A 92446-nucleotide genomic window follows, 5' to 3' on the forward strand; every position below is an offset into this window, starting at 1 on the left:
TTTGCCTTGAGTAGCGGTATTGGAGCTTTCGCTCAATTACAAACAGGCGAAAACGTAGCTCTTACATCAACTGATGCAGGGCAGGTTCGTGGTTATATAAACAACGGAATCTTTACATACAAAGGGATTCCTTATGCTGAAGCCAAACGTTTTGAAGCTCCTCAAAAACCAAAAGCTTGGACAAAAGTTCGTAGTTCAATGGTTTACGGGCCAGTTGCTCCTCTCATGGACCCAACAACAAACGTTCAAGACGAGCCTGAATTTGTATTTCACCATGACTGGGGTTTCACAAGCGAAGATTGTATGAGAGTCAACGTTTGGACTCCAGGAATTAACGACGGAAAAAAACGCCCAGTTTTATTCTGGATTCATGGTGGAGGTTTTACGGCTGGTTCATCACAAGAATTACCTTCTTATGATGGCGAAAATTTAGCAAAAAAAGGCGATGTTGTAGTTGTTTCTATCAATCATCGACTTAATATTTTAGGTTATTTGGATTTATCGGCTTATGGTGAAAAATACAAACAATCAGCCAATTTAAGTGTTCTTGATATGAAAGTTGCGTTAGAATGGGTTAAAAACAACATTTCTAATTTTGGTGGTGACCCTAATAACGTTACAATTTTTGGCCAATCTGGCGGTGGTGCAAAAGTAAATACATTAATGGCTATGCCTTCAGCAAAAGGTTTATTTCACAAAGCTATCAATCAAAGTGGTGCATTTAGAGCAAATATGCTAGATAAAAGTACAACGCAAGCGATTGCTGCTGAAGTGTTAAAAGAATTAAATATTTCAGTTGATAAAATTGATGATATTCAAAATTTTCCATTTCAAAAACTGAGTGATGCTGGGAAAAAAGCACTTTCAACAGTTGCCGCAAAAATGAAAGCTGAAGGCAAACCAGTTATTGGCTTTGGTTTAAGTTGGGGGCCAAGTGTTGATGGAGAAGTGTTGCCTTATCAATTGTTTTCAAACGAAGCATTTGAACTATCTAAAAACATTCCACTTTTGATTGGAACAACCAAAAATGAATTTGCACCTTTCAGAGGGTCGGTTCCTGCTAATAGTAGTTATGATGAAGTAGTAGCTGCCATCAAAAAATCTTATGGCGAGAAAACTGATGCCTATATTGCAGCCGTAAAAAAAGCATATCCAAATGACACAAAACCTTCTTCAATGTTGGATATTGACGTAACTTTCAGACCTGGAGCAGTTTCACAAGCAAATCAAAAATCTGCTTTGGCAGGTTCAGCTCCTGTTTATATGTATTTATTTGATTGGCAATCGCCAGTTTTAGACGGTAAATTCAAGGCTGTTCATTGTATGGAAATTCCATTCGTATTTGACAACATTGCTCGTTGTCAAGAAATGACTGGCGGCACAAAAGAAGCTCATGCATTAGCAGCAAAAATAAGTCAATCTTGGATAAATTTTGCAAAAACGGGCGATCCAAACCATAAAGGTTTACCAAATTGGCCAGTTTACAATGCACAAAATACAGCAACCATGCACTTTGACAATGTCAGCACTGTTAAACCGCAATTAGACAAAGAATTATTTGATTTATTAAAATAAATTCTGAAGTATTAAATCAAAATCCTAGTTGGCTTCAACTAGGATTTTTTATGAAAAATATTGTTAAAAGTCAAAAAATAAATACCTTGCAAAACCTATAAAGCTTACCAAACACTAACATTCTATGAACAAAAGAACATTCCTTAAAACTTCGTCTGTTTTAGCCGCAGGAGTGGCATTTCCACAATTATTTTCTTGTAAAGAAAAAATGCCTCCTCGCACCAATTGGGCAGGAAATCTAACTTATAGTACAGATAATTTATATACACCTAAAACAGTTGCTGAACTGCAAGAAACCATAAAAAAAGTTAAAAAAGTGCGAGGTTTAGGCACAAAACACTGTTTTAATAAAATTGCTGATAGTACCGAAAATCAAATTTCTACCGCTGAATTCAATAAAATAATATCACTCGATAAAGATAAAAATACTGTTACAGTCGAGTCTGGTATCAAATACGGTGAGCTTTGCAAATATTTAGATGACAATGGTTACGCTCTTTTTAATTTAGCTTCTTTGCCACACATTTCAGTAGCGGGAGCATGTGCAACAGCTACTCACGGTTCTGGAATCAAAAACGGAAATTTGGCATCAACAGTGGTTGCCTTAGAGTTTGTAAATGGTAAAGGAGAAATTGTTAATTTATCCAAAGAAAAAGATGGTGATGAATTTGGAATGGCGGTCGTTAATCTTGGAGCATTGGGCATTGTGACCAAAATAACTTTGGCTTTACAACCAACATTTCAGATGAAACAAATTGTTTATCAAAATTTACCAATGGCAGCCTTGGAAAAAGATTTTGAAGCAATCATGTCAATCGGATACAGTGTCAGCTTATTTACTGATTGGAAAAATAAAAATATCAGTGAAGTTTGGATAAAAAGTAAAGCCGAAGACATAAAAGAGATTGCTCCTGAGTTTTATGGTGCTAAAATTGCAACTAAAAACCTTCATCCAATTGAAGCCCTCGATGCCATTAATTGTACAGAACAAATGGGTGTTGCTGGCCCTTGGTACGAGCGAATGCCTCATTTCAAAATGGGTTTCACGCCAAGTAGTGGTAAAGAATTGCAATCTGAGTTTTTTATTCCTTTTGAAAATGCCTACGCAGGATTAATGGCTATCGAGCAACTCAACGAAAAAGTTTCTCCTCATTTATTTATCACTGAAGTTCGAGCCATTGCTGGCGACGAATTACCGATGAGTCCGATGTACAAAAAAACTTGCGTTGCTTTTCATTTTACATGGAAGCAGGAAACCGAAGAAGTGTTGAAAGTTCTTCCTTTTATTGAAGAAGCCCTCGCTCCTTTCAACCCTAGACCACATTGGGGAAAAATATTTACTTTGAAACCTTCAGTTTTGCAATCAAGAATTGAAAAACTCGCCGATTTCAAAACATTAATGACCAAACATGACCCCGAAGGCAAATTCAGAAATGAGTTTATTGACCTCAATTTATTCGGAGCCTAAAATAAAAATGGTAGTGATATTTTAATTTTATCACTACCATTTTCAAATATTGGCTTTCAATTATTTATATCACAAAAGAAATTTCTTTAAAATCTAATTTCACTATTTCATCGGCTACTTCCATTATTAAATGTCCAGAATCAGCCACATCAATTATTTTCCCCTGAAAAGGTTGTTCATTTTTTATATAATTGTGGGTTTCTCGAAAGCGAAAAAGACGTTCTAAATATTTTTTTTTCTGCACTTCAACATGGTTATTAAACGATGTGCCACTTTTAAGTTGTAAATAATATTTTTCAATACACTCACACAATTGTTCTATCAATTTTCCAATTTCAAAATCATCAGTTTGTTGCCCTGATTTTTGCGAAGCTAATCTGAGAGAAATAGCTTTTTCATCTACAAAAGATAACTGATTGATATTCAAGCCGATACCAATTATTGAATAAGCAATTCTGCTCCCAGAAAGTGTATTTTCAATCAAAACCCCTCCCATTTTTCGATTATCAATGTACACATCATTCGGCCATTTTATACTTAGTCCATCAGATAAATATTTACACAAAAAATCAAAAATCCCCAAAGAAACAGCAATATTTAGGCGAAATTGTTGACTAACATTCAAAAAATCGGGTTTGACAATCAAAGAAATTGTAATATTTTGATTAGGCAACGCTTCCCATGAATTTCCACGCTGTCCTCTTCCCGCCGTTTGGTCAGCCGTAATGACAATTGTTCCATCAAAAACTTGTTTATTTTGAATTATTTCAGCGGCAATATCGTTAGTTGAATGACAACTTGGCAGATAAATGGTATTTTTGCCGAGAAATAAAGTTTTGGGTTGAAAATTGTGCAACTTTGTAGTAATTTAGCGTTTTATAAAACGTTGATGTAAAATATTTTTCGTGAAGTTCGTGTACATCATTTTCATTGAATCACAATTGCAACGAACCGCTCACAAAATTAAATGAAGATAAGATTGAATGAAAGAAATTAAAGAACTTTCTGGTGATGAGTTAAGTCGCTTAGTAGTACACGGAATGTTAGAAAAAAAAGCGACAAACATCATAGTAATGGACTTGCGTAAAGTCAAAAATGCAATCACCGACTTTTTTGTTGTTTGCTCTGGAAACACCGATACTCAAATCGCAGCCATCGCTGATTCTGTCGATGAAGAAGTTTTCAAAGCCTCTAAAATTAACCCTTGGCACCAAGAAGGAAGACAAAACAGAGAATGGATTTTGTTAGACTACGTTGACGTGGTTGTGCATGTTTTCAGAAAAGACCGTAGAAAATTTTATGACCTCGAATCTCTTTGGGGTGATGCCGAATTGACTCAAATTGAAGAAAGCATGGAGCCAGAGCAACCTCAACAAATGGTATTCAACTAATGTTTAGAATATTTGAACCTTTACGAAGTTCAAAAACCTTGTAAAGGTTATTTTTTTATATGAATAACTATTGCATTAAAATTTGAAAAACTAAAAAAATGTCAGACAACAACAGTAATGAATTTCCGAAAAGAAAACCAACCAACAACAGTGGTGGTGGTTTGCAGGGCTGGATTGTAGCGGCGATTATCATGGGCATTATTGGCTTTTTACTTTTCTCTAGGTCAGCTTCACTCGCACCTATAAAGTATAAGCAGCTCGAACAAATGATTTTACAAAAAGACGTAGAAAAAGTAGCCGTAGTTGAAGGTAATCGCAGTGTAGAAGTAACGCTTACACGTGATGCCTTGCAAAAACCTGAATACAAAAAAGAATTAGGTAATAATCGTTACAATTCGGGCGGTCCTCATCTCAAAATTGATGTCGTTTCGGTTGAATCGTTTATGAATGAATACCGTGAATTCTTGAAAACGCCGCAAATTGACGAAGCTTATCGCCAAACACTTTATCCTGAAAGTGTTGAAAGACAAGATATGATGAATATGGTTTGGCAATTATTACCATTCATCGTTGTTCTTGGATTGATGTATTTCTTAATGAGCCGAATGACTGGTGGCGGTGGCCCTGGTGGAGCAATCTTCAACATTGGCAAATCAAGAGCTGCGTTATTTGATGCTGATAGTAAAGTAAAAATAACATTCAACGACGTAGCTGGTTTAGAAGAAGCCAAAGAAGAATTACAAGAAATTGTTGATTTCTTAAAAACACCAAAAAAATACACTGAGCTTGGTGGTAAAATTCCGAAAGGAGCTTTATTAGTTGGCCCTCCAGGTACGGGTAAAACATTATTAGCCAAAGCTGTTGCTGGTGAAGCAAGTGTTCCTTTTTTCTCACTTTCAGGATCTGATTTTGTAGAAATGTTTGTTGGTGTTGGTGCGGCTCGTGTGCGTGATTTATTTAAACAAGCAAAAGAAAAAGCTCCTTGTATTATATTTATTGATGAAATTGATGCGGTTGGTCGCTCAAGAGGACGTGGGTCAATGCCAGGTGCAAACGACGAACGAGAAAATACACTCAACTCATTATTAGTTGAAATGGATGGTTTCGGTTCGGATGCTGGTATTATTATTTTAGCCGCAACCAATCGACCAGACGTGTTAGACCCAGCTTTGATGCGTCCAGGTCGTTTTGACCGCCAAATCAGTGTTGATGCTCCAGATATTGTTGGTCGTGAAGCCATTTTCAAAGTTCACATGAAACCGTTGAAACTTTCTGACAATATTGATGTGAAGAAATTAGCAACGCAAACCCCAGGCTTTGCTGGTGCAGAAATTGCGAACGTATGTAATGAAGCCGCTCTTTTAGCCGCTCGCCGTGGAAAACTAGCCATTGATATGCAAGATTTCCATGATGCAATTGATCGTGAAATTGGCGGATTAGAGAAGAAAAATAAATTGATTTCTCCAGAAGAAAAAGAAATTGTTGCTTATCACGAAGCAGGTCATGCAGTTGCGGGTTGGTTCTTAGAACATGCTAATCCATTGGTAAAAGTAAGTATCGTTCCTCGTGGAATTGCTGCATTGGGTTACGCTCAATATTTACCAAAAGAGCAATATTTGTATAGAACAGAACAACTTTTTGACGAAATGTGTATGACTCTTGGCGGTAGAGCAGCCGAAGATGTTGTTTTTGGTAAAATATCTACAGGTGCTTTGAGCGACTTAGAGCGTATTACTAAAAGTGCTTATGGTATGATTAGTATTTATGGAATGAACGATAAAATCGGAAATGTTTCATATTATGATTCAAAAGGCCAAGGTGAAATGTCATTCACAAAACCATATTCTGAAGACACCGCAAAAATCATTGACGAAGAAGTAAAGAAATTGATTGATAGTGCCTACGTTCGCACGAAAGCAATGTTGATTGAAAAGCGAGAAGAATTAGAAAAAATCGCTCAAGAATTACTTAAAAAAGAGATTCTTTATCAATCTGATTTAGTTGATTTAATTGGAAAACGTCCGTTTGAAAAATTGACTAATTATCAAGAATTCATGGATAAGATTGATACTCCAGTGGAAGAAAAAGTGCCAATCGTTGAATAATTTGGCATTGTAACATCAATAAAAAAGGTTCATCAATTTGATGAACCTTTTTTATTGATACTATTTACTGAATTTTACTTCAAATCTACTTTACCAATCCAATAGAAATCTGAAATTGACTTGGAATCATTTGAAAATTGCTAGGATTATTAGCAGGACCTAATTCATAATCAATAAAATTAGCCAGTCCTTTTTCGTAGCGACCTTCTATGAAAAAGTGTTTAAATTCAAATCCAATACCGATATTTATACCAAGTGATGGTCGATTAAATAACTCATTTTTGAGGTCATTTGAAGTATAAACTTTCAGCGTTTCTTCCAATTCATTATTAAATTTCATTGGAAATGACAATAATGGTCCAGCAAAAACTCTTCCTTGACGAAAACGAATGCCAAAGGTCATCGGAACATCAATTGCAGTGAATGAACCATTAACACGTTTAAAAAGCGTGCCATTTGACTGTAAAATATCAAACTTCCCTCCTTTCTGTGAATAAAGAGCTTCTGGTTGAAAATAAAACGAGCCACGAGTCATTCTAACAAAAAACCCTCCCAAATAACCAACTGCCGATTGAGTATTATTGAGAAATTTATCTTTTACGATAGGAAATTGAGGTAAACCCGTTGATGTCACTCGAAAAACATTATTGATATCAACTGTATTAAAACTTCCAAAATTGACACCGCCACGCAATCCCCATTGGAGTTTTACTGCATCTCTTTTATACTCTTGAGCATAACTTACTGTATCAATCACCACTACTTTTTTGCGTTTTTTGGTGCTTTCTTTCATAAGTTTTTCTTTTTGTCCAAAAACCGTATCTACTTGCACCGAATCACTTTTCATTCGGGCGGTATCTTCTTTTATTTGTGCAGAAAGTGATGTTGAAGCAATTGTCAATAGCAATAATAATAATAGTTGTTTCATCTCAAGAATGATGTTAAATTGGTAAATTCTTCCTGAATAACTCGCAAAAATCAAGCCACAAAGTTTCATTTTACATTTACAATTGCCACTGTGAATCTCACCACACAAACCAATTTTTGTTCTTCTGAAGTAATTTTTATATCCCAAATATGTGTTGTTCGACCTAAATGTAGTGGAATTGCCTTAGCATAAACCCAACCACTGCTAACAGGACGTATGTGGTTTGCATTGATTTCTAAACCAACTGCCCGCTGTGCTATTGGGTTTTCTAATGTTAAAAAAGAAGCAACACTGCCTAAAGTTTCAGCCAATGCAACCGATGCACCACCATGCAAAACACCAAAAGGCTGATGTGTGCGGTGGTCAACTGGCATTCGAGCAGTTACGAAATCTTGTCCAATTTCTAAAAATTCGATACCAAGATGTTCGGCCATTGAAGTGCTTCCAAACATGTTTTTTTGAGTAATATCAATGTGTTTCTTGAACATATAATTTTATTTATTTTGTAAAACTGAAGATTATAAAGCTGAAAATAACTTAAAATTAATTTGAATCATCCTGTGATAGCATAAGTTTTTGTAATTTTGCATTTATTTTACTTAAAGCCCTAAAACTAAAGCTTGTTTAATTAATTTTCAATTTAAAATTCTGATATTTTGCATACTAAAACTATTTATTTAATTCGTCACGGAGAAACCGAATACAATCGCATTGGGGTAGTTCAAGGAAGCGGTATTGATTCTGACCTTAACGAAACAGGAATTGCACAAGCAAGAGCATTTTTTGAAGCTTACCAACATATTAATTTCGACAAAATTTATACTTCAAAACTTCGTCGAACAGTTCAATCTGTTCAAAACTTTATTGATTTAGGTATTCCATACGAACAACATGAAGGCTTAAATGAAATAAGTTGGGGCGAAAAAGAAGGAAAAGTACCTAACTATCTTGAAGATAAGTATTATTTAGAGGTAATTGCCAATTGGGGAAAGGGCAAAACTGATGTTCCAGCAGCTCCACAAGGAGAAAGTCCAGAAGAAGTTGTAGTTCGCCAAAAAGTTGCTTTTGAGAAAATTTTATCTCGTTCGGAAGAAAAAACTATTTTGGTAGCGATGCATGGTCGGGCGATTAGGATTCTTCTCACACATTTACTCGACTTGCCTTTGTCTGAAATGGATACCTTTGAGCACACCAATCTTTGTTTATATCGACTCTCATATCATAACCAAACCCAAAAGTTTCAATTGGAGGTATCTAATGATGTTGCTCATTTGTCAACTTTATTAGTTGAATAATTTTTCCGTTTATCGAATCATATCTCCTTTGATGTAGAAAACACCTTTACCTTTTTAAGTTTTCTATATTTTTATATTGTTGCATAAAAGACTATCAACCTATAGTTTTATAATTCAAATCGTCATTTTATATTTTTGATGACAGATTCTAAACGGTAAACTTGTGTGTCATGGGAAAAAATAAATTATATTGGACTTTTCAAATTGTTGGCTGGACATTAAATTTTAGTAATGAAGTTTTTGCCTATTCACTCCAATATGGCTATGACAATCAGCTCATTTTTCAGGCTGTAACAAATATTTCATTAGCTATTTTTCTGACCAATATTTTCAGATATATTGTAAAAAAATACAATTTAATTACGCTCTCACTCCCTCAACTTTCTATTCGAGTTTTACTAGGTGTCATTTTGATGGATACTTTTATGGTGGCCCTCAATTTACCGCTCGATGCCAAATATACAGGTCAATTAATCATTGAAAATCCAATCTTAGTAATTGAATATTTTATTAGTTTCGGAAAGCCATTATTAGTTTGGGTCTTAGTTTATGTTTTTTATCATTATTCAGAAGAAAAAGGACAACGTGAAATTGAGCGAATAAGACTAAAAACATCAATTAAAGAAAGTGAAGCAAAAGTATTGAAAGCTCAAATGAACCCTCATTTCATGTTTAATGCCTTAAATAGTATTCGGGCATTGGTGTACGAAGACCCTACAAAAGCCCAGCAAGGTATTACGCAACTTTCCAATATTTTAAGAAGTTCATTGATTGCCGACCGACGCACAACTATTTCGCTCAAAGAAGAGCTACGAACAGTGGAAGATTATCTTGCCCTAGAAAAAGTTAGGTATGAAGAACGCTTACAAACAAAATGGGATGTTGATGATAATACGCTTGGCATTCAAGTTCCGCCAATGATGTTACAAACACTTGTTGAAAATGCAATCAAACATGGAGTTCAGAAAGCAATCGGTTGGGGTTTTGTTGAAATCAATACAAGTATCATTAATCATAAATTGCATATAAAAATACGAAATACAGGTCAATTACATAGCACGGATTCTGACTCCGAATCTGGTGGGTTTGGATTAAAAAATACAGCTCAACGCTTAGATATTTTGTACGGAAATGACGCTTGTTTTAAAATTTATCAAGAAGATAACCTAACTGTTTGTGCCGAAATAATAGTACCAACTGAATATTCTGACCAGAAAAACAATAATATTTCAGTAGAACCAAACACTTTTAAAGCAGCTAGCTAACTTTGTTTTTTACTAAAAACTATCATTCACTTATTAGAAATAAACTATAAATGAAAGCACTTATTATAGATGATGAACGTTTGGCACGCAATGAGCTACGTCGTTTGTTAGAAAATTTTCCAAAAATTGAAGTAATCGGTGAGGCCGCTAACGCTGATGAAGCCCTGAATTTAATTGATGAACTTTCTCCAGATTTGCTTTTCTTAGATATTCAAATGCCTGGCAAAAATGGTTTTCAATTACTTGAAGCCATCGAAGGCAAAGTACCCGAAGTCATTTTTACAACAGCTTACGATGAATACGCACTTAAAGCGTTTGAATTCAATGCACTTGATTACCTCATGAAACCTGTTGATATGCAACGATTGGCAGAAGCTATTCAGCGTGTTGAGGAAGAGCAAATTCATGAAGTTGAACGAAAAGAAGGCATCAAATTATTGGGTGAAACTGACCAAGTTTTTGTAAAAGATGGAGAAAAGTGTTGGTTTGTTAAACTCGGGAAAGTACGATTATTTGAGTCGATGGGTAATTATGTAAGACTACATTTTGATGACCAAAAACCGATGATATTGAAGTCATTAAATAGTCTCGAAGAACGTCTTGACCCCAAAATTTACTTCCGTGCAAACCGTAAACATATTATAAATTTAGCTTGGATTGATAAAATTGAACCTTGGTTTTCGGGTGGTTTATTGGTTACTTTAAAAACCACGGAAAAAGGAACTACTACCGAAAAAATCGAAATTTCTCGCCGTCAAGCAATAAAATTCAAAGATTTAATGAGTTTATAAAAACAAATAATAACCGAAATGGTATCATATCATTTCGGTTATAATCCTCTCTTTTCAAGTCAAATTTCAAGCTTATCTTTCATTTACTGCAAAATTTTTCATACCAAAACAGTAAGCTTCTATTTTAATTTAGCAACAAAATTATAAAATTGAACGCATAACACTCGCCATATTGTTTTAGATTTTCTTAGATTTGTCCAACTCAATGAACAACAAAAGAAAATGCAAACAAAATCAAATCTCGATAAACTAGAATTACTTAATCGCAAAAATCAAGAAGCTCTTTTAGGTGGAGGCGAAAAAAGAATTGAATCACAACATAAAAAAGGGAAACTAACTGCTCGTGAACGCGTCGAATTATTATTAGACGAAGGTTCTTTTGAAGAAATTGGCAAGTTTGTTATGCACCGAAGCAAAGATTTTGGTCTTGACAAAGAATATTATTTAGGCGACGGAGTTATTACTGGTTATGGCACAATTTCGGGAAGATTAATCTACGTTTTTGCCCAAGATTTTACTGTGTTTGGCGGTTCGCTTTCAGAAACTTATGCTGAAAAAATCTGTAAAATCATGGATATGGCAATGCAAAATGGAGCTCCAGTAATTGGTTTGAATGATTCGGGAGGAGCAAGAATCCAAGAAGGAGTCAATTCGTTGGCAGGTTATGCAGATATTTTTTATAGAAATACTTTGGCTTCGGGAGTTATTCCTCAAATATCTGCCATAATGGGGCCATGTGCGGGCGGAGCTGTTTATTCTCCTGCTCTCACTGATTACGTTTTTATGGTTGAAAACACCTCATATATGTTCGTAACTGGGCCAAATGTTGTAAAAACCGTTACGCATGAAGATGTAAGTTCGGAAGAATTAGGTGGAGCAATGACTCATGCAAGCAAATCGGGGGTTACGCAATTTGTAGCCACAAATGAAATCGAATGTATCAGAAACATTCAAAAACTTTTTAGTTACATCCCTTCAAATTGTGAAGAACAAGCACCTTTTGTCAGTTACGAATCAAATGGTCAAGAAAAGCGACCCGATTTGCTTAAATTAATGCCCGAAAATCCGAATCAACCTTATGATATGCGAGAAGTAATTGAGCAATTGGTTGATGATGGAAGTTTCTTTGAGGTGCACAAATATTTTGCTGAAAATATAGTTGTTGGTTTTGCTAGAATCGGTGGTAGAAGCATCGGGATTGTTGGAAATCAACCAGCGGTAATGGCTGGAGTTTTAGATATTAATGCAAGCTTGAAAGGAGCAAGATTTGTACGTTTTTGTGACTGCTTCAATATTCCACTACTAGTCTTAGAAGATGTTCCAGGATTCTTACCAGGCACAGACCAAGAATGGAATGGAATTATTTCTCATGGAGCAAAACTGCTTTATGCCTTCTGCGAAGCCACCGTACCACGCATTACAGTTATTACTCGCAAAGCCTACGGCGGAGCTTACTGCGTGATGAATTCGAAGCATATTGGTGCTGATATGAACTACGCTTGGACATCTGCCGAAATTGCTGTGATGGGTGCGGCAGGTGCGGCAGAAATCATCTTTAGAAAAGAAATTGCTGAAGCAGAAGATTCGGTAGCAGAATTAAAGAATAAAGTTGATGAATACACCGAAAAATTTGCCAATCCCTACAAAGCAGCTCATAGAGGATACATCGATGAGGTAATATATCCTGAAGATACGCGTGAAAAACTAATAAAATCATTTAAAATGCTTGAAAATAAAGCAAAAACATTGCCTCGTAAAAAACATGGTAATATTCCTTTGTAATTATTTATCTCTAATATATTAGTTTGCTTTTTGCTTGTAGAGATAATAAGTTTTCTCTACAAGCAATTATTATTTCATCCAATTTACCTGAATAATCTTCAACTAGTAGATTACAACACAATAGCTTCATTTTGGACGATAAGCCAAACAAAAACACTGAAAAAATTTATTTTTTTGCAAATACACAAAAACTTTCTGCCTGTAAATATTGTTTTTCCAAGATTATTGTACAAATTGTCAGTTTTTTCCGTATCTTTGCATACTTTTTTGGAAGACACCTCCCACTAATCAATATATTTAGATATGCGTAAACTTCGTATTCTGTACGTAGCAAGTGAGATAAATCCCTTCCTGCAAGTTTCAGAAGTAGCTGACTTTCTTCGTAAACTTCCACAAGCCATGCAAGAGAAAGGCATGGAAATCAGAATCCTTATCCCTCGTTTTGGGTCAATCAATGAGCGAAAAAATCGTCTCCATGAGGTGGTACGTTTATCGGGCATCAATATTACAGTTGGAGAAGATGAAAAACCGTTGATTATTAAAGTTGCTTCCATCCCAAGTGCGAAGCTACAAGTTTATTTTTTGGATAATGAAGACTATTTTAACAGAAAATACGTTTTCTTAGATAAAGAAGGAAGTTTCTATGATGATAACGATGAAAGAACTATTTTCTTTTGCAAGGGAGTATTAGAAACTGTAAAAAAACTTGGTTGGGCTCCTGATATTGTCCATTGTACCGATTGGATGACAGCCTTGATTCCATTATATTTGAAAACAACATACAAAAATGACCCTGTTTTCAAAGATACAAAATCAGTTTTTACTGTTTATAACAATGTTTTTGAGCATAAATTTGACGAAGATATTGTAGAAAAAGCAAAATCAATGGACGTTTCTGACGAAAATTTAGCTAATCTACGTTCGGCGGATTTTGAAGGATTTATCAAAATAGGCTGTCAATATGCCGACTCTGTTGTAAAAGCCAACGAGGACATGAATGAAAATTTAAGTAAAATTTTGAATGAAATTGCAGCAAACACAATCGAAGCAAGCATCGAAGATGACAACGTTACAGAAACGTATTTTAACCTCTACACAGAACTTGTTCCTGAATAATACTTGGAAAAGCGTAAAAAATTTACGCTTCGCCGTTCAGCGGAATATAGCAATAATGCTATTTTCCGCTTTCTTTTTCTCTTGTCAAGACCCTATCGGAATTGTAATTGATACACCAAGTACTGGTGGACAAATTACGACCATCTTTACTGACACGGTAAAAATAAATGCTTCAACATTAATGTTGGACTCGACTTTTACATCTGGACAGTCAAGTGCAGTTGTTGGTCACTATATTGACCCTGTTTTAGGTGAAGTCACTGCTAAAACTTTTGCACAAATTACACTTCCTGTGTTGAGTACTGAAACATTTACTTCGTTGGTATTTCCTGATGCTGATAAAGGATTGACAGTATATGATTCAATCTATGTATATGTTGCTCATAATGGTTTTGCTTATGGAGATACTACAAAAAACTATAATCTTCAACTACATCGTTTAAATGAAGATTTTGTAAAATCAAAAAGATATACAAAAGATGATGTCTTGAGTTATAATTCAACTCCATTAGCTAGTAAAACTTTTACATACAAAGATTTAAAAAGAGCCTATTCAGCTACTCAGGATAGTTTATTGATTTTTAAATTACCCAATGAAGTAGGTCAACAAATTTATGATTTAGTTGGCACTGATACTGGAGCTGATATTGATAAATTTACAGCGGCAATAAAAGGATTAGCTTTTGTAACTGACCAAAACAGTGAGAATGCTTTCGGAATATCAGTTTCTGGTAGTTACGTACAGTTATATTATCACACGACCAACTCGACTGACAGAAAAAGTATTCCTTTGACATTTTATTCTCAACGTTTTAGTCAAATTCAAGGGAAAAAACAAGGTACTATTTTACAAAATTTACAGTTACTTCAACCTTTGTCATCAAGTTTGACTAATAATCGTACTTTTGTTCAATCAGGACTAGGAATTGTAACTAAACTTGATTTTCCAACATTGGCTGTTCTACAAAAAGCAGGAAATGTAACAATTAATAAGGCCGAATTGATATTTGAACCAGATTTAGACCAAGTGTCTGGCAATTATAAAACGCCTAAAGAAGTAGCATTAGTACAACTTGAAAGCACAAATCAAATCAAAAAAACGACAAGTAACTTAATTGATTTTGTTGCACTTGACGGACTTTCTGGAACTCAATATGTAGCGGATTATAATGCAACAACAAATAGCTATACTTTTAATTTTACTTCGTTTTTACAAGATTTTGTAACGAACAAACTAACAACAAAAGGAATTGCTTTAGTACCAAGTTTACTCAACACTACTACTTCTACGATTTCAATTTATAACAGTGACGTTTCAAGAATGGTTATCAAAAACATAAAACTAAATGTTTATTATTCAATAAAAAAGTAAATATTTAACAACATAAAAAAGGCCAATCAACGTGTTTGATTGGCCTTTTTTATGTTTTGATAATTTAATCTCACTTGATTAATAACATTCATTTTCAGAAAAGCTGCGAATATTCGCATTTAATTATTTTATTAAATAAAACAATTTGTTATGTTATTTAAATTGCTGTTAAAACACAATTATTCTATACAATATTAGCAAATATATCAAAATAATTAAGAAAATATCTTTTTAATTACTCCTATTATTTAAATTATTATAATAACTAAATCATTTCATATAAAAATTTACAGAAACAATTTTTATATGAAAGATTGTCATTGACTACCCACTTTAATATTATAAATTTTATATACTTTTGAATAGAAATAATCTAAATGGCATAATTATGACATTATTTTTAGATTGAATATTGTATTTCAAACAATTATTCAAATCTATTTATTATAACTGTCTTAATTATTGATTTGAGTAATATTTATCATTGAAATAAAAATAATAATCAAAAAATATGTGTGGAATTGTAGCTTATGTGGGGCATCGTGAAGCGGCTCCTCTAATTATTAAAGGATTAAAACGATTAGAATATCGTGGTTATGATAGTGCTGGAATTGCCCTTCTTAATGGTCAAGGCCTAAAGATTTATAAAAAGAAAGGCAAAGTATCTGAACTGGAAAATGAAATAAAAGACAAAGAACTTTCAGCAACAATTGGCATTGGGCACACCCGTTGGGCAACTCATGGTGAACCAAACGATATAAACGCACATCCTCATTATTCAAATAATGGACGTTTTGCCATCATTCATAATGGTATTATCGAAAACTACGCATCAATAAAGCAAAGTTTAGTAAACAAAGGTTATACGTTCCAAAGTCAAACTGATACTGAGGTATTAGTGAATTTTATTGAGGATATTCAAAAAAATAAAAATAGTTCGCTTGAAGAAGCGGTACGAATTGCCCTTCACGAAGTGGTTGGTGCATATGCCATTGTGATAATCGATGCAGAAAACCCAAACCAATTGATTGCCGCTAGAAAGGGTAGTCCGTTAGTAATTGGCGTAGGAGAAGAAGAATATTTCTTCGCTTCTGATGCAACACCTATCATTGAATATACGAAAGAAGTTATTTATCTAGATGACTACGAAATTGCTATTGTTAAAGATAATGAACTGACAATCAAGAATTTATCCAATGAAGATATAGACCCATATATTCAGACAGTAGAGTTAGAATTGGAGGCTATTGAAAAAGGTGGCTACGAACATTTCATGTTAAAGGAGATTTTTGAACAACCCCGTTCGATAGCTGATTCGATGCGAGGACGTATTAATACCACTGATGCAACTTTACTCTTAGGCGGGTTAGGAAGTTATCTTGACAAAATTGCAAAAACAAAACGTATCGTAATTGTAGCCTGCGGAACTTCGTGGCACGCAGGTTTAGTTGGAGAATATTTATTAGAAGAATTAGCCCGTATCAATGTTGAAGTTGAATATGCTTCAGAATTCCGCTATAGAAATCCGATTATTAAAGAAGGAGACATTGTCATTGCTATTTCTCAATCTGGAGAAACTGCCGATACAATGGCAGCTTTGGAACTTGCAAAATCTAAAGGAGCAATTATTTTAGGTGTTTGTAATGTAGTTGGTTCGTCAATCGCTCGTATCACTCATGCAGGGGTTTATACACATGCTGGACCTGAAATTGGAGTTGCAAGTACCAAAGCTTTCACAGCTCAAGTAACAGTTCTGACGTTAATTGCTATTGCTGTTGCTCAGAAAAAAGGGTCTATTAGTGATCAACTTTATCGTGAATTAATTTTTGGACTAGATGCAATTCCTGCAAAAGTTGAAAAAATCTTAAAAAATGCTGATAAAGTAAAGGAAATTTCAAAATTATTCACTTTTGCATCAAACTTCATATTTTTGGGTCGTGGGCTGAACTTCCCAGTTGCTTTAGAAGGAGCTTTAAAATTAAAAGAAATTTCATATATTCATGCTGAAGGTTATCCTGCCGCTGAGATGAAACACGGGCCAATTGCATTAATTGATGAAGATATGCCTGTTGTATTTATCGCAACAAAAGATAGTTCTTACGAAAAAATCGTTTCAAATATTCAAGAAGTAAAAGCACGCAAAGGTCGAGTAATTGCTATCGTAACAGAAGGTGATACTTTAATACCGAAAATGGTAGATTTTACGATTGAAGTGCCTAGAACAAATGACTTACTTTTACCATTGTTAACTTCTATTCCTTTGCAATTAATTTCCTATTACATTGCTGTTTTGCGTGGCAGAAATGTTGACCAACCTCGAAATCTTGCAAAATCAGTTACGGTGGAGTAATCAAAAATGATATAAAATTTAATAGAAAGTCTTTCTTATAATGGGAAAGACTTTTTTATTTGGCAAAAATAGCTTTTCCTCCATCAAAAATTGGCTTAATTGTAATTATAACCGATTTTGATGTTGGTGTTTTACTAATTTCAGCAAAACTATCAATAGGAATCAAAACATTCGTTTCAGGAAAATAAGTTGCTACGCATTTATGCGGAATATTATATGGGATAACGATAAATCTTTCAGCAATTCTCTCAATTCCACCGAAATCATTATAAAGATTTACCACTTGGTATTTTTGTAAATTTGCTTCAATAATATCATTCTCATTCATCATTATAATTCTTCGCTCATTGAAAATTCCTCGATAACGGTCGTCAAGTCCATAAATAGTTGTATTAAACTGGTCATGGCTGCGAATCGTCATCATTAAATATTGATTATCAAGCAATTGAATGGCATTTAATTCATTGATTGTAAATTTAGCTTTTGATGAATCAGTAGAAAATTGGCGTTCACGAGGAGGATTTGGTAGATAAAACCCACCCGAAATTCGTACTTTTTCATTATAATTATCGAATCCTAGAATTGATTTTTCAATTAAATTTCTGATATTATCATAATTAGCAATAAGATTTTCCCAATCTAGTTTGTTGTTTTTTAAAGTTGCATTTGCAATTTTTGCTACAATCGCTGGCTCACTCAGCAAATGTTCTGAAATCGGTTTTAAAACCCCATGGCTACTGTGAACAACTCCCATCGAATCTTCAACTGTTACAAATTGCTCTCCATTTGCTTGAATATCACGGTCAGTTCTCGCCAAACATGGCAAAATCAAGGCGGTTTTTCCATTAATTAAATGACTTCGATTAAGTTTTGTAGAAATTTGCACAGTTAAATCACAATTTTGCAAAGCTTTTGCAGTATATTCTGTATCAGGAGTTGCTGATAGAAAATTTCCACCTAAAGCGACAAAAACTTTAGCTTTAGAATCGGCCATTGCCTTAATTGACTCGATGGTGTCAAAACCATGTTTTCGGGGTGGTTCAAAATCAAAAACTTCTTTAAGTTTATCCAAAAACTGACTTTTGGGTTTTTCATAAATTCCCATTGTTCGGTCGCCTTGTACATTTGAATGACCTCGAACAGGGCATGTTCCTCCTCCTTCAATACCAATGCTTCCTTTCATTAATAAAAGGTTAACTACTTCACGAATCGTTGCAACCGAATTTTTATGTTGTGTCAAACCCATTGCCCAACAAACAATAATTTTTTTGTTTTGAATCAATAATTCGGTTGCTTCTTTTATTTGATTCAGCGAGATTCCACAAATTTCAGAAAGACTTTCTAAATCTTCATTTTCAATACTTTTAAAGTATTCTTCATAATTTTCAGTATGATTAATGATAAAGTCTTTATCAAATACATCAGCAGTTTTCTTTTCAGTTACAAGCAATAATTTATTAATTGCTTTCAATAACGCCAAATCACCATTAATACGAATTTGTAAATATAAATCTGTCAACTTTTCACCACCAAAAAAGACATCTTGCATTTCTTGTGGATGCTTGAATTTGAGTAAACCAGCTTCGATTAAAGGATTTATCGAAATAATTTTTGCTCCAGCCCGTTTTGCTTTTTCAAGTGCAGACAACATTCTGGGGTGATTGGTACCTGGATTTTGTCCCAATATCATTATCACTTCTGCTTTTTCAAAATCATCTAATTTCACAGAACCTTTTCCCAAACCAAGCGTTTCTCCTAAAGCAGAACCACTCGATTCATGACACATATTTGAGCAATCTGGTAAATTGTTAGTACCAAACATCCGTACAAATAATTGATATAAAAATGCAGCTTCGTTACTTGTTCTTCCTGAAGTATAAAAAATTGCTTCATCTGGTGAATTCAAAGAATTAAGTTGAGTACCAATTAATTGAAAAGATTCTTCCCAAGAAATTTTTTCGTAATTAGATTTCCCTTCACGTAACACTAACGGATGCGTTAAACGTCCTTGCTGACCAAGCCAATAATCTGATTTTTGAGAAAGTTCTTCAACAGTATATTTTTGAAAAAAAACAGGCGAAACTTTACGAGTTGTTGCTTCTTCAGCAATTGCTTTTGCTCCATTTTCGCAATATTCTGCTATTTTCGAACGCTCTCCATCAGGGTCGGGCCAAGCACAACTTGGACAATCAACGCCATCTTTTTGGTTAAGATTTAACAATGCTTTTAAGCCACGCTTTAGGGGCATTACTCCAAAAACATGCTTAATAGAAGAATAAACTGCTGTAAAACCTGCAGCTTGTGCGGCGGGTTTTGAAGTTTTAATTTCTGTGAAGGCGGTTGTTGGTGGTAGAGGGTTTATTTTTGACATTATAGTAAAATTTAGGGCATCAATATTAGGAAATTATCCGTTCTTCACCTGAATAAATATTAAAACTTTCGTCACGCAAAAAACCAATCAAAGTCAAACCCAATGCTTTAGCAGTCTCAATAGCCAAACTTGACGGAGCTCCAACGCAAGCCATTATCGAAATTCCTGCCATTGCAGCTTTTTGAATCAATTCAAAACTTGCTCGACTGCTCATCAACAAAACAGATTCAGAGAGTGGTAATAATTTTTGTTGAAACGCCGCTCCAATTACTTTATCAAGTGCATTATGTCGACCAACATCTTCTCTCAATAGTTGCAAAACACCCGAAGGAGAGGTGATAAATGCAGCATGAAGCCCTCCCGTATGTTGGAAAAAGACCTGCTTTTCTTGTAATATTTTGGATAAATTAAAAATAAAGTCCCTTTTAACAAAAAAGTTATTTATCGGTAAAATTGGACATTGCTTTTGAAGTACCTCAATTGAGGCTTTCCCGCAAATACCACAACTTGAAGTTCCGTAGAAATGGCGTTCGAGAGCATCAAAATCTAGCAAAATATGTGTTTTCAACTCGACTCTAACAATACTTTGTTGCATTTGCTTACCTAAATCCGTACAGTAATGAATTGAGATAATATCATCAAATGTAGTAATAATATTTTCTGTAAATAGAAAACCAAAAACTAATTCAAAATCGTGTCCTGTGGGCGTACGCATAGTTACAGACAAACTTTTTTGCTGTCGATTGTCTTCATTTCCATAACCTAACCGTATTTCTAAAGGTTCTTCAATTACAACTAAATCAGGCGTTTCGATAGACTCGTTGAGCTTAATCTTCTTTATTTTGAATGATTTTATTCCACTCATTTTTTTGTTTTGATTTGCTAAGGTAGTAAAACGCTTTTAATGTACTACTTCTTCATTTTAGATTCATCAAAAACCATAAAAAAGATACTAGATTATTTATTTTAGTTTAAAACACTCAAAATAAATAGTTATGATATTATTAAAGTTTTTTGTAGTTTACTCAAAATAGAAATTTAAAATAGGTATTAAACACTTGAGCAATAACCGCATTTTTGAGTCAGAATAACACCCTTATTTCATCTAATTACTTCGGCTGCAAACTTCAAATATTGTTCCCAATCATAGAGATTCATGTAATGTTTGCCCGACCGATAATGATAGCGAATATAAGAGCCAATTGGCTGATTTACAGGAGGTCTAGCACTTTCGGCTAATGTTTTTCTATGGTATAATTGATAAATTGGTTCAGCTTTTTTAATTGATAAAAACTCGCCAGTTGGGTCTGACCATTGGTCGCCTTCGGCACTTGAAACATAGATTGGTCGAGGTGCAATCAATGCAACTAATTGATGTTGATCAATTGGTAAAGAGGCTACATTGTTATTATAAAATTTAAATTTTTCACTAAACCAATGTGGGAAGTTTTTATTAATAATCTCAACTGTCTCGCCATACCAACGTTTTGATAATGCTACTCCGCCTTCACCCGATTCGTTAGAAATATAAGCTGCAAAACGAGTATCTTGTGCGGCAGCCCAAAAAGCTGCTTTTCCTAATCTCGAATGTCCAACAACAATTGCTTTTTTGCTGTCAATATCTTTATCAGTTTCGACGTAATCTAAAATTCGACTCAAACCCCATGCCCAAGCTCCCATTGCACCCCACGTATTTACTTCTCGATTGCCAATAACGCCACGCAAACTTGTTTTCCAACCTTCAGAATAATCTGGTTCAATATCTCCGCAATAAGCAGTTGCCACCGCAAATCCTGCTGAAACTATCTTTTCAAACGGCCAAGTTTCAATGCCAGCTGCTCCTCGTGAAGCTTCTAAAGCTCGATTATTTTTGATGATTGTTGAATCTTTTCGGAAATCAATCATCCAATTTTTTGTCATATAAATTGCTGTATCAGCAATAAGAGAATGATTCCCTTCAAAATTTAAACCAATAAAAATCGGTGGATTTTCAACTCCTTTTGGCACGTAAAGTAAAATATTAATTGGACTTAATTGCGGATAATCATCGAAAAAAACAGAAACTTGTTTCTGAATGGCTTTCCCATTTAACGCATCAATTTGGGTCTTATTAATCACAAAATGTTGTTTTAAAGCCAATTTAGGTGTTGTTCCATAAACATTTTCAGCAAATAAATTTAGCAATGCCCAACGATTTGCCTCCCATTGCTTGATAGTTATTATTTTTTTACCATCAACTCCCGTTAAAACATCAGGAAAAGGATATGGCGAAGCTTTTGATTCATCATAATTAGCTATTTGTGAAAAACACAAGTTTGATATAAGAACTAGCAACCAAAATATTTTTTTCATAGCAAAACTAAACGTTATTTATTTGAAAGTAGTTTATTCATTTTCTTGGTGTTTCCAAAGTTCTTGAAAATACGAATTAGTACTTTTCAAGTCTTCAAATGTACCTTCTGCAACAATTTTCCCACGATTTAAAACATAAACATAGTCAAAATAACGTAATAAATGTAGTCGATGTAATGAAGAAATAATAGCTTTTTCACTAAAAGTCTTAAATAACTGTTTGTAAATCAATGCTTCTGTTTTGGGGTCAACACTGCTTGTTGGTTCATCCATCAATACAACTTCACTACTTTGAGCCGCCAAAATTCCTCGAGCCAAGGCCAAACGCTGCTTTTGTCCGCCTGAAAGATTCACCCCTTTTTCCTGAATATTTGATTCTAAACCATTTGGTAATTGTTTTGCGGTATCGGTAAAATAAGCTTCATCACAAACTTTCCAAACATCATCCTCTTCAAAAGGCAAGCCTAACGTAATATTAAAACGAATCGAATTTTCAAAAATCTCTGGTTCTTGTGGAAATAAAGTAACGGTTTCATTTAAGGTTGCCATCTGAAAATCTTTCCCATCAACGCTAAATTTAAAAGTAGATTGTGGCTCGTAAAGCCCACGTAATAAAGCGAGTAAAGTACTTTTTCCGCTGCCACTTTCACCAATAAAGGCAATCTTTTTGCCTCGCTCTATTTTTATAGAAATATCATGTAAACTTTGAGGAGCGTGGGCTTCATCATACGTTTCTCGATGCGAGAAACTAAGATTATTAATTCTGATTTCCTTCCAATTATTTGGCAAAGAAATCGTAGTTTCTGGGCGATGACTACTATTATAATCTTCACTAATTGAGCGAGCAGTTTGAATGTCTGTATTGTACTGCACTATTTCGGTATATTGCCACGCAACATCATGAAAAACGCTCGTAAATTGATTTACAAAGCCCAAAAGTGTCACTAATCCTCCTACTAAAAAAACCTTATTTGGTTCATAATTTTGATAAACATAACCAAAGGTAATCACTACGTAAGTCAACCCGACCAACATATCCGCTGTAAACCATTTCCATTCATTTATCAATACGTTTCGACGAAAAGGTGGCAATAGATTTTGTACTTTTCCAAGCAAACCCAACTCCATACTTTTTTCGAGTCGTAGCGTAATAACTGTAATTATATTTGACAAGCTATCAAAAAGCGTTGAAGAAACGACGTGTTCTTTTTCATTGACTTCGTCCAATGTTTTGATAAAAGGCTTATCAAATTTGAAAATAATCCAAATAGTAAAAATACCAATCAAAATACCTATTGAACCAAAAATAGGCGAAAAATAAAGCATTGCACCGAAAGAAAAAGCAAATTTTGAAAGGGCATGAAGAAACATAAATCCATTTTGAAAGAAGTTTTTAAGTGCTTCGTAAGCCTTTCTAATTCGGTTAATAGTTGAGCCACTATGATGGTCTTGATGCCATTTTACAGGTAAATGTAAGGCTTGATGGTACATTTCCTGCAAGAAATTTCGGCTCAGATTAAACGCTAGTTGGCGTTCCATCACACGAGCAGGGCCATGAAAAGACCATTCCAAAAGCTTTAAACCCAAATAACCTAAAACATACAAAAGAGTAAATTTGATAGTTTGATGATAATCTTGCTGAATTTTATTGATAAACCAACCAAATAAAATTGGATTCATTGAAAATACAACATTTGCCATCGCAAACATTCCGTAAATCAAAACATACCGTTTACGTTCTTTTTTTGCGTATTTCCAAGCCGTTTGCAGGAGAGAAATATAAGGATTTTTAGAATTACTGGCTTTCATCTGTAACACAATTTTTAATTTCTCTTTTCTGCAAGTATGGTTTCTCAAGTAATTTTATAAATTCAGCCAATAAGTAACTTTCGCCAAAATTGCTCTATTTTTAGGCATCCAAGACTCGGTATTGTAGTTATCAGTATAAACCAAGAAAAAGTCAGAAACTGGAGCAAAACGCCATTGTAAACGAGAATTGACATTCACGTTCTGAAATTGGCTATTGTACTGCACGAAAGTCGTCCAGAAAACACTTTTCGTAAAAGTCAAATCTAGCTTTGGACCAATTAAATAAACTTGATTTTTTCCTTTAGAAAGATTGATATTATTATAGCTAAAATTCATTGACAAAAAGCCATAAGGCTGAAAACGATAAGAAGCATTTCCAACTAAACTTACGATATTCCCATCAAAATACTGACCAATTAAAGGTTGGAATGATATTGAAAACTTCTGACGCAAATCTGAAACATAATTTGCAGAAACATTATAATAAGTATAACTCGAACCTTTTGTGAGCGAAGGGAGTTTTTTGTTGCTTCGCAAAGCATCAAAATCATTAAAAAGATACGTATAATTTTGATTGACAGTCAACAAAACATTAGCTGAATTTTGAAATCCTAACAACAAAAATGGCCCAGCTTGGCGGTCAGTAACTCCCAAACCTGGCTGATTATATTGGTCGTAGGCAATTCCATAACTTATTCGATTGAATAACCGAGAATTAGGAAAATAGTTGAACCCAATGGTCGGGTTTATATGAAAAAAGTTCTTTCTTGGCACAAAACCAACTTCAGCATCAAAGCCCTTCCCTACCCAATCATGCGACCACTTGGCGATTAATTTTTTAACGCTATAATTGAGCATAAAACCATGAGCAAATTTTTCATTTACCACAATTGGGCTAAAAACATGGTGGTAAAAAACCTTTCCATTCCAACGATTATCTTTCGAGGCTAAATTATATTCTAAACCCGCCACACGATTATAAGCATGAATTCCTTGTGCTAATTCATTGCCCAAAACCTGTTTGTTGGCAAAAATCGCTGCGATATTCGACCGTCCAAAAACCTTTCTTTGAATTGCAGCCACCGAATAGTTCATGCTTGCCGTTCCCTTAAAATTATCGGCAGCCGTTTGTGTATTAAGTAAACCTACACGCCAATTATCATCAATTTTACCACTAATTCTTGCCCCATATAAAATTCTATTCTGCACATTTGTACCTGTGGCCGTATCAAGGCTAATTCCGACTTGTCGAGAAAAAAATGGGCTAAAAAGTTGATTTCCCGCAGCGGTTCCGAGCGTACCAGATGGCGGAACAAACGGATTAGTATTATAACTTCCAAAACCCGTAAAAAGGTCAGAGTTTTCTAGAAAAAACTGTCTTTGCTCAGGAAAATTGACATCAAATCGAGTCAAATTTACTACTTGTCGGTCGGCTTCTACATTTGAAAAATCAGGATTCACAGTTAAATCCAAGTTCAAACCCGAAGTAATTCCAATTTTTGCATCACCACCAAAGTTGAATTTACTACCCGCTGCTGGATTATTAGGATTTTCGAAATCATGTGTTGTTCCAGCCGATAAATACGGAATTAATGAAATATTCGCTCCTGATCTATTCAACGGTTTTTCAAAAACAATAGGCATCGAATAACCCAAATTCATTATTATTTGATTTTGAGGAATCCGCATCAAAGTCGATTGTTCATTTGCTTGCGTATCAAAGCGGTAAGCCTTAAAATTCCATTGTGTGCTTCCTTCTTTAAACCGCAATGTCGATAACGGAATAGCTAATTCGGCAGTCCAATATCCATCATAAACTTTAGTAACCACTTCCCACTTATTATCCCAATACATATTAAAATATTCATTTGCGGTACCACCATTATAGAGCAAAGCTTCACGCATCACGCCATAAGGGTTAATTCCAAACAAAAAACTATTGGTTTTATCATTAAATGTGTCAAATAGAAAACTCACATTATCGTTGCCCCCCGCTCTAAAATCTCGACGAAACGAAGGAGTAACAAATTTGTTTCCCTTCGAGTACATTTTCGCCCCGATATAAATATATTTATCATCGTAAGCCAAAATAATATCTGTTTGATAATTTGCTTTTACACTATCTTTCGGGAAAAACTGCCAAAAAGAGGGAAGATGTTGAGCCTTTTTCCAAGTTTCTTCGTCTAAAACTCCATCAAGTTTTATCTTTTCAGAAATATTCTTTACGATTAACGGCTGAAAATCCGTGCTACTTTGGGCAATGTTATCCTGAAAAAAAAGTAAGAAAGCTAGAAATAGTAAAAGTCTTTGCATATAGCTATTTGTTGAAATTTATCACAAAATTAAGTGTTTTAACTACACGTTATGTGTCATTTTTTAATAAATTTTGATATTTTTATGCTATTATTAATTATTTTTCATAAAAAATTTATTCTGTCATACCTTTGCTGAATAAAATACCATTTTAAAAATCACAATGATGAAACATTCTTATTTTTATGTCTTACTGATAGTTCTTTTTAGTTCGATTACTTTCGCACAAGCACCCGAAGAAAAGCACCTGAAAAACATTCGCCAGCTTACTTTTGGTGGCAATAATGCCGAAGCATATTTTAGCCGAGATAGCAAATACATTAGTTTTCAATCGGATAATCCTGCATGGGGACTTTCGTGTGACCAGATTTTTTATATGGATGTTGAAAAAGGCTTGAAAGACCCAAAAATTCGTCCCGAATTTATAAGTACAAGCTTTGGACGTACCACTTGCAGTTTTTTTATGCCAAATGGCAAACAAATTCTCTACGGAAGTACACACGAAGCGGGTGGTCATGCTTGTCCGCCAATACCAGAAATGGGCAAAAAATATCTTTGGGCAATCTATGATAGTTTCGATATTTATGTGGCTGATTTAAAAGGAAAAGTCAAGAAAAAACTCACTAATTCACCAGGCTACGACGCAGAAGCAACGGTTTCGCCAGATGGCAAAAAAATTGTATTTACTAGCACAAGAAATGGTGATTTAGATTTATATACGATGGATATTGACGGAAAAAATGTAAAGCAAATTACACATGAATTAGGCTACGACGGTGGTGCATTTTTTTCGCCAGATAGTAAGAAATTGGTATTTCGTGCGTCACGCTTTGCTAGCGAAGAGGAAAAACAAGAATATAAAGATAACTTGAAAAAAAACTTGGTTGCACCAACCAACATGGAGATTTTCACTTGTAATGCTGATGGTTCAGATTTGAAACAAATCACTAAATTAGGTAAAGCAAACTGGGCTCCTTATTTTAATCATGCAGGAAACAAAATCATTTTTGCTTCAAATCATCATTCTCAACGTGGCTATGATTTTCAATTATATACAATTAATATTGATGGAACTGGCTTAGAAAAAATTACAACAGAAAGCAACTTCAATGCTTTTCCGATGTTTAGTTATGACGGGAAAAAGATAATTTTCAGTTCAAATCGTAATAACGGTGGCACAAGAGATACCAATCTTTTTATTGCAGATTGGGTTGATTGATAAAAAAGAAGAGCCATTAAAATTTAATGGCTCTTCTTTTCTTAATCTTTTCAACTCCTCAAGGCTTCCACTTCTTCCACAGTTTTCGGAATTGGGTTTCCTAATGTTTTACTTCCTGTTGGTGTAATTAAGCAATTATCTTCAATTCTTATTCCGCCAAAATCTCGGTAATCATCAAGTTTTGAATAGTTGATAAAATGAGCAAATTTATTTTCAGATTTCCATTTATCAATTAATTCTGGAATAAAATAAATTCCAGGCTCAACTGTTAGCACAAATCCTGCTTCTAATTCCTTTGCCATTCGTAGTGATTTTAAACCTAATTGCGTGCTACGTTCTAAGCCTTCCCGATAACCTACGTACTTTTCGCCTAAATCTTCCATATCATGTACATCAAGCCCTATTGCGTGACCTAAACCATGTGGCATAAATAAACCTTGAACGCCTTCAGCCAACATTTCATCTATGTTTCCATTCAAAAAGCCCAAATCTTTCAAGCCATCAAGCATAATTCGATTGGCTGAAAGATGAATTTCACGGTATTGAATGGTAGGTTTTAAAGCAGCAATCGACTCGGTTTCCATTTTTAAGACCAAGTTATATATCTCTTTCTGTTTTTCTGTAAATTTCTTGCTTACAGGAAAAGTACGAGTAATATCACCTGCATAAAACATTGCATTTTCGGCTCCCGAATCATTAATAACCAATCGGCCATCAGGCATCGTATTTCCATGATAATGGTTATGTAACGTTTGTCCATTTATTGAAAAAATAATCGGATAAGCAAGTTCGCCACCACCAGCGAGGGCTTGGGCATGAATTACTGACACCATTTCATATTCTTTCTGACCAGCTTTTGTTTGTTGCATTGCTGCAATGTGCATTTCACGTGTAATATTGACGGCATGTTCCATTTCAATAATTTCTTCGTCCGTTTTTATAGACCGCAAAGCAACAATTGCTTTTATCAACACAACTGAGGCATTTTCCTTTAATTGTGTGGTGGGTAAATTAAGCCATTCGCTCATTTTAAGCATATTATCGTAGCGATAAGGCGGTGTAAAATGAACTATAGACGCATTTTTGAGTCTTTCTGGTAATTTATTTGGACTTTCAGTGCGGTAAACTCCAACTTTCCGAGCTTGCTCGGCTAAAGTTGGCTGCGGCCCAACCCAAATAATATCATCCATCGTAAATTCGTTTCCGAAAATAATTTCTTCACCCGAATCTACATCAATAATGGCCGCTAATCCAGCAAGACTGATTCCGAAAAAGTACAAAAAATTACTATCTTGACGGTAGCGAAACGTATTATCATGGTAATTCATGGGAGCTTCATCGTTGCCCATTATTAAAATAATACCGCTGCCAACCGCTCTTTTGAGTGCGTTGCGTCGCTCGGTGTAAGTCTGAACTGAAAACATAGTTTGTTGATATTTATTGATAACACGAAATAAATAAAAGAAAGCCAATATCGCATTATATCCTTAACTAAAAATGATTATCAAAAACGTGATTTTGTATAAAAACTGGTTTATTTTATCTTTTTTTAATAGTTACTTATTTTACGGATATATCTATTATTATTACAATAAAAAATACTTTTTTTGGTAAACTACTATGAATCAAATAGTTACGGTATTGTGTTTTCTTAGAAGCAATGAAATAACAAATTAAAAAAAACTTTCAGAATATTTTGAAAATTCAAAAAGGTTATTTTACTTTGGGGTACAAATATGCTTACGTGCTACAATATAAAAGTAAAAAACAAGATGTCGGTATCAGTAATGGAATTAAAAGAAGCGAAAGATAAGTTTATTCACACGTGGGGAACACTGGCCACGCAGTGGGGTATTAACCGCACAATGGCTCAGATTCACGCACTACTTTTGCTTTCGCCAAAGTCTATGAATGCAGATGAAATCATGGCTGATTTACAAATTTCGAGAGGAAATGTTAATATGAATTTACGAGATTTGATGGATTGGGGATTGATTTACAAACAGCTCCTTCCTGGCGAACGGAAAGAATATTTCATAGCAGAAAAGGATATTTGGAAAGTCGCCAAGCAAATCGCAAAAGAGCGACGACGCCGAGAAATCGGACCGCTAATCGAAGCAATGGAAGAATTGAAAGAAAGTATTCAGCCTGACTCTGCCGAAAAAGAAGAGTTTTTGAAAATAGTAAATGATATCAGTAAAGTTTCTGTTTTTGCAGATAACACCATGACATCACTTCTTAAATCAGATGAAAATTGGTTGATTAATAATTTTATCAAGATTTTTAATAAATAGTACATGACGGCTATAAGTCATGGTTTTTTGGAGTTTTTGGGGTCAAGCAGTAATTTTCTCATAGATAGAGAATTACTGCTTTTTTTTGTAAAAAAGAGCGATAGCTATAAACAACCATCGCTCTTGAAGAATCAATTAAAATTCCTTCTCAATATTTTTTTTCTTATTCCACGGAGCAACTGTCTGGCGTGATAAATCGTAGAGAAAATAAATCACAATGGCAAGAAATACAAGAAAGATTACTCTAAAAATCGTTCGATTTCGGTTAGTTGAATGCTTCGTTTCCATTTTATTAAATTATCTGCTTTTCATAAAAACAGTAAGTACAGAAAAAAGTTTTTACCTTGCTTACTGCACAATCGTTTGCGGTGAATGATAGCCCAAAAACTTGCCCGATTTATTCGAAACTTCCGCCCATTTCAAATCTTCAAATTCCAAAATAATTACTCCAGCCGTACTCATTGTGCCACCAATATCAGCACGAGTTAAGTATTCTGAAAAGAACGTAACATCAGGGTTATGTCCAAAAATCGCAACAGTTTTTACAGCCTCGTCTAATTGGTTAACTACCGAAAGGTAAGTTCTAGGGCCGCCTCCATAAAGCGACTCGTCAAGAACAATAGCATCCGCATCATAGTGTAGCTGCTCAGCAAAAATCTTTGCAGTTGCTTTTGCACGCTCGGCTGCACTGCTTACAATTAAATCGAATGAAACCTCAGTTCCTGCCAAAAACTTGCCCATTCGAGCAGCCTCAATAATACCTGTGGATGTTAAATCTCTGTCAAAATCACGAAACATTGGTGTGTTTCCACCATCCTCAGCAATCGCATGACGAATTAAGTAAAGGGTTTTAATCATATTTTCGTTGGTTTTGGCACGAATATACAAGCAATAGCTCGGAAAAGTTTAATTTTCACCAAAAATTTATTCAATGAAAACATTCAACAGAATACATTAACACATCAATTTCGTAAACACCAAATATTTTGAAAAAGCCCTATATTTGCATTTAAACAACCATTTGTTCCTAAAATATATGATGATTTACAATCCAAAAGATTGGTGGAAACTAATTTTTTATTTTCACAAAGCTGACACATTTCGCAAACTTTTACCCGCCATGCTAGGTGTAATGGCATATACGGCTGTATTTTCTTATTTAGAAAATGACGTATTTCATTTCATGCCAATCAAAAATCCGCTTGCTGTTCACTCGTTGGTTGGCTTTGTTTTATCATTATTGTTAGTTTTTCGTACTAATAGCTCATACGATAGATGGTGGGAAGGACGAAAAATTTGGGGAAGTTTCACTAATAATTCTCGAAATCTTGCACTAAAACTCAATGCATTTTTACCAGAAAACCATGAAAGTAAAGAAGTTTTCAGGGTTTTGATTGGCAACTATTTACAAGCCGTAAAAGACCATTTGCGAGATAATACAAATCCAAAACATTTAGCATTCGTTAATAAATTTGACGAATCATTCTACGAAAATCACAAACATATGCCGAACCGAATCGGGCAAGCCATTTATTTAGAAATCAATCAATTAGCCAAAAATGGTTTATTAAATCCTGAGCAACTTTTGATTTTGAATACTGAATTAACTTCATTTACTGATAATCTTGGAGCTTGCGAAAGGATAAAAAATACGCCAATTCCATCTTCATACAATATATTTATCAAAAAAATGATTTTTTTGTATGTTTTCACCATGCCAATTGGTTTTGTGTTAGAATTCAAATATTGGGCAATTCCGATCGTTACTTTGGTTTTTTACGCTTTTGCTGGAATTGAAATGATAGCAGAAGAAATTGAAGACCCGTTTGGAACCGACAATAATGATTTGGCTTTAGATACAATTGTTAAAAATGTAAAAGGAAATTTAGCTGAGATTCTCAGAAATTAAAATTGTTTCATCTTCACATTGAATAAAACATTTCTAGCAACCAATCGTTTATAATTTACGTCATTACTATCAACAAATACTTATCAAAATATGAAGACATTTTGGATTAAACTATTGGTTATTAGTGTTTTATTGAATTTCATAGCTTGTAAAAAAGACACTTTAGAGCCAACTGATAACACCACAAACACAACTAATAGTCCAAACGAAGCTGCCAATAGTTGGGTTTATGACCAAATGAAAGAATGGTATTTGTGGGCTGATTTGCTTCCCGAAAAAGCAAAAACTGATTTAACTTTGGTAACAGGAAAAGATGGAGAAAACGATATTAAAAAGTATTATTTTTACTCTTTACTCAATGATTATCCAAATACAGACCGTTTTTCATGGATAAATGAAAATATTACCGATCTCACCAATTCTTTAGGTGGCGTAAGCACTTCATTTGGATTTACAAGAACTGCCGTTTATTTAGATAACACCCAAACAACGGTTGGATTTTTTGTTTCTTATGTAATTCTAAATAGTCCAGCCGAAAAAGCAGGAATGAAAAGAGGAGATATTATTTTAACAATTAATGGCACTCAAATTGACAAAAATAACTACGCTACCCTACTTGCCAGCACAGAAACAGCTACTTTTGGATTGGGCGAATTAAAAAATGGAGCTTTTGTATCATCAGGAAAAACCTTACAAGCCACAAAAGCTGTCGTTCAAAATGACCCAGTACATTTCTGGAAAGTAATCGAAAAGGGTGATAAAAAAATTGGTTATTTGGTTTATACACAATTTATCTCTGAATATGATGCTAAGTTAAAAACTATTTTTGGAGAATTTAAAGCCCAAGGAGTCAACGAATTAATCTTAGATTTACGTTTAAATGGCGGTGGTTATATCAGTTCTGCTGATTTAATTTCTTCGCTCATTGTAAAAAACCTAAACACCAATAATATAATTCATCAAGACGAATGGAATGCAAATATTACTAAAAAATATACGTCATATTCAACACCAACCAAGTTTAGTAATCAAGCCAATAATTTAGGAACACTTAATCGTCTATTCGTTTTGACTTCAAACGGCACTGCATCTGCAAGCGAACTTGTCATTAATAGTCTAAGACCTTATATGGATGTTATTATTATTGGCGACCATACTTATGGTAAAAATGTTGGTTCAATAACCATAAAAGATGCTTCCAAACCTGTTCGTTGGTCTTGGGGATTGCAACCAATTGTGCTGAGAACGAAAAACTCAAAAGGAGAATCTGATTACGGCACTAAAGATGGATTTACGCCAAATTATTTAGTAAAAGACAACATTTATCCATATAAACCTTGGGGTGATGAATCAGAACCTTTGTTTAAAAAGGCGTTAGAAGTAATTACTGGAGTGACAATTCCTGCGGAGGTAACGGTAAATGCTAGACGTTCGACAAGAGAATTAAACTCGCAAGTGTTAGAGCTACATGAATCTGACAATCCAGATTTGAAACTAAAAGATATGTTTGTTTCATTTCCAAAATGATTCTAAAATAGATAAACAAAAATGCCCTCGAAGTGATCGAGGGCATTTTTTATGATTAAATTTTATGATTATTTTACATCAAAAGAACCACGTCCGATGCTGAATCCTTCAGAATATAATTCGATTGAATATTTACCTTTAGAGTAATTAGAACCACGAGCATAAATAAAATCTACATTCTGACCAGAATTATCATACATAACCGATTGTTTCGCTGTATAAACCATTTCTTTTCCACCAAACATAAACGCACCCGAACCAGTTGCCATGTCAGAAATACAATTTCCTTGTGGGTCAAGCATACGCATATATATTACTTTATTTTCTGTTTTAGTCAACGGATTTTCAGATAATTTGAAAGAAATTTTGACTTTCTCTACACGTTTTGCTTTGTATTCACCACCATCACGCTCTTTACCACGAGAATTAATAGCATTAACCGATACATTCATAGCTTTCAAGGCTGCCGCAAGTGTTACTTTTTCCGAAAGCTCTTTGTTTTTAACAGTTGTAGCATAAACCGAATCTGCTAACGCTTGTTTATCAGTTTTTAAGCTCGAAATGTTTGATTTAAGGTCTGTATTTTCACTGCCTAAAGTTTTCACTTCTGTTGTCAATTGAGCATTTTCTTGTCTCAATTTAGCTATTTCAACATCTTTTGCAGTCAAAGCAGCTTCATAACCTTTGATTTTATTTTCAAAGTCTCTGATACTTACGTTTTTTGAATTAACCAAATTCTTTTTATCTCTTTCCAACTGAGCTTTAAGTGCTTCCAAATCAGCAACTTGGCCACCAAGTGAAGTAATTTCTGCTATTTTGGCATCTAATTGCGTCGAAATTGAGTCTAATTTTGTATTAGTTAGCAACAATTCCTTTGTTTTAGTTGAAATATCAACATTTTTCGCATCAATATCTTGGCGAGCATTAAAATAAAGGAAACCAAAAAGGGCTGCTAAAGCACAGGCTAATACTAGGCCGGCCGTCATCGCCGTATTACTTTTTCTTTCTTGCATTTGTTCCATAGGAATGAGTATTAAGTATTTAATTTACAGGTTTATTAACGGCAAAGTTATGTTTTTATTGAAACTATTTATATTTTAAAGATAAAAAGTTCCTATTTTTTTTATATAATAATCAATGAATGACTATTTTGCAAAAAGTTCATGGTTGTTTATCACAAATCTTAGGTAAAATTTCCTAATAAATATAAATCAGAATGGCACTCATCACCAAAAAGAAAATACCTTTCAAAATATCTCCACGTTTACGCAAGTATTTAGTTAAATATGGACGAGAAAAAGTATTACCAATCAAATACAGCGATTTACTTCGGTTTGACAATGCCTTTCCGCTTTATGACAAAAAGGGTAAAGATACCCTTTGGGAAACCGTCATGTATCCACAAAACGACCTTGAAGAAATATATGAAGCTCTAAAAATAATCTATGCCGATTTAAAAACCGACGGCGATGCATCTGTAATTAAGCACCTAGTGGTTGATAGAGTTGATACCTGCACTTACGCCAACACCAAGCCTTTCCGAATCAGAATTGTAAATAAAATAAACGATAACCATGATTATTTTTATATAAAATTGGCTGATGCTTCTCGTATTTATGGCTTAGAGTTAGAACATTTATTATCGCCCAATGTGATGGGCTATTGCACGCATGAGGATACTTTGGTTGAAGAACATATTGCAGGAATCCCAGCCGACCAATTTATGAATAATCATTTAAATGATGCCAATTTTAATCCTATTCGACTAAGTAAAGAATTTATTAAGTTTAATGAACGTTGTTTTGTAAGACTTTTAGGCGATATGCACTCATCAAACTTTGTAATTATTGTTACGCCAGATTTTGAAGATTTTCACTACCGATTGCGTGCGATTGATTTTGACCAACAATCTTATGAGTCGTCGAAATCTGTTTATATGCCTCAATATTTCAAGCAAAATAATGCAATGATTGCAATGGGCATGAAATATCTCACGCCCGAATCGGTGCATCAATACCAAGCTGAAGAACGTACACTTATTGCAAATCGTTTGAAAGAAGAAAAAATCCGTATGCACGATTTAATCGAAACCATGAAAAAAGACACGCTTTCCCTTCCTGAAAATCTTGAATCGCTCAAACATGATTTATCTCGTCATTACCACAATCAAGAATTTTTGAGTTGCAGAAGTATGGGCGAAGTAGTCGAATTAAGTTTAAAATTGGTCTTAGTTCACTAATTTTTCCAAACTGACCAAAATAACAATAACCAAGCGGCAACCAATAATGTACCACCAATGGGTGCAACTGCTCCAAAAACATTGATTCCTGTGAAACAAATCAAATATAATGAGCTACTAAAAATCAACGTACCTGCCAAGAAGCAATATCCGCTATAATTGATTGTTTTGGAACGAAATTCTTTTGATAAAATCCCAACTAAAACCAATGCTAAGGCATGATAAAATTGGTATCGCACACCCGTTTCAAAGGTTTCAAATCGACCGCTTGCCAATAACATCGGTTTGAGTGCATGAGCTCCAAAAGCACCAACCATCACGCCAACTGCTCCCAAAAATGAGCCTGCTTGTAAAAAAAGTTTATTCATTATAATATGATTTTAAATTGATGCGTGAAATTACATAAAATTGACATTTGAATAAGCTCAATTCTTTGAGCTTAAAATTTATTTTGCTTATCTAAGGTAATTTTGAAAAATCAATCACAGGTTTAATATTTTGATTTGGCCTAGAAAACTTTTGATTGAGCAATGTATTATCACTAAAAAAACCACAATTTCTTAGATAAAATTTTCCGTTTTTAGTACCACCGCCATAATCTTTTCGATAACCTTTTCTAGCAGTATTATCAGCAGTAAAAGTTACCTGATTCAGTTCTTTCCAACCATTTTTTGAATCATAAATCCATTGGTTATCAAAATACCCCATGCGTTCTTGATTACCTGTTTCAGGTATGAAATTTTCAAGGAACGAATACAAATTTTTTAGGTAAGTTGACGTTTTAGGACGTTTAAAACTTGCAATCAAAAGCCATTTGTTTTCTTCAGGTGCAAAAAAATAAGCTGAATAAATCGTATAATTATCACTCGTTGGTTTCCCTTGAAGTAAAAATTTATATGTGTTATCTGCTTTCCAATTATACTTTAAATAACTCTGACCGCCCGAACCTTCATTGCCAAATTCGCCTGTATAAACATTTGTTCCTTTTTTGAGTAGTAATATTTTTTGGTCTTGAGGAATCGTTTCTGGATTATCTGTTTCAAAAGGACTCCAAACAGAAAATAAAATTCTACGCTCTTTTTCAGAGTTTACTTGCATTCCGAAATATCCTTCGCCAAATCCGTTTGCCATAAAATATGAACCAATTACATCATTATTTTTGGGAACCGTAATTTCATTATAAAACCATTCAATTTCATTGTTTTTATTGGTTTCATAACGTAAATGTACCGAAGGCCCTCGCCTTCCCCAATAAAAGAAATTTCCTTCATTATTCTTGACAAATGATAATGCAGGTGAAATGGCTGTACCGCTTACGGCCATATTTGAAATTGTCCCAAAAGTGGTTTCTGTTTTGGAAATGCCAATAATATCAACTGAAATATACCCAGCTTTTACGATATTCCATTCTCCAACAAACTGTTCTTTTTCAGTATTTCCCTCCGCCTCTACATTGATACTTTTGTTTAATATTTTTACTAAAATCTTGCTTTTCCCTCCATTTCCCGTCAAAAAAAGCGATAATTTAATTGTACCTGTTTGTTCAACTTTAAAATAAGTTCGGCAAATTGTTTGTTTACTATCCCAATTTGAAAACCCATTTTCATCAATATTTCCACCATTTGAAGTCCAAGCATTTCCTCCAATTGGAATAATTTGCTTATTAATATCATGTTCTTTGGGAATATTTTTTGAAACTTTTTCAGCTTTACATTGAGAAAAAAGACAAATAATAAGGAATACTAAGTAGTTAAATTTCATTTCGGATATAGTAAATTGTTGTAATTTGTGTGAAGTTAATTAAAAAAGAAATCTATCGGAACTTTATCAAAATAAATTTAGTTGTATATACATACAATGTGAATGTATTTATTAATCCGACAATAAAAATGAAAAATATAAAATCAGTTCAACAGGTGTTAGCTCCACCGCCAGCCCATATGGTTGGAGATGGATTTAGGGTTCATAATTTTTTCCCAAGTGGGTATAATATGGGTTTACAACGCATGAGTCCATTTTTTATGCTTGATTATAACTCAAAAGTCGATTTTTCACCAAAAGATGAGCCAAGAGGCGTGGGAGTACATCCGCATCGTGGTTTTGAAACAGTGACAATTGCTTATCAAGGTAAAGTTGCACATCATGATAGTAGCGGTAATCAAGGTGTTATTGGCGAAGGCGATGTACAATGGATGACTGCAGGAAGTGGTGTTTTACACAAAGAATACCACGAAAAAGAATTCAGTAAAAATGGTGGATTATTCCAAATGGTTCAGCTTTGGGTTAATTTGCCAGCTAAATACAAAATGACACCACCAAAATATCAAGGAATTGAAAATAGTCAATTAGGAAAATATTATTTACCTGATAATCAAGGACTTGTAGAAGTTATTGCTGGTGAATATAATGGAATCAATGGTGCCGCTTCAACTTTTACACCAATGAATATGTACAATATTCGAGTTAAAAAAGGAACTTTATTAGATATTTCATTAGTTGAAAAACATAATACAGGAATTTTGGTGATTGAAGGGAATGCCAAAATAAACGAAGCAGAAACCGCTCCAACAGACCATTTTGTTCTTTTCAGAAATGATGGCACTGAAGTTAAAATAGAAGCTCTCGAAGATTCGGTTTTATTGGTTTTAAGTGGTGAACCAATCAATGAACCAATTGTACCTTACGGCCCTTTTTTGATGAATTCTAAAGCCGAAATCTTGCAAGCGTATGACGATTTAGCAAAAGGAAAATTTGGCGTTTTAGAAGATTAATCAATTTAGGTGAATGAATGATTTTTTGCCATTAGCATTTTACAAATTTGAACCATGAAAAGAAAAGATTTTTTGAAAACAATTGGCGTTTTACCTTTCTCAAATATGAACTTAAATGAATTAAAGAATATTTCGGACGAATTTCCGAAATCTGACAAAATGCCAATCGTGTTTATTGGACATGGAAGTCCAATGAATGCATTGGCAGATAATAAATTTACGGATAGTTTGGCTCTTTTGGGCAAAAGTATCGAAACGCCTAAAGCAATTTTGGTGATTTCAGCTCATTGGTTAACAATGAATAAAACTTACGTTTCGGTAAATCCATTTCCAAAAACAATTTATGATTTCGGAGGTTTTCCAGAAGCCTTGTATAAAGTAAAATATGAACCAAAAGGCTCACCTGAAATGGCCCGTGAAGTGATAAAAGAGGTTAAATCAATCGGAATTTTGGAAGAACATCAGATGGGTCTCGACCATGGTGCTTGGACAGTCTTGCGTCATATTTATCCTGAAGCCAATATTCCAACTTTTCAAATGAGTATTGATTATTCAAAGCCACCACAATATCATTTTGAACTAGCAAAAGAGTTACAAAATCTTAGAAATAAAGGAGTTTTAATACTTTCAAGTGGAAACATTGTGCATAATTTACGTCAAGTAAAATGGGGAGAAACCGACCCAAAACCATTTGATTGGGCATTGGAATTTGACACAATCGTAAAAAATAAAATTGACCAAAGAAAATTTGCTGATTTAGCCGACTTCAATGCTTTTGGAAAAGTGGGAACTATGGCTCATCCATTTTATGACCACTATTTGCCCATGGTTTATAGTGCTGGACTCATTCAGCCAAAAGAGGAAATTAAATATACTTTTGAAGGGATTGAAATGGGAAGCATCAGCATGAGATGTTTTCAAGCTGGATAATGCTAACTGCGAGATTTGGCAAATGTTTTCACCAAATCTCGCAATTAATTATTTGTTGTAAATTCTATTACCGAAAATCTTACTGCCAACCCGAATCATCGAGCTACCTTCTTCGATGGCAATGGCATAATCGCCACTCATGCCCATTGAAAGAATTTTAATAGTCGAATATTTAGCCGATAATGTTGAATAAAAAACTTTTAATTTAGCGAATTCTTTTCGGATTTGGGTTTCATCATCGGTAAGAGTTGTCATTCCCATTAAACCTACAATTCTTATGTTTGGCAAATTTTTAAAATTCTCAGGTTCTAAAATTTCCAAACACTCCAACTCCGTCATTCCACTTTTAGTATCTTCTTCAGCAATATAAATTTGAAGCAAACAATCTATTATTCTATTATTTTTTGCAGCTTGTTTATTGATTTCCTGCAATAATTTAAAACTATCAACCGAGTGAATCAAGCTAACGAATGGAGCTATATATTTTACTTTATTTGATTGTAAATGCCCAATAAAATGCCATTCAATATCTTTCGGCATGGTTTCGTATTTTTCAACTAATTCCTGCACATAATTTTCGCCAAAACGCTTGAAACCAACGTTATATGCTTCCATGAGCATTTCAACGGGTTTTGTCTTAGAAACCGCAATGAGTGTTACATTTTTTCCTTCGATTTCCTGTTCGATAAATCGAATATTTTCTACAATTGGCATAAAAATTAAGTTTTCTTATATGGGTTTTGTTGGAAAATCTTTTCCTGATACCCATTTATCTTCAAGAAGCAACGCAAGTTTGGTAAATATCGTACCAATCTTCTCGACTCAATTTGATTGACGACGCACTCGCAGCATTTCTAATGCGTGTTTCTGACAACGAACCAATAATTGGCAAAGTGCCGAGTTGCATTAACCATGCAACGGCTGTTTGTTCAACATTGGCATCGTATTTTTTACCGATTGCTTCTAATTTTGTTTTTAAAACAGCCGATTTTCCTTCTTTTCCATCCAAAATCTCGCCTCCTGCCAATGGAGCCCAAGCTAAAGGTTTACTAAAACTTTGCTTGATAAAATCCAAACGTCCATCTTCAATAGCCGAAATATTCATCAAGTTTAGTTCAATATGATTCGTTACGATTGGAATTGTTAAGTAAGAAGCTAATAATTGGTGTTGAAAAGCCGTAAAATTAGCAACTCCGATATGTTTTACCTTTCCTGAATTAACAATTTCTGCCAAAACCATTGCTGTTTGCTCTGGATCGGCTAAAAAATCGCTTTGATTTAGCAGAAAAATATCTAAGTAATCAGTTTTTAAATTTTTCAGTGAATTTTCAACACTATTTACAATATAATTAGGTGAATTATCGAAATAACTTACTTTTCCATTACTAGATTTGCGAATACCGCATTTACTAAACAAAACAATATCTTCACGCTTAAAAGATTTATTGCTAATGATTTTCCCAAAATGCTCTTCAATGGTAAAATCACCGTAAATATCGGCGTGGTCAAACGTATTTATACCTAAATCCAAGCATAAATTGATGATTTGTTCCATTTTTGCAGTGGTATTGTCAAGATTTTCCCATCTCCAAAAACCATAAATTGCCTCCGATACTTTCGGGCCAGAATCGCTTAGATATACTTTTTTCATGTTGTACAAGAATTTTATTAAGTGCAGTAAAGATAATAGATTTAATTTAGAGGTTATTCAAAAAATTTATTTCTGATTCCTAAATCTATCAATGATGTCCGTAATTTTTTTCGCCAGCCTTTATTTCAATTGATAATTGATTTTGTTTGGGTGGCAACGGACAAGTTGCATACGGCGTAAACGCACAAGGTGGATTATAAGCTTTATTAAAATCAAGATATGTAACACCTTCACTATCAGGCTTTTCCGCTGTCAAAAAACGACCAGAACCATACGTTTCCACTTTATTTGTTTTGTCACCAAACAAAATAAATAAGTGTTCGCCCTCTAGAAGTGCATCCAAAGTGTAATTTTTTCCTGCAATTGTAAAATGTAGTGTTCCTGGAGAATCTTGCTGCGAAGTTTGTCCTGTAATATCAATTATCGGAATTTTCTTACCAATTGTTGGTTCAAAAGTAGCTTTTATTTTCCATTTTTCGTCAATCGGGAAAGTATCAATTCCATGAAATTCTTTTAAAAAAGGGCTTTCCAAATCTCTCAATCGAATTGCATAACGGTCGCCACGTTTTATGACAAACCAACGCAAAGACTGATGTTTTAAAGTAATATTTTTTTCTGAAGGAAAAATTTTCAACTTACCAACTGTTTGTTCGTCATTAAAAATTTCGGCATCAGCTTTGGTTTCAATATAAACTTCATTTTTTGACAAAATAAAATCACCTAAAAACGGCTTACTTTTATCTTTTGGAAATACAATTTTATTGTCAGAATTTGAGCCGAACGAATTTTTTCCTTCTTCTAGCCAAAATAATCCAGCCAAATTTAACCAACCATTTTCTTTCTTTAAATTATCAATTCGTTGCTGATGCCATGCTTTTATTTCTTTTTCGTAAGCTGAGTCTTCTTCTGTTTTTTTAAAAGCAAACAATGAAACAATGATTAGCAGGAATGATAATACCGACTTATATGGTGTTTGTTGTTGTTTTTTCATGATTTTATGATGATGTAATTTTATGCTTATAAAAATAATATAAACATTGATTCAAAACACAAAACTACACCATCATACTTAATCTACCAAATAAGTAGAATATTTATTTATTTTTATAAAATTTTGCTGATATGAATTTGCTCGCCTATTGATTCTTCAAAAAAATGATGAATCGTGAAAGTCTGCTCTGCTCCTACTTTTTGTCCAGTTTGAGCCATTAGCCACAAAATTGCCGAACCGCCGATAAGAAAAGGTACAATCCACAAAATTGAAGCATCAAGTTTTAGATTCATTCTGACAAAACCTATCATGGTGATGAAAAATGTTCCTAAGCCAAAAAGTACATAGCCCATCAAAAAAGCTGCCCAAACACTCGGATGTGGACCGTACATTCCACGAATAATTGTTTTATTTTCATCTGTTTCTTCAAAAGAAATGCTCAATTGAGGCGACCAAAAATGCTGTTGTGAAGGAATAATTCGTAATAATCCATGTGTACTAAAGACCTTTCCTTCCACAGGAAGAATGGTCTTTTCTAATCCATCAGCCAAAAGCGTGACGAGGTCATCAATTTTCTTGTCAGAAGTGATTTTAAATTTAGGACGAACTCTAAAACTAGTCATTTTGTAAAAGGTTAGAATTAGTGAATATTAACCAAATCTATTGATTGATTTTTCAACTCAAAATGATGTAAATCATATTTTTAGTAGCCATTTGCAAAATAAAAATTAAAAAGCTTCAACATTTTCGCAATATTTTGCCAAGAAAATTGCCACTTCTAAAATCCAACATTTTTACTAATTTTACGCCAAATTTTAATCTCCAAACTATTAAAGATGAAAAAAACACTATTACTATTGTGTCTTGCAAGTACAGCGATTTTTGCACAAAAGAAAGATTTTGATGACAAAGATTTGATTGCAGGAAAAACACCTCAAAATTTTTCACAAAGCCTTCCAACTATCAATCGCTGGATTGATGATGAGCGAATATTAATAACACAAAAACTTACGCCTGACGGTGAAAGTAAAACAATGGTTTTGGAGTTGAGCAGTGGAAAAATAACCGAAGCGACACCAGAAATTTTGAATCCAAAAGCAAAGCCTGTAAAATCAATCATTACCAAAAATGGCAATCTTTATTTGAAAAGTGGCAATGACGAGATTCAATTGACCAACGATAAAGCAGAAGAAAAGAATGCCCTTTTTTCGCCAGATAGTAGCTTTATTGCCTACACAAAAGAAAATAATCTTTATACATTTAGTTTTAAAAATAACAAAGAAATTCAGCTCACCAATGACGGCACAAAAACTATCTTAAATGGCTACGCTACGTGGGTTTATTGGGAAGAAATATTTGGGCGACCAACTCGTTTCCGTGCTTTTTGGTGGAGTCCTGATAGCAAAAAAATTGCTTATATGCGTTTTGACGAATCAAAAACACCGATGTTTCCACTTTATAGCAGTGAAGGACAACATGGTTTTATTGAAGAAACTCGCTATCCAAAAAGTGGTGATCCAAATCCTGAAGCAAAAGTTGGTTTTGTTTCTCCTGATGGCGGAGCTACAACTTGGGCAGATTTCAATGAAAAAGATGAACAATATTTCGGTTGGCCAGCATGGTTGCCTGATGGTAGCGGCTTAATGCTTCAATGGATAAATCGTGGAAATGACAATTTAAAACTCTACAATGTTTCTCCAAAAGATGGAAGTAAAAAGGAAATTTACAACGAAACGCAAACATCTTGGATAGGTATTGACGAAGCCGATGAACGCCTCACGATTATGGATGGTGGCAAAGAAATGATGATTATTAGCGATAAAACAGGTTGGAAACAATTGTATTTGTATGATATTAATGGAAAATTTAAAAACAATATTACTGATGGAAAATATACGGTAAAATCTGTTGAAGGAATTGACCAAAAGAACCGTGTTGTTTATTTCTATGCTCGTGGTTTAGAAAATACTGCTCGTTTCGACCTTTATAGAGTTGGATTCGATGGAAAAGGTTTAAAACGTCTCACTTTTGGTGAATTCAATAACAGAAATATCAATTTTTCGCCAAATCTAAAATACTTTATTACAACCTATTCAAATATTAATACACCAACACAAATGGCTGCTGTTGACAATAGCGGAAAATTAGTAAGAGAATTAGGCACAATAAAAGGTACGGAAATGGAAAATTATAATTTAGCCAAAACCGAACTTTTAAGAGTAAAAAGTGATGATGGAATTTATGATTTGCCTATGACCATTACTTATCCGCAAAACATGATTGCTGGTAAAAAATACCCTGTTTTGATTAGTATTTACGGTGGTCCAGATGCAGGAACAGTTTATGACCAATGGACATGGAGTGTACGTCAACAATGGTATGCAAAAGAAGGCATTATACAGGTTGCTTTAGATCATAGAGCAAGTGGGCATTTTGGAAAAGAAGGCGTTGCATATATGCACCGTAATTTGGGATATTGGGAAATGAAAGACTACAAAACTTTGGTTAAATCATTGATAGACAAAGGAATAGCAGACCCAACAAAAATTTGTATCACAGGATTTAGTTATGGTGGTTACATGAGTTGTTATGCTCTTACTTATGGAAGTGACGTTTTTACGCACGGAATGGCGGGCGGAAGCGTAACCGACTGGGGACTTTACGACAGTGCTTATACCGAAAGATATATGGATACTCCTGTCGAAAATCCAGAAGGTTATAAGTCAGCGAGTGTAATGACGCATACTGATAAATTGAAAGGCGTTTTACAAATTGTTCACGGTACAATGGATGATAATGTACACATGCAAAACAGCATTCAATTGATAAGTAAATTGCAAGACTCTAAAAAGAACTTTGAATTTATGCTTTATCCAAATGGCCGACACGGTTGGGGAGGAAACAAAGGGCTTCATTTCGATAATTTGAAAACGCAGTTTATCTACAAGCATCTTCTAGAAAAACCAATTCCAGAAGGTCTTCTAAAATAAAACATCAAAAAGGGCGTATCAGATACGCCCTTTTTATTTATCTACAAAATAATTTATTCCCAAACTACAATTTCTGATTTTTCGTACCAGCCTTCTAATTTAGTAGCAAATTCTTTTTCTATTACATTTCGTTTAATTTTAAGTGTGGGTGTCATTTTGTTATTTTCAACTGTCCATGGTTCACGCAAAACTATTAATCGCTGTACTCGTTCGTATGATTTCAAATGAGGGTTTAGGGTTTTAAGCGTAGTTTCCAAACTTTCTCTAACTACTTGTTTATCAGTTGCTTTACCCAAATCTGACAGAACAATTAAAGCAATTGGTTGAGGTAGATTTCCTCCTGCAACACATATTTGTTCAATAAAATTATTATCAGCAAAACCGAATTCGATTTGGGCTGGAGCAACATATTCTCCTTTAGATGTTTTGTACATTTCTTTTACACGACCCGTAATTTTGAGATAATTTTCGGTATCAAGTTCGCCTACATCACCTGTATGAATCCAATTATCTGCATCAATTGTTTCGGCAGTTAAAGTTGGCTCTTTATAATAACCCACCATATTCCATTTTGAACGAGTAAGAATTTCTCCATTTTCAGGAGAAATTTTCACTTCCATCCCTGGATAAAGTTTTCCAACAGTTCCATCTTTAATATTGTTTTTAGGCATCATGCAAACTGCTCCTAAATTTTCGGTCATTCCGTAGGCTTCTTGGATAACAATTCCTAATTTTCTGAACCAAACAATCAAACTATTTGGCATCGGAGCAGCTCCAGTTAAAATAACAATGGCCTTGTCTAAGCCTAATCCTTGGCGAATTTTTTTCTTTACTAAACTACTTACAATTGGTATTTTAAGTAGCGTATTTAGTTTCTTTTCGGGCATTTTGGCTAAAATTCCTAACTGAAACTTTGTCCAAATCCGTGGAACAGCCAAAAAATGGGTAGGTTTGGCATCAGCCAAGTTTTTCGCAAAACTTTCGAGCGTTTCTGCAAAATAGATTGTTCCGCCAATGGTTACAGCGGCTGCTTCAATAATGTTGCGTTCGGCGATATGACAAAGCGGTAAATACGAAAAAAAACGGCTATTCGGATAATTCAACTGAGCAATATCTCGTGTTTGATAAATTCCGTTTGACATCGCACTGTATTTCAACATTACACCTTTCGGGTTTCCTGTCGTCCCAGAAGTATAAATAATGGTAAAAACATCCTCTAAATCAGGCAAATAGTTGGTTTTTAAAGGAGCATAGTTTTTCAAAATATCATTCCATTGTACATGAGCAGCATCAGGGTTATATGTCGGAAATGATATACATTTTACATTTTCAGGAATCCCTGATTTCATTCCTGCCCAATCATCTAATTTACCTACAAAAAGCACTTCACAACCACTATGAGTAAGTACTTGATTGATTTGTGTATGTGTTAGCGTCGCATAAAATGGCACTGAAACATGACCAGCCATCATAATTGCAAAATCAGCTATGAGCCATTCGGCACAGTTTTTTGACACTAAACCAACATTACTTTTTGGAGGTAAATTTAATGACAGTAAATATGTTGCCAAACTTCTTGCTTGCTGCCCTGTTTCTTTCCATGTAAAATCTTTAAAAGTATCTCCAAAGGGTTGTCTTAAATATATATTATCTGGTGTAGTGGCTTCCCAATGGTAAAAATAATCCAATAAGGTCTTATCGGGTGAAATGTTCATAGCGTTTTAACAGGTTTAGTGATTTATATTCAAATTTGCACAAAAAAACGAAAAAATAAAATATTACCAAGAAAAATGATTTTGATTTTAGCTATTAAATCTATCAAACAAATATTAGTTTTGCTAAAAACAACCTAAAAATGAAAACCTTAACAAAAATTTTAAAGTATATTTTACTTTTTTTTATAATTATTATCGTTGGAAGTACAACTTTTTATTGGGAAAATGATATTCCGCTCGACGTCCTCATCAAAAAATATACAGATAAAGAATCTGAATTTGTTACAATTAATGGATTACAAGTGCATTACCGTGATGAAGGAGATCCAAATGATAGTATTCCGCTGGTTTTGTTACACGGCACAGGTGCAAGTTTGCATACTTGGGATGGATGGGTAAGTGCTTTAAAAACAGACAAACGAGTTATTCGACTAGATTTACCTGCTTATGGACTAACAGGCCCAAATCCTGCGGGTGATTACTCCCAACAATATTACGCCACTTTCGTGAATGATTTTTTGACGAAAATTGGTGTAAAAAGATGTATCATTGGTGGAAACTCTCTCGGTGGCTCAATTTCATGGAATTTTGCGGTTAAATATCCAGAAAAAGTTTCAAAAATGATTTTAGTTGATGCTGGTGGATACGCTATGAAATCAAAGTCAGTTCCGATAGCGTTTCAACTTGCGGGGCTTCCAGTTATAAAAAATCTATTCAAATATGTAACACCTCGGTCAATTATCCAAAAAAGCGTAGAAAACGTGTATAGCGACAAAAGTAAAGTAAGCGAAAAGTTAGTAGATAGATATTTTGAATTATCGCTTAGAGAAGGCAATCGTCAAGCATTCATTGACCGAATGTCGGCATTTAGAGCAAAGGGTTTAGAAAGTGATAATAGCCTAAAAATCAAGAGTTTACAAATTCCAACACTTATTATTTGGGGAGAAAATGACTTTTTGATTCCGTTGGATGTGGCTCAAAAATTTCATACTGATTTGCCAAATGACACGTTAGTTATTTTCAAAAATTTAGGGCATACACCAATGGAAGAAGATGCTGAATCAACGGTGGCTGTTGTAAAAACTTTTCTCAAATAGTGAAACAGAGCTGATTTAGCATCTACTAAATCAGCTCTGTTTTAATGACTTTTAGGCATTTTTCTCCCAAATTTGCACCAAATTAATGATAACTTGGGTTGCTTTTTCCATATCTTGCACCGAAACCCACTCTAATTTTGAGTGGAAAGCATGTTCTCCTGCAAAAATATTCGGACACGGCAACCCCATAAAAGACAATCTTGAACCATCCGTTCCACCTCTTATGCTTCGCCTTTCTGGTCTGATTCCTGTCATTTCAATTGCTTCCATCGCAAAATCAACCACATGCGGATAATTGACTAAAACCTCTTTCATATTACGATATTGCTCAATAATTTTAAAATCAATGCTTGAATTTGGATAAAACTCAAGCGTTTGATTAACAATATTTTGCAAGAAGTTTTCTTTTTCTTTAAGTCCTTTAACAGTAAAATCACGAATAATAAAATCAAGTTTTACAGATTCTTGAATTCCTGAAATTTGAGTTGGATGTATAAAACCTTCCATTCCTTCAGTTGTTTCGGGAGAAAGTGTATCTTTTGGTAAAGCTGACAAAATATCACCTGCAATTTTCATTGCATTTTCAAGTTTACCAATCGCAAAGCCTGGGTGCGTACTAACTCCATGAATCGTCAAAGTCACTGCATCAGCCGAAAAAGTTTCATCTTCAAGTGTTCCTAAACTTTCGCCGTCCATTGTATAGGCAAAATCAGCTCCAAGTTTTTCTAAATCAACTTTTTCAGTCCCACGTCCAACTTCTTCATCAGGAGTAAATAATATTTTAATTGTTCCATGCTTTATTTCCGAATTATTCATCAGAAATTTCGCAGCAGCCATTATTTCGGCAATTCCTGCCTTATTGTCCGCTCCAAGTAGCGTTGTCCCACTCGCAGTAATTATATCATTCCCAATCTGACTTTTCAGGTCTGGATGCTCCTCAACTTTGATAATTTGAGCGTTATCATCGGGTAAAATAATATCATTTCCTTGCCAATTAAAATGAACAATTGGCTTCACATTAGCACCGCTACAATCGGGCGAAGTATCGACATGCGAACAAAAGCAAATTGTCGGCACTTTTTTATCAGAATTACTAGGAATAGTTGCATAAACATAGCCCCATTCATCCAAATGAGCATCCGATATACCAATATCTAATAATTCTTGTACCAAAATTCGACTTAAATCTTTCTGTTTTTCAGTCGATGGATTTGTATTTGAGTTAGGGTCTGACTGGGTATCAATCTTTACATAATTCAAAAATCTGCTACCAACATCAAGGGTTATATTATTACTCATTAATATATTCGATTTTTAAGCATTGACAATTTTAGCCAATTCAGCAGGTGAGTAATTGATATTTTTCAAGGTTTTGTCATCGCCTTTTCTGTACACCAAAAACTTGCCTTCTATTTCCTTATAATAGGATTCTGTTCCTTTTCCCGCATAATGTTTTATTGTAGCTTCCGCTTCTTCCACCGTTTCACAGGCCTTACTCATATTTGACCGTTGCACTTCGTCAAAAATTTGTCTAAATTTTTCACCCAAGCCAAACTCCAAGATTGCCCCTGCAAGTACATATTGAATATCAGCTAAAGCATCAGCAATTTCTACAATGTTTTTATCATTAATTGCTTCCTGTAGCTCCTTGAGTTCTTCAGCAATCAGAGACACTCTTAGGTCGCATCTTTGTGGAGAAGGAATTGTAGGTTGGTCTAAAATTGGGTGTTTAAAAGTCCGATGAAATTCGGCAACTTGATTAAGGCAATCTAAATTTTGCATAAAATGGATATTCTGATTTATTATTTGTAAAATAAGTTGTTTTAGTCGAAAAAACGTTATTTTTTGTGTTTTTTTGTAGAAAAATGCTTTTCCTAATTTTTTATACTCATTTTGTTGCAAAAAAATTTTTGCCGTAAAATAAATAAAGCGATATTAGCGTTTGCAAAGTTGAACAAATTTCAATAATATTGCTACGTAACTGAAGCCAAAAAATCAAAACCCATCAAATCATGAACAAATTTTATAGAGTTCTTTCAGTATTATCATTAACATTATCGATTGCTTTATGGTCATGTAGAGGAGATCAAGGTCCAACTGGCCCAACTGGTGCGACTGGTCCTCAAGGTCCTACTGGTGCAACGGGGGCGACTGGTGCAACAGGGGCGACTGGTGCAACGGGGGCTACAGGTGCTACTGGTGCTACTGGTGCAAACGGAACAAATGGCAATGCCAATGTAAAAGGAACAGAAGTGACAGTAAAAGTAGCTGACTGGGTAACAGTTGATGCAGCTGGAATTGGAACTGGTGCAACTGGTAAAACAGGTGCTTATGCAGTAGCTGATGCTAACGTAAAAGCAACTATGTTTGTTGTAGCTTTTGTTAAAGTTGGTACTCAATTTGTAGCTTTACCACGTGTTATTATCAAAGAAACTGACGGTGCAACCGAACAAGTTAATTTTGGTTATGAAACTGGCAAAGTAACATTCTATTACAGTTCACAAACCGCTGCAATCGGTGGTATTAAGAGCTATGCACCACAAACAGACCTTACTTTCTCTTATGTAACAATTGAGAAAACAGTTGGTCAAGCAATGCAAAACGAAGGTGTAAACCTAAGAAGCCGTGATGCAGTGATGACTTACTTAGCTGAACACAAGTATTAATCGTAAACTACACAATTACAGTAAGTTACGAAGCCTCAAAAAAAGCCTTCCATTCGGGAGGCTTTTTTTGCATAATATTCGTTAGTAATATTATACATCTCAACGATTACATGAAAAGACTATTCTTATTTTTAATTTTATTTCTCCTTGAAATCCCTTCTTTTGCACAACTTCTTAATGATAACGACTCTAAACAATTAATAGTTAAGGGTTTAGATAAATTATATAATTATGATTTCAAGGAAGCTAGTGTATTTTTTCAACCTGTAAAAATCAAATATCCAAAACATCCTGTTACACCTTTACTTAATGCCCTTGAAATTCAATGGCAAAATTTACCTATCGAACAGAGTCCAAAAGCTCTAAATCAATACCTCATTTTATTAGAAAGATGTATCGAATTAGCAGAAGGAATGCTAGACGACCCATCAAAAAAAGCAGAAGCTACATTTTTTTTGGTTGCATCTCATGGTTATATTGCATTGGTTCTTAACTACAAAAAAGAACAAGTAAAAGCTGCCAACGAAGCTCGAAAAGCATATGGTTATTTGAGAGATGGCAAACAGCTTACTGAAAAAAATCCTGAGTTTTTATTTACTTCTGGCATTTATAATTTCTATCGAATTCAATATCCTGAAACCCATCCAATTGTTAAACCAATAATGCTATTTTTTGAAGAAGGAAATAAAAAATTGGGACTTCAACAACTCGAACAAGCGGTTGTAAAATCTACTTTTTCTCGAACGGAGGCAGCCTATTATCTTACAGGTATTCATCTAAAATATGAACCTAATTATCAAAAATCATTGATTTATTCAACATGGCTTAATGAAAAATACCCCAATAACTTAATATACCTCATGCGTCATACAGAAAGTTTGATTATGAATGGAAAATATGAAGAAGCGGCTCCCTTAATTAATAGATTAAAAAAATCAAACGACCGAGTATATATTTTAGCTGGCAATTTATTTGAAGGTTTGACAAACGAAAAAGCCAAAAAAAATGACAAATTAGCCATAGAATCTTATCTAAATGTATTGAAAATACAACCAAGCGATAGATACACAAGTGATTATTATGCAATGGCTTATGCGGGTTTAGCTCGAATTTCATTGCATGGAGGAAATAAAAAAAGAGCGGAAGAACTTTATAAAAAATGCTTAGAGTATGCCGAATATAAATCAACCATAAACGAAGCAAATAAATTTTTAAAGTAAGCACTTTTAACTTAAATTTCGTCAATATAAAAAACTACTTTTTCTTTGATTCAAAATAAAAGTATTTGATGGCAACTAATTAATTCAACCTTACATGAAAAGAACCTTTACTTTATTTCTCATTTTATATAAATTAGTTGTCTTTGCTCAAAATGCTCCTGAAAATATTCCAAGTTTAGATAATGCTTCAAACTTGTTTCAACATGAACAACAATTTAAGAATTGGTTGAACCGTCAACCGGTTGGAACTCGTGGTTGGAAATGGATGGCTCGCTACGAAAATGAATTACTTAGACGCATTGATACAGCTGGCAAAATGCCTTCAAGCGAATTACTTTTAAATACTTCAAATGAACTAGAAAACCTTCGAAAAACGTCAGAAAATGCTCGAAAAAAAGCTTCGGGATGGGTGCCAATTGGGCCGTATGGAAGCTCGGAATTATTTGGAATTGGAAGAGTCAATTGTATCGCTTTTCACCCAAAAGATAGTCTCACCTTTTATATTGGCTTTGGTCAAGGTGGTATTTGGAAAACAACAAATGGAGGAGAGTCATATACACCGATTGGAGATAATTTGCCCATTCTTCGGATTAGTAGCATAGCCATTGACCCTAATAATGCCGAAACTATTTATATTTCACTAGCTGATTTTGCATATATTGGCTATGACTTGTACACCGCTGACCGCAAAAGAAATACTTACTACGGAATTGGGGTTTGGAAAAGCACAAACGGCGGCCAAACTTGGCAACAAACAGGGCTAAAAAATCAATTATCAGAAGGAATTAACTCAATCACTCGAACAATTTGGGTAAATCCACGAAACTCGAAAGAAGTAGTTGTTGTCGGAACCAAAGGAATTTATAAATCATTCGATGGTGGAGACTCTTGGTCTAACAAAGTTTTGGATAAAATGTCCTCAGCATTGGTTCAGCATCCCATCAATTCAAACATATTATTTGCATCAGCAGTATATGTAGCTACCACAAAACAAGGTGAAGCTGGACTTTGGAAATCTGAAGACGCAGGTAATACCTGGAAATTACTTCCGACAAATATAGGTGCAAAAACTGCTCAAAGAATCGAAATAGCGATTTCACCAAGTAATCCGAATCTCATTTATGCCGTTACTTGCGATATAAACAATGGTTTTGAAGGATTTTACCGAAGTTTTGATAGTGGCGAAACTTGGCAAAAATCTACCTTTAAAGGTAATTTATTATCAACTGCTTATGGTCTTTCGGGCGGACAAGGCTTTTATGATTTATGTATCATGGTTCATCCAACTAAACCTCAAACCGTTTATGTCGGAGGCTTAGTTTTAAACGAAACATCTGACGGAGGCAATACTTGGAAACAAGCAACGGGCTATAATACCATTCATCCAGACCAGCACGCTCTCGAATATAATCCGCTCAACAAAACAATTTACCTCTGCAATGACGGTGGCGTTTTTTCAACCAAAGAAATCATTGCCAATACTAACTTTAATATTTCTTGGAAATTTATTTCAAAAGGCATTAATGCTACTTCTTGCTACAGATTAGGACTTTCGACGGACGGAAAAAAAATTATCACTGGAGCTCAAGATAACAATATGTTTTTGAGCCAAAACAATAATCCATGGACAAGCGAATTCGGCGGTGATGGTATGGAAGGTGCATTGACTAACAATTTTGTTTATGGCTCTTCTCAGTATGGACTGATTTCATTTTTCGACCAACTTGACACTAAAAAACAAGAAACAACGGTATTTCCTCCAATAAATAATAAAGATACAGGAGAATGGACAACCCCATTTTTGATTAACGAAAAAAGTAATCAAGTAATAATTGCGGGAGGAAATGTACATAAATTAGAAATTGGGCAAGATAGAAGTAAAATCAAAACTATCTCAAACTTCAAAATTTATGGAACAACTCGTTATCCACAAGTTTCAACGGCACTGGCGGTACCAAAAAACAATGCTAACATTATTTATATCGCAAAAAAATCTACTCCAACGCTAAAACAATCGGCAGAACTGTGGCGAACTGAAAACAATGGCCAATTTTGGGAAAATATTACCAATGATATTTACAAAGATTCGTATGTGACTTATCTCGAAGTTGACAATAATTTTCCAGACCGAGTTTGGGCTACTTTAAGCAATTTTGAAGAGGGGAAAAAGGTTTATTATTCAAGTAATGGTGGAAAAAACTGGGAAAACATTAGCTTTAATTTACCAAATCTTCCTGCAAATTGTATCGTTTATCAGTCAGACCAACAAACCGACATATTGTATGTAGCGATGGACATTGGCGTATATTATTTGGTAGAAGGAACAAAAGAATGGAAACCTTTGATGAGCAATTTACCAAATGTAATAGTGCATGAACTCGAAATCAATCAATCCACCAAAAAGCTATATGCCGCTACTTTTGGGCGTGGAATTTGGGAAACTGATTTATTGACCGAAAAATCTCCTCAATCTGATGATTTCTATGGAATGACAGTTTCTCTTTTTCCGAATCCAAATACTGGTAGTTTTACCATTAAAACCGACTTTATCAATATTAATAAAATACAAATTGTTGATATTTTAGGTAGAACATGTTATGAAGAATCGCTACAACCAAAAGCTTTAAAAATTGGCAAGAAATTCGAGTTAAATAACTTTCCATCAGGACTTTATTTCATTAAAATAATGTCTGGAAATTTAACAAAGGTTTTAAAAACAATCATCGAATAAATTTTCAGAATCAGTCTTAGCATTTTTGTATCCATTAGCTAACAATATTATTTAATAACTGGCTTTGGCATTGATATTGTTATTTGCATAGCTACAATTCAAAACTATAAAACTATGCAAGAAACTATTCAAATTCCGAACGAGTATATTGAACAAATTCTCGAACAAACGAGAGGCGTTAGACCTGATTTTCAGGATGAATTAATTTATTTAAGAACATCGCTTGCTTATCTTGGACAAGGAATGAGTGTTGAAGAAGCAACCGATTTGGCTACAATAGACTATCTAATGGCGAGTTAGAAGTTTTAGAAGATTTTGAATTATTTCTTAATATGCTCTGTACAATTAAAAATTGAGATACAGCATAAAGGAAAAAATAAGACGAAATCTTGTATGGAAAGGTATTATAAAAAAGGTTTATGGTTAACCACAAATTGGACATCACTAAAATGAACACGCCAACTAAACCTTCTATGTATTCTTTTTTGGCAATTGGTCTATAATAGGCCATCCAACACAATAACATCATTTGAGTTGAATAGATAAAACTCAATACCAAAAGTGTTGTTGGAATAAATCGAACTATCAAGAAAACCAATCCGATTAGAAATAATGTGGTGAGAATAAGCATTTTCCATTCTCTAAAAACAGTATTAAAAGGCGGAAGAATACTCCCTTCATTGCGAAAGATATTGATATAAACAAACTGTGTGAGATAGAATCCGATTGTGTTGATAAACATCAGTAATTCACTTTCTTGAAAAAGCAACAAAAGTGAGCCACAGGCACAAGTAAAAAGTAATGCTTCGAGCAACAGCCAATCTCTGTGTATAAACTTTGATTTTCTAAATTGAACACAATAAAAAATCAGAATTAAATTAGAAATTGCCTCGAAACCCCCAATTTCTCTTAAAAAACTGGAATTTTCGCAAAAATCAGAATAAATGGCAACAGGAATTACTCCAAAATAAATTATTTGTATAAGAGTCTTCATGTAAAATAGCCCATTTATCAAGATTAGAAAAACAGTTTGATATTTAGTTTGTAATATGCAAAAAAGTAATCAAAAAAATATATTTTTTGATTACTTTTTTGCATAAAAACGAATGGGCTACGAAGCGATTTATTTACAATAATTCTTTTCTTTTCAAAATTGATTCAAATAATTTCAAATCGTGTTCACTATTAAACACAGTAAATGGAAAGCGTAAAAACTGCCCTTTTCCAATAATAAGTAAAAAAGCGTCAGCCATTTTTTCAGCAGATTGAATACTCTCCCACTTCATCACACCACCTTCCTTCGCATTAATTTTCACTAAAATTTGGCGACTATCAATTTCGTACAAAAACTTATCAAACATTTGTTTGTTTTGTTCCATTTGTGAGGCTGCATAAAATTGAGCATACCAAAAAAGCACATAAAGTCCTCCACCAATAACTGAAACCACTGGAATCCACCAGTTTTTATACGTTCCTGTAAAATGTAATACTAAGCCTAATAAAAAAATTGCTGCTGGAATCAACAACCATTTCCAATCACTTTTCATGTGACGCTTAAACGAAATACTTACATACTCTTTTTTGTCTAAAGCAAATTTTTTGGTTTTAACTATCATTTTATTTTGTTGTCATTAATTGCTAAATCAGCTTTATTTATATTCTAGCCACAAAAATAGAAAAAGGCTCTGATAATAACAGAGCCTTTCTTATTATTTTACGAATTGAAGCTTTAATTTCGTTTAATTCTTGATTAACAAAGATAAATACTAACTTTTATCATCCTTCTCTAAACTGAATCGTATCAATAACATATTTATTGGCTTCAGCTCTTTTAACTAGAATATAAACCAAAAAATCTTTGTTTCGGCTTCGATATGTGCCAACACTATACCGTAAATCTGTATTTGAGGCTCCTTGATAAACATATTGAAATGCCAAAGGTGGATTTTTTTGAAAAAATGTCTTGAATATTTGTTCTGCTTGTTGAGACGAAATTTTTTGAAAATCAATTTTTTCAGAATCAATCACGAGTTCAATCTGTTGATTTAAGCAACTTGCAAGCATTCGAGGATTCCCCCCTCTAAACGACATCCTAATTCGGTCAGCAAGCTCATTATCTTCCTTAGTTCTCTTTACAATGTTGTCATTTGGTTTGGTTGCACTTGTAAGAAAAATAAAAATGATTACTGACATTAAGTATTTCACGGCCTTCATAATGATTAAGTTTTAGTATCTTTGTTTCATAATACTCTTTAAGGAATATTCTACATAAATCACTCGCACAAATTATGCCAAATAATTATCCAACGGACACGTTTTTTAGCAATTTATTTTATTGTTAATTAAAAATATTTCTATTGAATATTATGGCAGAATAGCTTTGATTTGAATAAATTTAAGTTGAAACAAAAAAATAGTTATTTTTCATGTCGAATCAATTATTAACCCGTACCCAAACGCTCCAAAAAATTCGTAGAATTGCTTATCAAATTTATGAGCAAAATTTCGATGAATCTTCACTTATCATTGCAGGAATCAACGGCGAAGGTTATCATTTTGCAGCATTACTCAGTAAGGAGTTGAGACAAATCTCAACACTAGAAATTCATCTTGCAAAACTAACATTCGACAAGTTAGCAAATGAGCAACCAGATATTAAGATTGAAAGTGACGTAGATACTTTTCGTAATAAAAATATCGTTTTATGTGATGACGTGCTTAATACTGGCAAAACTTTGGCATTTAGTTTGAGACCTTTTTTAAGCATTCCAATAAAAAAATTACAAGTAGCAGTCATTGTTGACCGTAATCATCCACTATTTCCTATGTCCGCCGATTTTGTTGGTTATTCATTATCAACTACTCTAAACGAACATATTCAAGTAATTTTGGGTGATGAAGAAAAAACAGGCGTTTATCTATATTAAAACAAAATTATGCGTAAAAAATTGATAATCAAGGCTTTTGGATTAGTACTTTGTGGATTTGGACTGATGGGCTGTCATTCTTCTAATAACGAATTCGCTCCTAAACCAAGAGGTTTTAATCGAATTGATTTACCAATGCACGAATATCAAACACTTGCAAATGAGCATCCTTATTCATTTGAATATTCAAAAAATGCAATTATTCAAAAAGATACATTTAAAAATGCAGAACCACATTGGATTATTGTTTTTTATCCAAAATTTAATACCCGTATTCAGTTTACTTATAAGCCAGTAAACAATGACCCTAATAGGCTGCAAAAAATGATGGCAGATGCCGCAAAATTAGCTTTTAACCATGATAAAAAAGCATATTCAATCACGGATAAACTTCTTACAACAAAAAATGGGAAAAAGGCAGTAATTTTTGAGCTAGAAGGTGAAGTGCCAAGTCCATATCAATTTTTTGTAACTGATAGTACCAAACATTATTTGCGTGGAGCAGTATATTTAATGACCGCTACCGAAAATGATTCGCTAAAACCAATTATTGACTATATGAAAGTGGATTCTCGCCATATTTTAGAAACACTCAAATGGCAATAGATTTTAAAGATTAAAAATCAGTTTGAATTTCACATTAAAAATATCATCTGTTTTTAATCCAAAAAGTGATGGACGTTCAACTTTGAAATCTGTCAATGAAACATCAAATTTACCTTCAATTACTAATTTATTAATAAAATCTTCCCTTGATGCTACAATTGTTATTGGTTTAGAGATTCCATGGAAATTCAAATTTCCTTCCACGGTTAGCATATCACTTAAGCTTTTTATTTTTGAACTAACAAAGGTTACTTTCGGAAATTTCAGTGATTCCAATACTTCCATTGCGTGCGAATCACGGTTAGCATTACCACTATTAAATGCATCAACTTTAATCGACACTGCTACTTGTTGAATAGTTTTTGTGGCTTTATCATAAACAATAACCGAATTTACATCCTTACAAACGCCCTCCCAAGCATGCATAGGATGATTCATGGCATAAGTAACAGTTGATATTCTTTTATCTGCAATCAGCTTCGAACTGTCTGATTTTGACGTAAATGCCAATAAAGGTAGCAGTAATAATAAGTATTTGTGGTATATTTTCATTTTTAACATTGCTATAATTTCTGTGTATAACCCAACAACTAGCTAATATTAAAATTCAAATTTTAATACTATCATCGAACCTAAATATGCTCCAACAGCCGTGTAAGCAGAAGCACGATGATAAGGCTTTAGCTTGTAATCTTCTTTTATTTTAGGACCTAAAATATTTGTCGAAATCATAGCCGAAAGATGTATGTACGACAAGTATTTATGTACTTTAATATTGCTTATTCCTTTACGATTAATCAACGGCGGAGGTGCAGTGAAAGCCATCAAGGCTGTTGTTATATAACCAACATTAACGCCTGTGGCAGTTGCTCCATGTATTTTCTTCAATTTATCGCTGTATGTATCTGGGTTATATAATCTCGAACCCAATATCCCTTGAGTAATCATTCCTGCGGCCGTCAAAAACCCAACTGCTTGGTGAATTTTAAACATATTACGGCGAATTTTCAATTCTTTTTCTCTATTTGCAAGCGTTAATTTTGGAGCAATGCCAACCGCTCGGTAAAGCCCCTTTTCTCCCCAAAAAATTCGTTGAGACAAAAGCATTCGTTTAGGTAATAGTCTTGTTGTTTCAGATGTTTTATCTAAATCATTTAAAAGGCTATCTGCATCATTTTGAGCAAAAGTGTAGGTAATTGAAGCAAAAAATACAATTAATAGATAGATTTTTTTCATTTTTAAAGTCCTTGACAAGAATGAATAAATAGAAATTTAATTTTTAAGTTAAAAAGAAAGCCAAAATTAGATTGGCTTTCTTTATTTTTTCACTACACATACCCCTAATCATTTACCATATAATTCAGATACGAAATAGCTATAAAGTTGGTTTTATCGCACCTGAAATATGAAAAAAAATTACTCAGTAATCTTAATCGAATTACCGTTATTCAAAACTTCAACCTTGTATGCTTTTAAAGCTTTTGCAGCAGGGTCTTTTTGTACTGTACCATCAGTTTTAAACTCCGAACCATGATTTGGGCATTTAAAATCAGCCGTTCCACTTCTGTAATCAATCGTACTTCCTTGGTGTGTGCATATTTTAGACAATGCTACATAAACACCTTTTGCATTTGCAATAATAATATCTTCAACGTAAGTGTACTCCCCATCGGTTTTCAATTTTTTAAAGTTTGTATTAGTAAGGTCTATGGTAAAATCAATAGAACTTCCTTTCGTTGTACCAGTAATACCAGTATCGGTTGAGCCATTTCCTGATGGAGTTGTAGTTGAAGGTGTTGTACCAGTTGGTGTTGGGTCATCCGATTTGCTCGTACATGCTGTCATAGTTGTTCCTAAACAATAAAATGACATCAATGCTGCACTGCTCAATCCGAGCTGCTTTAAAAACTGGCCTCTACTTAATTGAGTTGTTTCCATGGTTGAAAAATATAATTAATTTGGATTAGAATTCTTTTTATGAAGAGTCTTCGTCAATTCAGAAAACCCAGTAATTTTAATTTATAATACTTACGGAGATAATTGGAGCAAGGTTGCAGCGAATTGAAAAAAAAGATTTATAAAATTAAAGTAGATTCTTACGTTTTAATTTTCTGAGAAATTAAAAAAATGAAGATTCAAAAACAGCATAAAACAAAAATGCCTGACAATTAGTTGATTATCAGGCATTTACGATTTGCATAACGCATTCAATTGTGACCCTAAGGGGAATCGAACCCCTGTTTAATCCGTGAAAGGGACTTGTCCTAACCGCTAGACGATAGGGCCGGCTGGTTCCATTTATCGTCTGCGTTTGTAAATCGTGGTGCAAAAGTACAACAAAGATTTTAATACGCAATAGCCCACCTAAAAAAAAAACAAAATAATTAAACATTCTTCTAAAATTCATATAATAGCTTCGTAAAATCATATTCAACCCATTAAAATTGGTTTTTTCAAATAATTTAATAAATACTTGGCTTGTCTATCGTAATTTATTTTTCTCTTATCTATATTTGAAGATTCTTTAATATAACACTTCTAAAACACTTTTTGCCTAATGAGAAGGATTTCCTCAATAATGATTCTGCTTTTTTGTTTTCTAAACTTATCAGCTCAAACTACCAAAACTCCAGAAGAATTTCTTGGCTACAAACTTGGTACAAAATTCAGCTTTCATCACCGAATAGTTGATTACGTAAAATACGTTGCGGCTCAAAATCCAACTCAGGTGAAAACTATTGACTATGGCAATACTTTTGAAGGCCGCCCGTTGATGATTGCAATCATCGCTTCGCCTGAAAACTTGGCAAAAATTGAAGAGATTAGAACCAACAATCTTAAAAGTATTGGACTTCTTGATGGAAACCCAACAGCAAAAGTTCCTGCCATTGCTTGGTTGAGTTATAATGTACATGGCAATGAAGCAGTAAGTTCGGAAGCAGTTTTACAAGTTTTATATGAATTATTAAACAAAAGTAATGCAACGACTCAGGCAGTATTAAAAAATACCGTCATAATCCTCGACCCTTGCATTAATCCTGATGGTAGAGACCGTTACGCCCAATGGTACAACAGAGTGGCTAATCAAGGCGGAAATGCAACTCCATTTGCCATTGAACACAATGAACCTTGGCCAGGTGGACGATTTTCGCATTATATTTTTGACCCAAACCGAGATTGGGCATGGCAAACACAAGAAATTTCGCAACAACGGGTGAAACTTTATAACCAATGGATGCCTCATTTACATGCCGATTTCCATGAAATGGGCTATAATACCCCTTACTATTTCCCACCTTCGGCAAAACCATATCACGAAGATTTAACCAAATGGCAACGTGAGTTTCAACAAACTTTGGGTGAATTCAATAAAAAATATTTCGACAAAAATTATTGGCTTTATTTCTCGAAAGAAAATTACGATTTACTCTACCCTAGCTATGGCGATACTTATCCGTCGTACAACGGTGCAATCGGTATGACCTACGAGCAAGGTGGTGGCGGACGAGCTGGTTTGGCAATTGCCAAAGAAGATGGTGACACACTCACACTTTCGCAGCGAATTTCTCATCATTTTGCTACGAGTATGGGTTCTTTAGAAGCAATTTCGAGTAGAGCGGATAAAACTGTGGAAGAATTTACTAAGTTTTTCACCGATAAAACAGCAAATGGTTACGGCGTTTATAAATCTTTTGTGATGAAAACCAAAGGCGATGAAGCCAAAGTTCAAGCCTTGACAAGCCTTTTAGATAAACTCCAAATTAATTATGGTTTTGCTGCCAAAGAAGCAACTTCAACAGGTTTTGGTTACCAAAGTCTAAAAGATGAAAGTTTTAAAATAGAACCAAACGACTTGATTATCAGCACTTTTCAACCAAAAGGCACTTTAGTGAAAATTCTTTTTGAACCAAAAACTGCTCTCGAAGATTCTGTCACTTATGACCTGACAAGCTGGTCACTAGCTTATGGTTATGGCTTAAAAACATTTGCAACCAAAGAGAAAATTGTTGCAGGAAATAATAAAAGTAGTAACGCTATTTCACAAAACTTTGAAGGAAAACCATACGCTTATGTAGCTGCATGGAAATCATTTGAAGATGTAAAATTCTTATCACAAATAATGTCAAAAGGTATCAAAGTGAGATTTAATGAAAATCCATTTGAAATGGACGGACTAAAATTTGATGCAGGTTCATTGGTTATTACTCGAACAAATAATGAAAGATTAGGCGAAAATTTTGACAAAATCATTCAATCGGCTGCTAAAACTTTCAATATCAACTTATTAGCAACTACATCAGGAATGGTTTCGAGTGGTAATGATTTTGGTTCGAGTTCAGTAAATGTACTTAAAAATCCAAGAGTAGCTCTAATTGCGGGTGATGGAGTTGTTTCAACCGCTTTTGGTGAAGTTTGGCATTTCTTTGAACAACAAATCAAATATCCAATTACTGTAATTGAAGGTAGTTCATTCTCTCGTGTACCACTAAATGAATTGGATGTAATAGTGCTAGCCGATGGAAGTTATGATAGAATATTTGGCAATGGCGATGCCTTAAAAAAATGGATTCAGAATGGTGGAAAAGTGATTGCCCTTGAAGGTGCAACTGGGTATTTTGCTGACAAAGATGGTTATGCCCTTAAACGTAAAAAAGAATCAAACTTGAATGATAAAGTCGAATTAAAAACCTACGGTACTCGTGAACGTGAAGCCATCATGGATCAAATTCCTGGTGCTATTTTTAAGGTTGAAATTGATAAAACTCATCCACTCGGCTACGGTACTGACGGTGTTTATTATTCACTTGTCAGAGATGTATATAATTTTGATTATTTGAAAGATGGCTGGAATGTGGGTTATCTTAAAGACAATAATCATATAACTGGTTTTGCAGGAAAAATTGCCAAAGAAAAAATGAAAAATAGTTTAATTTTTGGGGTACAAGAATTGGGAAAAGGAAAAATCGTTTACATGGCCGACGGCCCACTTTTTAGAGGTTTTTGGTATTCAGGAAAATTAATTTTTGGCAATGCTCTTTTTACAGTGAACTGATAAGAATAAGGTCTGAGATACGAGAAACAAAATTGCAGATTTTTTCTCTCGTATCTCAGACCATGAATCTCAAACCTAACAATACTTATGAATAATACTCGACGCTCATTCTTGAAAACTGCGGCTTTAAGTTCCGCTGCTTTTGCAACACCAGCTTTTGCCGAAGTTCAAAAACCTACGCTTAACACTACAAGTAGAATCAAATTAAGTGTGTCAAGTTATTCATATTGGCACTTCAAAGGTGATAGATTTCCTATTGAAAAAGTGATTGATGAAGCTGCAAAAATGGGCTTAGATGGCATTGATGTACTTCACAGACAAATGGATGGTGAAGATAATGCTTATCTACAAAAACTCAAAAAACACGCATTTGTTAATGGAATTGCAATGACTTGCCTTTCTATTCATCAAGGTTTTGTTTCACCAGATAAAGCAGTTTTGAAACAGCACATCGACCATACAATTCATTGTATTGAATTAGCCTATAAAATGGGCATTCCTTGTATGCGATTAAATACGGGACGCTGGGGAACAATCAAATCCTTTGATGATTTCATGGCAAAACGAGGTATTGAACCTGCCATTGAAGGTTATACCGAAGATGAAGCCTTCAAATGGTGTATTGATAGTATTCAACAATGTATGAAAAAAGCCGAAGAATGCGGAATTTTATTGGCTCTTGAGAACCATTGGGGGCTGGGTTCAACGCCAGAAGGAATGTTGAGAATCAAAAATGCCATTGATTCACCATGGTTGGGATTATTGATGGATACAGGTAATTTCTTGGAAAATCCGTATGATAAATTAGAGAAAATTGCTTCGCAAACAAGTTTTGTTCAAGCCAAAACATATTATGGTGGCGGAGAATGGTACACGCTTGACTTGGATTACAAACGCATTGTAGATATTTTGAAAAAAAATAATTATCAAGGTTACATTTCAATTGAATTTGAAGGAAAAGAAGACCCTAAAACAGGCGTTCAAAAAAGTGTTGATTTATTAAGAAGTGTTCTGTAATCAGCATTTATTTTGTATAAATCATTGTCTATCAAGGCTTTTCAAGCATCAAAAATCATTAATTGGTAATACAAATATTTGAAAATGAGTTATAATATTCAAGTTTATACAGCACAAACCATGCTGGCTGAAATGGAAGCTGAATCAGAAGTTTTTTTTGATAATGATAAAAATTTAATTCCTTTCACTGAAAAACAAATACAGTCGCTAAAGGAAAGAATTTTAAAACATAATTATGAAATAACGAAAGAATACAAAAGGGGGATTTCGCTAAAAAACCCCCTTTTTGAAGGAATGAAAGCAATAATTACTTCTACTGGCTTATTCCTACGAGCAAGTTATGATGATGCATTTGAAATAGGAATGTTGGCTTCCGAGTTATGTGATTCGGGAGAATTTGCAAAATATGACCCACAAGCTGATGGCTGGGAAATATTAGAATAAAAAATTAAAAACCTACAGTTAAATAAACAGCACATTGCGGTAGTATTTTTAATTCACCACCACCTAAATTTTGTACAATTGGTTCTTGAAAAGTAAAACCAGTAGATATTTTACGATAATACGCTTGAAATCCTATACTTCCCAGTAACGAATAGCCACCTGTTAGAGAGTTAAGTTTACCTTCTTTATGGTCTTTAAATCCATAGTCAATTGTTGTTCCGACATTTGGCATTATCGAAAAACTACCCCAGTTTTTTGTATAAAACATTGTTATTGACGCATTTACACGATTCCCAAAACGATAATGTTCATTACTTTTGGTCGAAAGTCTTCCACCGATTTCAGTGTTCAAACCAAACTTTTTATACCTAATAGTATGAATTGCACTGAGCAAAAAATCTGTACTACCTGTTCCCAATTGAAAATTTGGATTAACTTCTGCATCACTATATCCGTATTCAAACTTACCTGTTGGCAGTTTAATTCCGCCACCAATCATCAAATTATGGTATAATCCAGATGTGTTTGTTGTGTCTAGAAACGTATTCAGCACATTATAATGAGCCAAAAGTAAAGCATCGCCAATACCACTTTTACTTGTCTTTGTACCCGAATAAAGCATTGTTTGTTGGTTGTCATTGTAAGGCAAAAAAGTCAATACTTGCAGTTTTTTTACAGGATAAAAGCGTCCCCAAACCTCAAGGGTTTGGTATTCTTCTTTTGTTTTCAATAATTGGCTATTTAAGTGCGAGTCAAATGTGCGGATGCGGTATCGCATTCCAACAAACTGTGTACCCGAACGAGGCAAAAGCCCAACAAAAGCACTACCATTTGAACAACCGCATAAGTCACAAGCTGCTGCTGATAAACGATTCATAATCAACAGTATAAGTAGTATTTTCTTCATAATTATTTACAAATTTTCACATCCATTAAGCAACAATCTCTTATTTGCTCTCTTTTATATACATCTGCTCGCAATTCGTCAGCATCGTAGCCAATTGAAACGATATATTTCTTTATTCTTTCTGACGTAGTTCTGCTAGAATCATATTTGATTGTTATTAATTTTTGAGAAACATCAACTACTACATCTTTCACGCCTTTTTCAAAAATAATATTTCTACCCAAATTGTATTTGCATCTATCACAGACCCTGCTTGTATGAATAGTACATTCAGCAGGCTTATCAAAGGCACTCGCATAAACACCTGATAATGATAGTGTTAACGTAGAAATAAAATCTTGGCGATTCATAAAACTTCTTAGTTCTTGATATATTTATCTGGATTTTTCACAAAACTTTCTTTACATGATTCACCGCAAAAACCGTACGTATTATCTTTATGTTTAAAGGTTATTTTAGTATTTTTTGCTACTTTCATGTGACAAACAGGGTCTTGCGATTTTACCTCTTTTTCAGCAATTTTCTTGTCTTTTTGTGCTGGTTTGTCTTCTTGGGCATAAACAGAAAAGCTAACGAATAAGACAAAAAGAGAGGTAATCAATTGAGTTTTCATATTATTTTTAAATTTTATTTGTTTTTACTTTTCGTCTCCACCAAAGCATAAAGCCCGTAATGGCTAAAAAACCAGGGGTTAATCCAAGAATTACGTAAAGAATTTTGACTGAAATTCCGCCATAATTTCCAACATGAAGCGGGAAAAACAAGGCTTCTACTTTATCCCAAAATGTTAAATCACTGAATCGACCAATATTTAGGAATTCGCCTGTATTAGCATCAAATCTTACCACATTTCCACCTGCAAACATTAGGTTTTGGCCTTTCAGATTACCACGAACACTAAATTTTTTCTCAGGCTGCGTGGGTAAATACACATAACTTGGAACTAAATCAGGCATTTTTTCAAGACTTTCGACATACATTTTATCAAGCGATACCTTCACCAAAGTATTATTTGGAGTCGGGATTGTTTCTTTTTTCCACGTTTCAGCTTCAAATGCAAATAAATTCATCCAAAAACCAGTAAAAAACACAATCACATTAAGCAAAAGAGACCAAACTCCTACAACTCGATGTAAATCAGAGCTTAACATTCGCCAGTTTTTGGTTTTGATTTTTACTTTGAAAGTCAATACTTTCCAAATAAATTTTCTGTAAACAATAAAACCAGTGATGATAGAAATGAGCATCGTCAGTCCAAAAATGGCGGCTAATGCTGCCCCAGGCATTCCAAGATGAAATGAAAAATGAAATTCAAAAATCCATTCAATCCAACCAACTTCCAAATCATCGCTTCGCCCTGAACGCAATATTTCACCTGAATATTGGTTAATATTTATCGCTCCTAAATCATAAGATTCTAAGCGAGCATCGTTCAAATAGAGTCTAAAATGATAAGATTGGTCCTTTTCTGCCAATGGATTTAGCCAAGCAATTCCGTCTAAATTTTGGTATTTATTTGTAATAATTTGATACAAACTATCCAGCGGAAGTTTTTTCTCCTCAGGCTTGACAGTCAAAACTTTATGATAAATAATCTCATCAAGTTCATCCTTGAAAATTAAAATCGAGCCACTAAGCCCCAACAGCAGAAGAAATATTCCAGTGATTAGTCCGAACCAACTATGTATGCTAAAAAGTAAGCGTTTGAATTTGTTGTTCATATTTTCTACATTTCATTATACTTTAATAGAATCTTGGTAAACAAAAATAGCTATTTGTGCTTAAAGTGACTTTCATGAATCTTGATAAAAAAATCTTTAGTATTACGGTGCTGCAAATCTTTTATTTTTCAGAAACTCATCATCTGTCAACGTTTTCAAAAAAGCAATGAGTTTTTTTTGCTCATCGGCCGTTGTTTGAATACCTAATTTTTGTCCATTTTTAAGTGCAGGGTCAAGTGTTGGCACATCCAAAACAGATTCAGAATAATGTTTCAGCACAGCTTCGAGCGTATAAAAACGGCCATCATGCATGTAAGGTGCAGTTACTGAAATATTTCTGAGACTCGGAACTTTAAATTTGTACTTATCTGAGTCTTTTTGTGTAATTCGATGCCTTCCAGTATCATCAATATTATAAACGGCAATACCATTATTTCGATAACTTTGGTCGGTAAAAAGTTCACCTGAATGACACGAAGCACATTTTTGCTTGAAAATCCACATTCCTGCCAATTCTTCCTCTGTCAATATTCCACCTGTTTCTTTTCTGACGTATTTATCATACCGAGAATTGGCCGAAACCAAAGAAGTCATAAATTGTGAAAGTGCCTTCAAAAAACGCTCAGTTGTGATCTCCTTACTTCCGTAAGCTTTCTGGAAAAGTGCAGTGTATTTTTCTTTTTTACAAAGTTTTGCTAACACATTTCCCAATTTTTCATCCATTTCAACTGGATTTTCAATCGGAGCAATCGAAAATAGGTCTAAATCAAAAACACCACCATCCCAGAAAAACTCTTTCTGAAATGCCATATTCTGAATCGGCGGAGCATTTCGGATACCTCTAAGATTATCAATTCCATGACTAACATCGTGTCCATGATGCGTAAAACCTGAAGGTTGACTGTGGCATTCGGCACATGAAATCGTTCCATCTCTTGATAAATCACCTTCATAAAATAATGCTCTACCCAATTCAAAACCATTTTCGGTAATAGGATTTTTAGCAAAATCATATACAGGATTTGGAAAATTAGCTGGAGCCGAAAATAACTTGTCAGGTGCAATATCTTGGGAGTTGTCATTTTTACATGCAACTCCCAGATAAACAGCACTACTAACTACCATAGCTAGGATTTTAAATTTCATTATTCTTTGTCATTATGAACATGGTCAACAATGAAACTTTGAGCATAATTGTCAGCAATTGCTGTACCCGCCGCAGGAGCATGCACCATATACGATGTTGCAATACTAATTTTATTTTTTGCACTAAAAACCTTTGAAACATCATTAATTATATGAATTTCTGGAGCAATATCTTTTCTTACGGTTGCTGACGAAGCTAAAGAAAATTTAAAAGTTTTTAGGTTATTTGGTGTTGTGGCAGTTCGACCACCAAAACCGCCAATATGAAACTCATATTGAGTCATTCCCATCATGTTATTTGCTGGAATGGCTGCTGATTTTCCTTCCATTTTGAAGAAAATATAACCCGAATTCCACGACCAATACATATTATCTGCACCATAAGATGCAGGGTCAAGAACGCCAGTTCGTTGACTTACATCAGAAATAGATTTTAAACTATCAACGCCAATCACATAACTCAATTCGGTATAATTACCCGCTGGAACATCTTTTAAAGTTACAACCAAAGAACTTTCGTCTGATTGACGAATCAAAAAGTAGTCATTCAGAAAATTCACAACTTCACCATTCTCATTTTTCAAAGAAATATTTGATACAAAATAATTAAGTTTAGTTACTGTAAAATCTTCTCCCAACACATTTGTAGCTTTGGTTGTTCCTAGAACTAATTTTTGGTCGCCAATTCGGTTATCAAACTCAATGCTAATTGAATTTTTATCATTTGGCCCAATTTCCTCTTCTTTTTGACAAGAAATAATTAATACCGTTGCGAAGATTGCTAAGAATAATTTTGATAAGTTTTTCATGAGTTTTAACTAAAAACAAATATAAGTATGTAAACCACGGCCAATAAACCGTAGCATTACAAATAATTGATAATGAATGATTTACAAATAAATCAAATAGCTATTAGAAACTATTTGAAAAAAATGCATAAAGAAAATACGTAAAAAACTACAAAGTTAGGAAGCTAACTTTTGCAGCATTATGCAATAAAAGGGAAGAAATCAGCCTAAACAAGGTGGACGAAAAAGAGAAGTAGCAAGCGTAAAATAATGGCGTTGCTTATAAATAAATAAATTTTGAGTCGATGAAACTACACTTGTGAATGTTTGTGAGAAGACAAAGTTTTCATGATGGAAGGTTTCTTCTAAAAGTTTCTTGAAACTTTGTTCTTGGCGGTCGGCTTCTTTGCTCGCTTTGTCTTCGGCCACTTTATGAAGCTGTTTGGCCAAATAACATTTACCATTACATTGCAACTCAGGCTTAAAGCGGTTTTCGCAGAGATTTTTAACGATGTAATCTTTGTTCAATTCAAAATCAAGATAAACCACAGGCACTACCAGTATGCGTACACTGGTAAGCAAAAGCAGAAAAACCGCCAAGCCTCGTTTACTATTTGACATTAAATTCATGCTGCAAAATTATGCCACGTTTTATATCAAACCTATGATTATCATCATTTTTTTAACGTACCGAGCAGCACTTTATTTTCAAAAACAGTTCCAATTAATAATTTATCACCAAAAACCGCCCCAACACTAGAGCCAGAAACTGGTTTTCCATCATTCAAATAAATGCTTTTCAACGTAAAATCACTTTTAGCTTTGTAGGCAATTTTAATGATTTCTGAAGGCGAAGGCTTTGAATGGTCTTTTGAATGAGCCAGAAAAGCCAATAATTTCGGGTGGCAACCTACCCAAAGATTCCCAACTTCGTCGAGTTCAATATTATCTGCACCTCTGACTGGAATTTCATCTGTTTTAGTCAATACTCCCGTCGTAATATCTCGGTCAAAAACTATAATTTTTTGTCCTGTTGTTGCTGAAGTAAATAATTTTTTACCATCAAGACTTACATTTACTCCATTGGCATACAAAAATCCGCTTGCAAGAATGCTTGCTTTTCCTCCATCAAAATAACAAACATTTCCTGAAGCAATTTGTAATAAATCCTTTTTTGCTCGCCAATTTGAAATTTCTTCATCGTGGTCATTCGTTACATAAAACTTTCGCTCACCAACACCAACAACGTCATTTGGACTTACAAATAAAGGGTCGGTAATACTTTCACGGTGAATGAGTGTACTATCTGTAAATTGAAAAATTTCGATAAAATCCCCTACTTTTCGGTGATTAACCACAAATAAAATTTTGTCTCCATTAAGTGCTTTATACAAACTAATTCCGTGTGGATGAAAATCGTCAAAAGGCAACTTATCAGTTAATTTGATCGGTTTTGGAGAATTTTCATTGAGATTGAGTAGATAAATTGCTCCATTTGGTAGAAAAGGAGAAAAATCACTTGCAGAAATCAACGCTAAACCTTTCGCTTTATCAATAGTAATATCTTCTGCTCCATGAAAACCATTAATTTCGACAGTTTTTCCATCAAAATGTGGTTCGATTTTAGTAAAAAAGCCCGCATTTGTAAGTGTTTTTCCTACAAAAAAAACAATGATTACGACAATACCTATTACTATTTTAAGCCAAGTTTTCATTTTGAATGAAGGTTATATTTCCACAAAAGCACTAATTCGTAATCAGTGCCTTTGTGCTTGTTAAAAATCAAATATCACAAATATTAACTCCTTGTTTAAGCGAAGCTAATTTATCAGCTCTGGCAGGAATGAATTCTTGAGCGACGAAACCTCGATAACCAGTTTCTACAATTGCATTCATAATTGACGGGTAATAAATCTCTTGGGTTTCATCAATTTCATGTCGCCCTGGCACACCACCTGTATGATAATGAGCAATATATTTACTATTTGCTCGAATGGTATTAATGATATCACCCTCCATAATCTGCATGTGATAGATGTCGTAAAGTAGCTTAAAATTATCAGAATCTATCTTTTTGCACAATTCAACACCCCAATCGGTATGGTCGCACATATAATCTTTATGGTCAATTTTACTATTGAGTAGCTCCATTACGATGGTTACTTTCTTTTTTTCTGCATAATTTAAGATTTTTTTTAAACCTTTAGCACAGTTTTTTAAGCCATCTTCATCATCAATTTTCTTCGCACGATTTCCTGAAAAACAAATCAAATTGGTAAAACCCGCTTTTGAAGTTTCGTCAATCAAATATTTGTACCATTCTTCCAAACCATCGTGATTTTCTTTAGTATTCCAGCCTTTCGTGATTCCATAATCTTTGCCAATTCCCGAAACCATCGCACAAGTAAGATCGTGTTTTTTGACCGTAGAAAACTCCTCAACTGTCAATAGTTCAATCGATTGTAAACCAATGGTTTTGGCAGCTTTACAAAGAGCCTCAAGTTCGATTGAATCGTAACACCAACGGCAAACCGAATGATTGATTCTTCTTTTTAAGGCAACTCCCATCTCGTTATCAGCGGCATTCAAACGGGAGGAAATTGCTCCCGTTAGGGCTACGGTTGCTGCACCTTCAACAATTTTTTTCATAGCATTTCGGCGAGAAGTTTTATTTTCCATGAGAATAATTTTGCTTCCCAAAAGGGTAATTTATAAATATTTGGATTAAAAATAGACAATCGGAAAAGACGAGTAATTTTAATAAAAAAAAACTTCACAAATAGCATATCGAGCAAATTTGATTTTCAAATATAATAAAAATCATAGTTTAGCGTATTTGCTAATGAAAGTAAAAAAGGCTCAAACTTTATGCAAATCACTCATTAAAAAACCAACAATTATGAAAAGCATCTCAAAAGTTTTTATTTTATGTTTATTCACAATCATTGCTAGCTCATGTGTCAAGAAAATAATTGATGATATTTTGCCGTCAGGTTCGGCAAGTATTGTTGCCAACGGAAATACAATTAATTTAGGAAAACCAACGGCTGTAACGCTTTTAGGCGTAGTAACCATTGAGGCAATGAAAGATAAAAACGGCTTTACTTTACTCCTAAATAAGTCTGATATTAAAACTGGAAAGACTTATGACTTAAAAAGTTCAACAGGAGTTTTTACATTTCTATATGATGGGGCATATTATTCGCCAAGTACTGGAACTTTGGAAATCACTAAATTTACAGATAACAAAATTGTGGAAGGAAAATTTAGTTTTGATGGCTCAGTTGTAGGCATTTCAAACAAAAAAATGACTGCAACTGGCACTTTTAGCATTGATATTGTTTTGTAGAAAATTGTTTTAAATTACTTCCTTCAAGAAGCGTGGTGAAAGTTTCATCACGCTTTTATTTTTATTTATTTGAATAAGATATAAGCGTTCAACAAATAATTTTCGTTAGGTGTTGAACGGTGGTATAATTTTAGGTGTTATCTTTCGGGCGACGCTCGATTTAAAACTAATTGTAATAATTTATGAACAAGGACTTTTTTCAGCATATTTTTGATAAACATCAACAAGCCGAACCTGTTCCGCCTACTAAAGAAATAGCCGCTTGGGCTTTACGGATTATTCGATTACTTTTTCCTGAGCAAACAAAAGAATATTTTCGTTCAGAAGAAGAAATTGAGATTCAGTTTAAAAACCTTGAATTAGATTTAAGAAATATTCTGATTTCGACTTATCAGTGCAAAAATTGCAATCCTGAATGGAAAGCAAATGAATTTATTGAGCGAATTCCAGAAGTTTATCGTCTTTTGAAAACAGATATTCAGGCAATTATTCAAGGTGATCCTGCTGCCAAAAGCGAATTTGAGGTAATTAGAGCTTATCCAGGTTTTTTTGCTATTACTTTTTACAGGCTCGCACACGAATTATTCAATCTAGAAATTCCTCTTTTACCAAGAATTTTGACTGAATATGCTCACTCCAAAACGGGGATTGATATTCATCCAGGAGCAACAATTGATGAATATTTTTTCATTGACCATGGTACAGGAATCGTCATTGGTGAATCATGTATCATCGGAAAACACGTAAAACTTTATCAAGGAGTAACATTGGGAGCTTTAAGTGTTGAAAAAACGATGGCCAATACTAAACGTCATCCAACTGTTGAAAACAATGTAGTTATTTATTCAGGAGCAACAATTTTAGGCGGAAATACCATCATCGGTGAGCATTCGATTATAGGCGGAAATGTTTGGCTCACCAAATCTGTTCCGTCTTACTCAACCGTTTATCACAAACCCGAAATCAAAGTTGTGGAGCGTGTAATGGATTGATAAATACCACAATCAATTTGATTTTTTAATTACCCATCTGAATATGGCATCAATTATTGACCTTGTTGGCAATACACCACTGGTTGAGTTACAGAAACTTAACCCTAATCCAAACGTAAAAATTTACGGCAAACTCGAAGGAAATAACCCAGCAGGCAGTGTAAAAGACCGCCCCGCATTAAATATGATTCGTAGTGCAGTTGAGCGTGGCGATATTAAACATGGCATGAAACTTATCGAAGCCACCAGCGGAAACACTGGTATTGCGTTGGCAATGATTGCACGATTATTTGACTTAGAAATTGAATTAATTATGCCATCAAATTCTACTCGTGAGCGAACACTTACGATGGAAGCATTCGGTGCAAAGGTAGTTTTACTAGAAAATATTGAAAAATGTAGAGATTATGCAGAAGAACAAGCAAAAACAGGCAAATATTTCATGCTTGACCAATTTGCAAATCCTGATAATTATTTAGCTCATTACAAAACAACTGGCCCTGAAATTTGGCGAGATACCAATCAAAAAGTAACTCATTTTGTGAGTTCGATGGGTACAACTGGTACAATTATGGGAACTTCCATGTATTTGAAAGAAGTAAATCCAGCAATTCAAATTGTAGGTTGTCAACCCACCGAAGGTTCGTCAATTCCTGGAATTAGACGATGGCCAACTGAATATTTGCCAAGAATATTTGACCCTAATAGAGTTGATAGAGTGATGGACATTGCCGAAGCCGAAGCAACAGAAATGGCTCAAAAATTAGCAAAGACAGAAGGAATATTTGCTGGAATGAGTTCGGGAGGAGCAGCATCAGCCGCAATTAGATTAGCTCAAGAATTAGAGTCTGGCGTAATCGTTTTCATCTGCTGTGACCGCGGCGATAGATACTTATCAAGTAATTTGTTTGGCTGATTTACCTTAAAATTTACTTTTAAAAAGTCGTTAGAAAAATTTTCTAACGACTTTTTGTTTTAAAATCAATTGCTTTTTTACCATTCAAACCAACTATTTACCATTTATCCTCAAATTTCAATATAAATCGTTTGAATACGTCTTCAAATCAAACAGTGAATGTTTAGCAATTAATGAATACTATCGAACAAAATAAACAAATTCAAAAAAACGTCAGCGGTGAACGTAAACGATTGTTGGGTTTTATCCGACAACGCATTCCTTCGCTACCTGATGCAGAAGATGTGTTGCAAGAAGTATTTTATGAATTGGTAGAAATGTATAGGTTAACAAAGCCAATTGACCAAACCGTAGCTTGGATGTTTACAGTTGCTCGTAATAAAATTAATGATTTTTATCGCCGAAAAAAAGTAGATGCTCTCGAAGAAATAACAAGCATTGCTTCTGACGAAAATGAAAAATTATCATTATTTGATATTTTGCCTGATGGGTCAAACCAAGACCCAATGATGCAAGAAACCATATTGGAAGCACTTACTGAAGCACTCGAAGAACTACCAACACACCAAAGATTAGTTTTTGAAATGCACGAATTAGAAGACAAATCGTTTAAAGAAATTTCGGAAATAACGGGTGTAAAAGTAAGCGTTTTGATTGCAGAAAAACGACAAGCGATTTTGTCTTTGCGGGAAAAATTAAGTTATCTGTACGAAGATTTATTTGAGTAAATTTTATTGGAAAAATTACATTAAAAAAAAACAAAAATGACAACATTATGGATTTTGGGCGGAATCGCTATCGCAATTGTAGCAGTCGCCGTTATGAGTTTGGCAGTTATGTATTTATGGAATTGGCTCGCACCAACCGTTTTCAAATTGCCAACAATCAAGTTTAAGCATGCTTTGGGTTTACTTATTTTGAGTAAACTACTCTTCGGAGGTTTTGGTGGCTGGCACGGTGGGCATCATGGTTTTCATCATGGAATGAAGCACGAGCAATGTAAAGAATGGAAAATGAATCACGATAAAAAAGATTCAATTATTAAGTAATTTATTAAATTTTATAGAAAAATGAAAAAGTTTTGGTTTTTAAAAGGTTTTGCCATCGTTGCAGGTTTTATTTTTATTGGTGGTTTTGCAGTAATGACTTTGTGGAATTGGCTTATTCCTAGCATTTTTGGGCTTACAACAATCACTTGGTTACAAGCATTAGGTTTATTGGTTTTGTCTAAAATTCTCTTTGGTGGTTTCCGAGGCGGTAGTGGCTGGGGAGGTGGTTGCGGTGGCAATCGACATCAATTTTGGAAACAAAAAATGGCTGAACGCATGGCAAATATGTCGCCCGAAGATAAAGAACATTTCAGAGAAAAAATGAAGAATCGTTGGGGAAAATGGGTTGAGAAAAGTGAAGAGTAAAACAAGGAATCTCGTAGAAATAACGTTCTACGAGATTCCTTGTTTACATCACCCGTACCACTTCATTTGTTTCCAAATAAACTAGCATCATTGCTACATTTTCGTAGCCCATTTGTTGGTAAAGTTTAGCGTAGCTCCTTACTTGTCTAGCATATTTTTCTTGCAGTTTCGGGTCTGTACTTTTACCTGTTTTGTAATCAATAATATGTACAATTCCATCTTTTATAACTACTCGGTCGGGGCGTTGCATTTCGCCATTTGGTACAATAATTTCTCTCTCATTTTCTATTTGTAACCCTTCTTCAAAAAGTGGGGCTAATTCAGGCAAATTGATTACTTTTTCAATCGCTTCACTGATTTCTGTTCCTTCTTTTTGGCTGATTATCCCTTCAAATTCTAACGACTGAATGGCTTTCGGTACATCATTCTTAGTCTTTATTTTGGCAAAAGCACTATGAACTTTATTCCCTTTATCCTTGCTTTTATCAAGTGTTTCTGGGTCAAAAATCTTTTCTGAAGTTCGACGTAATCGCAAACGGTCGCTTCTATCTTCGCTTACTATTTTATGTAATTTTATAATTTCTCTTTCTTCAGCTGTAAGCGTTTCTTTTTTAATAAAATATCCTCGACTGATTTCATATAAATTTTCTTCGGGATTAAATATTTCGGCTGATTCAAGAAAATCTCTCATTAATTCCCCTACTCCTTGTACTTTTTGATAATGATTTTTGCCTGAAAGTACAAATAATTTATCGACTGCTCTCGTAAAAGCTACATAAAGCATATTGAGGTTTTCCAGAAATGTAGCTTCCATTTCTGTATCGTATTGTTTCGATAAATCGGTCATACTCATTTTATCATTTAGCTTGATAGGTGATGATAATAGTTGTACAATTTCGCCATCTTTTTCGTGCATAAATTCCTGATAATCAAGAGATTCCAAGTCTGCCCAAACTTCCGAATAATTGTTGGGCTTAATTGTCCATTGGGCATAAGGAATAATTACGATTGGATATTCTAAGCCTTTTGAACGATGAACAGTTGTAATTGTAATGGCATTTTGCTCTGATGGAGATTTTACTGAAAGTGCCGAAGAATCTTTTTTTTCATCCCAATATTTCAAGAAATCTTGTAAGTGGTTGCTTTCCTTCAAGCTATAATTTAAAACGACATCTAAGAAACGAAAAAGATAAGATTTTCGGTCTGTTCGCTCAAATAGCCCAAAAACACTGATAATTTTTTCTGCTAATTCATAAATTCCAGCTTTATTCAAACCTATTGCGTTCAATTCAAAGCCATGATTTGCAAAAAGCACATAAAAATCACTAATATGCGGAGCATCAACAGCATTTGTAATCAAATCATTGGCTTGATTATCAGGTATTTGTCCCAAAATTGTTTGGTAAAATAAATACGAAACTTCAGATTTTGCCAAACGATTATCTGGCTGATTGACTACCCGCATGAATGCCACTAACAGACGAACAGTTGGAGAGTTTTTGAGTAAAAGTGAATCTCTTGAAATAATTTGAAAATCGGCCTCAGTCAAAAAATTAGCAATTTCTGCCGACTCTTTATTTTTACGGCAAAGAATTGCAATATCTCCTTGTGTATAACCTTCATCGAGTACTTGCTGAATCAATTCGACGGTGCGAGTAAGCATCAAACTTGACTCTTTTGAATAGTCTAAAAACTCAATTTGTACGTGGCCTCCAGTTTTCGCACTCGGTGGAATTTGTTGTAAAAAATCAGCATAAACATCTGGTAGAAAGCTAAATTGAGGCGTATATTTAGCAAGAATCGAGGCAAAAAAACGATTATTAAATTCAATCACTTCTCGGCTACTACGATAGTTAGTTGCGAGCGATTTTGGTTCAATATATTGTGCAATCGTCATAAATTGCTCTACTTGAAAATCTTGCACCAATGGGCTACTTATTAACGGTCGAATATCACCTTTAAACAAATGCACAATGAGTTCCATTTTCCCACCCCGCCAACGATAAATAGCTTGTTTGGCATCGCCTACTATGAGATTAAAATGGTTGTTCGCCAATGAGTTTTCGATAAGCGGCAGCAGGTTATAAAACTGCATATCAGACGTATCTTGAAACTCATCAACAAGCAAATGATTGTATCTTTCGCCAATGCGTTCGTAGATAAACGGTACTGGTTCGGACAAGATAATTTGCAGGATTTTTCGGTTAAATTCAGCAATAAAAACTTGGTTTTTTTCATCTAAAACCTCATCAAATTCTTTCTTTATTTTTTTCAATAAAGACAATTTCCGAAGATTAGGTTTGAGTAAATTTAGTAAGGTATATTTTTTTAGATGATTTTCTTTGAAAGTCTGCATTTCATAAAAAATACCTTTTAAATCATCTTTTATAGAATCAATGGCAGCTTGGGTAGGTAATGGCGATTTTGCTCCGTACCATTTGTCATCATTGATAGCTGCCCAATGATAACTATTGGGTGATTTATCTTTTTTTGTATAGTATTCGGTCTCAAAGTCTTCTCGCATATTGTAGAAATAGCCACCGATTCCTTTATTTTTTTGCGTAAAATCATCAACGTTAAGTCCTTGGTTTTCAATGTATTGAATGGCTTTTTCTGCCAAAGACATTATTTCATTTTCAAACCATTTAAGGTAAGTGTAAATGTTATTTGAAATAGCCCAAAAATCTTTCGGTTCGAGGTTTTCTAGTTTTACAAGTGACGAATAAAATTGGTCATTGATAAGATGATTGCCAAATTTTGCCAATTCATCGGTCACGAAATTCCAACTTTGTCCATCAGAAACTTTTTCACCGATAAAATTTTCTAAAATTCGTGTAATGTCAAGATATTCGTCATTACCCGCTTTTTCAATCAATCGTTCGACAGCTTCAGTCATTATTCGATTAGAATCGAGCACGATTTCATAATTAAAAGGCAAGCCCAAATCTTCAGTAAAAGCACTCACCAATTGATTAACAAAACTGTCAATAGTTTTAACAGCAAAATCGGAATATTCTTGAATAATATGATTAAAAACTGCCGCAGCTCTTAGCTGAATTGTTTCTTCAGGTAATTTCAAATCTGTAACAATCATTTGAAACATTCCCCAAAACTTCGATTGTTCATTAAAATTTTGAATATCAGCAATATCTTTCAAGGCAGCCAAAATTCGCTCTTTCATTTCGGCAGCGGCATCGTTGGTAAAAGTAATCGCTAAGATTCGTTTATAATAATAAGCTTTATCGCTTCCGAGAGCTAGTCTTAGGTATTCTTTTGTGAGTGTAAATGTTTTTCCCGAACCTGCCGAAGAGCTATAAATACTAAATTTTGGCATGACTTTAAAAGCGAAAAATATGAATGTTGTGTTGTAAATATTGGATATTTAATAAAAACCTATTGTTTCCCTTGCGTCGGTTGTTCATTATAATTTATCATTCCATAAATCATCATACACCTCGATGTAACTGTTAAAGTACGAATAACTGGGTAAGCCCAAGAAAGTTTTTGAAGAAAAGTATGATAACCATTCATAAAATTAACAATCACTAAAATCACAATGGCAATAATTATCCAAAGTTTTTTTTCTTCTTTGATGGGTAAAAAACCTGCTAATAAGCCTGTATAAGAAAAAAATATAATGTAACTAAATACAAAAATTGAGTACAAAAGTGGTAGCGACTGGTACAAAGAAAAATAAAAGAAAAGCATGGGTAAAACCAAAAAAGCAGGCATTAACTTTATGATGGTTCGATTGGAATCTTTGAAAGTAATAAAAGCCCCTAATTGCTTAAAAACATAAACCCATGAAGCAAACATCATCGAATTTACGGAAATATTGACAATTATTGCAATTTTTTCATCTATCAAATACGACGAAAGTGAAACGGCAATCGGAATAAATATACTGATTAAAAATACCTTTTGAATAGTGCCGAAGTTTTCTTTTTGTTTGTCATAGTACCAAAATCCCATAATAAAGTACGAAACAATTCTAAAATTATTACTCCATAAATCTGCTTGGTTTTTATTTTCTAGTACTTGTGCGTAACATTCACACACAAGTACTAAAAATATTGCTGTTATAAAGATGATATTTTTCATCATAAGCTCATTAAAAGAAATATTTTTATAAATTTTAATGAGATTCTCGCTTCACTTCATGACCTGATTTACCAACTAAAAAGTCTAAATCTGCTCCTTTATCGGCCTGCATGACTGTATTGATATAAAGTTGAGTATAACCTCGGTCATAACCTAAATCGAGTGGTTTCCAATTTTTACGGCGTTCGGCGAGTTCTTCATCAGTTACATGCAAATGTACTTTTCGGTTCGGCACATCCACTTCAATTTCATCGCCGTTTTGTACTAAACCAAGATTTCCTCCAACAGCCGATTCGGGCGAAGCATGTAAAAACACCGTTCCGTAAGCTGTTCCGCTCATGCGTGCATCGGAGATTCTCACCATATCAGTTATTCCTTTTTCTAATAATTTTTTAGGTAATTGCATATTCCCAACTTCAGGCATACCTGGATAGCCTTTTGGACCGACATTTTTCAAAACCATTACCGATGTTTCGTCGATTTCCAAGTTTGGGTCATCAATTCGGGCATGGTAATCTTCGATTGTTTCAAACACAACGGCTTTTCCCTTATGTTGCATCAAATGTGGTGAAGCAGCCGAAGGCTTAATAACTGCCCCATTTTCGCATAAATTTCCTTTAACGACCGCAATTCCACCTTCTCTCAAAATCGGGTTTTCTGAACTGGCAATTACATCATCATTCCATATTTTTGCTCCTTTTGAATTATCAACTAAACTTTTCCCATTGACTGTGATAGCATCATTATTTAAAAACTGAGCCATTTCTTTAATCACCGCAGGAAGTCCGCCAGCATAATAAAAATCTTCCATTAAATATTTCCCCGAAGGCATTAAATTCAATAAAAAAGGCATTTTACTACCAATTTTATCAAAATCCTCGAGTGATAAATCAACGCCAATTCTGCCAGCAATTGCCAAAAGATGCAAGACAAGGTTTGTCGAACCACCAACGGCAGCATTCATCATGATTGCATTTTCAAAAGCTTCACGCGTTAAAACTTGAGAAATATTCATTTTTTCTTTTGCCATTTCAACGGCACGCATCCCAGACATGTGAGCCAAAACTCTCTTGCGAGAATCGGCCGCAGGAATCGCCGAAGCCCCTGGCAATGTCAACCCTAAGGCTTCAACCATTACAGCCATCGTAGAGGCCGTTCCCATGGTTGAACAGTGACCAATACTCCTACTCATACATGATTCTGCTTCTTCAAATTCTTCGGGGGTCATTTTGCCAGTTTTTAAGTCGTCAGCAAAACGCCAAGTATCAGTACCTGAACCAATTACTTTTCCTTGAAAACGACCGTTGAGCATTGGGCCTCCTGGTATAACAATTGTTGGAAGGTCACAACTTGCTGCACCCATAACGAGGGATGGCGTTGTTTTGTCGCATCCTGTTAGCAATACTATGGCATCGAAAGGATTTCCACGAATACTTTCTTCGACACTCATAGAAGCCAAATTTCGGTAAAGCATAGCCGTTGGACGGATCAGTGTTTCTCCAAGTGACATTACAGGGAATTCTAGTGGAAAGCCACCTGCTTCATAAACACCATTTTTTACAACTTGAGCTAATTCTCTAAAATGGCCATTACATGGTGTAACTTCCGACCATGTATTGCATATACCAATAACTGGTTTACCCTTAAATTGATGTGCAGGATAGCCTTGATTTTTTATCCAACTTCGGTAAAGAAAACCATCTTTTCCTTCTTTTCCAAACCAATCGTGGCTGCGTAATTTGTCATTTTCTTGCTTAGGCATAATTAATATGTTGTAGTTTTATTGTATTAAAAAGAGTCAAGCATTTTATAAAAAGCTTCAATACAAATGATTATTTTTGTTAATATATTATTTGTTAATCACAATTATATCTTACTAAAGTATTAATTTAGTAGTTCTATTTAACACTTCCTTCTCAATGAAGTAGAAAAAGGTGAGAAATTTCTATCAAAAATCCTTACTTTTTTGTTGTTTTGCACCAAATTAGAAATTTTGCAGGAAACAATTGCGAATAATCACAAAAAAATAAACCTATGAACTTATTTGATACGTTGAACGAGGCTTTGACTGATGAAGTGGTATCAAAAATTGCCAAACTTTCTGACGAAGAGCCAGAGAAAACAAGAAAAGCCCTAGATGGTATTTTTTATACATTAATTGCAGGATTGGTTCGTCGAACTGGTAGTATGATGAGTGTAAGCATGCTTTACAATCAGGTACAAAAGGGAAATCAAGGAGGCGAATTGATTGGCGATGTAATGTCATATCTCAATAAAAAAGAAAAATTAGACACTATTCTTAAAAATGGCGATGGTCTAATTAGCCAAGTTTTTCCTGCTTACAAAAGTCCGTTGGTAAGCATGATTGGTATTTATGCAGGTATCAAGAAAAATTCATCCACCATGTATTCTAGTTTAGCAGCTCCGATTTTGATTGATGCTGTTAGTAAGGAAATTGATACTAATAAATTAGATGTTGATGGCTTGGTTTCATTTTTGGGTGAACACCTTGACCAGTTATTCAAATTAGTTCCAGAAGAGTTGTTGGAAAAAATGATTCCTCAGCTTGGTTTGCAAGAATTACTTTCACCTAAGTTTTCTGGAGTAAAAAGAACAATGACGGCAAAATTAGTTTCAATTAAAGGCAAATCAAGTAGCCCCGAAGAAACTACTTCTACAATAACCTCTTCGGATGAAGAAGAAAGTACAAGTTCTCCTTTTCCTGTCAAATGGTTGGCTATTTTTCTGATTGCTGTGGCTGTAATTGCTGGTGGAATTTATTGGTACAAAAATGTTTATGAGCCATCATTAACAATTACAGATGAATCTCTGGCAAATATTGACTCAACTGCTATTCAATCTGATAGTTTGGCAACTACTGGGGTTGATTCGGCTGCTGTTGTAAAAGACACTGTAAGCTCACCATCTTTAAATACAACTGAACAATTTAGTACTTTTGGTGAAGGCGTCAATGCTTATCTTTCGGATGCAACAAAACCTGTCGGACAAATATTCCCGATGACAAATGTAGCTTTCATTAGAGGTTCACAGGCGTTAGATGCAACATCGGAAGTTGTCATTGATGAACTTGCAGAATTGATGTCAAAATATCCAAAAATGCAAATCCAATTACAAGGACATTCAAATAACGCAGTTGGAATGGATAACAAAACGATGGCAACAAAAAGAGCATTTGCCATTAAAAAGAAATTATTGGTTAAAGGAATTATTGATACAAGAATTGACGCAATTGGCACTAATGGTGCTGGCGATGGAGCTGATATTAAAATTGTTTCAAAGTAATAATTTATTCATAAAAAAAAGCGTGATGGTTAAACTATCACGCTTTTTTTATGGGCTTTTTCTACTATAAAATATACTGACTTAAATCACGGTTTTTAACTAAACCAGAAAGTCTTTCAGAAACTAACTCTTTGGTTATCAATATTTTAGAATCAGCTCCGATCTTATCTGGCACATCAAACATAATTTCATTGAGTAAGTGACTCATTACTGTTTGAAGTCTTCTTGCACCTATATTTTCAACATCACTATTGGCTTGAAAAGCAATTTTTGCTAGCTCACGTAAAGCATTATCTTCAAAAGTCAAAGTTACTCCTTCGGCTTCAAGCATTGCTTCATATTGTTTGGTAAGAGCATTTTTTGGGGCTTTCAAAATTTGATAAAAATTGTCTTCGGTGAGGCTTTCGAGTTCAACTCTAATTGGAAAACGGCCTTGTAATTCAGGAATTAAATCTGATGGTTTTGACACATGAAATGCTCCTGCCGCTACAAATAAAATATGGTCAGTTTTTACAGTTCCGTGTTTGGTATTGACCGCACTTCCCTCCACAATTGGTAACAAATCTCTTTGAACACCTTCACGACTAACATCTGCACCGCCCGATTTTCCGCTTGCATTGGCTATTTTGTCGATTTCATCAATAAAAATAATTCCAAGATTTTCGGCTTTCCAAATGGCTTCTTCTTTCACTTCATCCATGTCAATTAACTTTGAAGCTTCCTCTTCAAGCAAAATTTTTCTTGCTTCGGCAATCGTTAATTTACGTTTTTTTCCACGTTTTGGCATCATTCCGCCAATCATTTCTTGAATATTCATCATTGACATATCGTCAATTGGGCCGCCCATTACGCCAATATTAGGCATTCCGTTGCTTTGAACATCAATTTCTACTTTGCGATGATCGAGTTCGCCATTCGATAATTTTACTCGAAAAGCATCACGTGTTTTTTCGTTCAAAAGCGTTTCGGTATAATCTTCGATTTCTTTTTTGGCTTCGGCTGGTACAAAACCTGTGTCTTTTTGTTCTTTTACTGGTGGAATCAAAATGTCAAGTAACATATCTTCCACCACATCCAGTGCTTTTGCTTTTACTTCTTCTTTTTTTGCCAATTTTACCATATTTACTGATTGTTCGACTAAATCACGAACCATACTTTCGCAATCTCGACCAACGTAACCAACTTCAGTAAATTTTGATGCTTCAACTTTTATGAATGGAGCATCCGCAATTTTTGCTAAACGACGAGCAATTTCGGTTTTTCCAACGCCCGTTGAGCCAATCATCAAAATATTATTTGGAATAATTTCGGAAACCATGTCAGCCGTTGCATTCATTCGACGCCAACGATTGCGGAGTGCAATAGCAACGTTACGTTTGGCATCTTTTTGTCCGATTATGTATTTATCGAGTTCTAATACGATTTGTTGCGGTGTGAGGTTTTCTATTTTTTTCGACATTCTTTTAAAAAATACATTAGACTATAAGCAAGCTGCTTGGTGCTAAAAAGTTTTGTTTTTGAATTGATTTTTTCTTCACAAAGGTAGCTTTCGTTGTGATAAAACAAAATTTGTGAGGTAAAGTTTGTAGCCGACAGTGCATTTTTAGACACAAAAGTTTAAAAACAAAAAAAAACAGAAATCTCAAATGTGATTCCTGTTTCCGATAAAGTCTTGACTATTTTAAAAAAATAGTCAAAAACCCTCCTAAAATTAATCCCTTTGCAACGAAGGACTCTTATAGAAGAGCCTTCGTGCGGTCCACTCAAAAGACAGGGATATTACTCAATTTATCTTTTATAAATTAATTGTGTACTACAATAAATTTATTGCTTGTCATTTTGCGACCATTCACTAAAAGTTGGTAAAAATAAGTTCCTTCTGTCCAAGTTGATGTTGCTACTTGAATTTTGGTTTCACTATTCTCTAAGCCATAAGAAGCAATAACCGTACCTGAAAGATTAAAGAAAATTAATTTTGCTGATGGTAAACTTTCAGGAATGCTATAATCAAGTGTTAAATGGTCATCAGCAGGATTTGGATAAAGAGCTGTAATTGTTACTTTGCTGAAATCGTCATCTGGTAAAACTGTTGCACTTTCACATTTACAAACTTTAGTAGCAAATACTGCTTCTTTTGGAGCAACTAATTCTTTCAAAATTAATTCTTTTTTAGTGCTAATGGCTCTTGTTTTACGGTCACGTGCTGCTACGAAATAAGTACCTGCTTTTTCAGGAGTAAATACAGTTCCAGTTGAAATTGGAGTAGTAGCTTCTTCGTCATCATACCAAACTACTTCAGTTCCTTTTGGTACACTTACTACACTAAATGAAGGGATTTCATTTCCAGTAGCAAATGTTTCTGTTTCGTTTAAAACTACTGGCGTTCTTAAACTTGGCACATTACAATTTGGAGCATTTACTATTTTGCTACTGTTACATTTTCCTGAAATATCTGTTGCTACGATTGTAACATTTGGCATGAAAGCAGGAATATTTTCGATTGTATAATAACCATCCCCGTTTGCAACTACATAACCAGCGGTTGCTTGAACTGGTAAACGATTAAGGCGTTTTAAATAATCAGTTGAAGTTGGGAAACCAATATTTGCAGTTGCTAAATATACTTGTTGAACAATGCTCCAATCGTCATCAAGAAGTTTCACACGTACATTGTAGCTATCAACTTTTTTATTGCAATAGATTGAATCAATTTGAATTTTAGGACCAACACATCCTTCAACAATAATTGGGCAACAGCTTCCTACATTACAAGTACCAACTAATTTTGAGAATGTATATTCGCCACCTTGTAAAATATTTAAAGAACTATCAGCGTTGATTGATGCAATGCTTGCTGGTGTATTTTTTGTAATTTCTTCGTAAACTCCAGAAGCAATATTTTTATAATACCATTTTACACCATTGTATTTTTTGAGTGTAACTTTATAATTTTCTCCTTTTTTTAATGAAATCGGAACACTTACACAACTTACGCCATAATCGTCGCCACCTTCAGAATTGTTACGTGCTTTGATGTCTCTTTCAGTACCATTTTGACGCCAAATGTAAGAAGTCAAGTATGATAAACCTTGTTGTAAAACTTTTGCTTTCACTACTAATTTTAAAGTTTCACCACCATTAATGCTTCCTAAACCCCAAACACCGTTATTTGAATCGAACATTCCTTTATCAGCATAAAAATAAACAACTTTTAAACTGCTGCTAAGTAAAGTTTGAATATCAACTGTTGTTGCTGCTTTACCACCTTTGTTTACAATGATTGTTGTAAAAGTTACGATTTCGTCAATTTGTGGGTTACGATTGTCAACCGCTTGAATCAATTCTAATTTACTTTCGTCTGCCAATTCAGCAAAGTTTACGTGTTCTAAAGTGATAGTTTGGTCAACAAAACAAGTTTCTGAATTATAAACTCTTACAGTGTATGAAGTAAAGCTTTCTGGATTTGGTAAGCCTTTTATTACTATTTCTTTTTTAGATGGGTCAATAAGTGTTGCTTTTGCATAAGTCATTCCAGCAGTACCATTTTCTGAGTAAGAATAACGTTTTGCATTTTTAATATTTGAGATAATTAATTGAGCATCATTAGAATTTGCTTGCGTTACGTCAGCACTTCTGAAAGAAAACATTGGAGGTAAACAGTCAGCAGGAATTGACTCATCAATTGTTGCATCTGAAGAAGAAGTAGTAGCAAAAGTGTTTAAGTTTATTAGTGATAAACACAATACCAACAATACAGTAGTTAGATTGTTAGTAGCAGTTTGCTTTTGTAATCCTGATAAAGTTTTCATAGTGTAATCCTCAATAGCATTTTTATAAATCATGGCTGCGTCGTTAAGACATTACAAAAATCTTAACTATGTGGCACATGAAACCCTCATTTTCGATAAACGACCGAATTTGGGGGCTTTTTTGAACGAAATAGCAGTTAAAGCAAATGGCGTTTTTGGCAAAAACAGGCCATTATGCTCGAAAGCATTTTCATTCATTTTTATTCACTCAAAATTTTTATTTCACTAACTCAGTATAGATTCTTGTACTTTTTGATTCACTAGCACTTTTACTTTATTTATTCTTTTTAATTGGCTAAATCAAAGTTGCATTTTTTGATTTTTTAAGGCTTGAAAACCTTTTTGCCAATTACACTTCTCGGGAAAATATTTTCAACATTTTCACTCGTTTTACTAATTATTTTTAGGTCATAAAAAAGGCTGAAAATAATGCTACCGAAAAATCATTTTTTTTGTACCTTAAAATGATTAAACGGATACGTTTTTTTTTGGACAGTCGTTTCCCACACAAGGCTAAAAAACCTTATTGTTTTTTAATCCAATACATTGATTTACAAGTATTTATAAAGAAATATTTGATAAATCAGTTTTCAAGAACACATTTTTAGAATAATACCGAAAGGTACGATTTTTTTTCAATAAAATGATTAAACGGATACGTTTTTTTTACTACTTTTTTATTTAAAAAATACACTGGTTTTAAGGTTAAAAATTGTGTCATTTTAATTCTTAAAAAAAACAATTTTTAAAGCTAAATCTAGACAAATAATACTACCACTTAATCAGTATTTTTAATTTAAAAATGATTGAGCGGATACGTTTTTTTTTAGGCGTTTGATTCCAACATACGACGCATCTGCCGTATTATTTTTAAACATAAAAAAGCTCAACTAAATACTATATGCGTGAATAAACTCTTGTAAAAATCCAAATGATGGGGGCTTATCAATGCTTTATTTTAACCAAAAAGTAATGAAATGGCTTGGCTAAAGTCAAATTGATGAATGGGTACAAAGTTTTGTCATCATTTGGAACTTAAATTAAGGCTTAAACCCAGCTCACTCCTATTAGAGAATGAGCTGGGTAGCTAATTTGGGTAATATCAATAAGGAATTTAATCCATATTTTTCAAACTAAATTATTTTGTTTTGGTAATCGTTGCTGGTTCGCAATAGCCACCTGGACATCCACAATCTGTTTTTGTAAGCGTTGCAACTCGGTCAATTGTACAACCATAAGAGTTTTGGATTCTTACTGCATAATCTTGAGATGCCGTAGTTGGGTTATTCAAGTTACTAGCAAATACACCACCTGAATATGGTTTAACTAATATTGGTGATGTTGAACCTGTAATTGTTGAACCCGTGTTGTACTGAATTACTTCATCAGAGTTACGGTATCTTGTCAAAATCAATTTAGCATTGTTTTGAGATACTGTACCGATACAAAGTGAATTTACAGCGATAACAGTTGCTACTGGTTTAGGGTCAATTGTTACTGGAAGACCCGACATACCTGATTCACAACCTGTTCCTGGAATAGCTTGAGAAACATAGAAGTAAGTCAAACCTGCTGTTCTAGTATCAGGAGTTGGAGCGGTAGTTGAAGTTGCACCACCGTTGTACCAGATAATTGTGTTTCCTGTTTCAGCTGAAGCTGTAAGTGCTGTTGCAGTTGCATCTTGACAGTATTTCACATCAGCAATTGTTGGAGCAGCTGGCGTACGATTTACAATTACGATTGCATCGTCACGGTTAGATTCGCAACCTGTTGTATTGTCTTTTTGACTTACATAGTATGTAGTTGTACCTGTTGCATTTGTTGGAGGAACAGGAGCTTCAAGTGAACTTGAACCGCCTGTTGCCGACTGACCATACCATAAGAATGTATGTTGAGCAGCACCAGTTACAGCAAGAGCTTGAGAAGCTACACCTTGGCAATAGGTTTTGTTTTCAGCAACTGGAGCAAGTGGTTTTGGTTTTACGTCAACAACCAATTCGCTACGATGAGATTCACAACCTGTTATTCCGCTAACTTGGCTTGCATAGTAAGTTGTGATACCAGCCGAAAGTGGATTAAGTGTTGGAACAGTAGTTGATGAAATTCCGCCTGTTGATGCGTCTCCATACCAAAGAATTGAATTTCCTGATAAGGCAGTTGCTTCAAGAGTAATTGTTGGACTTTCTTGGCAAATAGTTCTATCAACAATTGCAGGAGCAGCTGGAAGTTCATTTACAACTACAACTACTGAAGTACTAGCCGAACAACCAACACCATTAGTTACTGTTACATTATATGTTCCTGCATTTCCTGTGGCAGCATTTGCAATCGTAGGATTAGCAACATTGCTTCCTGTGAAACCAGATGGTCCACTCCAAATATATGTAGTTGCTCCTGAAGGAGTAGCTGTTAAATTGATAGTTGCTTCAGCACAAACTGGGCTATTAGATGCAAGAACTGGTACTGGAGTTGAACGAATTTCGACAGCTAAAGTAGCACGATTCGATTCACAAGTAGTTGCATCATCTTTCTTAGTTACGTAATATGTTGTTGTTCCAACAGAAGCAGTTGGAGCAATATCAGCAGTTGTCGAACCTGTTCCACCTGTTGAGTTTACACCATACCAGAACAATGTATATCCCGTAGAACCTGCATTGGCTGTTAAAGTAATAGGGTCTGAGTTTTGACAAGCCGAAACTGGAGCAGTTATTGGTGCTTCTGGTTTAGCATTGACTCTTACACGCAACTCAGAAGTATTAGATTCACAACCAGTTGCATCAACTTTTTGTGTAACAAAATAACTAGTCACACCTGCAGAAGTCGGCGTAACGATTGGAGCGGCAGTTGAACTAACTGTTCCACCAGTGCCGTACCATAGAAGTCTGTTTCCACTTAAAGCAGTTGCTGTAAGTTCAGCCTCTGGATCTTGAGCACAGAATACTTTTTCAACAACAACTGGAGGTAGTGGCTTAGAATTAATCACAACTGTTGTAGATGCAGTTGCAGAACATCCAACACCATTAGTTACTGTTACTACATAAGTTCCAGCACTTGTAAGAGCTGCACTTGTAATTGATGGATTAGCAACATTGCTTCCCGTAAAACCTGAAGGTCCTGACCAAGCATAATTCGTTGCACCTGCTGGAGTTGCTGTTAAATTAAGCGGACTTTCTTCACAAACTGGTGTGTTTGAAGCAAGAACTGGTTCTGGCAATGCTTTGATTTCTAAAGTTACAGTTATTGAATCAGCACAATTTTCGTGTCCTTGTTCGTATGCTTTTAATTTGTAAACATAAGTACCTACCGCTGTTGGTAATGCAGTAAATGCTAAAGAGTTTTGTCCTGTAATAGCTGTTTTAGATGGGTTCGCTGCACCGTTATCATTATACCATTGGTAAATATATGTGCCATTTGGAGATGTTTCTGTATTTGAAGCAGCTACTGCATCGAATGATTTAGCAAAACAAACTGCTTGAGCAGTTGGAGCAACCAGAACAGGTGGCTTACCAGCTTCAACTCTAATAGGGCAACATCCGCCACTAGGACAAGCATTTGGTCCAACAGTCATACTGTATGAAAAATCACCAGTGGTAAATACTGTTAATGAGCCATCACTATTTAATCTCACACCATTACTAGCTTCATTTCCAGCCGTAATTTCTGTAGTTCCTTTAAACCATTTGATACCCGCAGGATTTGCAATGGCAATGGTATATTCATCATTTGAGCAATAATCAAATGGTGTTGAAACGCAAACCGAGCCATAATCATCTTCCCCAGCAGAATTATCTGGATTTAAAACAGACGTTGGTCTTGAATCAGAATCATTTTCATTTTCACCCGTCAAATCGGCGGTTAAATATTTCACACCACGACTAGAAACTGTACCTGTCAAAGTTAGTTTTATATTACTTTGACTAACAGCAACATTACCAATTGTCCATTTTTTTGTTCCAGAATCATACGTTCCATAAGTAGGAACACCCGAAGTAATAGTTAAACCAGTAGGAATACCAACGGTATATTCAACACCAGTAGCAGGGCCTGTACCTGTATTTTGAACAACTACTTCAATAGTTACAGATGCACCTAATGCATAAAAACCTAAATCTGGTGTTTTTGCTACTGACACCTGAATATCAGGAAACTTCGGAGCTTCATTAAAGTTAACGTATTCTAAAGTAAAAACTTTGTCATAATAACAAGTTGTATCTGCTTTATAAACCCTGATTGTGTATTCAGTTCCAGCGATATTCGTTGGAGTTGGGAGGGTTTGAGAGATATATCCACCCGTAAGTGTAGATAACTTAGCTGTTCCTGCAAAATTAGTTCCAGTATAAGTATTTCCTACGGAATAACCTACCCTGTCATCTCCAGATAAAGCTCCAGAAATACGAATTTTAGCATCATTTGTCGTTGATGACGTTGCATCTTCACCAATGATTGTGAATGGTCCTGGGCCAGTACAAGCAACTGGGACTCGTTGGGCAAAGGCAGTCTGCCCGACCAACATAAATAAAGCACTCATCATCAGAAGGCTTCTCCAACATTTGGATAGCCTGAGATTTGTGTTTATTGAGTTTTGTAATCTGTTTTTCATTTTGACGAATTGAGTATGTATAATTTGAGTATGAGTGATTTTTAAGTTTTTAGGATATAGTTTTTGCTAAAACCAATGTTTGCAAAAACTATACCATTTAATAATTTTTTTATTTTGTTTTAACAATTGTTGCTGGTTCACAATACCCTGCTGGACATGGACAACTTGTAATCGGCATTATTGCGGTAATATCATTTGTACAGCTAGTAACTGTATTCTTTAATCTTACTGTATAGGTTGTTGCTGCATTGGCCAATCCGCTTGCAAAAATTCCTCCTGCTGGTACACTTGCGAATGTTGGACTTGCTGCAATTGGAGAACCATAAGCAACTTGGTCTGTGTCACGGTATTTGTTAAGCATTAATTGTCCGTTATTTTGAGCAACGCTACCCAAACACAATGAAGGGATTACGATTACCTCTGCGGTTGGTAATGCTTTCACATCAAGCCAAACAGTTTTTGTAACCGAACAAGCAGGACTTGATGCAGATGTTACTGTAAGTGTATAACCTGTTGGTTCTGTTGGACTTACTGAAATGGTTGACGTCGTTGCACCTGTGCTCCATAGGAATGTTGCAGCATTGGTTGTTGGTGTTAGAACTGTTGTTGTTCCAGCACATACTGATGGAGCAGTAAGCGTAAGTGTTGGCAAAGGATTAATTGTTATATTAACCGTTGCAGTTGACGTACATCCACCTGTTGCTGAGGTTATCGTTACAGTATAAATGCCGCCCATAGCCAATGTTACATTAGTTCTGGTTGGGTTTTGTAAAGTTGAACTAAAGCTACTTGGCCCTGACCATGAATAACTCAAACCTGTTGTTATTGAACCATTCGTGTTCGATGATGCCAAATTAAGTGTTCCACTTTCACAAACTGCTGCCAAAGCTGGAGCCGAAGCTATTGGTGTTTGGTTTACTGTTACATTTACCGTAGCGGTTGAGGTACAACCTCCTGTTGCTGACGTTATTGTTACTGTATAAATGCCGCCTGCTGCTACCGTTGCATTTGGGATACTTGGGTTCTGTGCGGTCGAACTAAAGCTATTCGGCCCTGACCATGAATAACTCAAACCTGTTGTTATTGAACCATTCGTGTTCAAGGAGGTTAAATTAAGTG

At 34.4% G+C, this 92446-nt stretch carries 79 protein-coding genes, 1 tRNA gene and 1 pseudogene (1 of these 81 only partly in view); 36 read left to right on the forward strand and 45 right to left on the reverse strand.

Translation table 11 applies throughout. The features are described from left to right. Together MJQ71_RS09355 and MJQ71_RS09360 are read left to right on the forward strand one after the other, a co-directional pair. Nucleotides 1–1575, forward strand: partial view of a carboxylesterase/lipase family protein gene (locus MJQ71_RS09355; protein WP_238806311.1) — the 3' portion only. 27 nt of this gene lie to the left of the window's left edge; the window shows 1575 of its 1602 coding nt (coding positions 28–1602); its start codon lies off the left edge, out of view; the stop codon is at nucleotides 1573–1575. Between the two features lie 124 nt (nucleotides 1576–1699). After that, entirely contained in the window at nucleotides 1700–3043 is a 1344-nt protein-coding gene (locus tag MJQ71_RS09360) for an FAD-binding protein (RefSeq protein ID WP_238806312.1), read from the forward strand. A 64-nt stretch (nucleotides 3044–3107) separates the two neighbouring features. Here the strand turns inward: MJQ71_RS09360 and MJQ71_RS09365 are convergent, their stop codons facing one another. Continuing rightward, on the reverse strand, nucleotides 3108–3899 hold the full coding sequence (locus tag MJQ71_RS09365) for a biotin--[acetyl-CoA-carboxylase] ligase (protein ID WP_238806313.1): 792 nt from the start codon (nucleotides 3897–3899) through the stop codon (nucleotides 3108–3110). A gap of 127 nt (nucleotides 3900–4026) precedes the next feature. On the opposite strand from MJQ71_RS09365, the gene rsfS reads away from it, so the two are divergent. Both rsfS and ftsH read left to right on the forward strand, forming a co-directional pair. Continuing rightward, on the forward strand, nucleotides 4027–4434 hold the full coding sequence (gene rsfS, locus MJQ71_RS09370; protein ID WP_238806314.1) for a ribosome silencing factor: 408 nt from the start codon (nucleotides 4027–4029) through the stop codon (nucleotides 4432–4434). Between the two features lie 98 nt (nucleotides 4435–4532). Further along, nucleotides 4533–6539, forward strand: a complete 2007-nt coding sequence (gene ftsH / locus MJQ71_RS09375; protein WP_238806315.1) for an ATP-dependent zinc metalloprotease FtsH — start codon at nucleotides 4533–4535, stop codon at nucleotides 6537–6539. A gap of 85 nt (nucleotides 6540–6624) precedes the next feature. Here the strand turns inward: ftsH and MJQ71_RS09380 are convergent, their stop codons facing one another. Both MJQ71_RS09380 and MJQ71_RS09385 read right to left on the reverse strand, forming a co-directional pair. Continuing rightward, nucleotides 6625–7467 (reverse strand): porin family protein, encoded by an 843-nt coding sequence (locus MJQ71_RS09380; RefSeq protein WP_238806316.1) that lies wholly within the window; start codon nucleotides 7465–7467, stop codon nucleotides 6625–6627. A gap of 65 nt (nucleotides 7468–7532) precedes the next feature. Further along, complete coding sequence (locus MJQ71_RS09385; protein WP_238806317.1) at nucleotides 7533–7955, reverse strand: hotdog fold thioesterase; 423 nt, start codon at nucleotides 7953–7955, stop codon at nucleotides 7533–7535. Between the two features lie 168 nt (nucleotides 7956–8123). Here MJQ71_RS09385 and MJQ71_RS09390 point away from each other — a divergent pair, with 168 nt between their 5' ends. The 7 genes from MJQ71_RS09390 to glmS all read left to right on the forward strand — a co-directional run bounded on the left by MJQ71_RS09390 (nucleotide 8124) and on the right by glmS (nucleotide 17438). Continuing rightward, a complete protein-coding gene (locus MJQ71_RS09390) occupies nucleotides 8124–8762 on the forward strand; it encodes a histidine phosphatase family protein (RefSeq protein ID WP_238806318.1) in 639 nt (212 codons plus the stop codon). A gap of 170 nt (nucleotides 8763–8932) precedes the next feature. Beyond that, nucleotides 8933–10027 carry a sensor histidine kinase gene (locus tag MJQ71_RS09395; protein ID WP_238806319.1) on the forward strand — a complete coding sequence of 365 codons (1095 nt, stop codon included), beginning with the start codon at nucleotides 8933–8935 and terminating at the stop codon, nucleotides 10025–10027. Nucleotides 10028–10077: 50 nt separating this feature from the next. Further along, nucleotides 10078–10818, forward strand: a complete 741-nt coding sequence (locus MJQ71_RS09400; RefSeq protein WP_238806320.1) for a LytR/AlgR family response regulator transcription factor — start codon at nucleotides 10078–10080, stop codon at nucleotides 10816–10818. 222 nt (nucleotides 10819–11040) lie between these two features. Then, nucleotides 11041–12600, forward strand: a complete 1560-nt coding sequence (locus MJQ71_RS09405) for an acyl-CoA carboxylase subunit beta (RefSeq protein WP_238806321.1) — start codon at nucleotides 11041–11043, stop codon at nucleotides 12598–12600. A gap of 303 nt (nucleotides 12601–12903) precedes the next feature. Further along, the gene (locus tag MJQ71_RS09410; protein WP_238806322.1) at nucleotides 12904–13716 is read left to right on the forward strand and encodes a glycogen/starch synthase; all 813 of its coding nucleotides are present in this window, start codon (nucleotides 12904–12906) and stop codon (nucleotides 13714–13716) included. Nucleotides 13717–13771: 55 nt separating this feature from the next. Continuing rightward, complete coding sequence (locus tag MJQ71_RS09415; RefSeq protein WP_238806323.1) at nucleotides 13772–15088, forward strand: DUF4270 family protein; 1317 nt, start codon at nucleotides 13772–13774, stop codon at nucleotides 15086–15088. A gap of 511 nt (nucleotides 15089–15599) precedes the next feature. After that, the gene (glmS, locus tag MJQ71_RS09420; protein WP_238806324.1) at nucleotides 15600–17438 is read left to right on the forward strand and encodes a glutamine--fructose-6-phosphate transaminase (isomerizing); all 1839 of its coding nucleotides are present in this window, start codon (nucleotides 15600–15602) and stop codon (nucleotides 17436–17438) included. Nucleotides 17439–17493: 55 nt separating this feature from the next. Here glmS and MJQ71_RS09425 read toward each other — a convergent pair whose 3' ends face one another. The 5 genes from MJQ71_RS09425 to MJQ71_RS09445 all read right to left on the reverse strand — a co-directional run bounded on the left by MJQ71_RS09425 (nucleotide 17494) and on the right by MJQ71_RS09445 (nucleotide 26283). Then, the gene (locus MJQ71_RS09425) at nucleotides 17494–19809 is read right to left on the reverse strand and encodes an FdhF/YdeP family oxidoreductase (RefSeq protein WP_238806325.1); all 2316 of its coding nucleotides are present in this window, start codon (nucleotides 19807–19809) and stop codon (nucleotides 17494–17496) included. A gap of 25 nt (nucleotides 19810–19834) precedes the next feature. Further along, the gene (fdhD, locus tag MJQ71_RS09430) at nucleotides 19835–20674 is read right to left on the reverse strand and encodes a formate dehydrogenase accessory sulfurtransferase FdhD (protein WP_238806326.1); all 840 of its coding nucleotides are present in this window, start codon (nucleotides 20672–20674) and stop codon (nucleotides 19835–19837) included. A 236-nt stretch (nucleotides 20675–20910) separates the two neighbouring features. After that, nucleotides 20911–22161, reverse strand: coding sequence for an alpha/beta hydrolase family protein (locus MJQ71_RS09435; protein WP_238806327.1), 1251 nt, complete (start codon nucleotides 22159–22161; stop codon nucleotides 20911–20913). A 33-nt stretch (nucleotides 22162–22194) separates the two neighbouring features. Then, entirely contained in the window at nucleotides 22195–23970 is a 1776-nt protein-coding gene (locus MJQ71_RS09440; RefSeq protein WP_238806328.1) for an ABC transporter ATP-binding protein, read from the reverse strand. Between the two features lie 54 nt (nucleotides 23971–24024). Next, nucleotides 24025–26283 carry a DUF5916 domain-containing protein gene (locus tag MJQ71_RS09445; RefSeq protein ID WP_238806329.1) on the reverse strand — a complete coding sequence of 753 codons (2259 nt, stop codon included), beginning with the start codon at nucleotides 26281–26283 and terminating at the stop codon, nucleotides 24025–24027. 163 nt (nucleotides 26284–26446) lie between these two features. Here MJQ71_RS09445 and MJQ71_RS09450 point away from each other — a divergent pair, with 163 nt between their 5' ends. Continuing rightward, on the forward strand, nucleotides 26447–27502 hold the full coding sequence (locus MJQ71_RS09450; protein ID WP_238806330.1) for a TolB family protein: 1056 nt from the start codon (nucleotides 26447–26449) through the stop codon (nucleotides 27500–27502). Between the two features lie 50 nt (nucleotides 27503–27552). Here MJQ71_RS09450 and MJQ71_RS09455 read toward each other — a convergent pair whose 3' ends face one another. Continuing rightward, a complete protein-coding gene (locus MJQ71_RS09455; protein ID WP_238806331.1) occupies nucleotides 27553–28926 on the reverse strand; it encodes an aminopeptidase P family protein in 1374 nt (457 codons plus the stop codon). Nucleotides 28927–29274: 348 nt separating this feature from the next. Here MJQ71_RS09455 and MJQ71_RS09460 point away from each other — a divergent pair, with 348 nt between their 5' ends. Then, nucleotides 29275–29796 carry a GbsR/MarR family transcriptional regulator gene (locus tag MJQ71_RS09460; protein ID WP_238806332.1) on the forward strand — a complete coding sequence of 174 codons (522 nt, stop codon included), beginning with the start codon at nucleotides 29275–29277 and terminating at the stop codon, nucleotides 29794–29796. Nucleotides 29797–29931: 135 nt separating this feature from the next. Here MJQ71_RS09460 and MJQ71_RS09465 read toward each other — a convergent pair whose 3' ends face one another. Further along, nucleotides 29932–30084: a hypothetical protein gene (locus MJQ71_RS09465; RefSeq protein ID WP_238806333.1), complete on the reverse strand. Its 153-nt coding sequence runs from the start codon at nucleotides 30082–30084 to the stop codon at nucleotides 29932–29934. Nucleotides 30085–30144: 60 nt separating this feature from the next. Continuing rightward, nucleotides 30145–30654: a SixA phosphatase family protein gene (locus MJQ71_RS09470; RefSeq protein WP_238806334.1), complete on the reverse strand. Its 510-nt coding sequence runs from the start codon at nucleotides 30652–30654 to the stop codon at nucleotides 30145–30147. Nucleotides 30655–30832: 178 nt separating this feature from the next. On the opposite strand from MJQ71_RS09470, the gene MJQ71_RS09475 reads away from it, so the two are divergent. After that, the gene (locus tag MJQ71_RS09475) at nucleotides 30833–31705 is read left to right on the forward strand and encodes a bestrophin family protein (protein ID WP_238806335.1); all 873 of its coding nucleotides are present in this window, start codon (nucleotides 30833–30835) and stop codon (nucleotides 31703–31705) included. Nucleotides 31706–31795: 90 nt separating this feature from the next. Next, entirely contained in the window at nucleotides 31796–33232 is a 1437-nt protein-coding gene (locus tag MJQ71_RS09480; RefSeq protein WP_238806336.1) for a S41 family peptidase, read from the forward strand. Between the two features lie 68 nt (nucleotides 33233–33300). Here MJQ71_RS09480 and MJQ71_RS09485 read toward each other — a convergent pair whose 3' ends face one another. After that, nucleotides 33301–34245 (reverse strand): DUF8428 domain-containing protein, encoded by a 945-nt coding sequence (locus MJQ71_RS09485; RefSeq protein WP_310587524.1) that lies wholly within the window; start codon nucleotides 34243–34245, stop codon nucleotides 33301–33303. Between the two features lie 203 nt (nucleotides 34246–34448). On the opposite strand from MJQ71_RS09485, the gene MJQ71_RS09490 reads away from it, so the two are divergent. Further along, nucleotides 34449–35471, forward strand: a complete 1023-nt coding sequence (locus MJQ71_RS09490) for a hypothetical protein (RefSeq protein ID WP_238806338.1) — start codon at nucleotides 34449–34451, stop codon at nucleotides 35469–35471. Here the strand turns inward: MJQ71_RS09490 and MJQ71_RS09495 are convergent. Continuing rightward, nucleotides 35468–35839 (reverse strand): DUF423 domain-containing protein, encoded by a 372-nt coding sequence (locus tag MJQ71_RS09495; protein ID WP_238806339.1) that lies wholly within the window; start codon nucleotides 35837–35839, stop codon nucleotides 35468–35470. The genes MJQ71_RS09490 and MJQ71_RS09495 overlap by 4 nt on opposite strands. A gap of 91 nt (nucleotides 35840–35930) precedes the next feature. Then, nucleotides 35931–37232 (reverse strand): DUF3472 domain-containing protein, encoded by a 1302-nt coding sequence (locus MJQ71_RS09500; RefSeq protein WP_238806340.1) that lies wholly within the window; start codon nucleotides 37230–37232, stop codon nucleotides 35931–35933. 128 nt (nucleotides 37233–37360) lie between these two features. Here MJQ71_RS09500 and MJQ71_RS09505 point away from each other — a divergent pair, with 128 nt between their 5' ends. Next, on the forward strand, nucleotides 37361–38242 hold the full coding sequence (locus MJQ71_RS09505) for a pirin family protein (protein WP_238806341.1): 882 nt from the start codon (nucleotides 37361–37363) through the stop codon (nucleotides 38240–38242). A gap of 54 nt (nucleotides 38243–38296) precedes the next feature. Continuing rightward, nucleotides 38297–39172, forward strand: a complete 876-nt coding sequence (gene ygiD / locus MJQ71_RS09510; protein ID WP_238806342.1) for a 4,5-DOPA-extradiol-dioxygenase — start codon at nucleotides 38297–38299, stop codon at nucleotides 39170–39172. A gap of 48 nt (nucleotides 39173–39220) precedes the next feature. Here the strand turns inward: ygiD and MJQ71_RS09515 are convergent, their stop codons facing one another. The 4 genes from MJQ71_RS09515 to MJQ71_RS09530 all read right to left on the reverse strand — a co-directional run bounded on the left by MJQ71_RS09515 (nucleotide 39221) and on the right by MJQ71_RS09530 (nucleotide 42437). Next, nucleotides 39221–39886, reverse strand: coding sequence for a YggS family pyridoxal phosphate-dependent enzyme (locus MJQ71_RS09515; RefSeq protein ID WP_238806343.1), 666 nt, complete (start codon nucleotides 39884–39886; stop codon nucleotides 39221–39223). A gap of 61 nt (nucleotides 39887–39947) precedes the next feature. Next, nucleotides 39948–40823 carry an aldo/keto reductase gene (locus tag MJQ71_RS09520; protein WP_238806344.1) on the reverse strand — a complete coding sequence of 292 codons (876 nt, stop codon included), beginning with the start codon at nucleotides 40821–40823 and terminating at the stop codon, nucleotides 39948–39950. Nucleotides 40824–40911: 88 nt separating this feature from the next. Further along, nucleotides 40912–41814 (reverse strand): DUF1684 domain-containing protein, encoded by a 903-nt coding sequence (locus MJQ71_RS09525; protein WP_238806345.1) that lies wholly within the window; start codon nucleotides 41812–41814, stop codon nucleotides 40912–40914. Between the two features lie 113 nt (nucleotides 41815–41927). After that, nucleotides 41928–42437, reverse strand: a complete 510-nt coding sequence (locus MJQ71_RS09530; protein WP_238806346.1) for a hypothetical protein — start codon at nucleotides 42435–42437, stop codon at nucleotides 41928–41930. 213 nt (nucleotides 42438–42650) lie between these two features. On the opposite strand from MJQ71_RS09530, the gene MJQ71_RS09535 reads away from it, so the two are divergent. Then, nucleotides 42651–44804 carry a S9 family peptidase gene (locus MJQ71_RS09535; protein ID WP_238806347.1) on the forward strand — a complete coding sequence of 718 codons (2154 nt, stop codon included), beginning with the start codon at nucleotides 42651–42653 and terminating at the stop codon, nucleotides 44802–44804. Between the two features lie 53 nt (nucleotides 44805–44857). Here MJQ71_RS09535 and MJQ71_RS09540 read toward each other — a convergent pair whose 3' ends face one another. Continuing rightward, complete coding sequence (locus MJQ71_RS09540) at nucleotides 44858–46519, reverse strand: AMP-binding protein (RefSeq protein ID WP_238806348.1); 1662 nt, start codon at nucleotides 46517–46519, stop codon at nucleotides 44858–44860. 140 nt (nucleotides 46520–46659) lie between these two features. On the opposite strand from MJQ71_RS09540, the gene MJQ71_RS09545 reads away from it, so the two are divergent. Next, entirely contained in the window at nucleotides 46660–47616 is a 957-nt protein-coding gene (locus MJQ71_RS09545; protein WP_238806349.1) for an alpha/beta fold hydrolase, read from the forward strand. 51 nt (nucleotides 47617–47667) lie between these two features. On the opposite strand, the gene pepT is transcribed toward MJQ71_RS09545, so the two are convergent. Together pepT and MJQ71_RS09555 are read right to left on the reverse strand one after the other, a co-directional pair. Beyond that, nucleotides 47668–48915, reverse strand: a complete 1248-nt coding sequence (pepT, locus tag MJQ71_RS09550) for a peptidase T (protein WP_238806350.1) — start codon at nucleotides 48913–48915, stop codon at nucleotides 47668–47670. A gap of 15 nt (nucleotides 48916–48930) precedes the next feature. After that, entirely contained in the window at nucleotides 48931–49398 is a 468-nt protein-coding gene (locus MJQ71_RS09555; protein ID WP_238806351.1) for a pyrophosphohydrolase domain-containing protein, read from the reverse strand. A gap of 230 nt (nucleotides 49399–49628) precedes the next feature. On the opposite strand from MJQ71_RS09555, the gene MJQ71_RS09560 reads away from it, so the two are divergent. From MJQ71_RS09560 to MJQ71_RS09575, 4 genes are all read left to right on the forward strand, one after another. Continuing rightward, nucleotides 49629–50282, forward strand: coding sequence for a collagen-like triple helix repeat-containing protein (locus MJQ71_RS09560; protein ID WP_238806352.1), 654 nt, complete (start codon nucleotides 49629–49631; stop codon nucleotides 50280–50282). Nucleotides 50283–50392: 110 nt separating this feature from the next. Continuing rightward, nucleotides 50393–51502 (forward strand): tetratricopeptide repeat protein, encoded by a 1110-nt coding sequence (locus MJQ71_RS09565; RefSeq protein WP_238806353.1) that lies wholly within the window; start codon nucleotides 50393–50395, stop codon nucleotides 51500–51502. 94 nt (nucleotides 51503–51596) lie between these two features. Next, on the forward strand, nucleotides 51597–54233 hold the full coding sequence (locus MJQ71_RS09570) for a T9SS type A sorting domain-containing protein (protein ID WP_238806354.1): 2637 nt from the start codon (nucleotides 51597–51599) through the stop codon (nucleotides 54231–54233). A 114-nt stretch (nucleotides 54234–54347) separates the two neighbouring features. After that, a complete protein-coding gene (locus MJQ71_RS09575) occupies nucleotides 54348–54533 on the forward strand; it encodes a hypothetical protein (RefSeq protein ID WP_238806355.1) in 186 nt (61 codons plus the stop codon). On the opposite strand, the gene MJQ71_RS09580 is transcribed toward MJQ71_RS09575, so the two are convergent. The 3 genes from MJQ71_RS09580 to MJQ71_RS09590 all read right to left on the reverse strand — a co-directional run bounded on the left by MJQ71_RS09580 (nucleotide 54505) and on the right by MJQ71_RS09590 (nucleotide 56447). Next, nucleotides 54505–55227: a lysoplasmalogenase family protein gene (locus MJQ71_RS09580; RefSeq protein WP_238806356.1), complete on the reverse strand. Its 723-nt coding sequence runs from the start codon at nucleotides 55225–55227 to the stop codon at nucleotides 54505–54507. The two genes, MJQ71_RS09575 and MJQ71_RS09580, sit on opposite strands and share 29 nt — an antisense overlap. 133 nt (nucleotides 55228–55360) lie before the next feature. Continuing rightward, nucleotides 55361–55849, reverse strand: coding sequence for a YcxB family protein (locus MJQ71_RS09585; protein ID WP_238806357.1), 489 nt, complete (start codon nucleotides 55847–55849; stop codon nucleotides 55361–55363). 160 nt (nucleotides 55850–56009) lie between these two features. Beyond that, on the reverse strand, nucleotides 56010–56447 hold the full coding sequence (locus MJQ71_RS09590; protein WP_238806358.1) for a DUF4783 domain-containing protein: 438 nt from the start codon (nucleotides 56445–56447) through the stop codon (nucleotides 56010–56012). A 212-nt stretch (nucleotides 56448–56659) separates the two neighbouring features. On the opposite strand from MJQ71_RS09590, the gene MJQ71_RS09595 reads away from it, so the two are divergent. Both MJQ71_RS09595 and gldD read left to right on the forward strand, forming a co-directional pair. Then, the gene (locus MJQ71_RS09595) at nucleotides 56660–57160 is read left to right on the forward strand and encodes a phosphoribosyltransferase family protein (RefSeq protein WP_238806359.1); all 501 of its coding nucleotides are present in this window, start codon (nucleotides 56660–56662) and stop codon (nucleotides 57158–57160) included. Between the two features lie 9 nt (nucleotides 57161–57169). Next, nucleotides 57170–57766 (forward strand): gliding motility lipoprotein GldD, encoded by a 597-nt coding sequence (gldD, locus tag MJQ71_RS09600; RefSeq protein WP_238806360.1) that lies wholly within the window; start codon nucleotides 57170–57172, stop codon nucleotides 57764–57766. A gap of 3 nt (nucleotides 57767–57769) precedes the next feature. On the opposite strand, the gene MJQ71_RS09605 is transcribed toward gldD, so the two are convergent. The 4 genes from MJQ71_RS09605 to MJQ71_RS09620 form a co-directional block, all read right to left on the reverse strand. Continuing rightward, complete coding sequence (locus tag MJQ71_RS09605; protein WP_238806361.1) at nucleotides 57770–58318, reverse strand: YceI family protein; 549 nt, start codon at nucleotides 58316–58318, stop codon at nucleotides 57770–57772. 48 nt (nucleotides 58319–58366) lie between these two features. Then, nucleotides 58367–59002, reverse strand: coding sequence for a hypothetical protein (locus MJQ71_RS09610; RefSeq protein WP_238806362.1), 636 nt, complete (start codon nucleotides 59000–59002; stop codon nucleotides 58367–58369). Nucleotides 59003–59182: 180 nt separating this feature from the next. After that, nucleotides 59183–59704, reverse strand: a complete 522-nt coding sequence (locus tag MJQ71_RS09615; protein WP_238806363.1) for a QcrA and Rieske domain-containing protein — start codon at nucleotides 59702–59704, stop codon at nucleotides 59183–59185. A 276-nt stretch (nucleotides 59705–59980) separates the two neighbouring features. Further along, nucleotides 59981–60052, reverse strand: a tRNA-Glu gene (locus MJQ71_RS09620). A gap of 271 nt (nucleotides 60053–60323) precedes the next feature. On the opposite strand from MJQ71_RS09620, the gene MJQ71_RS09625 reads away from it, so the two are divergent. The 3 genes from MJQ71_RS09625 to MJQ71_RS09635 all read left to right on the forward strand — a co-directional run bounded on the left by MJQ71_RS09625 (nucleotide 60324) and on the right by MJQ71_RS09635 (nucleotide 64280). Further along, complete coding sequence (locus MJQ71_RS09625; protein ID WP_238806364.1) at nucleotides 60324–62819, forward strand: M14 metallopeptidase family protein; 2496 nt, start codon at nucleotides 60324–60326, stop codon at nucleotides 62817–62819. An 87-nt stretch (nucleotides 62820–62906) separates the two neighbouring features. Beyond that, complete coding sequence (locus MJQ71_RS09630) at nucleotides 62907–63836, forward strand: sugar phosphate isomerase/epimerase family protein (protein WP_238806365.1); 930 nt, start codon at nucleotides 62907–62909, stop codon at nucleotides 63834–63836. Between the two features lie 84 nt (nucleotides 63837–63920). Further along, nucleotides 63921–64280 carry a hypothetical protein gene (locus MJQ71_RS09635; RefSeq protein ID WP_238806366.1) on the forward strand — a complete coding sequence of 120 codons (360 nt, stop codon included), beginning with the start codon at nucleotides 63921–63923 and terminating at the stop codon, nucleotides 64278–64280. Between the two features lie 4 nt (nucleotides 64281–64284). Here the strand turns inward: MJQ71_RS09635 and MJQ71_RS09640 are convergent, their stop codons facing one another. The 9 genes from MJQ71_RS09640 to MJQ71_RS09680 form a co-directional block, all read right to left on the reverse strand. Then, complete coding sequence (locus MJQ71_RS09640; RefSeq protein ID WP_238806367.1) at nucleotides 64285–65187, reverse strand: hypothetical protein; 903 nt, start codon at nucleotides 65185–65187, stop codon at nucleotides 64285–64287. A 2-nt stretch (nucleotides 65188–65189) separates the two neighbouring features. Beyond that, nucleotides 65190–65537, reverse strand: a complete 348-nt coding sequence (locus tag MJQ71_RS09645) for a cation transporter (RefSeq protein ID WP_238806368.1) — start codon at nucleotides 65535–65537, stop codon at nucleotides 65190–65192. Nucleotides 65538–65545: 8 nt separating this feature from the next. After that, a complete protein-coding gene (locus tag MJQ71_RS09650; protein ID WP_238806369.1) occupies nucleotides 65546–65800 on the reverse strand; it encodes a YHS domain-containing protein in 255 nt (84 codons plus the stop codon). A 7-nt stretch (nucleotides 65801–65807) separates the two neighbouring features. After that, nucleotides 65808–66908: a PepSY-associated TM helix domain-containing protein gene (locus tag MJQ71_RS09655; protein ID WP_238806370.1), complete on the reverse strand. Its 1101-nt coding sequence runs from the start codon at nucleotides 66906–66908 to the stop codon at nucleotides 65808–65810. A 102-nt stretch (nucleotides 66909–67010) separates the two neighbouring features. Beyond that, complete coding sequence (locus MJQ71_RS09660) at nucleotides 67011–68054, reverse strand: cytochrome-c peroxidase (protein WP_238806371.1); 1044 nt, start codon at nucleotides 68052–68054, stop codon at nucleotides 67011–67013. Beyond that, nucleotides 68054–68863 (reverse strand): MbnP family protein, encoded by an 810-nt coding sequence (locus tag MJQ71_RS09665; RefSeq protein WP_238806372.1) that lies wholly within the window; start codon nucleotides 68861–68863, stop codon nucleotides 68054–68056. Before MJQ71_RS09665 ends, MJQ71_RS09660 begins: the two co-directional genes overlap by 1 nt. Before the next feature lie 201 nt (nucleotides 68864–69064). Next, nucleotides 69065–69463 (reverse strand): hypothetical protein, encoded by a 399-nt coding sequence (locus MJQ71_RS09670; RefSeq protein ID WP_238806373.1) that lies wholly within the window; start codon nucleotides 69461–69463, stop codon nucleotides 69065–69067. 53 nt (nucleotides 69464–69516) lie between these two features. Beyond that, a complete protein-coding gene (locus MJQ71_RS09675; RefSeq protein WP_238806374.1) occupies nucleotides 69517–70557 on the reverse strand; it encodes a strictosidine synthase family protein in 1041 nt (346 codons plus the stop codon). 67 nt (nucleotides 70558–70624) lie between these two features. Further along, a complete protein-coding gene (locus MJQ71_RS09680) occupies nucleotides 70625–71521 on the reverse strand; it encodes a hydroxypyruvate isomerase family protein (protein ID WP_238806375.1) in 897 nt (298 codons plus the stop codon). A 220-nt stretch (nucleotides 71522–71741) separates the two neighbouring features. On the opposite strand from MJQ71_RS09680, the gene MJQ71_RS09685 reads away from it, so the two are divergent. The 6 genes from MJQ71_RS09685 (at nucleotide 71742) to MJQ71_RS09710 (ending at nucleotide 75514) form a co-directional block, all read left to right on the forward strand. Further along, on the forward strand, nucleotides 71742–72191 hold the full coding sequence (locus MJQ71_RS09685; protein WP_238806376.1) for a hypothetical protein: 450 nt from the start codon (nucleotides 71742–71744) through the stop codon (nucleotides 72189–72191). A gap of 182 nt (nucleotides 72192–72373) precedes the next feature. After that, the gene (epsC, locus tag MJQ71_RS09690; protein WP_238806377.1) at nucleotides 72374–73183 is read left to right on the forward strand and encodes a serine O-acetyltransferase EpsC; all 810 of its coding nucleotides are present in this window, start codon (nucleotides 72374–72376) and stop codon (nucleotides 73181–73183) included. 43 nt (nucleotides 73184–73226) lie between these two features. Then, the gene (cysM, locus tag MJQ71_RS09695; RefSeq protein ID WP_238806378.1) at nucleotides 73227–74099 is read left to right on the forward strand and encodes a cysteine synthase CysM; all 873 of its coding nucleotides are present in this window, start codon (nucleotides 73227–73229) and stop codon (nucleotides 74097–74099) included. Between the two features lie 173 nt (nucleotides 74100–74272). Beyond that, on the forward strand, nucleotides 74273–74827 hold the full coding sequence (locus MJQ71_RS09700; protein WP_238806379.1) for an RNA polymerase sigma factor: 555 nt from the start codon (nucleotides 74273–74275) through the stop codon (nucleotides 74825–74827). 36 nt (nucleotides 74828–74863) lie between these two features. Further along, entirely contained in the window at nucleotides 74864–75148 is a 285-nt protein-coding gene (locus MJQ71_RS09705; RefSeq protein WP_238806380.1) for a hypothetical protein, read from the forward strand. A gap of 21 nt (nucleotides 75149–75169) precedes the next feature. After that, nucleotides 75170–75514, forward strand: coding sequence for a hypothetical protein (locus MJQ71_RS09710; RefSeq protein WP_238806381.1), 345 nt, complete (start codon nucleotides 75170–75172; stop codon nucleotides 75512–75514). Nucleotides 75515–75557: 43 nt separating this feature from the next. On the opposite strand, the gene MJQ71_RS09715 is transcribed toward MJQ71_RS09710, so the two are convergent. Genes MJQ71_RS09715 through MJQ71_RS09725 form a run of 3 tightly spaced genes read right to left on the reverse strand, consistent with a single transcriptional unit; the run spans nucleotide 75558 to nucleotide 81377 of the window. After that, a complete protein-coding gene (locus MJQ71_RS09715) occupies nucleotides 75558–78848 on the reverse strand; it encodes a UvrD-helicase domain-containing protein (RefSeq protein WP_238806382.1) in 3291 nt (1096 codons plus the stop codon). Nucleotides 78849–78907: 59 nt separating this feature from the next. Beyond that, nucleotides 78908–79615 carry a hypothetical protein gene (locus MJQ71_RS09720; protein WP_238806383.1) on the reverse strand — a complete coding sequence of 236 codons (708 nt, stop codon included), beginning with the start codon at nucleotides 79613–79615 and terminating at the stop codon, nucleotides 78908–78910. A gap of 34 nt (nucleotides 79616–79649) precedes the next feature. Next, entirely contained in the window at nucleotides 79650–81377 is a 1728-nt protein-coding gene (locus tag MJQ71_RS09725) for an IlvD/Edd family dehydratase (protein ID WP_238806384.1), read from the reverse strand. Nucleotides 81378–81649: 272 nt separating this feature from the next. On the opposite strand from MJQ71_RS09725, the gene MJQ71_RS09730 reads away from it, so the two are divergent. Next, nucleotides 81650–82918 (forward strand): DUF937 domain-containing protein, encoded by a 1269-nt coding sequence (locus tag MJQ71_RS09730; protein ID WP_238806385.1) that lies wholly within the window; start codon nucleotides 81650–81652, stop codon nucleotides 82916–82918. Between the two features lie 64 nt (nucleotides 82919–82982). On the opposite strand, the gene hslU is transcribed toward MJQ71_RS09730, so the two are convergent. The 5 genes and pseudogenes from hslU to MJQ71_RS09750 form a co-directional block, all read right to left on the reverse strand. Then, on the reverse strand, nucleotides 82983–84377 hold the full coding sequence (gene hslU / locus MJQ71_RS09735) for an ATP-dependent protease ATPase subunit HslU (protein WP_238806386.1): 1395 nt from the start codon (nucleotides 84375–84377) through the stop codon (nucleotides 82983–82985). Nucleotides 84378–84720: 343 nt separating this feature from the next. Further along, on the reverse strand, nucleotides 84721–86727 hold the full coding sequence (locus MJQ71_RS09740) for a T9SS type A sorting domain-containing protein (RefSeq protein WP_238806387.1): 2007 nt from the start codon (nucleotides 86725–86727) through the stop codon (nucleotides 84721–84723). A gap of 66 nt (nucleotides 86728–86793) precedes the next feature. Further along, on the reverse strand, nucleotides 86794–86925 hold the full coding sequence (locus MJQ71_RS20885; RefSeq protein ID WP_290370169.1) for a hypothetical protein: 132 nt from the start codon (nucleotides 86923–86925) through the stop codon (nucleotides 86794–86796). Nucleotides 86926–87865: 940 nt separating this feature from the next. Beyond that, entirely contained in the window at nucleotides 87866–91327 is a 3462-nt protein-coding gene (locus tag MJQ71_RS09745) for an Ig-like domain-containing protein (protein WP_238806388.1), read from the reverse strand. Nucleotides 91328–91436: 109 nt separating this feature from the next. Then, nucleotides 91437–92446 (reverse strand): annotated as a pseudogene (locus MJQ71_RS09750) (hypothetical protein); the annotation flags it as partial.

It is taken from the genome of Emticicia aquatica (genome assembly GCF_923079645.1).
Taxonomy (GTDB): domain Bacteria; phylum Bacteroidota; class Bacteroidia; order Cytophagales; family Spirosomataceae; genus Emticicia; species Emticicia aquatica.

What these genes read in the sequence shown, in the direction of transcription:
- MJQ71_RS09360 (WP_238806312.1), top strand. Translation starts at nt 1,700, where the DNA reads ATGAACAAAAGAACATTCCTTAAAACTTCGTCTGTTTTAGCCGCAGGA.
- rsfS (WP_238806314.1), top strand. Translation starts at nt 4,027, where the DNA reads ATGAAAGAAATTAAAGAACTTTCTGGTGATGAGTTAAGTCGCTTAGTA.
- ftsH (WP_238806315.1), top strand. Translation starts at nt 4,533, where the DNA reads ATGTCAGACAACAACAGTAATGAATTTCCGAAAAGAAAACCAACCAAC.
- MJQ71_RS09380 (WP_238806316.1), bottom strand. Translation starts at nt 7,467, where the DNA reads ATGAAACAACTATTATTATTATTGCTATTGACAATTGCTTCAACATCA.
- MJQ71_RS09385 (WP_238806317.1), bottom strand. Translation starts at nt 7,955, where the DNA reads ATGTTCAAGAAACACATTGATATTACTCAAAAAAACATGTTTGGAAGC.
- MJQ71_RS09395 (WP_238806319.1), top strand. Translation starts at nt 8,933, where the DNA reads ATGGGAAAAAATAAATTATATTGGACTTTTCAAATTGTTGGCTGGACA.
- MJQ71_RS09400 (WP_238806320.1), top strand. Translation starts at nt 10,078, where the DNA reads ATGAAAGCACTTATTATAGATGATGAACGTTTGGCACGCAATGAGCTA.
- MJQ71_RS09405 (WP_238806321.1), top strand. Translation starts at nt 11,041, where the DNA reads ATGCAAACAAAATCAAATCTCGATAAACTAGAATTACTTAATCGCAAA.
- MJQ71_RS09410 (WP_238806322.1), top strand. Translation starts at nt 12,904, where the DNA reads ATGCGTAAACTTCGTATTCTGTACGTAGCAAGTGAGATAAATCCCTTC.
- MJQ71_RS09415 (WP_238806323.1), top strand. Translation starts at nt 13,772, where the DNA reads ATGCTATTTTCCGCTTTCTTTTTCTCTTGTCAAGACCCTATCGGAATT.
- glmS (WP_238806324.1), top strand. Translation starts at nt 15,600, where the DNA reads ATGTGTGGAATTGTAGCTTATGTGGGGCATCGTGAAGCGGCTCCTCTA.
- MJQ71_RS09425 (WP_238806325.1), bottom strand. Translation starts at nt 19,809, where the DNA reads ATGTCAAAAATAAACCCTCTACCACCAACAACCGCCTTCACAGAAATT.
- fdhD (WP_238806326.1), bottom strand. Translation starts at nt 20,674, where the DNA reads ATGAGTGGAATAAAATCATTCAAAATAAAGAAGATTAAGCTCAACGAG.
- MJQ71_RS09435 (WP_238806327.1), bottom strand. Translation starts at nt 22,161, where the DNA reads ATGAAAAAAATATTTTGGTTGCTAGTTCTTATATCAAACTTGTGTTTT.
- MJQ71_RS09440 (WP_238806328.1), bottom strand. Translation starts at nt 23,970, where the DNA reads ATGAAAGCCAGTAATTCTAAAAATCCTTATATTTCTCTCCTGCAAACG.
- MJQ71_RS09445 (WP_238806329.1), bottom strand. Translation starts at nt 26,283, where the DNA reads ATGCAAAGACTTTTACTATTTCTAGCTTTCTTACTTTTTTTTCAGGAT.
- MJQ71_RS09450 (WP_238806330.1), top strand. Translation starts at nt 26,447, where the DNA reads ATGATGAAACATTCTTATTTTTATGTCTTACTGATAGTTCTTTTTAGT.
- MJQ71_RS09455 (WP_238806331.1), bottom strand. Translation starts at nt 28,926, where the DNA reads ATGTTTTCAGTTCAGACTTACACCGAGCGACGCAACGCACTCAAAAGA.
- MJQ71_RS09460 (WP_238806332.1), top strand. Translation starts at nt 29,275, where the DNA reads ATGTCGGTATCAGTAATGGAATTAAAAGAAGCGAAAGATAAGTTTATT.
- MJQ71_RS09465 (WP_238806333.1), bottom strand. Translation starts at nt 30,084, where the DNA reads ATGGAAACGAAGCATTCAACTAACCGAAATCGAACGATTTTTAGAGTA.
- MJQ71_RS09470 (WP_238806334.1), bottom strand. Translation starts at nt 30,654, where the DNA reads ATGATTAAAACCCTTTACTTAATTCGTCATGCGATTGCTGAGGATGGT.
- MJQ71_RS09475 (WP_238806335.1), top strand. Translation starts at nt 30,833, where the DNA reads ATGATGATTTACAATCCAAAAGATTGGTGGAAACTAATTTTTTATTTT.
- MJQ71_RS09480 (WP_238806336.1), top strand. Translation starts at nt 31,796, where the DNA reads ATGAAGACATTTTGGATTAAACTATTGGTTATTAGTGTTTTATTGAAT.
- MJQ71_RS09485 (WP_310587524.1), bottom strand. Translation starts at nt 34,245, where the DNA reads ATGCAAGAAAGAAAAAGTAATACGGCGATGACGGCCGGCCTAGTATTA.
- MJQ71_RS09490 (WP_238806338.1), top strand. Translation starts at nt 34,449, where the DNA reads ATGGCACTCATCACCAAAAAGAAAATACCTTTCAAAATATCTCCACGT.
- MJQ71_RS09495 (WP_238806339.1), bottom strand. Translation starts at nt 35,839, where the DNA reads ATGAATAAACTTTTTTTACAAGCAGGCTCATTTTTGGGAGCAGTTGGC.
- MJQ71_RS09500 (WP_238806340.1), bottom strand. Translation starts at nt 37,232, where the DNA reads ATGAAATTTAACTACTTAGTATTCCTTATTATTTGTCTTTTTTCTCAA.
- MJQ71_RS09505 (WP_238806341.1), top strand. Translation starts at nt 37,361, where the DNA reads ATGAAAAATATAAAATCAGTTCAACAGGTGTTAGCTCCACCGCCAGCC.
- ygiD (WP_238806342.1), top strand. Translation starts at nt 38,297, where the DNA reads ATGAAAAGAAAAGATTTTTTGAAAACAATTGGCGTTTTACCTTTCTCA.
- MJQ71_RS09515 (WP_238806343.1), bottom strand. Translation starts at nt 39,886, where the DNA reads ATGCCAATTGTAGAAAATATTCGATTTATCGAACAGGAAATCGAAGGA.
- MJQ71_RS09520 (WP_238806344.1), bottom strand. Translation starts at nt 40,823, where the DNA reads ATGAAAAAAGTATATCTAAGCGATTCTGGCCCGAAAGTATCGGAGGCA.
- MJQ71_RS09525 (WP_238806345.1), bottom strand. Translation starts at nt 41,814, where the DNA reads ATGAAAAAACAACAACAAACACCATATAAGTCGGTATTATCATTCCTG.
- MJQ71_RS09530 (WP_238806346.1), bottom strand. Translation starts at nt 42,437, where the DNA reads ATGACTAGTTTTAGAGTTCGTCCTAAATTTAAAATCACTTCTGACAAG.
- MJQ71_RS09535 (WP_238806347.1), top strand. Translation starts at nt 42,651, where the DNA reads ATGAAAAAAACACTATTACTATTGTGTCTTGCAAGTACAGCGATTTTT.
- MJQ71_RS09540 (WP_238806348.1), bottom strand. Translation starts at nt 46,519, where the DNA reads ATGAACATTTCACCCGATAAGACCTTATTGGATTATTTTTACCATTGG.
- MJQ71_RS09545 (WP_238806349.1), top strand. Translation starts at nt 46,660, where the DNA reads ATGAAAACCTTAACAAAAATTTTAAAGTATATTTTACTTTTTTTTATA.
- pepT (WP_238806350.1), bottom strand. Translation starts at nt 48,915, where the DNA reads ATGAGTAATAATATAACCCTTGATGTTGGTAGCAGATTTTTGAATTAT.
- MJQ71_RS09555 (WP_238806351.1), bottom strand. Translation starts at nt 49,398, where the DNA reads ATGCAAAATTTAGATTGCCTTAATCAAGTTGCCGAATTTCATCGGACT.
- MJQ71_RS09560 (WP_238806352.1), top strand. Translation starts at nt 49,629, where the DNA reads ATGAACAAATTTTATAGAGTTCTTTCAGTATTATCATTAACATTATCG.
- MJQ71_RS09565 (WP_238806353.1), top strand. Translation starts at nt 50,393, where the DNA reads ATGAAAAGACTATTCTTATTTTTAATTTTATTTCTCCTTGAAATCCCT.
- MJQ71_RS09570 (WP_238806354.1), top strand. Translation starts at nt 51,597, where the DNA reads ATGAAAAGAACCTTTACTTTATTTCTCATTTTATATAAATTAGTTGTC.
- MJQ71_RS09575 (WP_238806355.1), top strand. Translation starts at nt 54,348, where the DNA reads ATGCAAGAAACTATTCAAATTCCGAACGAGTATATTGAACAAATTCTC.
- MJQ71_RS09580 (WP_238806356.1), bottom strand. Translation starts at nt 55,227, where the DNA reads ATGAAGACTCTTATACAAATAATTTATTTTGGAGTAATTCCTGTTGCC.
- MJQ71_RS09585 (WP_238806357.1), bottom strand. Translation starts at nt 55,849, where the DNA reads ATGATAGTTAAAACCAAAAAATTTGCTTTAGACAAAAAAGAGTATGTA.
- MJQ71_RS09590 (WP_238806358.1), bottom strand. Translation starts at nt 56,447, where the DNA reads ATGAAGGCCGTGAAATACTTAATGTCAGTAATCATTTTTATTTTTCTT.
- MJQ71_RS09595 (WP_238806359.1), top strand. Translation starts at nt 56,660, where the DNA reads ATGTCGAATCAATTATTAACCCGTACCCAAACGCTCCAAAAAATTCGT.
- gldD (WP_238806360.1), top strand. Translation starts at nt 57,170, where the DNA reads ATGCGTAAAAAATTGATAATCAAGGCTTTTGGATTAGTACTTTGTGGA.
- MJQ71_RS09605 (WP_238806361.1), bottom strand. Translation starts at nt 58,318, where the DNA reads ATGAAAATATACCACAAATACTTATTATTACTGCTACCTTTATTGGCA.
- MJQ71_RS09610 (WP_238806362.1), bottom strand. Translation starts at nt 59,002, where the DNA reads ATGAAAAAAATCTATCTATTAATTGTATTTTTTGCTTCAATTACCTAC.
- MJQ71_RS09615 (WP_238806363.1), bottom strand. Translation starts at nt 59,704, where the DNA reads ATGGAAACAACTCAATTAAGTAGAGGCCAGTTTTTAAAGCAGCTCGGA.
- MJQ71_RS09625 (WP_238806364.1), top strand. Translation starts at nt 60,324, where the DNA reads ATGAGAAGGATTTCCTCAATAATGATTCTGCTTTTTTGTTTTCTAAAC.
- MJQ71_RS09630 (WP_238806365.1), top strand. Translation starts at nt 62,907, where the DNA reads ATGAATAATACTCGACGCTCATTCTTGAAAACTGCGGCTTTAAGTTCC.
- MJQ71_RS09635 (WP_238806366.1), top strand. Translation starts at nt 63,921, where the DNA reads ATGAGTTATAATATTCAAGTTTATACAGCACAAACCATGCTGGCTGAA.
- MJQ71_RS09640 (WP_238806367.1), bottom strand. Translation starts at nt 65,187, where the DNA reads ATGAAGAAAATACTACTTATACTGTTGATTATGAATCGTTTATCAGCA.
- MJQ71_RS09645 (WP_238806368.1), bottom strand. Translation starts at nt 65,537, where the DNA reads ATGAATCGCCAAGATTTTATTTCTACGTTAACACTATCATTATCAGGT.
- MJQ71_RS09650 (WP_238806369.1), bottom strand. Translation starts at nt 65,800, where the DNA reads ATGAAAACTCAATTGATTACCTCTCTTTTTGTCTTATTCGTTAGCTTT.
- MJQ71_RS09655 (WP_238806370.1), bottom strand. Translation starts at nt 66,908, where the DNA reads ATGAACAACAAATTCAAACGCTTACTTTTTAGCATACATAGTTGGTTC.
- MJQ71_RS09660 (WP_238806371.1), bottom strand. Translation starts at nt 68,054, where the DNA reads ATGAAATTTAAAATCCTAGCTATGGTAGTTAGTAGTGCTGTTTATCTG.
- MJQ71_RS09665 (WP_238806372.1), bottom strand. Translation starts at nt 68,863, where the DNA reads ATGAAAAACTTATCAAAATTATTCTTAGCAATCTTCGCAACGGTATTA.
- MJQ71_RS09670 (WP_238806373.1), bottom strand. Translation starts at nt 69,463, where the DNA reads ATGTCAAATAGTAAACGAGGCTTGGCGGTTTTTCTGCTTTTGCTTACC.
- MJQ71_RS09675 (WP_238806374.1), bottom strand. Translation starts at nt 70,557, where the DNA reads ATGAAAACTTGGCTTAAAATAGTAATAGGTATTGTCGTAATCATTGTT.
- MJQ71_RS09680 (WP_238806375.1), bottom strand. Translation starts at nt 71,521, where the DNA reads ATGGAAAATAAAACTTCTCGCCGAAATGCTATGAAAAAAATTGTTGAA.
- MJQ71_RS09685 (WP_238806376.1), top strand. Translation starts at nt 71,742, where the DNA reads ATGAAAAGCATCTCAAAAGTTTTTATTTTATGTTTATTCACAATCATT.
- epsC (WP_238806377.1), top strand. Translation starts at nt 72,374, where the DNA reads ATGAACAAGGACTTTTTTCAGCATATTTTTGATAAACATCAACAAGCC.
- cysM (WP_238806378.1), top strand. Translation starts at nt 73,227, where the DNA reads ATGGCATCAATTATTGACCTTGTTGGCAATACACCACTGGTTGAGTTA.
- MJQ71_RS09700 (WP_238806379.1), top strand. Translation starts at nt 74,273, where the DNA reads ATGAATACTATCGAACAAAATAAACAAATTCAAAAAAACGTCAGCGGT.
- MJQ71_RS09705 (WP_238806380.1), top strand. Translation starts at nt 74,864, where the DNA reads ATGACAACATTATGGATTTTGGGCGGAATCGCTATCGCAATTGTAGCA.
- MJQ71_RS09710 (WP_238806381.1), top strand. Translation starts at nt 75,170, where the DNA reads ATGAAAAAGTTTTGGTTTTTAAAAGGTTTTGCCATCGTTGCAGGTTTT.
- MJQ71_RS09715 (WP_238806382.1), bottom strand. Translation starts at nt 78,848, where the DNA reads ATGCCAAAATTTAGTATTTATAGCTCTTCGGCAGGTTCGGGAAAAACA.
- MJQ71_RS09720 (WP_238806383.1), bottom strand. Translation starts at nt 79,615, where the DNA reads ATGAAAAATATCATCTTTATAACAGCAATATTTTTAGTACTTGTGTGT.
- MJQ71_RS09725 (WP_238806384.1), bottom strand. Translation starts at nt 81,377, where the DNA reads ATGCCTAAGCAAGAAAATGACAAATTACGCAGCCACGATTGGTTTGGA.
- MJQ71_RS09730 (WP_238806385.1), top strand. Translation starts at nt 81,650, where the DNA reads ATGAACTTATTTGATACGTTGAACGAGGCTTTGACTGATGAAGTGGTA.
- hslU (WP_238806386.1), bottom strand. Translation starts at nt 84,377, where the DNA reads ATGTCGAAAAAAATAGAAAACCTCACACCGCAACAAATCGTATTAGAA.
- MJQ71_RS09740 (WP_238806387.1), bottom strand. Translation starts at nt 86,727, where the DNA reads ATGAAAACTTTATCAGGATTACAAAAGCAAACTGCTACTAACAATCTA.
- MJQ71_RS20885 (WP_290370169.1), bottom strand. Translation starts at nt 86,925, where the DNA reads ATGAATGAAAATGCTTTCGAGCATAATGGCCTGTTTTTGCCAAAAACG.
- MJQ71_RS09745 (WP_238806388.1), bottom strand. Translation starts at nt 91,327, where the DNA reads ATGAAAAACAGATTACAAAACTCAATAAACACAAATCTCAGGCTATCC.